Source organism: Streptomyces sp. NPDC045026 (genome assembly GCF_056432625.1).
In genome coordinates, this window is the sequence record NZ_JBWKIS010000010.1 from 55641 (window position 1) to 169811 (window position 114171).

97 protein-coding genes, 1 tRNA gene and 1 pseudogene (1 of these 99 cut by a window edge) are annotated in these 114171 nt (G+C 70.8%); 46 read left to right on the forward strand and 53 right to left on the reverse strand.

What is annotated here, in order from left to right:
• Positions 1–43: 43 nt before the first annotated feature.
• Positions 44–958, forward strand: coding sequence for an AurF N-oxygenase family protein (locus tag AC07EJ_RS22215; RefSeq protein WP_393581892.1), 915 nt, complete (start codon positions 44–46; stop codon positions 956–958).
• 19 nt (positions 959–977) lie between these two features.
• Positions 978–2639, forward strand: coding sequence for an FAD-dependent oxidoreductase (locus AC07EJ_RS22220; protein WP_478884788.1), 1662 nt, complete (start codon positions 978–980; stop codon positions 2637–2639).
• A gap of 71 nt (positions 2640–2710) precedes the next feature.
• On the opposite strand, the gene AC07EJ_RS22225 is transcribed toward AC07EJ_RS22220, so the two are convergent.
• Positions 2711–4147, reverse strand: a complete 1437-nt coding sequence (locus AC07EJ_RS22225; protein WP_389485237.1) for a purine-cytosine permease family protein — start codon at positions 4145–4147, stop codon at positions 2711–2713.
• A gap of 70 nt (positions 4148–4217) precedes the next feature.
• On the opposite strand from AC07EJ_RS22225, the gene AC07EJ_RS22230 reads away from it, so the two are divergent.
• On the forward strand, positions 4218–4892 hold the full coding sequence (locus tag AC07EJ_RS22230) for a TetR/AcrR family transcriptional regulator (RefSeq protein WP_389485240.1): 675 nt from the start codon (positions 4218–4220) through the stop codon (positions 4890–4892).
• Positions 4893–4908: 16 nt separating this feature from the next.
• Here the strand turns inward: AC07EJ_RS22230 and AC07EJ_RS22235 are convergent, their stop codons facing one another.
• Positions 4909–6561, reverse strand: a complete 1653-nt coding sequence (locus tag AC07EJ_RS22235) for an amidohydrolase (RefSeq protein WP_389485241.1) — start codon at positions 6559–6561, stop codon at positions 4909–4911.
• Between the two features lie 57 nt (positions 6562–6618).
• Positions 6619–7956 carry an MFS transporter gene (locus AC07EJ_RS22240; RefSeq protein WP_389485243.1) on the reverse strand — a complete coding sequence of 446 codons (1338 nt, stop codon included), beginning with the start codon at positions 7954–7956 and terminating at the stop codon, positions 6619–6621.
• A 199-nt stretch (positions 7957–8155) separates the two neighbouring features.
• Here AC07EJ_RS22240 and AC07EJ_RS22245 point away from each other — a divergent pair, with 199 nt between their 5' ends.
• Positions 8156–9049, forward strand: coding sequence for a LysR family transcriptional regulator (locus AC07EJ_RS22245; RefSeq protein ID WP_389485245.1), 894 nt, complete (start codon positions 8156–8158; stop codon positions 9047–9049).
• 22 nt (positions 9050–9071) lie between these two features.
• Here AC07EJ_RS22245 and AC07EJ_RS22250 read toward each other — a convergent pair whose 3' ends face one another.
• Positions 9072–10256, reverse strand: a complete 1185-nt coding sequence (locus AC07EJ_RS22250) for a M20 family metallopeptidase (RefSeq protein WP_478884789.1) — start codon at positions 10254–10256, stop codon at positions 9072–9074.
• A gap of 221 nt (positions 10257–10477) precedes the next feature.
• Here AC07EJ_RS22250 and AC07EJ_RS22255 point away from each other — a divergent pair, with 221 nt between their 5' ends.
• Positions 10478–11098, forward strand: coding sequence for a TetR/AcrR family transcriptional regulator (locus AC07EJ_RS22255; RefSeq protein ID WP_389485249.1), 621 nt, complete (start codon positions 10478–10480; stop codon positions 11096–11098).
• Positions 11099–11223: 125 nt separating this feature from the next.
• Positions 11224–12666: an MFS transporter gene (locus tag AC07EJ_RS22260; protein WP_389485251.1), complete on the forward strand. Its 1443-nt coding sequence runs from the start codon at positions 11224–11226 to the stop codon at positions 12664–12666.
• 28 nt (positions 12667–12694) lie between these two features.
• On the opposite strand, the gene AC07EJ_RS22265 is transcribed toward AC07EJ_RS22260, so the two are convergent.
• The 4 genes from AC07EJ_RS22265 to AC07EJ_RS22280 all read right to left on the reverse strand — a co-directional run bounded on the left by AC07EJ_RS22265 (position 12695) and on the right by AC07EJ_RS22280 (position 16276).
• A complete protein-coding gene (locus AC07EJ_RS22265) occupies positions 12695–13018 on the reverse strand; it encodes a plasmid stabilization protein (RefSeq protein WP_389485253.1) in 324 nt (107 codons plus the stop codon).
• Between the two features lie 36 nt (positions 13019–13054).
• Complete coding sequence (locus tag AC07EJ_RS22270) at positions 13055–13450, reverse strand: hypothetical protein (protein ID WP_389485256.1); 396 nt, start codon at positions 13448–13450, stop codon at positions 13055–13057.
• Between the two features lie 80 nt (positions 13451–13530).
• Positions 13531–15072 carry an FAD-dependent oxidoreductase gene (locus tag AC07EJ_RS22275; protein ID WP_389485333.1) on the reverse strand — a complete coding sequence of 514 codons (1542 nt, stop codon included), beginning with the start codon at positions 15070–15072 and terminating at the stop codon, positions 13531–13533.
• 361 nt (positions 15073–15433) lie between these two features.
• The gene (locus AC07EJ_RS22280) at positions 15434–16276 is read right to left on the reverse strand and encodes a SigB/SigF/SigG family RNA polymerase sigma factor (RefSeq protein ID WP_389485335.1); all 843 of its coding nucleotides are present in this window, start codon (positions 16274–16276) and stop codon (positions 15434–15436) included.
• A 306-nt stretch (positions 16277–16582) separates the two neighbouring features.
• Here AC07EJ_RS22280 and AC07EJ_RS22285 point away from each other — a divergent pair, with 306 nt between their 5' ends.
• The gene (locus AC07EJ_RS22285) at positions 16583–17416 is read left to right on the forward strand and encodes a VOC family protein (protein ID WP_478884790.1); all 834 of its coding nucleotides are present in this window, start codon (positions 16583–16585) and stop codon (positions 17414–17416) included.
• 38 nt (positions 17417–17454) lie between these two features.
• Here AC07EJ_RS22285 and AC07EJ_RS22290 read toward each other — a convergent pair whose 3' ends face one another.
• A complete protein-coding gene (locus AC07EJ_RS22290) occupies positions 17455–17943 on the reverse strand; it encodes a MaoC family dehydratase (RefSeq protein ID WP_389485262.1) in 489 nt (162 codons plus the stop codon).
• Positions 17944–17970: 27 nt separating this feature from the next.
• Positions 17971–19308: an MFS transporter gene (locus tag AC07EJ_RS22295; protein WP_478884868.1), complete on the reverse strand. Its 1338-nt coding sequence runs from the start codon at positions 19306–19308 to the stop codon at positions 17971–17973.
• 425 nt (positions 19309–19733) lie between these two features.
• Between AC07EJ_RS22295 and AC07EJ_RS22300 the strand changes: the two genes are divergently transcribed.
• Positions 19734–20957 (forward strand): PP2C family protein-serine/threonine phosphatase, encoded by a 1224-nt coding sequence (locus AC07EJ_RS22300; RefSeq protein ID WP_478884791.1) that lies wholly within the window; start codon positions 19734–19736, stop codon positions 20955–20957.
• 37 nt (positions 20958–20994) lie between these two features.
• Here the strand turns inward: AC07EJ_RS22300 and AC07EJ_RS22305 are convergent, their stop codons facing one another.
• The 6 genes from AC07EJ_RS22305 to AC07EJ_RS22330 all read right to left on the reverse strand — a co-directional run bounded on the left by AC07EJ_RS22305 (position 20995) and on the right by AC07EJ_RS22330 (position 28225).
• A complete protein-coding gene (locus AC07EJ_RS22305) occupies positions 20995–22470 on the reverse strand; it encodes a GntP family transporter (RefSeq protein ID WP_389485270.1) in 1476 nt (491 codons plus the stop codon).
• Entirely contained in the window at positions 22467–23369 is a 903-nt protein-coding gene (locus AC07EJ_RS22310; RefSeq protein WP_393581903.1) for an NAD(P)-dependent oxidoreductase, read from the reverse strand. The genes AC07EJ_RS22305 and AC07EJ_RS22310 overlap by 4 nt, the downstream gene beginning before the upstream one ends.
• Before the next feature lie 341 nt (positions 23370–23710).
• Positions 23711–24562 (reverse strand): class II fructose-bisphosphate aldolase, encoded by an 852-nt coding sequence (locus AC07EJ_RS22315; protein ID WP_393581904.1) that lies wholly within the window; start codon positions 24560–24562, stop codon positions 23711–23713.
• Positions 24562–26016 (reverse strand): four-carbon acid sugar kinase family protein, encoded by a 1455-nt coding sequence (locus tag AC07EJ_RS22320; protein ID WP_393581905.1) that lies wholly within the window; start codon positions 26014–26016, stop codon positions 24562–24564. Before AC07EJ_RS22320 ends, AC07EJ_RS22315 begins: the two co-directional genes overlap by 1 nt.
• A gap of 143 nt (positions 26017–26159) precedes the next feature.
• Entirely contained in the window at positions 26160–26882 is a 723-nt protein-coding gene (locus tag AC07EJ_RS22325; protein ID WP_389485282.1) for a FadR/GntR family transcriptional regulator, read from the reverse strand.
• Positions 26883–26965: 83 nt separating this feature from the next.
• Complete coding sequence (locus AC07EJ_RS22330; protein ID WP_389485283.1) at positions 26966–28225, reverse strand: MFS transporter; 1260 nt, start codon at positions 28223–28225, stop codon at positions 26966–26968.
• Between the two features lie 58 nt (positions 28226–28283).
• On the opposite strand from AC07EJ_RS22330, the gene AC07EJ_RS22335 reads away from it, so the two are divergent.
• From AC07EJ_RS22335 to AC07EJ_RS22345, 3 genes are all read left to right on the forward strand, one after another.
• On the forward strand, positions 28284–29276 hold the full coding sequence (locus AC07EJ_RS22335) for a helix-turn-helix domain-containing protein (RefSeq protein ID WP_389485286.1): 993 nt from the start codon (positions 28284–28286) through the stop codon (positions 29274–29276).
• 57 nt (positions 29277–29333) lie between these two features.
• Positions 29334–30242, forward strand: a complete 909-nt coding sequence (locus AC07EJ_RS22340; protein ID WP_478884792.1) for a hypothetical protein — start codon at positions 29334–29336, stop codon at positions 30240–30242.
• Between the two features lie 120 nt (positions 30243–30362).
• Positions 30363–31595, forward strand: coding sequence for a cytochrome P450 (locus AC07EJ_RS22345; RefSeq protein WP_478884793.1), 1233 nt, complete (start codon positions 30363–30365; stop codon positions 31593–31595).
• Positions 31596–31628: 33 nt separating this feature from the next.
• Here the strand turns inward: AC07EJ_RS22345 and AC07EJ_RS22350 are convergent, their stop codons facing one another.
• Complete coding sequence (locus AC07EJ_RS22350) at positions 31629–32741, reverse strand: YncE family protein (protein ID WP_478884794.1); 1113 nt, start codon at positions 32739–32741, stop codon at positions 31629–31631.
• A complete protein-coding gene (locus AC07EJ_RS22355; protein ID WP_389485296.1) occupies positions 32738–33334 on the reverse strand; it encodes an ankyrin repeat domain-containing protein in 597 nt (198 codons plus the stop codon). The genes AC07EJ_RS22350 and AC07EJ_RS22355 overlap by 4 nt, the downstream gene beginning before the upstream one ends.
• 479 nt (positions 33335–33813) lie before the next feature.
• Here AC07EJ_RS22355 and AC07EJ_RS22360 point away from each other — a divergent pair, with 479 nt between their 5' ends.
• On the forward strand, positions 33814–34230 hold the full coding sequence (locus tag AC07EJ_RS22360; protein WP_389485299.1) for an NUDIX domain-containing protein: 417 nt from the start codon (positions 33814–33816) through the stop codon (positions 34228–34230).
• Positions 34231–34475: 245 nt separating this feature from the next.
• Positions 34476–36563: a SpoIIE family protein phosphatase gene (locus AC07EJ_RS22365; protein ID WP_478884795.1), complete on the forward strand. Its 2088-nt coding sequence runs from the start codon at positions 34476–34478 to the stop codon at positions 36561–36563.
• Between the two features lie 18 nt (positions 36564–36581).
• Here the strand turns inward: AC07EJ_RS22365 and AC07EJ_RS22370 are convergent, their stop codons facing one another.
• The 10 genes from AC07EJ_RS22370 to AC07EJ_RS22415 form a co-directional block, all read right to left on the reverse strand.
• Positions 36582–37622, reverse strand: a complete 1041-nt coding sequence (locus tag AC07EJ_RS22370) for an ABC transporter permease (RefSeq protein ID WP_389485304.1) — start codon at positions 37620–37622, stop codon at positions 36582–36584.
• On the reverse strand, positions 37619–38581 hold the full coding sequence (locus tag AC07EJ_RS22375; RefSeq protein WP_393581909.1) for an ABC transporter permease: 963 nt from the start codon (positions 38579–38581) through the stop codon (positions 37619–37621). Before AC07EJ_RS22375 ends, AC07EJ_RS22370 begins: the two co-directional genes overlap by 4 nt.
• Positions 38574–40133, reverse strand: coding sequence for a sugar ABC transporter ATP-binding protein (locus tag AC07EJ_RS22380; RefSeq protein ID WP_389485308.1), 1560 nt, complete (start codon positions 40131–40133; stop codon positions 38574–38576). Before AC07EJ_RS22380 ends, AC07EJ_RS22375 begins: the two co-directional genes overlap by 8 nt.
• Positions 40134–40249: 116 nt before the next feature.
• Positions 40250–41347 carry an ABC transporter substrate-binding protein gene (locus AC07EJ_RS22385; protein WP_389485311.1) on the reverse strand — a complete coding sequence of 366 codons (1098 nt, stop codon included), beginning with the start codon at positions 41345–41347 and terminating at the stop codon, positions 40250–40252.
• 192 nt (positions 41348–41539) lie between these two features.
• On the reverse strand, positions 41540–42670 hold the full coding sequence (locus AC07EJ_RS22390) for an aldose epimerase family protein (RefSeq protein ID WP_478884869.1): 1131 nt from the start codon (positions 42668–42670) through the stop codon (positions 41540–41542).
• A 286-nt stretch (positions 42671–42956) separates the two neighbouring features.
• The gene (locus AC07EJ_RS22395; protein ID WP_389485313.1) at positions 42957–43967 is read right to left on the reverse strand and encodes a LacI family DNA-binding transcriptional regulator; all 1011 of its coding nucleotides are present in this window, start codon (positions 43965–43967) and stop codon (positions 42957–42959) included.
• A 264-nt stretch (positions 43968–44231) separates the two neighbouring features.
• Complete coding sequence (locus AC07EJ_RS22400) at positions 44232–46631, reverse strand: beta-L-arabinofuranosidase domain-containing protein (RefSeq protein ID WP_478884796.1); 2400 nt, start codon at positions 46629–46631, stop codon at positions 44232–44234.
• Positions 46632–46785: 154 nt separating this feature from the next.
• Positions 46786–49389, reverse strand: a complete 2604-nt coding sequence (locus AC07EJ_RS22405; protein ID WP_389485317.1) for a PA14 domain-containing protein — start codon at positions 49387–49389, stop codon at positions 46786–46788.
• Positions 49390–49541: 152 nt separating this feature from the next.
• Positions 49542–51050, reverse strand: coding sequence for a glycoside hydrolase family 47 protein (locus AC07EJ_RS22410; protein WP_478884797.1), 1509 nt, complete (start codon positions 51048–51050; stop codon positions 49542–49544).
• Between the two features lie 367 nt (positions 51051–51417).
• A complete protein-coding gene (locus AC07EJ_RS22415) occupies positions 51418–51630 on the reverse strand; it encodes a hypothetical protein (protein WP_478884798.1) in 213 nt (70 codons plus the stop codon).
• A 238-nt stretch (positions 51631–51868) separates the two neighbouring features.
• Here AC07EJ_RS22415 and AC07EJ_RS22420 point away from each other — a divergent pair, with 238 nt between their 5' ends.
• The gene (locus tag AC07EJ_RS22420) at positions 51869–53104 is read left to right on the forward strand and encodes an MFS transporter (protein WP_478884799.1); all 1236 of its coding nucleotides are present in this window, start codon (positions 51869–51871) and stop codon (positions 53102–53104) included.
• 16 nt (positions 53105–53120) lie between these two features.
• On the opposite strand, the pseudogene AC07EJ_RS22425 reads toward AC07EJ_RS22420, so the two are convergent.
• A pseudogene (locus tag AC07EJ_RS22425) lies at positions 53121–53997 on the reverse strand (zinc-binding dehydrogenase); the annotation flags it as partial.
• A gap of 142 nt (positions 53998–54139) precedes the next feature.
• On the opposite strand from AC07EJ_RS22425, the gene AC07EJ_RS22430 reads away from it, so the two are divergent.
• Both AC07EJ_RS22430 and AC07EJ_RS22435 read left to right on the forward strand, forming a co-directional pair.
• Positions 54140–55369 (forward strand): MFS transporter, encoded by a 1230-nt coding sequence (locus AC07EJ_RS22430; protein WP_389485328.1) that lies wholly within the window; start codon positions 54140–54142, stop codon positions 55367–55369.
• Between the two features lie 98 nt (positions 55370–55467).
• Positions 55468–55899, forward strand: a complete 432-nt coding sequence (locus tag AC07EJ_RS22435) for a VOC family protein (RefSeq protein WP_389485330.1) — start codon at positions 55468–55470, stop codon at positions 55897–55899.
• A gap of 5 nt (positions 55900–55904) precedes the next feature.
• Here the strand turns inward: AC07EJ_RS22435 and AC07EJ_RS22440 are convergent, their stop codons facing one another.
• Positions 55905–56177 carry a hypothetical protein gene (locus tag AC07EJ_RS22440; RefSeq protein ID WP_362903069.1) on the reverse strand — a complete coding sequence of 91 codons (273 nt, stop codon included), beginning with the start codon at positions 56175–56177 and terminating at the stop codon, positions 55905–55907.
• A gap of 137 nt (positions 56178–56314) precedes the next feature.
• Positions 56315–56446, reverse strand: coding sequence for a 50S ribosomal protein bL37 (locus AC07EJ_RS22445; protein WP_478884800.1), 132 nt, complete (start codon positions 56444–56446; stop codon positions 56315–56317).
• 215 nt (positions 56447–56661) lie between these two features.
• Here AC07EJ_RS22445 and AC07EJ_RS22450 point away from each other — a divergent pair, with 215 nt between their 5' ends.
• The gene (locus tag AC07EJ_RS22450; RefSeq protein WP_389490532.1) at positions 56662–57231 is read left to right on the forward strand and encodes a TetR/AcrR family transcriptional regulator; all 570 of its coding nucleotides are present in this window, start codon (positions 56662–56664) and stop codon (positions 57229–57231) included.
• 84 nt (positions 57232–57315) lie between these two features.
• Complete coding sequence (locus AC07EJ_RS22455; protein WP_478884801.1) at positions 57316–58512, forward strand: GDSL-type esterase/lipase family protein; 1197 nt, start codon at positions 57316–57318, stop codon at positions 58510–58512.
• Positions 58513–58541: 29 nt separating this feature from the next.
• Here AC07EJ_RS22455 and AC07EJ_RS22460 read toward each other — a convergent pair whose 3' ends face one another.
• Positions 58542–59891, reverse strand: a complete 1350-nt coding sequence (locus AC07EJ_RS22460) for an MFS transporter (RefSeq protein WP_389490537.1) — start codon at positions 59889–59891, stop codon at positions 58542–58544.
• Between the two features lie 142 nt (positions 59892–60033).
• Here AC07EJ_RS22460 and AC07EJ_RS22465 point away from each other — a divergent pair, with 142 nt between their 5' ends.
• The 8 genes from AC07EJ_RS22465 to AC07EJ_RS22500 all read left to right on the forward strand — a co-directional run bounded on the left by AC07EJ_RS22465 (position 60034) and on the right by AC07EJ_RS22500 (position 67071).
• Positions 60034–60927 (forward strand): LysR family transcriptional regulator, encoded by an 894-nt coding sequence (locus tag AC07EJ_RS22465; RefSeq protein ID WP_389490539.1) that lies wholly within the window; start codon positions 60034–60036, stop codon positions 60925–60927.
• A 61-nt stretch (positions 60928–60988) separates the two neighbouring features.
• Entirely contained in the window at positions 60989–61189 is a 201-nt protein-coding gene (locus AC07EJ_RS22470; RefSeq protein ID WP_389490541.1) for a hypothetical protein, read from the forward strand.
• 261 nt (positions 61190–61450) lie between these two features.
• Positions 61451–62929 (forward strand): hypothetical protein, encoded by a 1479-nt coding sequence (locus AC07EJ_RS22475; RefSeq protein ID WP_389490544.1) that lies wholly within the window; start codon positions 61451–61453, stop codon positions 62927–62929.
• Positions 62930–63336: 407 nt separating this feature from the next.
• A complete protein-coding gene (locus AC07EJ_RS22480) occupies positions 63337–65025 on the forward strand; it encodes a sensor histidine kinase (protein WP_389490546.1) in 1689 nt (562 codons plus the stop codon).
• Entirely contained in the window at positions 65022–65447 is a 426-nt protein-coding gene (locus AC07EJ_RS22485; RefSeq protein ID WP_389490548.1) for a roadblock/LC7 domain-containing protein, read from the forward strand. The genes AC07EJ_RS22480 and AC07EJ_RS22485 overlap by 4 nt, the downstream gene beginning before the upstream one ends.
• A 2-nt stretch (positions 65448–65449) precedes the next feature.
• On the forward strand, positions 65450–65827 hold the full coding sequence (locus AC07EJ_RS22490) for a DUF742 domain-containing protein (protein WP_383884239.1): 378 nt from the start codon (positions 65450–65452) through the stop codon (positions 65825–65827).
• Complete coding sequence (locus AC07EJ_RS22495) at positions 65805–66506, forward strand: GTP-binding protein (protein ID WP_389490550.1); 702 nt, start codon at positions 65805–65807, stop codon at positions 66504–66506. The genes AC07EJ_RS22490 and AC07EJ_RS22495 overlap by 23 nt, the downstream gene beginning before the upstream one ends.
• Positions 66496–67071 (forward strand): GAF domain-containing protein, encoded by a 576-nt coding sequence (locus tag AC07EJ_RS22500; RefSeq protein ID WP_389490552.1) that lies wholly within the window; start codon positions 66496–66498, stop codon positions 67069–67071. The genes AC07EJ_RS22495 and AC07EJ_RS22500 overlap by 11 nt, the downstream gene beginning before the upstream one ends.
• A 4-nt stretch (positions 67072–67075) precedes the next feature.
• Here AC07EJ_RS22500 and AC07EJ_RS22505 read toward each other — a convergent pair whose 3' ends face one another.
• Positions 67076–68275 (reverse strand): acyl-CoA dehydrogenase family protein, encoded by a 1200-nt coding sequence (locus AC07EJ_RS22505; protein WP_389490554.1) that lies wholly within the window; start codon positions 68273–68275, stop codon positions 67076–67078.
• Between the two features lie 793 nt (positions 68276–69068).
• Between AC07EJ_RS22505 and AC07EJ_RS22510 the strand changes: the two genes are divergently transcribed.
• A complete protein-coding gene (locus AC07EJ_RS22510) occupies positions 69069–70700 on the forward strand; it encodes a PucR family transcriptional regulator (protein WP_393581918.1) in 1632 nt (543 codons plus the stop codon).
• Here the strand turns inward: AC07EJ_RS22510 and AC07EJ_RS22515 are convergent.
• Together AC07EJ_RS22515 and AC07EJ_RS22520 are read right to left on the reverse strand one after the other, a co-directional pair.
• Positions 70654–71052: a TOBE domain-containing protein gene (locus AC07EJ_RS22515; protein WP_389490558.1), complete on the reverse strand. Its 399-nt coding sequence runs from the start codon at positions 71050–71052 to the stop codon at positions 70654–70656. The two genes, AC07EJ_RS22510 and AC07EJ_RS22515, sit on opposite strands and share 47 nt — an antisense overlap.
• A gap of 50 nt (positions 71053–71102) precedes the next feature.
• Complete coding sequence (locus tag AC07EJ_RS22520; protein WP_478884870.1) at positions 71103–71687, reverse strand: helix-turn-helix domain-containing protein; 585 nt, start codon at positions 71685–71687, stop codon at positions 71103–71105.
• A gap of 113 nt (positions 71688–71800) precedes the next feature.
• Between AC07EJ_RS22520 and AC07EJ_RS22525 the strand changes: the two genes are divergently transcribed.
• The 3 genes from AC07EJ_RS22525 to AC07EJ_RS22535 all read left to right on the forward strand — a co-directional run bounded on the left by AC07EJ_RS22525 (position 71801) and on the right by AC07EJ_RS22535 (position 73414).
• Positions 71801–72751 carry a class I SAM-dependent methyltransferase gene (locus tag AC07EJ_RS22525; RefSeq protein WP_478884802.1) on the forward strand — a complete coding sequence of 317 codons (951 nt, stop codon included), beginning with the start codon at positions 71801–71803 and terminating at the stop codon, positions 72749–72751.
• A gap of 130 nt (positions 72752–72881) precedes the next feature.
• Entirely contained in the window at positions 72882–73070 is a 189-nt protein-coding gene (locus tag AC07EJ_RS22530; RefSeq protein ID WP_362903085.1) for a hypothetical protein, read from the forward strand.
• Between the two features lie 188 nt (positions 73071–73258).
• Positions 73259–73414 carry a hypothetical protein gene (locus AC07EJ_RS22535; RefSeq protein WP_478884803.1) on the forward strand — a complete coding sequence of 52 codons (156 nt, stop codon included), beginning with the start codon at positions 73259–73261 and terminating at the stop codon, positions 73412–73414.
• Between the two features lie 156 nt (positions 73415–73570).
• Here AC07EJ_RS22535 and AC07EJ_RS22540 read toward each other — a convergent pair whose 3' ends face one another.
• Complete coding sequence (locus AC07EJ_RS22540) at positions 73571–73861, reverse strand: hypothetical protein (RefSeq protein ID WP_389490563.1); 291 nt, start codon at positions 73859–73861, stop codon at positions 73571–73573.
• A gap of 354 nt (positions 73862–74215) precedes the next feature.
• Here AC07EJ_RS22540 and AC07EJ_RS22545 point away from each other — a divergent pair, with 354 nt between their 5' ends.
• Complete coding sequence (locus AC07EJ_RS22545) at positions 74216–75700, forward strand: APC family permease (protein WP_478884804.1); 1485 nt, start codon at positions 74216–74218, stop codon at positions 75698–75700.
• On the opposite strand, the gene AC07EJ_RS22550 is transcribed toward AC07EJ_RS22545, so the two are convergent.
• Positions 75681–77264, reverse strand: coding sequence for a PucR family transcriptional regulator (locus tag AC07EJ_RS22550; protein WP_478884805.1), 1584 nt, complete (start codon positions 77262–77264; stop codon positions 75681–75683). The genes AC07EJ_RS22545 and AC07EJ_RS22550 overlap by 20 nt on opposite strands.
• Before the next feature lie 93 nt (positions 77265–77357).
• Between AC07EJ_RS22550 and lysA the strand changes: the two genes are divergently transcribed.
• A complete protein-coding gene (gene lysA, locus AC07EJ_RS22555; RefSeq protein WP_389490571.1) occupies positions 77358–78632 on the forward strand; it encodes a diaminopimelate decarboxylase in 1275 nt (424 codons plus the stop codon).
• A 58-nt stretch (positions 78633–78690) separates the two neighbouring features.
• Here the strand turns inward: lysA and AC07EJ_RS22560 are convergent, their stop codons facing one another.
• Positions 78691–79392, reverse strand: coding sequence for an alpha/beta hydrolase (locus AC07EJ_RS22560; RefSeq protein WP_478884806.1), 702 nt, complete (start codon positions 79390–79392; stop codon positions 78691–78693).
• 158 nt (positions 79393–79550) lie between these two features.
• Between AC07EJ_RS22560 and AC07EJ_RS22565 the strand changes: the two genes are divergently transcribed.
• Both AC07EJ_RS22565 and AC07EJ_RS22570 read left to right on the forward strand, forming a co-directional pair.
• Complete coding sequence (locus tag AC07EJ_RS22565; protein ID WP_389490575.1) at positions 79551–80438, forward strand: oxygenase MpaB family protein; 888 nt, start codon at positions 79551–79553, stop codon at positions 80436–80438.
• An 83-nt stretch (positions 80439–80521) separates the two neighbouring features.
• Complete coding sequence (locus AC07EJ_RS22570) at positions 80522–80926, forward strand: ACT domain-containing protein (protein WP_478884807.1); 405 nt, start codon at positions 80522–80524, stop codon at positions 80924–80926.
• 15 nt (positions 80927–80941) lie between these two features.
• Here the strand turns inward: AC07EJ_RS22570 and AC07EJ_RS22575 are convergent, their stop codons facing one another.
• On the reverse strand, positions 80942–82225 hold the full coding sequence (locus tag AC07EJ_RS22575; RefSeq protein WP_478884808.1) for an ROK family protein: 1284 nt from the start codon (positions 82223–82225) through the stop codon (positions 80942–80944).
• Between the two features lie 189 nt (positions 82226–82414).
• On the opposite strand from AC07EJ_RS22575, the gene AC07EJ_RS22580 reads away from it, so the two are divergent.
• The 5 genes from AC07EJ_RS22580 (at position 82415) to AC07EJ_RS22600 (ending at position 88767) form a co-directional block, all read left to right on the forward strand.
• Entirely contained in the window at positions 82415–83728 is a 1314-nt protein-coding gene (locus tag AC07EJ_RS22580; protein ID WP_478884809.1) for an ABC transporter substrate-binding protein, read from the forward strand.
• An 11-nt stretch (positions 83729–83739) separates the two neighbouring features.
• A complete protein-coding gene (locus AC07EJ_RS22585) occupies positions 83740–84735 on the forward strand; it encodes a carbohydrate ABC transporter permease (RefSeq protein ID WP_393581924.1) in 996 nt (331 codons plus the stop codon).
• Between the two features lie 34 nt (positions 84736–84769).
• Positions 84770–85609: a carbohydrate ABC transporter permease gene (locus AC07EJ_RS22590; RefSeq protein WP_389490594.1), complete on the forward strand. Its 840-nt coding sequence runs from the start codon at positions 84770–84772 to the stop codon at positions 85607–85609.
• A gap of 47 nt (positions 85610–85656) precedes the next feature.
• The gene (locus AC07EJ_RS22595) at positions 85657–87030 is read left to right on the forward strand and encodes a GH1 family beta-glucosidase (RefSeq protein WP_389490587.1); all 1374 of its coding nucleotides are present in this window, start codon (positions 85657–85659) and stop codon (positions 87028–87030) included.
• A gap of 129 nt (positions 87031–87159) precedes the next feature.
• Entirely contained in the window at positions 87160–88767 is a 1608-nt protein-coding gene (locus tag AC07EJ_RS22600; RefSeq protein WP_478884871.1) for a molybdopterin-dependent oxidoreductase, read from the forward strand.
• 54 nt (positions 88768–88821) lie between these two features.
• On the opposite strand, the gene AC07EJ_RS22605 is transcribed toward AC07EJ_RS22600, so the two are convergent.
• Positions 88822–90648 carry a coagulation factor 5/8 type domain-containing protein gene (locus AC07EJ_RS22605; protein ID WP_389482937.1) on the reverse strand — a complete coding sequence of 609 codons (1827 nt, stop codon included), beginning with the start codon at positions 90646–90648 and terminating at the stop codon, positions 88822–88824.
• 374 nt (positions 90649–91022) lie between these two features.
• Here AC07EJ_RS22605 and AC07EJ_RS22610 point away from each other — a divergent pair, with 374 nt between their 5' ends.
• The 3 genes from AC07EJ_RS22610 to AC07EJ_RS22620 all read left to right on the forward strand — a co-directional run bounded on the left by AC07EJ_RS22610 (position 91023) and on the right by AC07EJ_RS22620 (position 95077).
• Complete coding sequence (locus AC07EJ_RS22610) at positions 91023–92114, forward strand: DUF1996 domain-containing protein (RefSeq protein WP_478884810.1); 1092 nt, start codon at positions 91023–91025, stop codon at positions 92112–92114.
• Between the two features lie 102 nt (positions 92115–92216).
• Positions 92217–93965 (forward strand): discoidin domain-containing protein, encoded by a 1749-nt coding sequence (locus tag AC07EJ_RS22615; protein ID WP_478884811.1) that lies wholly within the window; start codon positions 92217–92219, stop codon positions 93963–93965.
• 71 nt (positions 93966–94036) lie between these two features.
• Complete coding sequence (locus AC07EJ_RS22620) at positions 94037–95077, forward strand: LacI family DNA-binding transcriptional regulator (protein ID WP_393581927.1); 1041 nt, start codon at positions 94037–94039, stop codon at positions 95075–95077.
• Positions 95078–95131: 54 nt separating this feature from the next.
• Here AC07EJ_RS22620 and AC07EJ_RS22625 read toward each other — a convergent pair whose 3' ends face one another.
• From AC07EJ_RS22625 to AC07EJ_RS22645, 5 genes are all read right to left on the reverse strand, one after another.
• On the reverse strand, positions 95132–95491 hold the full coding sequence (locus AC07EJ_RS22625) for a hypothetical protein (RefSeq protein WP_478884812.1): 360 nt from the start codon (positions 95489–95491) through the stop codon (positions 95132–95134).
• A 246-nt stretch (positions 95492–95737) separates the two neighbouring features.
• Complete coding sequence (locus tag AC07EJ_RS22630; RefSeq protein WP_389482928.1) at positions 95738–96631, reverse strand: RNA polymerase sigma factor SigF; 894 nt, start codon at positions 96629–96631, stop codon at positions 95738–95740.
• Positions 96632–96732: 101 nt separating this feature from the next.
• Positions 96733–97359 (reverse strand): pyridoxamine 5'-phosphate oxidase family protein, encoded by a 627-nt coding sequence (locus AC07EJ_RS22635; protein ID WP_478884813.1) that lies wholly within the window; start codon positions 97357–97359, stop codon positions 96733–96735.
• Between the two features lie 132 nt (positions 97360–97491).
• Positions 97492–98262, reverse strand: coding sequence for an SDR family NAD(P)-dependent oxidoreductase (locus AC07EJ_RS22640; protein WP_389482924.1), 771 nt, complete (start codon positions 98260–98262; stop codon positions 97492–97494).
• A gap of 163 nt (positions 98263–98425) precedes the next feature.
• Complete coding sequence (locus AC07EJ_RS22645; RefSeq protein ID WP_478884814.1) at positions 98426–99874, reverse strand: MFS transporter; 1449 nt, start codon at positions 99872–99874, stop codon at positions 98426–98428.
• Positions 99875–100066: 192 nt separating this feature from the next.
• Between AC07EJ_RS22645 and AC07EJ_RS22650 the strand changes: the two genes are divergently transcribed.
• Both AC07EJ_RS22650 and AC07EJ_RS22655 read left to right on the forward strand, forming a co-directional pair.
• Positions 100067–100522 (forward strand): MarR family winged helix-turn-helix transcriptional regulator, encoded by a 456-nt coding sequence (locus AC07EJ_RS22650; protein WP_389482920.1) that lies wholly within the window; start codon positions 100067–100069, stop codon positions 100520–100522.
• A 105-nt stretch (positions 100523–100627) separates the two neighbouring features.
• Positions 100628–101017, forward strand: coding sequence for a hypothetical protein (locus tag AC07EJ_RS22655; protein ID WP_389482918.1), 390 nt, complete (start codon positions 100628–100630; stop codon positions 101015–101017).
• A gap of 21 nt (positions 101018–101038) precedes the next feature.
• On the opposite strand, the gene AC07EJ_RS22660 is transcribed toward AC07EJ_RS22655, so the two are convergent.
• The gene (locus AC07EJ_RS22660) at positions 101039–101776 is read right to left on the reverse strand and encodes an SAM-dependent methyltransferase (protein WP_389482916.1); all 738 of its coding nucleotides are present in this window, start codon (positions 101774–101776) and stop codon (positions 101039–101041) included.
• 236 nt (positions 101777–102012) lie between these two features.
• On the opposite strand from AC07EJ_RS22660, the gene AC07EJ_RS22665 reads away from it, so the two are divergent.
• Positions 102013–103377, forward strand: a complete 1365-nt coding sequence (locus AC07EJ_RS22665) for an FAD-dependent oxidoreductase (protein WP_389482914.1) — start codon at positions 102013–102015, stop codon at positions 103375–103377.
• A gap of 83 nt (positions 103378–103460) precedes the next feature.
• Positions 103461–103534, forward strand: a tRNA-Met gene (locus AC07EJ_RS22670).
• Between the two features lie 47 nt (positions 103535–103581).
• Here AC07EJ_RS22670 and AC07EJ_RS22675 read toward each other — a convergent pair.
• The 7 genes from AC07EJ_RS22675 to AC07EJ_RS22705 form a co-directional block, all read right to left on the reverse strand.
• Positions 103582–104025, reverse strand: a complete 444-nt coding sequence (locus tag AC07EJ_RS22675) for a F0F1 ATP synthase subunit B family protein (protein ID WP_393581932.1) — start codon at positions 104023–104025, stop codon at positions 103582–103584.
• Positions 104026–104153: 128 nt separating this feature from the next.
• Positions 104154–106190: an amino acid permease gene (locus tag AC07EJ_RS22680; RefSeq protein WP_389482947.1), complete on the reverse strand. Its 2037-nt coding sequence runs from the start codon at positions 106188–106190 to the stop codon at positions 104154–104156.
• Positions 106191–106279: 89 nt separating this feature from the next.
• On the reverse strand, positions 106280–108304 hold the full coding sequence (locus AC07EJ_RS22685; RefSeq protein ID WP_478884815.1) for an ATP-binding protein: 2025 nt from the start codon (positions 108302–108304) through the stop codon (positions 106280–106282).
• Positions 108305–108532: 228 nt separating this feature from the next.
• Entirely contained in the window at positions 108533–110545 is a 2013-nt protein-coding gene (locus tag AC07EJ_RS22690; protein ID WP_478884816.1) for a phosphocholine-specific phospholipase C, read from the reverse strand.
• A gap of 138 nt (positions 110546–110683) precedes the next feature.
• A complete protein-coding gene (locus AC07EJ_RS22695) occupies positions 110684–112738 on the reverse strand; it encodes an acetate--CoA ligase family protein (protein ID WP_389482906.1) in 2055 nt (684 codons plus the stop codon).
• Entirely contained in the window at positions 112735–113901 is a 1167-nt protein-coding gene (locus AC07EJ_RS22700; protein WP_389482904.1) for an acyl-CoA dehydrogenase family protein, read from the reverse strand. The genes AC07EJ_RS22695 and AC07EJ_RS22700 overlap by 4 nt, the downstream gene beginning before the upstream one ends.
• Before the next feature lie 42 nt (positions 113902–113943).
• Positions 113944–114171 carry the end of an APC family permease gene (locus AC07EJ_RS22705; RefSeq protein WP_478884817.1) on the reverse strand. 1356 nt of this gene lie beyond the right edge of the window, so 228 of the gene's 1584 nt are visible here — the last part of the coding sequence; the start codon falls outside the window, past its right edge; the stop codon is at positions 113944–113946.

Here is a 114171-nt window from a genome sequence, read left to right on the forward strand (position 1 = left end):
CGCACCGACAGGAACGCACACGTCTGATCCAAGGAGCCGCAGCATGGCAAGCAGCACTGTTCGGCCGGACTCGCACGAACTCCCCGACGAGCGCGGCGTCTCGCGGCGACTGCTGGAGTCGGCCGCCGTGCTGGCGTACGACCCGGCGACCGAGGTGGACTGGGAGACGCCGCTGGACAAGGACTTCCACGGCGCGAGCCCGGAGTGGAGCACGCTCTACGGCACCGCGTACTGGGCGGAGCTGACCGAGGAACAGCGCAGGGAACTGACGCGACAGGAAGCCGCGTCGGTGGCCAGCACCGGCATCTGGTTCGAGATGATCCTTCAGCAGATGGTGCTGCGCGACATGTACGCCAAGGACCCCACGAGCGCCGACTTCCAGTGGGCGCTCACCGAGGTCGCCGAGGAGTGCCGCCACTCGATCATGTTCGCCCGCGGCGCCGAGAAGCTGGGGGCGCCGGCCTACCGGCCGCACCGGCTCGTCATCGAACTCGGCCGCGTCTTCAAGACGCTCGCCTTCGGGGAGGCGGCGTACGCCGCGATCCTGGTGGCCGAGGAGGTCCTCGACGTCATGCAGCGCGACTGGATGCGCGACGAGCGGGTCGTGCCGTTCGTCCGCACGATCAACAACATCCATGTCGTCGAGGAGTCACGGCACATGAAGTTCGCCCGCGACCAGACGCGCAAGCGCCTCGCGGGCGCGGGCCGGATCCGCCGGCACATCAACGCTTTCCTGGTCGCGACCGCGTCCTACTTCATCGTGACGAGCATGGTCCGCCGGCAGGTCTACGAGAGCGCCGGACTCGACGTGCGGCGCGCCGTGGCCGAGGCCGGGGCCAACGAGCACCACAAGTCCATGATGCGTGCGAGCTGCTCGGGCCTCATGGAGTTCCTGGCCTCCGCCCGGCTGCTCACCAAGCCGGCGCTGGCGTTCTACAAGCGTGCCAACCTCATCTGAGCCGACGCGAGTTGACGACATGACGTACGCCATCACCCAGACCTGCTGCAGCGACGCGACCTGTGTCGCCGTCTGCCCGGTCAACTGCATCCACCCCACTCCCGAGGAGCGGGCGTTCGACAGCACGGAGATGCTGCACATCGACCCGGTGTCCTGCATCGACTGCGGCGCGTGCGCCGACGCGTGCCCGGTCGACGCGATCTTCCCGGTGGACCGCCTGTCCCCGTCTCAGCAGGAGTACGCCGCGATCAACGCCGCGTACTTCGAAGACAGGGACGGGCCTACGCATTCGGGTACGGGCGCGGTCGAGGACGGCCCCAACCTCCATGCGTGGGGCGGCCCTTCGTTCCCGCGCGTCCTGCCGTCCGACCTGGCGCCCCTCAAGATCGCCGTCGTCGGCACCGGACCGGCCGGGATGTACGCGGTGCAGGACCTGCTCCTGCACACCAACGCCGAGGTGACCCTCATCGACCGGCTGCCGGTGGCCGGCGGCCTCGTGCGTTACGGCGTGGCGCCCGATCACCCCGCCACCAAGAAGGTCGGCGAGACCTTCGCCCGGTTCCACACCCATCACCGGGTACGCATGCACCTGGGCCTCGAAGTGGGCGAGGACGTCACCCCGCAGGAGCTGGCCGAGCACCACGACGCGGTCGTCTACGCCGTCGGTGCCGCCGCCGACCGCAGCCTGTCCGTCCCGGGCGAGGACCTCACCGGCAGCATCTCGGCCCGCACCTTCGTCGCCTGGTACAACGCCCATCCGGACGTGGCGCACGACGCGATCGACCTCTCCGCCGAACGCGTCGTGGTCGTCGGCAACGGAAACGTCGCCCTCGACGTCGCCCGGATCCTGCTCGCCGACCCGGACACCCTCGCCCGCACCGACATCGCCGACCACGCACTGAAGGCGCTGCGCGCGAGCTCGGTACGCGAAGTGGTCCTGCTCGGCCGCCGCGGTCCCGAGGACGCCGCGTACACCACGTCGGAGCTGCTCGCGCTCAAGCACGTGCCGGGTCTCCAACTGCTCGTCGACGACCACGATCCTCTGATCGGCGCGGCCATCGACGCGGCCGGTCCCCACGACAGAGCCGCCGTCCTGCGCGGCGTTCCCCGCGGCTCCTTCGACGGGGACGTGCCACCGCCGCCCGGGCGGCGCATCGTCCTGCGCTTCCACAGCTCGCCGGTCGAGCTGCTCGGATCCGAACAGGTCGAAGCCGTGCGCACCGAAGGGGCGTCGGGGGAGCGGGTGATCGCGGCGGGCATGGTGCTGCGCGCGATCGGCTACCGCGGAGGACCGCTTCGCGGCCTCCCCTTCGACGAGGCCACCGGCACCGTCCCGCACGAGGGCGGACGCGTCACCGGCATGCCCGGAACGTACGTCGTGGGCTGGATCAAGCGCGGCCCCAGCGGCGGCATCGGCGCCAACCGCACCTGCGCGGCCGAGACGGTCGCCACGCTGCTGGCCGACGCAGTCTCCGGCGCGCTGCCGACGCCACCGCACGCACCCAAGGCCTTCCACCGGCTGGCCAGGCGCCGCAACCGGCGTGTCCTCGACGCGAAGGGCCTGGTGGCGATCGAACGGGCCGAGGCCGCGCGGGGCCGCGAGGCCGGCCGGCCACGGGTCAAGCTGGCCACGGTCGACGAGCTCGTGGCGAGCGCGAGGAGCAGACGCCTGCTCAGGTGAGGTGAACAGGCCGGCCCGGCGCGGCACTTGGAGGCTCCGGGCGTCGGCATGCCCTGCGGTGGTGTCCCCGGTCACCCGCGCCCGGCCGCGGCTGGGCGCGGCGCGCGCATCATGGCGAGGTACACGGCCGCGGAGACCAGGATCCCGACCGGCAGCGAGAGGTCCGTGCCGCCTGCCGCCCGAGCGATCGGCCCGGTGTACATCTGCGTGTTGACGCACTGGGAGGCGACGGCGGTGGCGACCACCAGGGCGGTCACCCCGGCCCAGTTGACACCGCCTGTGTACCAGAACGCGCTGCCCCGGGACTCGTCGGTCAGTTCCCTGCCGTCGTAGCGGTTGCGGCGCCACAGGATGTCGGTCGCGTAGATGGCGATGCTCGGGCCCATCAGCGCCACCATGAGTTCGAGCATGTTGTTCACCGTGTCGAGGAAGTTGGAGACGAGCAGCGCGTACAGCGTCAGCGCCACACCGAGGGCTCCGTCGAGGGCGACGCTGCGGGACCTGCGGATCCGGACGCCTATCGACTGCAGTGCGAGGCCGGAACTGTAGGCGGTCATGGCGTTGTTGCAGATCGCGCCGAGGATGACGGCCAGCAGGAAGGCAGGCTTGAACCAGGCCGGCAGGATGGTTTCGAGAGCGGTCTGCGGGTCGGACATGTCGAGCGCGGTTCCCGCGAGGGCGCCGAGCGCGGTGAACAGGACGCCGGGCACGTAGGCGCCGAGTGCGGTCCACCCGGCGATCGCTCCCGGCGAGGTGGTGCGGGGCAGGTAGCGGGCGAAGTCGGCGCTGTTGCTGTACGAGAGCGGCGCGGAGGCGACGAGTGTGATGCCGCCCATCACCACGGCCCACAACTCCGTTCCGTGGAGCGGGTGTTCGGGCGCGTAGCCCCAGTCGACGTGGCCGAGGACGTAGCCGGCCAGGACGACGAAGACCGCAGTCAGGGCCAGGGTGAACGGGAGGTAGAGCTTCACGATGGTGGCGTGGCCGTAGACGCTGATGGCGAGCGTCGCCGCGGCGAGCGCCACGATGACGACGACCTTGACTCCTGTCGTGACGGCGATGCCGGCCTTGTCGACGAGGCTGAAGGCGGAGAGCGAGGCCGCGGCCCAGCTGATGGCCAGATAGCAGACGGATACGAACCAGCCGGTCAGGGCGATGTTCGCCCGGTTGCCCCGCACGCCGAACATCGCGCGCATGATCACCTGGCTCGGGGTGCCGGCCGCGGGCCCGCTCACGGCGACGAGTCCGACGAACGCCCAGCACAGGTTGCCCACCGCGATCACCGCCAGCGCCTGCCAGAGGCTGAGACCCATGAGGATCAGCGCGCCGCCGACCACGAGGCTGAGGTAGCTGACGTTGGGCGCGGCCCACACGGCGAACAACTCGCGGGCGCGGCCGTGCCGCTCGGCCTCGGGGATGAAGTCGATGCCGTGCGCCTCCACGCGCCCGGCCTGGTCGGCGGGGGGTGCGGCGGTAGGCGCCGAGGGGTCTGGGATCGTGGGAGCCATGCAGTCCTCCGAACAGGCGAGCACGGGAGCCGACTTGTCTATTGGCCACGAATCCAATAGTGAGCAGAGGGTGCCGTCAAGCACTCGGCCGAAACGGGTGCGGAAGAATCCCGAGGCCCGCCGCGCCGAGATCGTGGCCGCCGCCGCGGCCATCGCGCTCGAGGAGGGCCTCGAATGCATCACGATGCGCCGGGTCGCCGACGAGCTCGCGGTGCGCCCCGGCCTGATCAGCCACTACTTCCCGGTCGCGGAGGACCTCGTCGCCGAGGCCTTCGGTGTGGCGGCGACGGCCGAGCTGGACGAGCTGATCCCCGCCGACCGGCCCGAGGGCGAGGCGCTGGAGGACCTGGCCCGCTTCTTCCTCCTGACCGCGGGGGACCGCTACGACGGCATGAGCCGGCTGTGGCTCAACGCCAGGCACCTGAGCCGCTACCGCGACAGGCTGCGCGACCGGGTGGACCACCAGGAGGCCCGGTGGCGCGAACGCCTGATCCAGCTCATCCGCGACGGAGTGGCCGCCGGAGTCTTCCGCACCGAGGACCCCGAGGTGACCGCGATCCAGATCCTCGTGGTCCTGGACGGGCTCGGCGCCCAAGCCAACACGGAACGCACCGACCATTCCCCGGCGGTGGCAGCCATGGCCGTCACCACCGCGGAACGCGAACTCGCCGTGCCCACCGGGACGCTCGCCGAACTGATGGCGGCCCGGCCCCTGCGCGAAGAACCGGGAGCCGAGCGCGACTGACGGCACCCCGGGCCGCTCACGAGACCTTCAGGGCCCCGGCGTCATGGGCGACCCGCCCGCCGACGACGGTCGCCCCCACCGTCAGCTCGCCGATGCGCTCGGGGGCGACGCCGAGCAGATCGCCGCTGAGGACCGCGAAGTCGGCGAGCATCCCACGGGTCAGGCTTCCCTTGACGTGCTCCTCGTGGACCGCGTAGGCGGAGCCGATCGTGTACGCGCACAGGGCCTCCCTCGCGGTCACCGCCTCGTGCGGGGCGATCGGCGCGCCCGTGGCCGTACGCCGGTTGACCATGTCGTGGATGCTCAGGAGCGGGTCGCCGGCGACCACGGGCGCGTCCGTGGAACCGGGCAGCACCACACCCGCGTCCAGGAACGACCGCATGCGGTAGGCGAGTTGCCCCCGCTCGGGACCGAGCGCGGCGAGCAGCCCGTCGCCGATCTCCGAGAGGAACCGGCCCTGCGGTACGGGGAGCAGGCCGAGCTCCGCGATCCGGGCGACCTGCGCCTCGCTCGTCACCGCCGCGTGCTCGACCCGGTGTCGCACGTCGGCTCTCGGATACCGGAGCTGCGCGTCCGCGTACGCGTCGAGGACGACGTCCAGGGCGGCGTCACCGATGGCGTGCGTGGCGATCTGCCAGCCGCACCGGTGGGCCTCGGCGATGTACCGGCGGATCTGCTCGGGCTCGTGCTGGAGAAGACCCTTGTTGCCGGGTGAGTCGTGATAGTCGCAGCACATCGCCGCCGACCGGCCGATCAGCGAACCGTCGGACATCATCTTCGTCGGCCCGATGCGCAGCCACTCGTCCCCGAACCCGGTGCGCAGGCCGAGATCGAGCCCGTACCAGGAGGAGTTCGGCTCGAAGGCGCCGCAGTCGTGCAGTGCGGTGATGTACGGCATGAGGGTCATCCGGACACCGAGCAGACCCCGTTCCCGTGCGCGCATGTAGGCGTCCAGATCGGCGGGGCCGTTGCCGATTCCGTCGACGACGCCGATGCCCGGCTCGGTCACGCTGGTCAGTCCCGTCGCGAGGGCCGCCTGCGACCCGGCCGCGATGTTGGCGATCCACTCCTCGGCGGGCTCCGGACGGAGCACGCGCTCGACCAGGTGCATCGCCGTCTCCTGGAGCAGGCCCTCGGCCCGTCCGGCCGCGTCGCGTTCGACGTGACCGCCCGGGACGTCGGGCAGGGCGCGGAGATCGGTGAACCCTGCCCGCGCGAACGCCTCCGTGCTGGCCACCGCCATGTGGTGCGAGGTGTGCACCAGCCAGACGGGACGCCCCTGGGCGGCCCGGTCGAGAGCTGCGGCGGTCGGATGAGCGCCGATCTTGTTCTGGTCGTAGCCCGCGCCCAGGACCCAGGCGCCGGCGGGCAGCGTGGCGGCCCGCTCGGCCACCGCCGCGTACAACGCGTCGAGGCCGGGCGCCGCTTCGTACGAGAGGTCGAGTTCGCGCAGGCCCTTGCCCACCAGGCTGAGGTGGTGGTGCGCGTCGTTGAAGCCGGGCACGGCGTGCGCGCCGCCGAGGTCGACGACCGTGTCGGCGGTGCAGCCCCGCACCTCGTCGTCGAGGGCGGCGATCCGGCCCCCGAGCACGCCGATCGTGTGCGCGGTGGGGCGGTCGGGGTCGAGCGTGGTGAAACGCCCGTTGCGGAACACGGTGTCGAAGCGCACGGTGGTCAACTCCTTGGTGAGGGGGGTGTGGCGGCCGGGGTGGAGGGTGCGGCGGTGTCAGACGGCCGCCGGAACGGGCCGCGCCTGAGGTGCGCGGCGACCGGTGGACCGGGCAAGAGCGGCGACGCACGCCGTGGTGACCAGCAGCAGGAGTGCGTAGAACGCGACGACGGGCCAGATGGAGCCGCCGCCGGACGTCAGAAGTGCCTGGGCCACCAGCGGCGTCGTGCCCCCGACGATCGTCGAACAGAGCTGGTACGACAGGGAGATGCCGGTGTAGCGGACCCGCGAGGGGAAGGCGCGGGCGAGGAATCCCGCGAGGACGGCGTAGTAGCCGGAGCCGCTGACGACGGCGAGCGCGATGCCCAGGAGGACCAGGGCCGGGCGTGCCGTGCTGATCAGCAGGAACATCGGGACGGCTGCGACGACGTTGGCGAGCAGCGAGCACACCATGAACCGGGCCTCGCCGACCCGCTCGGAGACGAGTGCCGCGGCGGGCTGCCACAGGAACTGCATCACGGAGACGCCGAGCAGGACGTACAGCATCGTCTGCCGGTTCATGTGCAGCTCGTTGGTGGTCCAGGAGAGCACGAACGTGTTGGTGAAGTACGCGGCGGAGATGCCCATGATCGAGGCGCCGATGCCGAGCAGCACGGTGCGCCAGGCGGTGCGCAGCACCTCGGCGAGGGGGAGCTTCACCACGTCGCCGCTCTCCTTGACCCGCTCGAAGTCGTCCGACTCCTCGACCTTCAGGCGGATCACGAGGCCGACCACGACGAGCGCCCCCGACAGCAGGAAGGGCAGCCTCCAGCCCCAGGCGGCGAAGGCCGCGTCGTCGAGCGTGCCCGCGGCCAGGAAGACGAGCGTGGCCAGGATCGCCCCGGCCGGCGAGCCCTGCTGGACGAGCATCGCGAAGCGGGACGCCCGGCCCTTCGGCGCGCTCTCCGACGCCATCAGGACGGCGCCGCCCCACTCGCCGCCCACGGCGATGCCCTGGACGGCGCGCAGCAGCGCCAGCAGGAACGGTGCGGCGACCCCGATCTGCGCATGGGTGGGCAGCACGCCGACGAGGAAGGTGGCGGCGCCCATCATCAGCAGGGTGGTCACCAAGGTGCCCTTGCGGCCCATGCGGTCGCCGAAGTGACCGAAGACGATGCCTCCCAGCGGCCGGGCGAGGAAGCCGACCCAGAACGTGGCGAAGGACGCGAGCACACCGGCCGCCGGTGACACTCCGGGGAAGAACAGCTTGCCGAAGACGAGCGCGGACGCCGTTCCGTAGATGTAGAAGTCGTACCACTCGATCGTGGTGCCGACGAACGAGGCGAGACCGGCGCGGCGGGCCCGGCGCACGGCGCGGGCGTCCCCGGCGGCAGGGGTGGGACGGGGGACGTTCATGGAGCCTCCGGCGGACACGGAGCCTTCGGTGAGGGCGCGGGTCGCGGGACGACCGGACGGTGGACCCTCGGTGAAGGAGCGAGGACGTTGGGCGGACAGCCATAGTTTGAATTCGGCCGGCCATGCCGTCTAATACTTGATTGTTACGAACCCCATGCCTTTGAGGCATGAGTCGCACTGGCCGCTCGGGAGGCTGTCCATGGAGCTACGGGTGCTGCGCTACTTCCTCGCCGTTGCGGAGGCCGACTCGGTGACGGCGGCGGCGCGCCGGGTCCATGTGGCCCAGCCCTCCCTGTCGCGCCAACTGAGCGCGCTGGAAAAGGACTTGGGCGTTTCGCTCTTCACCCGGCGGCCTGGTTCGCTGACACTGAACGCCGCAGGCCGCCGCTTTCGCCCCATCGCCCAGGACCTGGTGCGCCGTGCGGAACAGGCCGCCGAGACCATGGCTGCCATGAGCCAGGGCGAGGGGGCGGCGCTCACGGTGGTCGCGCCGCCCGCCACCGTCGCGTACTTCCTGGCTCCGTTCATGGCCGGCGGCGCGGCCGAGGGGCCCACCCTGCGCGACGCGATCCAGGAGGAGCCGAGCAGGGTCTTCGACACGCTGATGCGCAGCGACGCCGACCTCGGCATCTCCACGATCCCGGCTCCGGCTCCCTTGGAGTCGGCGTTTCTGGGGCGTACCCCGGTCCTGGCCCAGGTTCCCGCCGGCCATCCCTGGGACAGGCGCACCACGGTCACCCTCGCCGAACTCGTCACCGAGCCGCTGATCTTGATGACCCGGTCGAACGTGGCGCGCCTGGTCGTCGACGAGGCCGTCAGCCGGGCGGACCTCGTGCCGGCCGGCGTCACGGAGACCGGCTCCGCGGCGTTCGCCCAGGCGCTGGCGGCGGCGGGGCGAGGCGTCTGCCTGGTCACCGACGAGGCCCGCTTCGGTCTCCGGGACCTGATCGTGAACACCCCCGACGGCCCCCTGACCGTCCCCATGTACGCGGGGTGGGACGCGTCGCACTACGCCCGTCCCGCCATCCATGCCCTGGTCGACGGGCTGCGCGCCTACTGCGAGCGTCGTGCGGGGCGTTTCCCGGCGCCGTGACCCGCGCCGCGCGCCGGGGAGTTCAGCCGTGGCGGGACGCCACGCAGCGCGAGCGCCACTGGGGGGCGGCGGCCAGGTCGAGGCCGGTCCAGGCCATCGCCAGTGCGCCGTCCAGTACCGCCTCGTCCGCGCCCGAGCCGGATACCTCCTCGGCGAACTGGCGGGTGTGCGGCATGCCTTGGGCGCCGAGCACCCCGATCGCCGGGTGGATCGCGGGCATGGCGTGCGTGATGTTGCCCATGTCCGTGGAGCCGCCCGTACCCACCGGCGACGGACCCGGCTCGGGGACCTCCCGCCCGGTCGCCCGAAGATTGCGGGCGTAGGCGTCCATCAGTGACGGGTCGTGGCACAGGTCCAGGTAGTCGGGCTGGATGCGGCGCACCTCCATGGTGGTGCCCGTCGCGAGCGCGGCGCCGCGGAAGCAGTTCAGCACGCGCTCCCGGAGCTCGGCCAGTTCCTCGCCGGTGGGTGTGCGCACCTCGTACTCGAGTGCGGTCCGCTCCGGGATGATGTTGGTCCGCTCGCCGCCGTGCCGCACGATTCCCGCGACCCGGTAGCCGTCCCGCAGCTGCTGGCGGAGCTGGCCCACCGCGACCTGCGCGACGACCGCGGCGTCGGCGGCGTTGAGCCCGCCCTCGGGAGCCGCGGCGGCGTGCGACGCGCGCCCGGTGAAGGTGACCTCGAACCGGGCCACCGCATTGCTGGAACCGCGCGGGTCCACGACATCGACGGGGGCGGGGTGCACCATCATCGCCACCGTCACGTCGTCGAAGGCGCCGCGTTCCAGCATCAGCACCTTGCCGCCGCCCTCCTCCTCGGCGGGCGTGCCGAGCAGCTTCACCCGGAAGCCCAGCTCGTCGGCGGCGGCCGCCAGGGCTATCGCCGCGCCCGCGCCCGCGGCGCAGATGATGTTGTGCCCGCAGGCGTGGCCTATCTGCGGCAGCGCGTCGTACTCCGCGCACACCCCGACCGTCAGGTCTCCGCTGCCGTACGTCGCCGTCAGCGCGGTCGGCAGGTCGCACACCCCGCGTTCCACCGTGAACCCCGCGTCCTCGAGGAGCGCCCCGAGCCGTCCCGCGGCGCGGACCTCGTCGAAGGACGTCTCCGGGTCGGCGTGGAGCTCGTGACTGAGCTCCAGCAACCGGTCCTTGTACTCGTCGAGCCGGGCGGCGACGCGGTCGCGCAGGGATGAGTCGACTGTGGGCATGGGGGTGGTCCTCCACTCGGGGTGAGCGCATGAGCGGAAAAGGAAACGATGAGTTTCCTTTCGTGGGGGTCATGTGTATCAGCTCACCCGAGGCGTGGCTATGAGCCGCCAGGTGCAGATCAGAGACGAGCGCGCCGGCCGTGTTACGGGCGGGTGACTTCTTTCGGGAACTTCCCGTTTCCTATTGACGTGCGGGTCCGCATGCCCCGAAATGGGACCGCATGGCGAGCACAGCGCGGCCGGCCGGCCGACCACGCAGCGAAGAAGTCCGTGACCGCGTCATCGGCGCGGCCGAGGAACTGCTCGACGAGAGCGGCTACCTCGGGATGACCATGGACGAGATCGCCGTGCGCGCCAAAGTCTCCAAGAAGACGCTCTATCGGTGGTGGCCGCACAAAGCCGCGGTGATCGCCGATGTGCTCGTGGCCCGTGCCGACGTCCGCGCGGTCCCCGACGTCGGCGACACCCGCGCCGAACTGCTCATCGTCTGCGACTACATCGACGACTTCTCCCGCGCCCGCGACGTCTTCAGCCGACTGTGCCTGACCGAGGCCGCGGCCGAGGAGTCGGCCGTCCTGCAGTCGTTCCTCGACGTCGTGCTGCACCGGCGGGACCACGCACGTGCCGCCTTCCAGCGCGGGATCGCCCGTGGCGACCTGCCGCCGGACATCGACACCGACGCGCTGCTCGACCTGTGGAACGGGTTCTTCGTCTACCGGAGGTCCTTCCGCCCCGCGCCGATCCGCGAGGAGACGGTCCACCAATTCGTCGACCTCGCCCTGGCCGGACACGTACCCCGCCTGCCCGGTTCGGCTCCGCGCAAGGACACCCCCGAGGGCTGAAACCCCCGCCCCGCACGCCCCCCACTCCCCTCATCCTCATCCGCATCTGTATCTCCGTCCCCGTCACGGGCCGGGCCCCGCCGCGGGCCCCCGCCCGTACCCCAGCACGCCTTGGAGACCCCGCCATGCCCCGAAGCGCATCGCCAGGCAGCCCGTCCGCGTCGACCGCGTCCGTCGTCGGTTTCCTCGTCTTCATCGAACTGTGCAGCGGCATCCTCCAGGGATCCGTGCCCGTCGTCCTGCCGCTCATCGGCAGCGACCTGCACGTCAGCGCCGGCGACCTGAACTGGGTCAACAGCGTCTTCCTGCTCGTCGCCGGCATCTCCGTACCCGTGCTGTCCCGCCTCGGTGACATCTACGGCCACCGGCGGCTGATCCGGATCACGATGGTGGCCGTGGCCGTGGGCTCGGTGATCGTCGCCACGGCCGACAGCTTCGCCGTCCTCCTGATCGGCCGTGCGCTGCAGGGAGTCTTCGCCTGCTGGCTCCCGCTCGACTTCGCCATCGTCCGCGACCGTGTCCAGAAGGAGCGCGTCGGCGCCGCCATCGGCATGCTGGTCGGCGCGCTCACCCTGGGCGCCACCCTCGGAGCCATCGGCGTCGGCCTGCTCTCTCGCTCCGTGCACGACGTCCACGGCCTGCTGATGCTGCCCGCCGTCGCCATCCTGCTCTGCCTGCCCGTGGCGTTCCGGCTGATACCCGAGTCCACCACCCGCGCGCTCTGCCGCGTCGACTGGGCGGGCGCGGCCCTCCTCAGCGCAGGCCTCGCCGCCGTCCTGATCGGCCTGGCGACCGCGAACAAGGCAGGCCTCGCCCTCACGGCCGGAGCCCTGGCCCTCGGCCTCGTCCTCATCGCCCTGTTCGTCCGCGTCGAACTGCGGGCCCCGCAGCCCCTGGTGGACGTACGCCTCATGGCCCGGCCCAGCATGGCGCTGCCCTACGTCCTCAGCTTCCTCACGGGCTGCGTGCTGTACGGGTCCCAGACCGCCAACCCGTCCTTCTTCGCCGCCCCGCGTCCCCTCGGCTTCGGTCTGGACACGCTCGGCATCTCGCTGCTCACGGTCAGCGGCGCGGTGGCGATGGCCGCGGCGGGCACCTGCGCCGACCGTGTGGTGCGCAGGTTCGGCCCGCAGCACACCCTCGTCGGCGGCTTCACGCTGGTGGCGCTCGGCTACGCCGGGATGGCCCTCGCCCACAGCGCGCCCTGGCAGATGGCCGTCCTCGGCATGGTGGCCGGCGCGGGCGTCGGAACCGCCATCGCCACCCTGCCCACGCTGCTCATCCGGCACCTGCCCGCCGACCAGACCGGCATCGGCACCGGCATGTACAACACCCTCAAGACCCTGGCCGGTTCGGTGGCGGGCGCGGCCTTCGCCGCGGTCATGAACCGCCTCCTCGTGGAGGTGCGCGGCGCGCACATCGCCTCGGAGACCGCGTACGTCTCGGTCTGGGCGTCCTGCGGCGCGCTGGCGCTCCTGGGCGTGGCCACCGCCCGCCGCGTCGGCCGCACGCAGAGCCGGGCCGAGCGGGCGCCGGTCCCGGAGGCCGCCGTCGCGACCGCGGAGTGAGGCGGAGTGTGTGCGGGCCGGGCGGGGCTCAGGAGCCGAGGGCCTTCTTGAGCTCCGCCTTGTCCATGGACGACCGCCCGTGGATGTTGCGCCGCTGGGCCTGCGCGTACAACTGGTCGTACGTGGGGCCCTCGGCGCCGGAGTGCGAGCGCCGCCCACCCCGTTCGCCGGACGACATGTCCTGCGTCGAGCTCTTGCTGGCCATTCGGGACTCACCGGCGCGGGCGCGTTCCTTGTTGACCGTGCGGGCGGCGATCTCCTCGGCCCGCTTCCGGCTCTCTCCCCGTTTCTCGGCGCTCTCCTTGATGTGCTCGTACTGGCGCTCCCGCTTGGCGTTGGACCCTCGGGGCATGGTGGTTCCCTCCTGAAGGGACGGCGGCGTGGGTGGTCACGGGTTCTTGAGGTGGAGCTGGACCTCGACCTCCTGGTCGCCGGCGACGGTGCCGACCTTCTCGACGGCGAAGGCCGCGTCCAGGGTCCGGCAGAGGCGTTCCACCGCGACGGGGCAGCCCTGGAGGTCAGCCGTGACCGTTCCGGCCAGCACCGTGCCGGAGACCTCGGCGGGGGCGTGCTCCACGAGGAAGTTGCCCGTCCACGCGGCGGGGCGCGGCCCCTCGTTGCCGTGCGGGACGGCCTCGCCGCGGTCGTGGGCGAAGTGGTCGGCCAGAAGGTGGAAGACCGCGTCGGCGTCCGGCGCGGAGCAGTCGCCGAGCACGACCTCCACCAGGTCCCGGGACGAGGGTGCCTCCGCCGGGAAGGCCGTCGAAGCTGATGTGCCGTTCACGTCGTTCTCCGTGTCTCTCGGTGCTTCTCGTTGTCGGTCGATGTCTCTCGGTGGCTCTCGATGGAAGCGGGCAGTCCTGTTCACGCCCCGCTCGGGCCTCCTTCCCCGTCATCCGGTGCAAGCGATGTACCCGGCAGGTCCACCGGTGCCAGCGGCCACATGGCCGGCCCTTGAAGCACCGACCCGTCCGTGGCGAAGCGTGAACCGTGGCACGGGCACTCCCAGGTCGTCTCCGCCGCGTTGAACGCCACGATGCAGCCCAGATGCGTACAGCGCGCCGAGACCGCGCGGACCGTGCCGTCCTCGGCGCGGTAGACGGCGCACCGGTGTCCGTCGACACGCACCACCGCGCCCGATCCCGGCGGGATCTCGGTGACGGAGTCGACGTGGGCGGTGTGCAGCCGGTCGCGGACGAAGTGCCGTGCGACATCGGCCTGTTGGCGCAGCAGAGCGGGTGCTTCCCGCACCGTGCTCCACAGGCGACGGGGGTCGTACAGGTCGGCCCACGGCGGGGCGTCGCCGGTGATCAGCCCGCTCAGCAGCTGCCCGGCCAGGACGCCGCTGCTCATGCCCCACCCGTTGAAACCCGTCGCCACATACGCGTGCCGGGCCCCTGGATGCAGGGGCCCGATCATCGGGATCCCGTCGCCGGAGTCGTTGTCCTGGGCCGCCCAGTGGTACGCGGTGTGCTCGACGGCGAAGCGTTCGCGCATCCACGAGTCGAGCCGGGCGAAGGCCGCCCCCGCGTCGCCCGTACCCGGTGTGAAGCTCTCCCCGGTCACGATGAGCAGCCGCCGCCCGTCGGCGCCGTACGGAGCGGTGCGTACCGAACGCCTGCCCTCGTCCTCGGTGATGAACATGCCGAGCGGGCCCGGGTCGGACGCGAGCGGGGCGGCGACGACCAGTTCCCGGCGCGGCTGGAGGCGGGCGAACAGGAACGCGCGGTCGAAGATCGGGTAATGGGTGGTGACGACGACGGCCCGCGCGGTCACCGTGTGCTGCGCCTCGGTGGTCACGGTGCACGGGGTGCCGCCGAGCATCTCGGTCACCCGGGACCGCTCGAAGATCACGCAGCCCTGGGCGACCAGATCGTCGGCCAGGGCCAGCAGGTACTTGCGGGGGTGGAACTGCGCCTGATCGTCCACCCGCACCGCCCCCGCGACGGCGAAGGGCAGGCCCGTGTCCTCGGTGTACCGCGCCGGGAGACCGGCGGCACGGGCGGCCTCGGCCTCGGCCCGCAGCACTTCCGTGCCCTCCTGGCGGACCGAGTAGGTGAAGGCCGGAACGCGCTCCAGATCGCAGTCGATCGCCACCCCTGCGCAGATCTCGGCCACGCGCTCCACCGCGCCCTGCTGCGACGTCGCGTACAGCCGGGCGGCCTCCTCGCCGTGCGTGCGGCGCAGGCGGTCGTACACGAGTGTGTGCAGCGCGGACACCTTGGCCGTGGTGTAGCCGGTGACTCCGGCGGCGATGCGGTCGGCCTCGAAGACGGCGACGGTCCGGCCGGCGCGCGTCAGTTCCCAGGCGGTGCTGAGCCCGGCGATTCCGCCGCCGATCACCGCGACGTCGACCTCGATGTCCTCGGTGAGCGGCGGGTAGGCGGTCGTGCCGCTGGTGTGCATCCAGTACGACTCGCCCCGCCCCGGCAGTTCCAGTCTCGGCGCCACGGTCGGCCTCCTTCCGTCACCCGCGATCGGGTTCCCGCGCCGTGCCCCGTAAACCCCCGTAACCCCCCTCGAACATGGTGACCGTGATGCCGGTGAGGCGCTCGTCGAGTGCGGGGGCAACAGAAAGCGGGCGCGAGGACACTCGCGGAGGGGAAGCGCTGCGTCCTCGCGCCCAACGGCCGTCGCCCAAGTCATCCCGGCGGCGGCCGCTCCCCGCCGGCTGCCACCCTCACTCCCGCAGGGGGGGCGGGGGCAGGGGGCGGAGTTCAGCCCCTGGTTCCAGTGTCCTCCTGACGGCCGGGCAAAGCGCCGGACGTCAGGCGACCCGCACACCGTCGGCCGCCCCGAACTCCCGGCCCGCCTCCGCGCGTACCCGCGCACAGCTGAGGTGGATGAGGCGGGAGACGTGCATCTGCGAGATGCCGAACCGCTCGGCGATGCGCGCCTGCGTCATGCCCTCGAAGAAACGCAGGTAGAGGATGGCGCGCTCACGCTCGGGCAGGTGGCGCAGCCCTGTCTTGGCCGCCTCGCGGTCGGTGATGAGGTCGTACGCGGTGTCGGGTGCACCGAGCGCGTCGGCGAGGCTCTGCCCGTTGTGCCCCGACGGGGAGAGCTCCGCGTCGAGGGACAGGGCGCTGTAGCTCTCGATCGCCTTGAGCCCGTCGAGGACCTCCGCCTCGGTCAGCCCCGTGTGCGCGGCGATGGCGCCGATGCCGGGCTCGGGGCTGCCCGGCCGCTCGGTGAGTTCGCGGCGGGCCGCACGGACCTTGTTGCGCAGGTCCTGTACGCGGCGTGGCACATGCACGTCCCACATCCGGTCGCGGAAGTGCCGGCGCAGTTCGCCGGTGATGGTGGGCACGGCGTAGCACTGGAAGGGGCCGCGCTCGGGCCGGTAGTGGTTGATCGCCTTGATCAGTCCAAGGGCCGCGACCTGCTCCAGGTCCTCCGTGCTTTCGCCCTTGTTGCGGTAGCGGCGGGCGATGCGGTGCGCCATGGGCAGCCACGCCTCGACGAGCTCCTCGCACAGCAGGTCACGCTCGGGGCCCTCGGCGAGACCGGCCATGCGCGCGAAAGCCGCCGTCGTGTCGGGGGTGTCGTCGTGGGCGTGGCGGGAGGTCCGACGGCGGTGGGTGGCGCCCGCAGTGATGTCAGTGAGCATCGGGGTTCGCTCCTCAACGGTGTGCCGGCGCGGGCCGCGGGAACGGGCGCCGGCATCCATCAGGAGCGGTACGCCGCTCGCCGAGTAGGTGCCTCCGGTCCGAAGCATCGACATGCGACTGCTCTTCGATTCTCCGGCCGCTCGTGCCCGGATGCGACTCGACGGGCGCCACGTCACGGCAGGTCATGGACGTTCGGCGGACGGTGTTCCCCTGAAGTGAGGTGTGTCGGACGCGGTGGTGGGGGTACCCGGTCGTCGGCAGAGCCCTGACCGAGTCCCCCGGGCACCGAAAGGGGGCGGCCCTTCATGAGCAGCAAGCTGATCTCCAGGACCGGACCGGACGACGCCACGTCGCACCACGCGGTCCTCGGTTCTCCCTGCTGGGTGAGCCTGGCGGCTCGCGACCTGGCGGCCGCGCAGTCGTTCTACGGAGCTGTCCTGGGCTGGACGTTCCGCGCGGGATCGCTGGGTGAGCGGTTCGTTGTGGCGCTCGCGCAGGGGAGAGCCGTGGCGGGGATCGGAGCGGTCGCTCCGGCTCTGCAGGTTCCCGTCGCGTGGACGCCCTATTTCGCCGTGGCCGACGCGGACGAGACGGCCGGCCGGGTACAGGAGCGCGGTGGCACGGTCGGGGTCGGCCCGATCGGCTTCCCTACCGGGCGGGCGGCCTTGATGTCCGACCGCGCCGGTGCGGTGTTCGGGGTCTGGGCCGGCGCGCTCGTCCACAACTTCGGCGCCTGGCGCCGGGAGGCGCCCCTGTGGCTGCGCCTCGTCACACGCGACGCCTTCGACGCCGCGATCTTCTACGGGGAAGTCCTCGGGTGGACGATCCCGGGCTGCTGCGACGTGCGGTACGAGGACGAGGAGGTCGTCCTCGTCTGTGGGGGGCAGCCGGTGGCCGCGCTCGGCGGCGGGGCGCTGGGATCGGCCCCCGACCCGCAGCTGCGTCCGCACTGGCAGGTCCGCTTCACCGTCGCGGATGCCGCCGCGTGTGCGCGGGCCGCTGTGGGGCACGGGGGAACGGTGACGGCCCGGGACTCGGAGGCGACGGGCGACTGCGTGACGTTGCTCGACCCCGAGGGTGCCCAGTTCACGGTCTTCGCACCCCGGCCGCGACCGGAGGACGGTGCCGGGCGTCCGTGACCGACGGCCCGCCTCGCCCCCCCGCCGGGCGCCCGCAGTCACTGCGTCCGGCGCCGCAGGAAGTTCATCGCGGACAGCGTGAGCACGGTTTCGCCGCGCTGGTTGAACACCTCGATGTCGGTGTGCACGATGCCGCGGTCGGGCTTGGACCGCGAGGGACGTGCCGAGCGCACCGTCGTACGGATCGACAGGCTGTCACCGGGCCGCACGGGCCGGGTCCAGCGCAACGCGTCGACGCCGGGGGAGGCGAGGCTCGCGACCTTGCTCACGTAGTGGTCGGCGTACATGCGCATCATCAGAGAGGCGGTGTGCCAGCCGCTCGCGATCAGCCCCTTGAAGGGGCCCTGCTCCGCGGCTTCGGGATCCGTGTGGATGTCCTGCGGATCGAACTCGCCGGCGAACCGGAGGATCTCCTCCTCGGTCACCGTGACGCTCCCGTACACGTAGCTCGCCCCGGGCACGTAGTCCTCGAAGTAGCGTGCCCCGATAGGGGTGTTGAAGTCCGCTCCGATCGCTGTAGTGGTCATCGAAGGCACGGTAGCCGACCTCCGGGGTCAGGCGGGGGAGCTCGGGGTGGCGATGCGGCGCAGCCCCCGGTCGAACACCGTCAGGAGCAGGAAGAGCGCCCCGGCGCCGAGCATGAACCAGGCCAGATGGTGCAGCCCACCGGTGTCGGCGTGCTGCCCGAACGCGCTCGCGCTCTCCGCGGAGGCGACCATCGAGCCGAGGTAGATGAACGTGCGGAGCAGCCCGGACGAGGTGCCCACGCGCGCCGGATCGGCCTGGTAGTACACCGAGTTCTGCAGGGCGAGGCTGTTGAGTCCCTGGGGCACCCCGAAGATCAGGGCGACGGCGAGCAGCATCCAGATGGGACTCGTGCCGCCGAGCCTCAACAGCAGGGTGCAGGCGGCGAGTTGGAAGACCGCCCCGATGAGCAGCTTGCCGCGGATCGACTTGTGGCGCCCGGTGAGGGTGGAGACGGCGATACCGGTGAGGAAGATCGGCAGCTGTACGAGGCCGGCCTGGGAGGGCGAGAGCCCGCGGCCCTCCTCCGCCCACTGGGTGAAGCCGTAGAGGAAGGCGTACGAGACCACGTAGGCGACCAGGGCCCGGCCATAGGTGGCGAGCAGGGGGGTGTTGCCGGCGAGCACCCTGAGGTCGATGAACGGAACGGGGGCGCGCAGTTCACGTACCGCGAACGCAGCGGCCGCCGCGGCGGCGATGGCGAGCAGGTACCACGTGTCGGCGTGCAGGTTCATCAGGAACAGCAGGAGCGAGAACAGCAGCGCGGCGAACAGGGCCATTCCGGGGAGGTCGAGTTCGGACGCGATGCTCCTGCCCCCGGTGCGGCGCGGGCGCGACTGCACGGGCAGCCGGCGTGCGCCGAGGATCAGGGCGGCCGCCGCGAGGGGGATGTTGAGTGCGGACGTGGCACGCCAGCCTCCGACATCGATGAGGAGCCCGCCGAGCGAGGGCCCGATGACGGCGATCGTCTGGCTGGACACCGCGAGGGTGGTGAGGATGGTGCCGGGGTTGTCCCGGCCGGTCCGCTCCGCCTCGCTGCGCAGCAGGGACATCGAGGCCGGGTAGCCGGCGCAGGTGCCGAAGCCGAGCACTACGCGTGCGGCGATCAGGGCGCCCAGGTTGGGGGCGAGCGTGCCGGCGATGCCGGCGATGCCGACCAGGGAGGTGCTGATCAGGAAGAGGCGTCGCGGTCCGAAGAGGTCGATGAGCCGTCCCATGACGGGCTGCCCGAGAGCGGTGGCCAGATAGAGCGCCGAGACGAGCCACGCGGTCTGCGCGGGAGGCGCCCCGAACGCCGCCCCGATCGGGACGAGGGCCACGGCGATGATCGTGGAGTTGATCGGGTTCAGGACCGAGCCGAGGACCATCGGTGGGATGAGCCTGCGGTCGAACTGACCCGCCGGGGCGCCGCGCGGCCCGGGTTCGGACGCTGCGGTGGCGCCGTCGGCCGCCGCCGCGGGTATGTCGGGGTTGCTCATGGGCGGGTCAGCCCCTGGCGGGCGCGTGGCGGGGTCCCGGCGTTCTTACTCATGCCCCCACCGTAGATTTGACAGGTTTACCTGTCCAGTTTCAGCTGAGCAGTTTTGCTTCCCTTTTGTGTGGAGGGCCGTGGATCCCGATGGCGGGCCGCGCCTTGCCGGTGAGCGCGGGAACGCCTGAGTGGCGCACCCGCACCGGGGGAGTGGAGTACCGGGCGTGCACGGTATTCGTGCTGGTCGCAGGGGATGTGGTGGGGGTCGATGCGCCGTCCGTGCGACAGGGCGCCTGAGTCACGCGGGTATAAAATTCCCTTGTGAGATTCCGGCGATGGTCGATGGATCGCCTCCTGGAGCGGCCATCGGGCCGCGGTCTGGTGGTCGTTCCGCTCGGTCTGATCGGGGTGATCACCCTGGTGGACGTCCTCTCCCCGACCGATGTCCACCTCGGCCCGCTGCTCGTCATCGCACCGGCCCTGACCGCCTCCATCGCCGGCCCCCGGCTGACCGCCCTGGTCGGACTCCTGGCCGTGGGCGCGCAGATCCTGATAGGGGCGCTGCACGGCGGTCTGTCCACGACCAACCACGTCTCGCAGATCGTCGCCATCACCTTGCTCTCCGCGCTGATCGTGTTCTTCGCCCGCGCGCGGGACCGGCGCAGCCGGGAGCTGAACCGGGTGCGGTCGGTGTCCGAGGCGGCCCAGCGGGTGCTGCTGAGACCTCCGCCGCACAGGGTCGGACCGCTGCGCGTGGCCTGGTTGTATCTGGCCGCGGGGGACGAAGCCAAGATCGGGGGCGACCTGTTCGCGGTCGCCCGCGCCGCTCATCCCAGTACCCGTATGGTCATCGGCGACGTACGCGGCAAGGGCCTCGCCTCGATCGGTGAGGCGTCGGTCGTGCTCGGAGCGTTCCGCGAGGGCGCGCACCGCTACGCGCCGCTGCCCGAACTGGTCGCGGCCATGGACGACAGCATCGTCCGGAATCTGGAGGAGGTCGCCGACACCGAACACGACGCCGGCGAGCACTTCGTCACCGCCCTCGTCCTCGACATCCCGGACGACGGCTCGCACGCGGAGATGGTGACCTGCGGCCATCCACCGCCGCTGCTGGTGCGCGATCGCCAGGTCACCGAGCTGGCGCCACGCCAGGCCGCACCACCCCTGGGCATGGGTGAACTGTCCGTCGCCCCGCTGCGAAGCGACCTCTTCACCTTCACGGCCGGTGACTTCCTGGTCCTGTACACCGACGGAGTCATCGAGGCCCGCTCGCCCACCGGCGACTTCTACCCGCTCGCCGAGCGGGTCGCGTCCTTCCCCTCCCTTCCCGCCGGCGGCCCGGACTCCCTGCTGCATCACATTCACCGTGACCTGCTGGCCCACACCGGCGGGCAGCTCAACGACGACATCGCGCTCCTCGTCGTCGAACGCGTACCCACCCGGCATCTGCTCCGCCCGCTTCTCAACGGCTTCCCCATGACGGACCAGGCGGTGGCGCACCCAGACGGTGCGCCACCGGTGAAGGCACGCGAGCGCGGGGCCTGAGCGGTCGCGGTGGGACCGAGGAGGTCCGGAGATCGTCCTAGACGACCTGCCACAGCGCCGCCGTCAGTGCGAAGCCCGTCACTCCCATCCCGGTGGTCAGGACCGTCCAGGTGCGCAGGCCCGTGCCCACGTCCAGGCCGACGAGCTTGGTGAACATCCAGTAGCCGGCGTCGTTGATGTGGGACAGCGACAGGCCGCCGGCGCCCATGGCCAGGCAGATCAGGGCCAGCTGCTGCGGGGACAGGTCGGCACGCTGGAGCAGCGGCGTGACCAGGCCCGCGGTCGTGACCAGGGCGACCGTGGTCGAACCCTGCACCGCGCGCAGCAGCATCGCGATGACGAAGGCCAGCAGCAGGAGCGGGAGGCCGGTGCGGTCGAGCAGGTCCGCGACCGCGTTGCCGATACCCGTCTTGACCAGGACCTTTCCGAAGACGCCGCCGGCCCCCGCGACCAGGATGACCATGGCGACGCCGGGCAGTGCGGAGGCCATGACCTGCCCGATGTGCTGCCGGGACCAGCCGCGGCGGGCACCGAGGAAGTACGCGGAGAGCGCAGCGGCGATCAGCAGGGCGACCATGGGGGCGCCCAGGACGGTCAGGACGGCGCGAAGCGTGTTGCCCTCGGGGAGCGCGTTGGTGCCGATGGTGCCCAGCAGGATCAGGACGATCGGGGTGAGGATGAGGGACGCGACCATCGCGAACGACGGCGGGTTCTCGACGGCCTGCCCCGCACCCTCGAACGGGCCGCTCCGCACGCGCGCGTCAGGATCGTCGCCCGCGCTCTCCACGCCGTCCGGGCCCGCCTCGTCCCCGTACACCTTCGCGGCGATCTCGGGCGCCATCGGGTACGTGCGACGGGTGATCCGGCGCGCCATCAGGTAGCCGATCAGGATGACCACGGCGGTCAGCGGGATACCGAAGAGCAGGACCCAGCCCTGCTGGGCGCCCACGGCGGTGGCGGCGGCCACGGCGCCGGGGTGCGGCGGCAGGAAGGCGTGCACGGTGAGCATCGCGGCGCCCATCGGCAGCGCGTACACCAGGAGCGGCTTGCGGGAGGCGCGGGCCACTCCGTAGACGATCGGCATCAGGATGATCAGGCCGACCTCGAAGAACACCGGAATGCCGAGCAGGAAGCCCGTGGCGGTCAGGGCGAGCGGGGTGCGCTTCTTGCCGAAGCGGTCGATGAGGGAGTGCGCCAACGCGGCCGCGCCGCCGGACAGTTCGATGATGCGGCCGACCATGGCGCCCAGCGCGATGATCGTGGCGATGTGGCCCAGGGTGGACCCCATGCCCTCCTCGATGGTGGTGACCAGGTCCGCCGCGGGCACACCGGCGGCGAGCGCGACACCGATGGAGACGACGACGAGCGCGACGAACGGCTCGATCTTCGCCTTCATGATCATCAACAGGAGGGCGGCCACCCCGGCCACGGCTATCAGCAGCAGTGCGTTGGGGCTCAGCCCCGACGTGGTCGGGGCGTCGGCGGCGAGCAGCGCCGGAGACAGGGTGCTCATCGGGTCTCCTCCGGTGGCGAGAGGAGGGTGACGACGCTGGAGTCGTCACGCGCCGCGAGACCCGCGCGCTCACCGAGGAGGTAGAGCTGCTCGGCCGCGGCGGCCAGCGGCACCGGAACGTGCGCCTGCCGGGCGACACCGTTCACGATGCCCATGTCCTTGACGAAGATGTCCAGGCGCGAGCGGACCTCTACCTCCTCGTCCTCGTAGGCGAGGGCCATGCGGGGACCGCGGTCGCTGAACATGAACGAACCGGCGGCGCCCTGGCTCAGGCTCTCGATGACGGTCTTCGGGTCCAGGCCGAGCCCGCGCGAGAGGGCGACGGCCTCGGCCGCGGCCGCGATGTGCACCCCGGCCAGCAGCTGGTTGACGGCCTTGAGGGACTGGCCGTCGCCGGGCTTGTCGCCGATGACGGTGAGGGTGGACGCCAGGCGTTCGAGCACCGGCGCCGCGAGGGTCCGCGCCTCGTCGGTGGCGCCGACGACGATCAGCAGGTCGCCGGTGCCCGCCCGCGTCGGACCGCCGCTGACCGGCGCGTCCACGAGGTGCACACCCTGCTCGGCGAGGCGCGCGGCGGTGGCGCGCGCCGGCTCGGGGCCCACCGTGCTGGTGAGGACGACGACGGCGCCCGGACGCAGCACGGACGCGGCGCCGTCCTCGCCGAACAGGGCCGCGTCGACCTGGTTCTGGTCGCGGACGGCGAGCAGCACGATGTCGGCGCCGTCGGCGGCGCCCGCCGGGGTAGCGGCCTCGGCCGCACCCTCGGCGGTGACCAGCGCGCGCCGTTCGGCGGCGATGTCGAAAACGGTGACGGGCAGCGTGCCGGCCAGCCGGCGCGCCATGGGAAGCCCCATGGCGCCGAGACCGATTACGGCGGTGCGGGGGACGGGGGTGGACATGTGCGGCTCCTGGCGGTGGGGTGCGGTGTGGTGTGGTTCGCAGAGGTGAGGGGTGGAAGTGGTGGAGCGGGAGAAGTGGCTGTGCGGTTGGGCGAGTTGGAGCGGTGCGGAGCAGGCAGGCCGACCGGGATCAGGAGCCGGACGAGGCATGCCTGGTCCGCCGGACCGGCCAGGGCGGCGGGTCCGTGAATGGCCCGCCGACTGTGGGGAGTAGGCCGGGCGGCTGGTCGAGGGAGATGCGGGGGTTCAGTCAGCGCCGTGCGCTGGCCGCGCAGTTGCGTGCCACAGTGCACGCCTAACGACTCAACAAGCCCTATACATAAGGGTGTTGAGATCTTGACCTACCTGGCGCCCCGGCTGAGTCGGCGGGTGATGTCGAGCGCCGCCGCGGTGACCGCCTCACGGCCCGCCGCCCAGGTCGCCACGGTGTCGGACCCCGGCAGCGCGGTGGGCAGCGCGTCGGCGACGGCGCGCAGATACGCCCGGCGCAGCTCGGCGTTGACGTTGACCTTGGCGACACCGCGCTCGAGTGCGCCCAGGAGCTGCTCCTCGGGGAGCCCGCTCGCGCCGTGCAGCACGAGCGGTACGGGTACCGACTTGTGGATCTCGGCCAGGCGGTCCAGGTCGAGCCGGACGGGCGTGGCCGTGAAGCCGTGCACGTTGCCGACCGCGACGGCCAGCGCGTCCACACCCGTGGCCTCGGTGAACTCGGCCGCCTGCGCGGGGTCGGTCATGGACCCGGCCGCGGCGGCGGCACCCGTGGAGACGTCCTCGTCCCCGGCGAGCGCGCCCAGTTCGGCCTCGATCCACGCGCCCGCGTCGTGCGCGCGCCGGGCGGCCTCGCGGGTGAGGGCGACGTTCTCCTCGTACGGCAGGTGAGAGCCGTCGATCATCACCGAGGTGTAACCGGCCTCCAGGCACGCGGTGATCTCGGCCAGGTCGCGGCTGTGGTCGAGATGCACGCCCAGGGCGGCCGTCGAGCGACGGGCCGCACCGAGCGCGAGGGACATGAGCGCGTCCCGGCCCGCGTGCTTGAAGGCGCTGGACCCGGCCTGGAGCAGCACGGGTGTACCCGCCGTCTCAGCCGAGGCGACGACGGCCTGGACGGTCTCGAGGTTGTAGGCGACGAAGCCGGGTATCGCGGTGCCGGCCTCGGCGGCGGCGCGCAGTGCGCCGGTCCCTTGCAGCAGCATCAACGGCTCCTGAGCAGTCGTACGGCGTCGGCCAGGGCGTCGTCGCCACCGACGTTCCCGGCGAAGACGATGTAGGGGATTCCCGCGGCGGGTCCGGCGACCGGCTCCCACAGGGAGACGATCCCGGGCAGCAGCGTGCCGCGCGCCCAGGCCCGGCGGATCTCCAGGGCCTCGGTGGCGGTGTCGCTGGAGGTGATGCCGCCCTTGGCGATGACGAAGGCGGGCGTACGGGCGGCCGTGATGGCGCGTACGGCCTCCACCAGCGCGGCCGAGACGCCGCGCGAGATCGCGAGCGACGCGTCGGCGTCGGCTCCGGTGACCACGGTGCGGGTGGTGCGTACGACGACGTCCTGGGTGGCCAGCGCGCCGGCGGCCGCCTCGCCGACTTCCGCGATGTGCGCGGCGCGGCGCTCGTCGTCCATCAACTGGCGGACGTCCAGCTCGAATTCGGCGAGACCGCCCGCCTCGCGCAGCCGGTCCAGCTGGCGGGTGGTCAGGCCGACGTGCGAGCCCACCGCGATCAGCCCGTGCGGTGCGGCGGGTGCGCCCAGTTCGGCCGTGCTGAGCGGGGCGCGCGCGGCCTGTCCGGCGCGGGCCCGGACGAAGGAGGGGCCGACCCGGTACAGGAGCCGGCTGCCGCGGCTCTCGGTGAGCGCGCAGGCGAGGGCGAGGACGCGCAGGTCGTCGTCGCAGGTGGCGTCGACGACGGCGGTTTGGCCGTCGCGCAGCGCGCCGAGCTGCTCGGCGACGTGCTCGGGGCCGTGCACGCGCAGGTCGTCCAGCGTGATGCGGACGACGTCGGAGGCGAGGGTGTGACCGGCGGTCTTCTCCTCGACCCACTCCGGCAGCCGCGAGTGGGCGTAGCCGAAGGTGGCGTCGCGGGCGAACTCGCTCTCGCCGACCGGCAGCATGCCGTCGGCGGTACGCATCCAGTGCAGCGAGTCGACCGTGAGCCGGCCGGCCTCGATGTACGCGGGGACGACCACGACGCCGTCGGTACCGCCGGCGCCGAGCGCGGCCAGCTCGTCGGCGAGCACGTCGGTCTCCAGCGGGAAGTGGCCGCGCAGCGTGGAGTCGCCACGGCTGGCGAGCACGAAGTCCACGCCCTCCGCCCTGGACGCCTGGACCAGGGCGCGCACGACCTGGCGGTTGCGCTCGGCGGCCCCGGCCGCGTCGAGGCTGCGGGTGTTGGTCAGCACGAAGAAGGCGCTGCTGTCCTGGCGCAGGGCCCAGCGCAGGTCGTCGACGGCCCAGTCGGTCAGGACCGGGACGTCGGCCACGGTCTGGGTGCCCGTCGGGTCGTCGTCGAGCACGACGAGCCGGCGGCCGCCGCTGATCGCGGCGGCGACGTCGCCGGCGGGCACGGCGCGGACCGGCGGGAGACCGGCCAGCAGCTCCGCCTCGGTGCGGTGGCCCAGAGGCACGGGGGCCGTGGGGTGGGTCGGATGGGACATCAGGGTGCTCTTTCGTGCGGAGTGCGGAGTGCGGAGTGCGGAGTGCGGTGCGGCTGGGCGCTGCCGCGTGCGGGCAGGCCGGATGCGCCCTACGGCGGGGATGTGCCGTAGGGGAAGGGGCGGGCGGTGGGTGCCGTGCGGGCTTAGTCGGTGGACCCGCTGTCGGGGGCCTGCTCGTCGTTCTTGAGTACGTGCGTGCGCAGGTCGTCCGCGGTCTGCGCCATGTGGGCCTGCATGGCCTCCCGCGCCTGCTCCGCGTCGCCGGCCCGCAGCGCGTCGAGGACGCGCTCGTGGTGGGCGATGGCGTTCTCGCGGATCTGCGGTACGTCGGAGGTCTCGCGGCGGCCCTCCACGAGCAGCCGCCCGAAGGGCTGGAAGAGCAGCGGCACGAAGGCGTTGCCGGACGCCCGCATGATCACTTCGTGGAACGCGATGTCGGCGTCGACGAAGGCGTCGGTGTCGCCGGCCTTCGCCGCCTGCCTCATCTCGTCCAGGAGCTCGGCGAGCTCGGTGAGGTCGTCGTCCGTGCGGCGCGCCGCGGCCAGCCGCACGGAGCCGACCTCGATCAGCTCGCGGGCCTCGATGAGCTTCTCGGAGACGGTGCCGCCGGGGCGGCGTGCCTCCGCGCGGATCATCGGCTCGATCGCGGTCCACTGATCCGGCGCGTTCACGTAGGTGCCGCGGCCGCGGTGGATGCGGACGATGTTCTGCGCGCGCAGCACCTTGACCGCCTCACGGACCGTGAGGCGGCTCGCCGAGTACGCCTGGGCCAGCTCTTCCTCGACCGGAAGCAGGGATCCGGCGGGATGGTGACCGTCGATGATCGACGTCAGCAGCTGCTCGGCAATCTCATCGGACAGCGCCATCGCTGCTCGACCTCCTTGACCGTTCCAACTACATCAGATGTCTGACGTAGCCCCCTGAACGTAAGTTGTCGTTTCTGCGACTGTCAAGGGGTCCCGCCGAGTGACTCGGGCAACTTCTGCGGGGCGGACGCGGCGATGTCGGGCTGGGCGTGGGGCAGCCGGCGTACGGCTTCGGAGGCCAGGGGCAGCACGGCGGACGCGGCGGCGATCGCGCCGGCGACCGCGGTCACCCGGAACGCGCCGAACGTCTCGGCCAATGGGCCCACGCAGAGCTGCCCGACCGGAATCGCGATGTACGACAGCAGGTCGTCGTAGGACGCGACACGCGACAGCACGTGCCCGGGGACGTGCTCCTGGAGCGAGGTGTCCCACGCGATCGCGGCAACGGACGAACCGAGCCCCGCGACGAACGCCGCCGCGATGAGCCACGGGGCGTTCACCCGCGCCCCCAGCGCGAGCAGCGGAAGCGCGCCCAGCACCCCGGCCAGCTGCCCGAACCGCAGCAGGTGCCGCACCACCAGCCGGTACATCAGCAGACTCGACGCCAGCATGCCGACGCCGCGCACACCGAGGACGAACCCCCAGGCCGTCTCGCCGCTGAGCTGCCGGGTGAGCTGGGGGCCGAGGATCTGCCAGGTGCCGGTCTGTACGAGGTTCAGCAGGCAGTAGGACAGCGTGCCGACCCACACCCACCGGATCGCGCGGAACACGCTCCAGCCGTCGCGGATGCCGGCCGGCACCGTCTCCCGCGCTGACGCCTCGGAGGTGCCGGCGAGGGAGAGCCGGGCGAGGAAACCGGCCGCGACGAGATAGGTGAACGCGTCGAACGCGATGGCGGGTCCGCTCCCGACCGTCACCACCAGCACACCCGACAGGCTCGGCCCGAGGATCTTCGTGGCGTTCCCGGCCGAACCGAGCGCGGAATTCGCCTGCCGCAGAAGGGACTTGGCGACGAGCTGAGGGACGACGCCGCGCAGCGCCGGTGTCGTGAAAGCGGCGAGCACGCCGTTGAGGAACTCAAGGGCGGCCACCAGAGGCAGCGAGTAGTGCCCGGTCATCAGGAGCGCGGCGACGGCGCCCTGTGTGATCGCCGCCCCCAGATGGGCGGCCACCAGGACGGTCCGGCGTGAGAACCGGTCGGCGACCGCGCCGCCGACCAGCAGGAACGCGAGCATCGGCAGCATGTGGGCGGCGAGAACCACGCCGAGGTCATGGCCGTTGCCCGAGGCGTCGAGAACCGCGAAGGCGAGCGCGACGGGCGCCATCGAGCTGCCGAGCAGGGACACCAGGCGCCCGGCGAAGAACGTGCGGAACGCGGTCTGTTGGAGGAGGGAGGAACGCATCGGCCCGAGTGTGGGGAGCCGCGGGCGCGCACGCTAACGTTTCGGCAGGAGGCGAAAGATGGTGCTGCTGCGGTTGAGTTCGATGGCCCTGTCCCAGTCCCGGTTCGCGCTGTCGCCGAGTGCCGAGACGCTGGGGTCGATGAGCGTCCTGATGAAGCCCAGCTCCGACGCGTGGCTCGCTCCTTGGTACGCCCGACACCACGGCGCCTTCCATGCCGCGCTCGACGCGGACCCGTTCGCCAGGGGCCTTGTCGAGCTGATCTGCTCGACCAAGTACCTGCCCGGATATGTGAGCCGCCCGCCGACCGGCGGAATGCGCACCACGCTCGCCGACGAACTGAAGGCCGTCGCCGAAGCGAGCGACGACGACATACGTGCGGACCTCGACGCGGCGGTGGCCCGTAGCTGGAAGCGCCACGACCTGGAGTGGCTGACCGGCCACGGGTGGGGCGCCCGGACCGCCGACCTCTTCCGGCACGTGTGGACGACGCATGTGTCGCCGGACTGGCCGCGCCGCCGCGCCCTGTTGGAGCGGGACGTCACGTACCGGGCGGGGCTGCTCGCCGCGTACGGCTGGCCCAGAGCCCTCCAGCACATGAACCGCCGCAGCGCCTGGGTCGGTGCCGACGGGATCCGCTTCAGTGACCAGCCGGCCCCCGACTGCGTCGTCGGCGCGGACGGAATGCTGTTCGTCCCGGTCTGCGTGACGAGCGGCACCTGGCTCGCCGAGGCGCCCCCCGACCGGTACGCCCTGGTCTACCCGGCCCGCGGCACGGCCGGGCCGACCGGGCGGTCGCGAGCGCCGCAGGCTCTGGAACGGCTGATCGGCAGCGGCCGCGCCGCCCTCCTCCACGAGCTCGAACGCCCGGCGACCAGCAGTGAACTGGCGGCACAACTCGGCCAGTCACTCGGCACCGTCGGCGGCCACCTGGCCGTCCTGCGCGATGCGGACATGGTCATCGGTACGAGGGTGGGGCGACGCGTGGTCTACCGGCGCACGGAGGCGGGCGACCGCCTCGCCGGTCGTTCCGACTCTCCGGACCGGCGCTGAACGACGGCGACCGGCGCGTCTCGGCCGAGCGCGCCGCCCGCACGGCAGAGTGGACGTGTGGATGCAGATGATGTCGCCGAGGACCTCTACCGCCTGCCGCCCGCACAGTTCACGGCCGCGCGTGACGCGCGGGCCGCCGAGGCGAAACGGGATGGTGACGCGGCCACCGCACGCCGGATCGCCGCGTTCCGCAAGCCGACTCTCGCCGCCTGGGTGTCGAACCTCCTGGCGCGGCAGAAGGAGGAGGCCGGGCAGCTCCTCGAGCTCGCGGAGGCGCTGCGGGAAGCGCACCGTACGCTCGACCCGGAGCAGTTCCGGACCCTCAGTCACCAGCAGCATGTGGTGATCGCGGGCCTCGCGCGGCAGGCGGGCGGTCTCGCTCGGCAGGCCGGCCAGCCGGTGGGCGTGAGCGTGCTGCACGAGGTCGAGCAGATCCTCCACGCGGCGCTGGCCGACCCGGAGGTCGCTGAGCAGTGGGCAACCGGCACGCTCACGAAGGTCCCCACTGTGTCCACCGGCTTCCCCGGTACGGCCTCTTCGGCGCAGGTGTCAGCTCACAGCGCCAAGGCGAAGAAGCCCGCTGCGGCCACCCCCGCCGCCGTACCGACTTCCGCGCGCAAGACGCCCGACGCCGCCCTGGAGAAGCGCCGCGCCCGCATGAAGGAGGCGATGAAGGCGGCCACCGGGGCCGCGGCCGAAGCGAGCCGCCGCGACGACGACATGCGCCGGGCCGAGGAAGAGCAGGAGCAGGCCACCGCGCGGCGGTCCGCGGCGGACGAACGCGTCGCACTCCTGACCACTCGGCTCGGCGAGGCCGAGGAGGAGCGGTGCACCGCTGCCGCGGCGGCGGAGGAGGCGTCCGTACGGGTACGGGACGCCGCACACGAACAGAAGGCCGCCCAGCGGAAAGCAGAGAGTACGTCCCGGGCCGTTGAGAGGCTCTCGGCAGGAGATCCCGGCCCCTGAGCCCAAGGCTCACCCCTTCATCACGAACCGGTCACGCCCCCCACTCGTACCCATGTTCCATTGGATGCTGGCGACCGAGATCACGTCAGGGGATACGTGCTCGCGAAACGGAGTGAGAACATGACCGATCCGACCGCCGCACCACTGGAACTGACCCACGCCGATATCGATGAGGCGTCGCACGGCCATGACGTCCCGCTGGTGCGGGTGACACTCCCGGGAACCACGACGCCCGTGTGGCTGGCCACGCGCTACGACGTGGTGAAGGCGGCGCTAGGCGACAGTCGCTTCGTGCGGGACCTGGCGAAGGTTCCCGGTGCGCAGGGCGGGGGCGTCGGCGCGGAGCTGCTCGACGACGCGGGGCTGCCGCCGGAGTACCGGCAGTATCTGGAGATCCTCGTGATGGTCGACGGGCCCGAGCACACTCGGCTGAGGACGCACGTGATGCGGGCCTTCGCGCCGCGCCGGATCGCCGCGCTGCGTCCGCGCATCGAGCGCATCGTCCAGGAGGCGACCGGTGAACTCGCCGCGAAGGGCGACCAGTTCGACTTTCTGAGCGCCTTCGCCTACCCGGTCATGACGGACATCATCTGCGAGATCATCGGCGTGGAAGCGGCCGACCGGCCGAAGGTGAGCGGCTGGATCAGGGACTACGAGTCCGGTGAACCGGACAGGTTCCTGCCCGGCATCGACCATCTCGCCGCGTACATCGGCCAGTTGCTCGACCTCCGTGGCGCGGCCCTCGCGGAGGACCTGGTCTCCGATCTGCTGCGCTCCAGCGCGACGGCGGCACCGGGGCAGCGCCTTACCCGGCAGGAGATGGTCGCGCTCGTCTTCCTGCTGATCAACACGGGGATCGCGCCGCCCGCCTTCTTCCTCACCGACGCGGTCCTCGCCCTCCTCGACCACCCGCAGGAGACGGCCCAGCTGCGGGCGGATCGCGACGTGCTCCCGCGCGCTGTCCAGGAGTTGCTCCGCCACGTGTCGGCGGTGCGGGTCGGTGCCACCCTGTACGCCACCGAGGACGTGGAGCTCGGTGGCGTCCTGGTGTGCCAGGGAGAGGGCGTGACGAGCGGTCTGCTCGCCGCCAACCGCGACCCGGGAACCTTCGACGACGCCACACGGCTCGACCTCACCCGCGAGGTGGCGCGCGGGGCCGGGCACATCGCCTACGGCCACGGCGCGCACCGCTGCATCGGCGCCGCGCTCGCCAACCTCCAGACCGAGGTGATCCTCGACGAGCTGTTCCTGCGCCGCGACAGTTTGAAGCTGGCCGTCGAGCGGGACGCCGTCGAGCGGGTCGGGTTCGCGGGCGACGGCACCTATCCGACGGGGCTGCCGGTACGCATCTGAGTCACGGCCGGGCGCTCATGGGGCGGGGCCACGTCACAGTACGGCGATGCCCAGCGGCCGATGACCTGTGGGCAGTCGCCGGGTGTCCCCGCTGTCGAGATCCACGACGGTGATCCCGTCCCAGAACCCGTCCCGCGTGAAGCCCCCAGTCACGTAGGCGGTGCGGCCGTCGCGCGACGCGGCGACGTCCTCGTGCGGGCCGTCGAGGGGGACGACGCGCTCCTTCCCTCCGGCGGTACGGATCGTGAGCGAGGCGTCGTGGTCGCCGGCGCTGATGGGTCCTGTGCCGACGGCCAGCAGGGTGCCGTCAGGGGTGAGCTCGGCGCCGTGCTGGTGTGTGTCGGCGGTCATCGGTTCGACGGCCACCTTGCCGGTGCGCGGGTCGAGCACGGCCAGCTTCTCGCCCTCGAAGGGCAGCAGGAGCTTCCCGTCGTCGCGCACGGCGGCGTAGTGCGGCTTCAGCCACGAGCCGAGTCCGCCCTCCGTGCCGTACGGGGCGACCTCGAACCGGCGCGGAGTGAGCGTGTCGGTGCGTACGGCGGTCACGTCGAACGAGTCGTGGCCGGTCGCGTACACCTCGCTGCCGTCGCGGGCGACATCGACGTCGAAGGGGCGACGGCCGACCGGGACGCTGTCCGTGACCCTTCGCTTCGCCGTGTCGATGACCTCCAACACCCCGTTACTGTCAGGGACGTTGACGCCTACGTAGACGTGCTTTCCGTCGGGCGCGAGGGCGATGCCCATGCCGCCGCCGCGGTATTCGCCGGTCGTGACGGGGCCGGTCTCCGTCGTGTACGGGACGCGGCCGACGCTCTCGCGCGTCTCGGTGTCGACGACGGCCACGCCTTCGGCCGTCGCCACCCAGGCCCGGCCGTCCTCGCCGACGACGAGCCCGTACGGTGCGGTGCCCACCTTCACCGAGTCGAGGGTGCCGCCCTCCGGGTCCACGAACGTGACCGTGTCGCTGCCGAAGTCGGTCACCAGCAGGGTGCCTTGGGCGGTCCGCGCGGGCGCCGGCGCCGAGGGAGTGGCGGTGGCGGCCCGCGGTGCAGACGCGGTGGAGTCGGCGGTGCCGGTCGCCGTGCACCCCGCCGCGAGGAGGACGACGGCCATCGCCCCGAGCACACCGCGCGCGCGGGCGGTCATGCCGCGGCCCTGAGCAGCGCGGCGAGGGCGTCGAAGCCGCGGCGTTCCGCGTGTTCCAGGGCCGTGACGCCTTCCGCGTCCGCGAGATCCGGGCGGGCACCCGCCGCGAGCAGCAGCTCCACGATCTCCTGGTGGGCGCGGCCCCCGTCGCCGAGGATCACGGCTTCGAGCAGAGCGGTCCAGCCGAGGTCGTTGACGTGGTTGACGTCGATGTCCGTCTCCCGGAGCACCGCCCGTACGTACGCGACGTGGCCGCGCTCGCCGGCGGGGATCACCGAGATGCCGCCGTACCGGTTACGCAGGGTGAGATCCGGGCCCGCCGGGAGCAGGACGCGCATCATCGCGACGCTGCCGGTCACGCCGGTGACGAGCCACGGGCTGTCGTGGCGCCGGTCCTGCGCGTCCGGGTCCGCACCGGCCGAGACCAGGACCCGCGCGGCCTCCACGTGATCGTTGAGCGCGGCAAGGAGCAGCGGGGAGCGCAGTTCCTCGTCGCAGGTCTCTGCCGAGGCGCCGGCGTCGAGGGCGGCGCGCACCTCGGCGGCGTCACCACGGCGCGCGGCGTCCAGGAGTCGGCGGTCGCGGTCGTGCATCTCGGTGCTCCATGTCCGTAGGGAAGGAACGGGGCGCCCCCGTCTTCCGTTCCGGTGTCCATTCTCCGGCCGCGTCCGCGCTCACCGGTCGGCCTGCCGGCTGCGGCGCGGGAGCCCGACGGACGACATCGGGGTCAACCGATCGGCTGATGGAAGGAAGGCCCCCTCCGTACCCGGTGGGGCGCGGAGGGGGCCGTGATGGAGGCTCGCCCTCAGGGTGTGCACCGGTTGCCGTCGCCACGACAGGAACCCGAAGACGTCCTCGGGTTTTCCAACGAGCGGACATGTGCCATGTTCTGCCATGCCCGCACGGGACACCCGCACGGGGCAGATCGGAGTGTCACGTTGACGCGCGCCACGGTCTCCGCACGTTCACCGTGATTCCTGAGCGTGCGGCACGTGTGATCGATAGGTTGTTCCCCTGCACCTGCCGTCATCGGGGACGGCTATGACCGCAGTGGTGCAACGTGGGAGGTCAGATGCGTTCGCGAGTCTCGGCGTATGCGATCGCCGTCATGGAGGAGCAGCTGCTGCTGACCCAACTCGCCGACAGTTCACCGGTGTTCGAGCCCGGTCTGTGGCATCTGCCCGGTGGCGGGATCGACCCCGGGGAGCAGCCGCGCGAGACGCTGGGGCGCGAGCTGTACGAGGAGACGGGCCTGGAGTTCCTGAACGCCCGGCTGGTTGACGCGCGGGCCTACACCGCTCACCGGCTCGGCATCGACTGGCATCTGGTGGGACTCTTCTACCGCGTCGACCTCGAACCCGGCTCTCCCGTGGTGACCAAGGCGGACGACTCCACCAGCGCCGTCACCTGGATGCCCCTGTCCGGCTTGCGGGATTCCGAGCTCTCCCCTGCGGCGGTCGACAGCTTGGCGATGATCGGTGCGCGATAGAACCGTCGGCCCCGGGCGGGTGCGGCCCACCAGCAGCGAAGGAAGCGAACATGACCTTCCCCGGGAAAGGGGCATAAAATGCCGTGGGGAGTCTGGAGGCAGCATGGCCGAGAATCTGGACCGCACCACACGCCGGGGCTCCGGCTGACAAAATACTCGTCCTCGATGGAGTCCATGACATCCCGAACCAGGCTGATCTCCTTCAGCCGACCCTCGGACCCCGGCGATTCTGGGGAGGTGTCTGGATGGATGCGATCGGTTCGTCGAGGACGGGCCTGACATCGGCGGGCACGTTTTCCGAGCCCGGCGGGCTTCTGGACGCCCTGGCCGTTGCCGCGGTCATGATAGACCCCCAAGGCCAGATCTGCCTGTGGAGCCCGCAGGCGGAGGAACTGTTCGGCTACACCGCCGAGGAGGCGCTGGGGCAGTACGCCGCGCCGCTCCTGGTCGCCCCGGAAAACCAGGATCTCGTACTCAGCCTGTTCGCCGAGGTCATGGAGAGCGGCCGGAGCTGGGCAGGCGTCTTCCCCGTACGCCACAAGGACGGCAGCACCCGCCTGGTGGAGTTCCGCAACATGCGGCTCTACGACGAGCTCGGCGACGTCTATGCCCTCGGCATCGCCGGCGACCGGGCACTCCTGCGCAGCGTCGAGACGGACCTCGCGCTGTCCGTGCAACTCGTGGCCCAGTCGCCCATCGGGCTCGCGGTCCTGGACACGAACCTGCGCTACGTGATGGTCAACCCCGCGCTGGAACGCATCAACGCCCTGCCCGCCGAGGAGCACCTCGGCCGCGTTGTCGGGGAGGTCCTTCCGTTCCTTGACACCGAAGCCATCACGTCCTCGATGCGCCAGGTCCTGGCCACCGGTACCCCGCTCCTCAACCAGTTCACCGTCGGCCGCCCCGGCGGCGCCGCCGACGTGGAACACGCCTGGTCAGCGTCCTACTACCGGCTGGACGACCCGGCCGGCCGGGTCCTCGGCCTGGCGATCTCCGTGGTGGACGTGAGCGAACAGCACCGGGCCTCGACGGAAGCCGCACGGGCCCGTCGGCGCCTGGCCGTCATCGCCGACGCGTCCAGGACCGTGGGCACCACCCTGGACGTCGAGCAGACCGCCAACGAACTGGCGTCGGTGGTCGTCCCCGAGCTCGCCGACCTCGCGGCGGTCGACATCCTCGACGCCGTGCTCCAGGGCAGGCGCCAGGCCACCCCGGCCGCCGGAGGACCAGCCCTGTTCCGGGCCCTGGCGGTGAAGGCGGCCTACTCGACCGACGCCCTCCACGCCGCCGACGCTCCCGGGCAGATCGCCAGCTACGCCGCCGACCGCTACATCACCCAGTGCGTGACCTCAGGGCGCCCGGTGCTGGTGGAGCACGTGAGCGAAGCGGACCTGGAGCGCATCGCCCCCGATCCGGAGTCCGCGCGGGTCCTGTCCAACGCGGGACTGCACTCCTATCTGGCGGTGCCGCTCATCGCGCGTGGTGAAGTGCTGGGAGCGCTCGACCTGGCACGCGCGAGGAACGAGTCACCGTTCGACGAGGACGATGTCGTCCTGGCCGGTGAACTGGCAGCCCGTGCGGCGGTCTGCATCGACAACGCCCGCTCGTACCAGAGCGAACGCCGCACCGCCCTCACCCTCCAGCGCCACCTGCTCCCGCCCAGGCCACCCCGCAGGCCCGGCCTGGAGATCGCCTACCGCTACCAGCCCGCCCAGTCGGCGAGCGAGATCGGCGGCGACTGGTTCGACACCATCCCGGTGGCCGGGGACAAGACCGCCCTCGTGATCGGCGACGTGATGGGCAGCGGCATCAACGCCGCCGCCACCATGGGTCAACTGCGCACCGCCACCCGCACGTTGGCCGATCTCGACCTCGCGCCGGCCGAAGTGCTCCGCCACCTCGACCACACCGCCGCCGAACTCGACCCCGCGTTCGCCACCTGCATCTACGCCGTGTACGACCCGCACCGCGGCGAGTGCCGGATCGCCGTCGCGGGCCACCTGCCGCCCATACTGGTCAGACCCGGTCGGCGCCCCGAACTTCTCGACCTGCCCACGGGGACACCCCTCGGGGTGGGCGACGTCGCCTTCGAGGAGACGACCGTGAAAATGGAGTGCGGCGACCAACTCGTGCTCTACACCGACGGGTTGATCGAGACGCGCTCCGACGCCATAGACACCCGCATCAACATACTTCTCGACCTGCTCTCCGATCCGCAGGGGTCCCTGGACGAGGTCTGCGACCACCTCCTCGTCGCACTGCGCGCCCAGGAGGACCACGACGACGTGGCCCTCCTGATCTTCCGCACCCGCCCGCTGGGGATCACGTCCTAGAGGCACAGTGCCCGTCGGCTACAACAACTGCCGCCTCCGGCCGAGCCACGTCTGCGCGATGACCACGACCGCCAGGAACGCGCCACTGACGACCTGCTGGTAGGAGGAGTCGAGGGAGCCGATCTGGTTGATGACGTTCTGGATCACCTTCAGGAGCAGCACCCCCACCAGGGAACCGCTGACGTAGCCGAGGCCGCCGGTCAGCAGGGTGCCGCCGATGACGACCGCGGAAATGGCCTCCAGCTCCATGCCGTTGCCGAGAATCGTGACTCCGGAGGCCAGCCAGGCGGCGTTGAGCGCACCCGCCAGGCCCGCGAGGACGCCGGACAGCGTATATACGAGGATCTTGGTGCGGGCCACGGGAGCACCCATGAGGGCGGCCGCGTCCTCGTTGCCGCCGACCGCGTACACATGCTGGCCGAAGCGGCTGCGGCGCAGGACGACCGCGCCCGCCACGAACAGGACCAGGGTGATCCACACGGGGTTGCCGACGCCGAGGGTCGTGCCCTGCCCGAGCTCGGCCAGGAACGACCCCTTGGCGACGAGATAGGTGTCGGCGCCCTCGTTGGTGAGGGACAGCATCAGGCCGCGCGCACCCAGCATCGCGGCCAGCGTGACGATGAAGGGAGCGAGCCGCGAGCGGGCGATCAGCAGGCCGTTGACCACACCGATGAGACCGCAGACCGCCATCGGCAGCAGGAGCGCCACCACGGTGCCGTACTGCGAACCCCACGCGGCCAGAACGCCGCCCAGAGCGAACAGCGAGCCGACGGACAGGTCGATGCCGCCGGTGATGATGACGAACGTCATGCCGAGGGCGACGACCGCCAGGAACGCCGAACTCGTCGCCATGTTGGACAGGTTGTCCCCGGTGGCGAACGAGTCGAAGCTCAGCGACGCCACCGCCGAGACGATCACGAGGACCGCCAGCGCGCCGTGTTGCTGGACCAGCGCGCTCAGCCGCTCGGAGCGACTGCTGCCCACGGGCTCGGCGGCGTCGAGGAGTTCCTTCTCCGTGGGGGCCACGGTCCCTTCCGTTTCCGTCCTGGTCGCCGTCATCGCTTCCCCCGTCCGCGCGCCGCGTACACCGCCAGCACGATCACGATGGCCTGGGCGATCTGCGTCCACGAAGGCGGCAGATCGTGCTTGATGAGGGTGGCGGTGAGCAGCTGGATGAGGACGGCGCCCGCCACCGTTCCGGCGATGTTGACCCTGCCGCCGCTCAGGGGGGTCCCGCCGACCACCACCGCGGTGATCGCGGACAGCTCCATCAGATTGCCCAGCGACGTGGGGTCGCTGGCCTGCAGCCGCGCCGTCGCGAGCACACCCGCGACCGCGGCGAGGAGCGCGCACGCCACGTAGACGAGCATCAGGACGCGGCGCACCGGGAGCCCCGCGAGCTTCGAAGCCGCCCGGTTGTCGCCGATGGCGAGCAACTGCCGCCCGAAGGTGGTGCGCCGGACGACGAAGGCGACCAGCAGCGCGAGCGCGGCGGCGATGATGATGAGGTACGGGATGCCGAGGACGTCCCCCGAACCGAGCGACGCGAGCCCAGGGTTGTGCAGGTCCTTGAGCTGTGGCAGCAGCACCAGGGCGATACCCCGGCCGCCGACCATGAGGGCGAGGGTGGCCACGATCGGCTGGACGCCGACCCAGGCGACCAGCGCCCCGTTGGCCAGGCCCACCACAGCGGCGAACAGCGCCACCGCCAGCAGGGCCGGCGCGAGTCCGTATCCCAGATAGAGGGCCGTGACCGAGGCCGCGAGCGCCATGACCGCACCCACGGAGAGGTCGATGCCCTCGGTGCCGATCGCCAGGGCCATACCGAGCGCGACGATGATCACGGGCGCGACCTGCACGGCCTGCGTCCGGAAGTTCTCCGCGGACAGGAAGTGCGGGGTCACGGCGACATTGACGACGAGCAGGACGGCCACGCCCGCGTACACGCCGTACGTCTGCATCCACTGCAGGAGGCGCGCACGGTCGAGGGCGGCCGGCCGTATCGCGGCCTCAGCCATGGCGGGTCACCTCCCCGGCGGCGCCGGAGGCGGGGCTGCCCGCCGCGATGGTCTGCATCAGCTTGTCCTCCGTGACGTCGTCGCCGGTCAGCTCGCCGACGACCGCGCCGTCCTTCAGCACGACCACGCGGTCGGACCCTTCGATGAGTTCCTCCAGATCGGAGGAGATGAGCAGGACACCGAGGCCGTCCTCGGCCAGTTCGTCGACCAGCTTCTGCACCTCGGCCTTGGCCCCCACGTCGATGCCGCGCGTGGGCTCGTCCAGGAGCAGCACCTTCGGATTCATGGCCAGCCAGCGGGCCAGGAGCACCTTCTGCTGATTCCCGCCGGACAGCTCACCGACCTTCTGGTGCGGTGAAGAGGCCTTGATGCGAAGCCTCTTGACGAACGTGTCCACGATCTTGTCGACCTGGGCCTCGGAGACCAGGCCGAAACGGGAGAGCCGCGGCAGCGCGGCGAGCGCGATGTTCTCGCGGACGGAGAGCCCGGGGACGATGCCCTCGCTCTTGCGGTCCTCCGGCAGCAGGCTGATGCCGGCGCGGATGGCGGCGGGCGTGGATCCCGCGCGCAGCGGGACGCCCGCCACGGTGACACTGCCCGCCTTCGATGGCAGAGCGCCGGAGATCGCCTTGGCGGTCTCCGTACGCCCAGACCCGAGAAGCCCGCCCAGACCGACGACCTCGCCGGGACGGATGTCCAGCGAGACTCCGAGCAGCTTGTGAGGGACCGTCAGATCCCTCGCGCTGAGCACAGGTTCGGACTCCGCGGCATGGTGGTCGCCGGTGAACTTGGTGACGCCTTCGCTGCGTACCTCACCCATGTCACGCCCCAGCATCGTGGACACCAGCCTGAGCCGGTCCAGATCCGCGAGACGTCCGGTGTGCACCCGGCAGCCGTCCCGCAGCACCGTCACGGTGTCGCACACGGCGTACAGCTCGTCGAGCCGATGGCTGACGTAGATGACGGCGATCCCCTCGGCGCGCAGCCGGCGGATCACCTCGAACAGGGTCTCCACCTCGCGCGGTTCGAGTGAGGAGGTCGGCTCGTCCATGATGACGACCCGTGCGTCGGTGGCGACGGCCCGCGCCAGGGCCACCATCTGCTGCGCGCCGACGCCCAGCATGCGCAGTGGCTGGCGCACATCCACCCGCACCCCGTACGTGCGCAGCGTCTCCTCGGCCTCACGGTGCATACGGCCGAAGTCGAGCAGCCCGAACCGGTTGCGCGGCTCGCGTCCCAGGAAGAGGTTGCGGGCCACGCTCAACAGCGGGATGAGGTTGACCTCTTGGTAGATCGTGGAGATGCCCGCGTGCTGGGCTTCCAGCGGCGTGGCGAAGGAGACCGGGCGGCCCTGGAAGGTGATGACTCCGGCATCGGGCCGGTACACACCGGTGAGCACCTTGATGAGCGTCGACTTGCCGGCGCCGTTCTCGCCGATCAGGGCGTGGACCTCACCGGCGTGCAGCGCGAGGTCCACCCCGTCCAGGGCCCGGACACCGGGGAACGACTTGCTGAGTCCGCGGACAGTGAGGACTTCGTCGGAGGGAGCCACCTGTGCCTCCAGGGTGGGGTGAGGGCTCGGGCGAGGAAAGGGGAGTACGGGGGGAGTACAGGGGGAGGGGCGGGGGTGGGCCGGCTCGGCCCTGCCCCCGCCCGTCCGAAGCCGTGTCAGAACGCCTTGTCGATACCGGACTTGGCGTTCTTCGCGTCGTAGGCGCCGTCCTGGATGATGACGTCCTGGGGGACTTCCTTGCCCTGGGTGAACGTGTCGAGGGTCTGGAAGGCGAGCGGACCGAAGCGCGGGTTGGACTCGATGACACCACTGATCCAGCCGTCGACGATGCCCTGGACCGCGTTGCGCGTCCCGTCGACCGTCACGATCTTCACGTCACCGGCCTTCTTGCCGGCGCCCTTGAGCGCGGCGACCGCGCCAAGGCCCATCTCGTCGTTCTCGGCGTAGATCCCCTTGATGCCGGGCTTGGACTGGATCAGCTGCTCGGTGACCTGCTGGCCCTTCTCACGGGCGAAGTCGCCGGTCTGCTGGAAGACCACCTTGAGGTCCGGGGCCTTCTCCTTGATGCGGTCCTTGAAGCCCTTGGTGCGCTCGGTGGTGACGTTGTTGCCCGCGGCGCCGAGCAGGATCGCGACCTCGCCCTTGCCGCCGGTCGCCGCGATCATCTGGTCGGCGGCGCGCTTGCCCTGGTCGACGAAGTCCGAGGCGATGAAGCTCACGTAGTCCTTGCACGCCGTGGCGTTGATCTTGCGGTCGATGGTGACGATCGGCACCTTCTTGGCCGCGGCGGCCTTCAACACGGGTTCCCAGCCGTCCGAGTTGAGCGGGGCGATCACCAACAGGTCGGCTCCCTTGGCGAGGAGGTCCTGCACATCGCTGATCTGCTTGGAGAACTGGGACTGGGCGTTGGCGGTGAGCAGCTTCAGACCGCGCTTGTCCGCCTCGGCCTTGATCGAGGCCGTCTCCGCGATCCGGAAGGGGTTGGCCTCCTTCTCGGACTGCGAGAAGCCGACCGTGGCCTTCTTGAGATCGAGCTTCTTCCCGCCGTACGCGTCGATCGTGCAGCCCTTGCTGCCGGGCTTCGGCGTGACGACCTTCTGGCCCGCGTCGGCGGCGGACGCGGAGGAGTCGGACTTGTTCGCGGCGTCGTCCTCGGACTTGGCGCAGCCGGAGGCGGTGAGGGCCATGGCGGCGGCCAGGACCACGATCACAGGGCGGGCGGTGAGGTGACGGCGGTGGGCGAAGTGCTTCATGGTGACCCCGATCCGGGTGACGCGGCGACGGAGGGTTGGCAGGGAGCAGCGAGGGCGGCGAGTATGCGGCTCGACGAGGCGAGAGCCTCGACCGGTCCGCCCGCAGGAGTTTTTACATCGTTGGAAGGAGGGTGTAAAGCCTTTGTACGGGACGTGACCGCCCTGTGATTCGGACGGGCCGCCCGGCCGCGGTCAACGTGCGACCGCTGTGAGGTGCGGGAAGCTCAGCACGGTCCGGCTGCGAAGGCTCTGGTCCGGGCGCAGGACGGTGTCCGGATAGTCGACACGGTTGGGGGAGTCGGGGAAATGCTGCGTCTCCAGGCACAGCCCGGAGTGGGCGCCCAGCCTGCGACCCAGGAAGTCACTGAAACCGCCGTCGAGTTGCTGCCCCGCGTACACCTGGAGTCCGGGCTCGCTGGTGTGCACTTCGAGCACGCGCCCGCTGCTGGGATCCTCTAGGCGAGCCGCGCGCCGCAGGCCCAACTGCCCCTCGCCAGAGGGGTGGTCACGGTCGTCGAGCACCCAGCAGTGGTCGTAGCCGCCGGCGCGCGCCAACTGCTCGTCGGGTTCGGCGATCCGCGAACCGATCCGCCGTGACCGGGTGAAGTCGAACGGTGAACCGGCCACCGGTGCGGGTGCGCCAGGCAGCGGGAGGCCGGTCTCGTCGATGGGCAGATACGTGGCGGCGTCCACCGTCAGAAGGTGGTCGAGCACTCCTCGGTCCGGGTCCCCGGAGAGGTTGAAATAGGCGTGGTGCGTCAGATTGACCGGCGTGGGGCGGTCGGTGACGGCGTGATAGTCGAGCGCGAGCGATCCGTCGGACGTGAGGGTGTAGGTGACCGACACCTGGAGCGAACCGGGGAAGCCCTGGTCGCCGTCCGGACTGTCCAGGCTCAGCCGCAGACTCGCGGCGCCGTCGGGCCGCTTGCACGGCTCGGCCCGCCACACCCGGCGGTCGAACCCGTCGGCCCCGCCGTGCAGCGAGTTGCCCCGGTCGTTGCCGGGGATGTGGTGCCGCGTTCCGTCGAGGGTGAACGTGCCCGCGGCGATGCGGTTGGCGAACCGCCCCACCACGGCGCCGAGATACGCGCCATGGGTGGCGTAGTGCTTGACGTCCGGGAGGCTGAGCACGACGTCGGCGGGCGGCCGCTTTCCGGGGCCGGGGCCGGAGTCGGGACCGGGGACACGCAGGGAGTGCAGTGCGGCGCCGTACGTCAGCACGCCGGCCTCGACTCCGCTCGCACTGCGCAGGGTCCAGCGCTCGACCGGGAGGCCCGAGGGGGTGACGCCGAAGGGTGCCGAGAAAGGGGCGGCGAAGGACATGGGCTCCTCGCGGGGGTGAGGACCGGGCTCCGGCCGACGCCGGACGCGGACGATGCCGGCGGGGGCGCGGACGGAGCCGGAGACCGGCAGCTGCGGATGCCTGGACATTACAACGTTGTAAGAGACCGGTACAGGTATCTGCCCGGATCTTTCGGTAGTCCGGCGGTCTTCAGGCGCCTGTGCGGCAGTCATCAGGCGCTTGTCCGGCGCCTGTCCGGTCGGGGATGTGGGCGGGAAGTCGCTTTCCCGGCGCAACGTGCGCGCGGCCGTCCCCGCTGCCCGCCGTCTACGCGTTCCGCCCCAGCGTGCTCTCGCGGGCGATGAGCCGGTAGTCAGCCCAGACGCGCCGGGGCTCGGGCGCCTGGCCGCTGAGCCGGGCCAGCACCGACTCCACCGCCATCCGCGCGATCGCCTCCTTGTCCGGCGACACCGAGGTGAGCGTGACCGCCCCGAAGTGCCCCTCCACGACATCGTCGAAGCCGACCACGGCGACGTCCTCGGGCACGCGCATGCCGCGCTCCGACAGCACCCGCATCGCACCGATGGCGATGGGGTCGTTGTACGCGAACACGGCGTCGGGCCGGCGCCCGGTCTCCAGAATCCGGGTCATCGCGGCCGCGCCGTCCGCGTGCCCCCAGCCCTCGGTCGTCGCGATCAGCCCGTCGTCCACGGAGCGGCCCGCCGCGAGAAGTTCCTCGCGCCACCCCTGAACGCGCAGGTGGGCGGGTTGACTGTGGCCACGGCGGGCGCCGATGAACGCCACCTCGCGGCGCCCCAGGTCGATCAGATGACGGACGGCGGCGCGGGCCGCGGCGACGTTGTCCACGGCGATGTGGTCGTACGGCAGGTCGTAGTGGCGCTCGCCGAGGAGGACCAGAGGCACGTTCTCCGTCCGCTCGCGCAGGTCTTCCGCCTCCAGCTCGATGGGGCTGAGGATCAGGCCGTCGATGACGCGGGCGCGGAACCCCTGACTGACCAGGACCTCTTGCTCGCGCCGGCCTCCGGTGTGGTCGAGGAGCACGATGTAGTCGTGCACGGCGGCGGCGTCGATCACCGCGGCCGCGAGTTCGGCGAAGTACGGGTTGCCCAGCTCGGGCAGGGCGAGGGCGATGATGCCCGTCCGCCCCTGACGCAGGTGCCGCGCGGTGAGGTTGGGCCGGTAGCCGAGCTCGTCGATGGCCTGCTGCACCCGCTCGCGCATCGCGGGAGTGACGTGCTGGTAGTTGTTCACCACATTCGAGACGGTCTTGATCGACACGCCCGCACGCGCGGCGACGTCCTTGAGGCTGACCCGCACAACATTCCTTCCGGTGGCCTGCCGGGCGCCGGGGACCGGTGCGTGCCCGCACGGCGCCGGAGCCATGGCCCCGGCGCAAAGGCTCTGGAGCCGGGCTTGCAACGTTATACGTCCACATGGTGAATGGTGGCAAGGGGATGGATCCACCCAGGACCGGCCGCTGGACCAGCGGCTCGACCGTCGAGGGAGCAGACCCTCGTCCTCCCGCGCACCGACGCCGTGGCACGCCGGGATCCGCCCGGCGCGCCACGATCGGTCAAGACGTCAGAGCAGCCGCCACAGATGGTCGTCCGTCCCGTTGTCGTCGAACTGGACGACCTGCGCGCTGTCGGCCGTCGACATCCCGTCCACGCCGAGGACCTTGCCGCTGTTCTTGTTGCGGATCCGGTACCACCCGTCCCCGCTGTCGACGAGCGCCCACAGGTGGTCGGCGGTGCCGTTGTCCTCGTACTGGACGACGTGTGCGCTGTTGGTCGTCGACATCCCGTCGACCCCGAGGACCTTGCCGCTCTGGCCGTTGCGGATCAGGTGCCAGCCGTCGCCCTTGTCGACGATCTGCCACGCGTGGTCGCCCGTACCGGAGTTGGCGAACTGGACGACGCGGGCACTGTTCTCGGTCGACATGCCGTCGACCGCCAGGACCTTCCCGCTGTGCTTGTTGGCGATCCGCCGGAACGCCGGCTCCGGCGTCCACGCCCTGCCGTCGGGCGAGGCCTGGGGGAACGCCGTGATCCGCAGCCGGGCCGCGCCCATCGGGACGAGCGTCACCGTCTCCACGGGCGCCTCGCTGCGGGCCGGTCCGCTCTGCAGGGGTGCGACGACGTGCTCGTCGTCCGCGACCCACTCCTCGATACGACGGGCGCGCGCCGTGATGTGCACCGGCGTCGTCCCGTGGGTGAAGGGGTTGTCCCCGACCGGTCCGTCGTCGCGCCGGAACGCGAGGCCGGCGTCGGGGGACAGGCCGTAGTTCCAGGCGGAGGTCGCGTGCACCTCGTAGTGCGGGAACGTGTCGTCGCCCGCGTAGCGCTCGTACTTCTCGCCGATCCTCAAGGAGTAGGTGAGTGGTCCGTGGCCGACGCTGACGGCGTCATGGTTGCCGGGCCAGTGGCGTACGGAAGTGTGCTGCGGCAGGCGCAGCGTCACCACGTCCCCGTCGTGCCAGGTGCGCTCCACCCTGGCCCACACCGGTCCGTCCTCGGCCGCCAGACGCTTGCCGTTGACGAGGAGTTCGGGCCCGCGGCACCACCCCGGGATGCGGAGCTGGAGCGGGAAACGCACAGGTTTCGGGGTGGCGAGCCGGAACTCGACGGTCTCGGTGAACGGGTAGCCCGTCTCCTCGACGATGGTCACCTCGGTGCCGCCGGCGACCCGCGTGCGGAGCGTGCATGGGGCGTACATGGCGGCGGCGAGACCGTCGCCGGGCGTGGCGAGCCACAGCTCCTCGTTGAAGTAGGGCCAGCCCATGCCGTAGTTGTGCGGGCAGCAGCGGTACTGGTCGACGCCGGGCTGCAGGGACTGCATGGCGAAGCCGTTCTGGAACTGCCCTTGTGTCTTGGGGGTGTTGTTCAGGTCGATGCTGTTGGCGCTCGTGACGTAGTGCAGGGACTTGCCCTGTGGGTCGAGCGCGGCGGGCAGCATGTTGAACGCGAGTTCCTCGCAGCGGTCGGCCCACACCGGGTCGCCCGTGATGCGCGTGAGCAGTTCGTGGCTGGCCATGAACTCGACGATGCCGCAGGTCTCGAAGCCCTGCCTGGGGTCGCCGAAGCCGGGCCGGTAGTTCTCGTCGCCCGCCATGCCACCGCCGGGGAACTGGCCGTACGCACCCATCACGGCGTCGTAACCGTCGTAGGTGGCCCGGGTCAGCTCGGCCGAGCCGGTGAGTTGTGCGTACTGGGCCGGCTCTCGGAATCCCTGGGCGATGTTCACGTTGTGGCGCGAGGGCGTATCGCCTGTCCAGTCCGCCCCGAGGGTGTGCATCTTGCCCGCCAGGTCGAGAAGGAATTTCTCTCCGGTACGGCGGTACAGCCACACCACGATGTCGAGGCCGTCGCCCCAACGGAAGGAAACCCAGCTGGAGTTGAAGGCCCCGGGTCCCTGGGCGTTCATGAAACTCAGGAAGCGGGTCACGAACGGGACGACGCGCTCGTCGCGCGTGTACTCCGCGTAAGTCCGCAATGCCATCAGCAGCGGCAGGAACGGCCAGAAGTCCGGACCGCCGTTGAGCGCGGTCCGCAGAGCGCGCGGGCCGAAGAAGCCGTCGCTCTCCTGTGTGGCGAGGATCGCGTCGATCCACTCGCGCGAGCGGGCCAGGGCGTGTGCGTCACCGGTGGCGACCGCGAGCGGCACGTAGCCGCGCAGCCAGTACGGCAGTTCCTCCCACGCGCCGCGCTCGGGGTGCACCCAGCCGGTGTTGTCGAAGTCCAGGAAGTGGGAGAGGTCCTCGTACCGGCCGCACAATCCGTCGAGCTGGAGCTTCAGCTGTCCGGCGAGCCAGCCACGGGCGGTCACACTGCCCGAGGGCAGCTTACGGAACGCGTCCGGAAGCAGTGTGCCGGCCGACGGCCGTGAAGCCGCCGCCGCGGACGGGGCGAACGGGCCGCCGAGCGCCGCGGCGCCCAGGCCCAGGGCGCCGGCACCGAGAAGAGCGCGTCTGCTGACAGGCATGCGGGTGCTCCTGTTCGGGGGGTACGGGGGAGGAGGCGTGAGCGGGGTCGTGAACGGGGTCGTGCACGGGGGAGGAGGGCGAGCCGCGCCCCGGTCCCCCTTTCGCCCCGAGAGGCGCGAAAGGGGGACCGGGCACAGGTCGGACCGACCGGGCTCAGCTGCCGGAGCAGCCGGCCACGGTCGCCTGCGACGCGTCGCGGATCAGCGCTTCCTGCGCCGCCCTGACCCGCTTCACATCCGGCTTGACGATCTTGCGGTCGTACGTCAGCAGGCCGTTGAGCTCACCCTCGACGTCCGAGATCTGCGTGTACACGGCGCCGTTGCTGCCCTGGCAGGCAAGCTTGTGCACCTCGGCGAGCCGCGCGAGGTAGTCGTCCGTGTACTTCGCCGGGTCGACATCCACGTACGACTGCTGCACCGCCCAGGCGTGACCCGGCACCGCGAGGCCGAGGCCGCCGTACTCGCCGCTGACCAGGGCGCGCTTGCCGTCGGGGTGCGGCGGCAGGGCCGGGCTCGGGTAGCCGTGCTCGTCCATGATGTCGCCGGTCCCGCCGTCCGCCCCCAGGTTGAGGCCCGACATGTTGTTGACCAGCCGCGTCGGGTCCCAGGCCTTGGCCTGTTCGGCGATGCGCCCCACGTCGTACTGGCCCCAGCCCTCGTTGAAGGTGACCCACATGACCACCGAGGGGTGGCTGCTGTGCTGGTCGATCATCGTCTTCATCTCGCGCTCGTACTCGGCACGCGCGGCCGCGTCGGGCGCCGCGCTCATGGCCGGCATGTCCTGCCACACCATCAGACCCAGCTTGTCCGCCCAGTAGAACCAGCGGTCGGGTTCGACCTTGATGTGCTTGCGGACCGAGTTGAAGCCCATCTGCTTGTGCATCTTCAGGTCGTAGGCCAGCGCCTCGTCGGTCGGTGCGGTGTGCAGCCCGTCGGGCCAGAAGCCCTGGTCGAGCGTGGCCATCATGAAGACGGGCTTGCCGTTGAGGAGGGTGCGCGGCGTGCCGTTCACCTTCTCGACCGAGATGGAGCGCATCCCGAAGTAGCTGCCGACGCTGTCCTTGCCGACGTTCACCTTGAGGTTGTAGAGGAACGGGTCGTCGGGCGACCACAGATGCGCCTTGTCGATCTTCAGGGTCAGCGGCGCGCCGGTGACCCCACTCGCCGTGGCGACCCTGCGCTTGCCGTCGTACGCCGTCGCCGTGACCGGCACGCCGTCCCGTACGCCCTTGGCCTCGACGGTGGCCTTGCCCGCCGCGACGTCCGGGGTGATCTTGAGGTCGGCGGCGTGGTCGGCCGCGACCGGCTCCATCCACACGGTCTGCCAGATACCGGAGGAGGGGGTGTACCAGATGCCGCTCGGGTCCAGGCGCTGCTTGCCGACCGGCGGGTTCTCGCCGCCCTGCGCGTCCGTCGGGTCGTAGACGCCGACGATCAGCTCCTGGGTCCGGCCGGGCTTCAGCGCGTCCGTGACGTCGGCGCTGAACTTGTCGTAACCGCCCTTGTGTTCGGCGACCTTGGTGCCGTTGACGTACACCTCGGACTGCCAGTCGACGGCGCCGAAGTTCAACTGGAGGCGCTTGCCGTCCCCGACCTTCCAGCCCGCGGGGACCGTGAAGGTGCGGCGGTACCACATGCGGTCCTCATGGCGCTCGATGCCGGAGAGCTGCGACTCGACCGGGTAGGGCACGAGGATCTTCTCGCCGAGCTGCTTGCCGACCGGCGGCTTGTCGCCGGACTTCGCCGCGGCGAACTGCCACTCGCCGTTGAGGTTCTGCCAGGCGTCCCGGGTGAGCTGCGGGCGCGGGTACTCGGGGTGGGCGTTCTTCGGCCCCACCTCGTCGGCCCACTTGGTGCGCAGCTCGTACTCCGAGTCGTTCGGGCCGCTGCTCCAGAACTGGCCGACGGCCTTGCCGTCCGTTCCCGTCAGCCCGCCCTTGCCGTCATACGTGAGATCGGCCTGGCCGGACGCGCCGCCGCCCTTCTTGCCCACGACCGGCTCCTTGAGCCCGACGAGCAGGGTGCGGGGGTCGGCCGGGTCGGCCTTGATCGTGGAGAGCGGCCACTGGGCGCCGCCGATCACGGCCTGGAGATGATCCGCGATCCCGGCCGGCGGGGCCGCGAGGGACTGCGCGAAGTCGAGCTTGAGCGTGCGGCCGTCCTTGAGGACGGTCGTGGATATCGCCCCGTCGTAGTCCCAGCCGTCGGGCAGCCGGAAGGCGGAGGAGGGGATCGCTTCCTTGGTCTCGCCCGGCTCGGTCCAGCGCAGATGGAGGTTCGAGCCGCCGAAGTGCTCGAAGTATTCGACCTTGATGTCGTAGGCCTGACCGGCCGTCAACTCGACGGGCTGGGAGGTCTGTTCCTTGTCCCAGTCGTCGACCCAGTGGTCGATGGCGAGCTTGCCGTCGACCCACAGCCGGAACCCGTTGTCGCCGGTGACGGAAAACGTTGTCGCGCCGGTCTTCTCCGGCACGACCTTGCCCGTCCAGCGCACACTGGCGTCGTCGGCCTGGCCGGTGGCGGTCCGCAGCCGCGGCTCGAGGGTGTCGAAGTCGAGTTTCGGGTCGAAACCGGTGGCCTTGAGCTCGTGGAAGTCGAAGGCTCCGGGGGCGGACTGGGTGTAGTACTCGCCCTTGAGGCCGTGGGGTTCGACCGGGTCGTCGGCCGCTGTCGCCGACGGCGACACGGTGAGTGCCGCGAGGCCCAGTCCCGCGGCCAGCAGCATGGCCAGTCGGCCTCTGAGTCGTTTGGTGCGCACGAATCCTCCTTGACTGAGGAAGGGGGGCGGCTCGTCGCTTGCGTCTGTACAACGTTGGAAGGAACGGGCAGTTGGCATGACAGCACGCCCTCAGGGGCGCTGTCCAGAGTCATGACAAGACGGCCCCCGGGTACCGCCGGGGGCCTTCCGGATCAGCGCACGCCGCGCAGCAGCTTGCCCTCGGTCGACAGATAGCCGGTCTTGTAGTCGTAGCGCGGGGCGGCGGCGAAGATGAGGTAGAGGTACTTCATGTTCTCCGCGAACCAGTACGCCGGAGTCAGATCTCCGAGCATCATCGGTGAGGCGGTCACGTCCGACGCGATGGTGTAACCACCGTCGACGCGCAGGTTCTTCATCCCCTGGAAGTACGTCCACGCGGTGTCGCGCCACTCCCGCCGGCCGTCGAGCTGGAAGAGGTTGAACGAGGAGTTCACGTACTCCGGCCTCAGCTGGTTGCCCTTCTGCGTCGCCGAGAAGTCGGTGTAATCGATCTCCTCCGGCAATACGGGGTAGCGCTGCATCACCGCAGACCAGGACCGGTAGTACGCCTCGCCGTGCGGCCGGTCGCCGCCCATCGCGAGGAGACCGCCGTAGAACGAGGCGAGCTCAGAGGCGCGGGTCCCGGTGGTCTCGCCCGTGTTCATGTCGACCTGGCGGAACCACAGATGACCGTCGACGGTCACCGACTGGCGCCGCAGGATCGCGTTCGTGGTCTCGCGGTACCAGTCGAGCAGGTCCCGGTCGCCGAACAGCTCCCAGCCGCCCCACAGGTACTCGTAGAACGAGTCCACCGGCGGGTTCGGAGCCGTGTCGGTCCCGTCGGCCCACTTCCCGGTCTCGACGTTCAGCGACGTGCCGAGCAGCCCGAGCGGCGAGATCCGCCGCATCGTCTCGCGGTAGGCCTTCTTCGCCGCACGGTAGTATTTCTGATCACCCGTCAGCTGCGAGAGCATCCCGAACTCAAGGATGTTCGTGCCCACTTCGGCCAGCGGAGGCGTGTTCCCCGAGACGGCACCGGTCCGCATGTTGACCTGCGTGTACGGGATGCCGGTCGGCGACTTCGTGAACGCCGGGAGGAGCCGGTCCGCAGCCTCACGGGTCAGCTCCAGGAGCCTCGGCCTGCGGGTCACCAGATAGCCGGACAGCAGGCCGCCGACCACGCGGATGATCGCCTCGAAGACATGGAAGTCGCCGTCGATGTCGAGGTCGAGGTGCTTCTCCAGGTAGTCGCAGCTCAGCTTCAGCTCGTCGTCGAGCTCCATCAGGTAGAGCGTGTCCAGCGCCTCGATCACCGACAGTGCGACGGGGTGGCCGGGGATGAAGAACTCGCTGCTCGTGCCGGACACGGGCTTGACCTCGTCGTGCCCCCAGGCGGCCTTCTTGTAGCCGTTCCAGCCGTGGAGGAACTCGGCGCGCACCTGGGCCGCCTTCGCGCGGTCCGCCGGGGGAAGGCGGTGGCCGCCCGAGACTGCGGCGGGTCTTGCCGCCGCCGCGGCGAGAGGGGAGCCCAGCAGGCCGGACGTCGCGGCCGTGGCGCCGAGCAGGGCGGAACCGCGCAGAATGCCGCGGCGGGTGAGGCTTCTCTTGCCGGGGGAGGAGGGGGAGGAGGGATCGGGGGGAGGGAAGGGGGAAGGGAAGGGGGAAGGGAAGGCTGACGTCATGCGGGGGATCTCGCCTTCTGCCCAACAGCTCACGGCTGCAGGGCAATTGATAACGTTGTCACCGTTCGCGGGGGCGCTGTCGCCGAATGTGGAGGGACTCTGGTTGCTGACGGGTTGTCAGAGAAGGTAGCGCTCGGCTCTCTTGTTCACGGCCTCGACGCGCAGCCGCGCACACCGCAGGTGCGGAGGCGGCGCCTCACCACGTGTTGCTGTACGACGTGCGCTTCACCACGTGGTGCTTTACAACGTTATATGAGCTGGGTGGCACGGAGGCAAGGGTGCGGTCAGGGCCAATTCGGCTTGCCCTGCGGGGACCTGACGGGTGGGTGGACGAGGTGCCGCGTCCGTGCTGTCGTGCGCGGGCCGCCTACGCCGCCTCGTAGCGGTGGGCCCGCCCGCCGCGCCACTTCACCCAGGCCGGATCATCGAGCAGCGTCTCCGCGTCCGGCAGCCCGTCACGGCGCAGGAACTCGACGATGTCCGTGTCGGAGTGCGCGAGGCCGAGGATCCGTCCGTGCGCCGTCCCCCTGCGCCCGCCTGTGGGTGAGGGGCGGTGCGTGACGATCGGCACGACGTCCATAAGTTCAGGGTCATCCGAATGCCGGGCGCGTGCATCCGGTGGCCAGGCGTTTTTCCTGGAAGATAGAGACAGAGCCCCGCTCGGCCCACCCCCCCCGGCCGGGCGGGGCTCACTCTGTGCGTGCGGGCTCTTCGGCGGTTGTCCGTCGGAGGTGATACGCAATCCCCTTGCTATTGCACGTAATGTGCAACAAGCTGGTCCGGTCCTTACTGCCCGCCTCAGGACGCGGAGCCACGACATGCCCCAGCTGGTGCCCGAAGCAGGACCCCAACGCGTCATCGCCGCATCGAACTTCGTCAACACCATCGGCAGTGGCCTCTATCTGACAGCCGGAGTCCTCTACTTCACCCAGGACGTCCGTCTCCCCGCGACGCAGGTGGGACTCGGACTCGGTGTCGCCGGCTTCGCCTCGCTCGCCATGGGCATAGCCGCCGGTCACCTCGCGGACAGGCGCGGGGCGCGCGGCGTCTACGCGGCGACCATCGTCGTGCAGGCGCTGGCGACGGCGGGATTCGTCCTGGTGGACAGCTTCTGGCCGTTCGTCCTGGCCGTCTGTGCCGCGACGGGGGCGACAGCTGCGGGACGGGCCGCGCGCAGCCCGCTCATCAGGCGCTTCGGCGGGGAGCGTCCGCAGGAGTACCGCGCCTACCTCAGGGCCGTCACCAACACCGGCATCTCCCTCGGCGCGCTGCTGGCGGGCCTGGCTCTCCAGGTCGGCACCCACACCGCGTACCAGCTCCTGGTCATCGGCAATGCTGTCGCCTTCGGCGCATCGGCCGCCTTCCTGCTCTTCCTGCCGCCGGTGGCTCCGGAACCGATGTCCGCCGGTCCCCGCTGGATCGCGCTGCGGGACCGGCCCTACCTCCTCCTCACGGCGCTGGACGGCATCATGGCGATCCAGTTCAAGGTGCTGACCGTGGCCATTCCGCTGTGGCTGGTCGTCTCCACCAGCGCGCCGCACTGGCTCGTGTCGGGCACGATGCTCGGCAATACCGTGATGGTGATCGTCCTTCAGGTGCGGGCCAGCCGTTCCGTCGACTCCCCGGCGGCGGCCGGGGGCGCGTACCGGCGGGCAGGGGTGGTCTTCCTCGTCTCCTGTTCGCTGATCTCCCTGTCCGCGGGCGTCCCGGCGTGGGCCGCCGCGACGCTCCTCCTGGCCGCGGTGGCGGTCCACACCGTCGGCGAACTGTGGCACTCCGCCGCGGGGTTCGAGGTGTCCTTCGCTCTTGCCCCCGAACGCGCCACCGGCCAGTACCTCGGCGTGTTCGGCCTGGGTGCGGGCCTGGCCGACGCGCTCGGCCCCAGCCTGCTGATCGCGCTCTGCATCACGTGGGGCCGGCCCGGCTGGTACGTCGTGGGAGCCCTGTTCACCGTCACAGGCCTGGCGGCCCCCACCGTCGTCCGATGGGCTCAACGCCCCACGCCCGCAAGGGACATGCCGCTCGATGTGGCATGGAAGGAGACGGCCGCGTGAAGGGCCTCGGGTTCGGTCAGGGGCGGACGAGGACCTTCAGTGCCTCGCGTCGGTCCATGGTGCGGTATCCCTCGGGGACTTCGTCCAGCGTGATGGTGCGGTCGAATACGCGGCCGGGCTCCACGGTGCCGTCGAGAACGGCCGGCATGAGTTCGTCGATGTAGGCGCGCACCGGGGCCGGGCCGCCCGTCAGCGTGATGTCGGGGCCGAAGAGGCTGTCGAACCCGACCGGCGCGTCCACGTACTGCGGCAGGCCGACGCGGCTGATGCCCCCGCCGGGAGGCACGACACCGGCCGCCATCTCGTAGGCGTCCATGTGACCGACGGCTTCCAGGACCGCGTGGGTGCCGTCGCCGTCGGTGAGTTCACGGACCTTCTCGATCCCCTCCTGGCCCCGTTCGGCCACCACGGCGGTGGCTCCGAAACTCGACGCCGAGATCGATGCGTTCCTTAGGGCGCCCCATCAGGATGACGCGCTCGGCGCCGAGTTGCCGGGCGGACAGTACGGCCAGCAGGCCGACCGCGCCGTCGCCGATGACCGTCACGGTGGTGCGCGCGTCGACGCGAGCCCGCTTCGGCGCGTGGTGGCCGGTGCCGTAGACGTCGGCCAGAGTGAGCAGGGACGGGAGGAGGGCGGAGTCCACGCCGACGGGCAGCCGCACCAGCGTCCCCTGGGCCTGCGGTGCGCGGATCGCCTCGGCCTGGGCGCCGCCGATGCCGTCGGTGCCCCAGAATCCGCCGTGGCGGCAGGAGGTCTGCAGCCGCTCACGGCAGAAGTCGCAGGTGTTGTCGGCCCGGACGAACGGGGCCACGACGAGGTCGCCGCGCTGCAGTCCCGACACGTCCGAGCCGAGTTCCTCGACCACGCCGAGGAGTTCGTGGCCCATGGGCGTGCCCTGCTCGGAAGCCGGGATGGTTCGGATATGTGGTCGAGTCTACGACGGTTTCCGGCCAGGCAGTAGCACGGAATGGCCCAAGTGCAAGGCGCGGAATTGCCCCACATGGATGGGCCGATACGCGCGTACCGTCATCGACATGCCGAACCTGCTGCCGCCCGCCGGCCCTCAACGCACGCTCGCCCTCGCCCAGTTGAGCAACTCGCTGGGCGACGGTGCGTACTACGTCACCTCGGCGCTCTACTTCACTCACGTGGTCGGCCTCGCGCCCGCCAGGATCGGCCTCGGTCTCACCGTCGCCTGGGCGGCCGGATCCGTCGTCGGGGTGCCGCTCGGCCGGATCGCGGACCGCCGGGGCCCCCGCGGAACGGCGGTCCTGCTCGCCCTCGCGACCGGCGCCGCGGTCGCCTCCTTCCTGGCCGTACGCGATTTCCTCCCCTTCCTCGTGGCCGCCTGCCTCTACGCGAGTGCGCAGTCGGGACTCGCGGCCGCACGCCAGGCGCTGCTCGCCGGTCTGGTGACCAAGGAGGACCGCACCGGTGCGCTCGCTCACCTGCAGTCGACCCTCAACGCGGGTCTCGCGGTGGGCGCGGCGCTCGGCGGCCTCGCACTGTCCGCCGGGACGAGGTCTGCGTATCTCGCGGTCTTCGCGATCGACGCCCTGAGCTTCGTCCTGTGCGCGCTCGTCCTGCTGCGGCTCCCGAGCGTCGCACCGGCTCCGGCCGTCCGGGGAGCGCGGCTCGAAGTCCTGCGGGACCGGCCCTACGCCACGGTGACGCTCCTCAACACCGTCCTTCTCCTGCGGATGCCGCTGCTCAGCCTCGGGCTCCCGCTGTGGATCAACGAGCGCACCGACGCCCCCACGTGGCTCGTCTCCGCCCTCTTCATCCTCAACACCGGCGCCGTGATGCTCTTCCAGGTCCGCACGGCCCGCTCGGTCTCCGGCCTCCCGACGGCGGCCCGAGCCATCCGCCGGTCAGGCGTGCTGATGCTCCTGGCCTGCGGTGTCTTCGCCGCCTCGGCCTCCGGGTCGGTCTGGGCCGCGGTCGCGGCCCTGGTCGGGGGATCGGTGCTCCTGGTCGCTGCCGAGATGCTCCAGTCGGCCGGATCCTGGCAGCTCGGCTTCGACCTGGCCCCGGCCGGACGCATCGGCGAGTACCAGGGCTTCTTCGGTACGGGCGTCACGGTCGCCCGCACACTGGGCCCGCTGCTGCTCACCGCGTTGCTGCTGGGGATGGGCACGCCGGGCTGGCTGCTGCTCGGCGGCCTGGTCCTGGCGGCGTCGTACGCGCTGGGGCCCGTGGCGCGGTGGGCGGCGAAAACGCGCCAGGATCCGACGCCCGTACGGATCACGGCCTCGCCCGCGTGACGCCGATGCTGCGGACGGGTACGCCAAGGTCGTCCTGCGCGGCAAGCGTCACTGATGCCTCGTCATCGCACAGTCTCCCGGAAGGAGACCGCCCCACCATGACCGAACCCGACTCGTCGATCCCGCGGTTCCACCTGGCCATGCCCGTGGACGACCTGGCCGCCGCCCGGTACTTCTACGGTGAGGTGCTCGGCCTCGAGCAGGGCCGGAGCGCCGGCACCTGGGTGGACTGGAACCTCCACGGCCACCAGTTCGTCACCCACCTCGCCCCCACCCGCGCCCAGCACGTCCACAATCCCGTCGACGGACACGACGTGCCCGTACCGCACTTCGGCCTGATCCTCACGATCCCGGCGTTCCAGGAGCTCGCCGACCGGCTCCGCGCCGCGGACACGAAGTTCGTCATCGAGCCCTATGTGCGCTTCGCGGGCGAGCCCGGCGAGCAGTGGACGATGTTCCTCCTCGACCCGGCGGGCAACGCCCTGGAGTTCAAGGCGTTCGCCGACGACGCGCAGGTCTTCGCCACCTGACCGCGCTATCCGGCGCCGCCGCCCGCCTTCGCCTTCACGTCCGCCTCGACGTCGTTCCTGGCGAGGCCCTCGTCCTTGGCGTACTCGGTGACGGCCTGCTGCACATCGCGGGCCAGGTCCCGCCACGCGCGCCAGGCGGTCTCGTAGGTCTGCGTCTGCGACTCGCTCAACGGCTCGAGCCCCGGTGGTCCGTAGCCGTCCCGCAGTCGCAGGACCTCGTGGTGTGCCGCGTTCGCGGCCTGCTGTCTCTCGACGAGTTCGTCGAAGGTGTGTGCCACGCAGCGGATCCTAGGTCGCCGTCGAGGCGATCCCGGTCAGCGCTCGCGCGGGTGACACGAATGCCGGAGGGGTGTGAGCGAAACGGGTCAGGGGCGGCGCCGTCCGGCGCCGCCCCTGACCCGTCCGGCGAGTTCCCTCAGGACTGGGGGCGCTTGCCGTGGTTCGCGGCGTGCTTGCGGCGGGCCTTCTTCTTGCGGCGTCGCTTCGAGGACATTGCTACCTCCCAGGTGTCGCTGTTCTTCGGTCCTGCCCGGATGAGCGTGCCCACCCAGACGATCATCCGGCCGCCTACCCAAGGACGCGACCGGTAATGACGTAACCCATGCCACCACTCCCGCCCCCCGATCGACCGGGCGACGCGCCGCTGAGGCGATCTGCCTGCGGGCTGCTCGCGCCCAGGCGGATCGACCCTAAGGTGCATGTGGATTTGCCTAAAAGTATTAGGCAACTGCATAATCGATTTCGTTGATTGGAGTGGACGTTATGGTTCGTGTAGGGCTGACCAGGGAACGCCTGATCCGGGCGGGCGCCGAGCTGGCCGACGAGGTCGGGTTCGACAAGGTGACCGTCTCGGCGCTCGCGAGACAGTTCGACGTCAAGGTCGCGAGCCTGTACTCGCACCTGAAGAACTCCCAGGAACTCAAGACCGGGATCGCGCTGCTCGCCCTGGAGGAGCTGGCCGACCGGGGCGCCGCGGCACTGGCCGGGCGCGCGGGCAAAGACGCCCTCGCCGCCTTCGCGAACGTCTACCGCGACTACGCCGGGGAACACCCCGGCCGCTACGCGGCAGCCCAGCTGCGGCTCGACCCGGAGACGGCGGCCGCCAGCGCCGGCGTCAGGCACGCGCAGATGACGCGGGCGATTCTGCGTGGCTACGACCTCACGGAGCCGGACCAGACCCACGCGGTCCGCCTCCTGGGCAGCGTCTTCCACGGCTACGTCAGCCTGGAGATGCAGGGAGGGTTCAGCCACAGCGCCCCCGACTCGCAGGAAAGCTGGTCGCGGATCCTCGACTCCCTCGACGCCACGCTGCGGAACTGGCCCGCACCCTGACCGCGGCCGAGCGCGCCCCACGGCTCGGGCCCGCCCGGATGACCCGGACCCTCCAGACACATTGATCAACAGGTTGAGGCAGCAATGCACATGAGCGACAACTGGACCACCACACCCGTCACCGATGACCTCGTGCGCGGCGCCTGCGAGGTGGAGCGCACCGAGCACGGCGTGCTCCCGCACCGGCTGCCCGCGCGGGCGCGCGCACAGTGGTCCGACGGACAACTGGCCATGGCGGAGTCCCAGCCCTCCGGCGTGCGACTGGTGTTCCGCACCAGGGCCACCGTCATCGAGCTGGACGCGCTCCGGACCAAGATGGCCTACAAGGGTGCGCCGCCCCGTCCGGACGGCGTGTACGACCTGCTGGTCGACGGCCGCCTGGCCGCGCAGGCCGGCGTCACCGGCGGCAACGTACAGGTGATGGACATGACCACAGGCACCAGGGAGACCCGGCCCGGCCCCATCGGCAGCGTGCGGTTCACCGGCCTGCCCGACCGGCTGAAGGACGTCGAGATCTGGCTGCCGTACAACGAGATCACCGAGCTGGTCGCCCTGCGCACCGACGCCCCGGTCGAGTCCGCGCCGGACAGCGGACGCAAGGTGTGGCTGCATCACGGCAGTTCGATCAGCCACGGCTCGGACGCCGCGAGCCCCACCACGACCTGGCCGGCGCTGGCCGCATCCCTCGGCGGCGTGGACCTGATGAACCTCGGCCTGGGCGGCAGTGCCCTGCTCGACCCGTTCACCGCGCGCGCCATGCGGGACACCCCCGCGGACCTGATCAGCGTCAAGATCGGCATCAACATTGTCAATGCCGACCTGATGCGCCTGCGCGCCTTCGCCCCGGCGGTGCACGGTTTCCTCGACACGATCCGCGAGGGGCACCCGACCGTGCCGCTGCTGGTCGTGTCACCGATCTACTGCGCCATCCACGAGGACACTCCGGGCCCCAGCGTCCCGGACTTCAGCAACCTCAGCGCCGGCAGGCTCCAGTTCATGGCCATCGGTGACCCGGCGGAGCGGGCGGCCGGGAAGCTGACGCTCAACGTCATCCGGGACGAGCTGGCGCGCGTCGTGAAGCAGCGGGAGGCGGACGACGCGAACCTGTACTACCTCGACGGCCGCGACCTGTACGGCGAGGCGGACTTCGCCGAGCTGCCGCTACCGGACCAGCTCCATCCGGACGCCGCGGCCCAGCGCCGTATCGGCGAACGCTTCAACGCACTGGCCTTCGGTACGGACGGGCCGCTCGCCTTCGCGGCGACCGGGGGGCGTCCCTGAGGCTCAGCCCTGCCACGGACCGCGCAGCGTCACCCGCGGCGCCCGGTGCCGAGCCTCTGTTCCGTCAGGCGCATCGCGACGCGTACCGCCGCGACCGCGCCGACGGACAGGACGACGGCGAACCCCGTCATGGTCGCCTCGACGCTCGTATGCCGGATGACCACGCTGAGCAGGATCGCGGGCAGGCCCATGCCCAGATAGGCGATCGTGAAGAAGACGGCGAGAACGCCCGCTCGTGACTCCGGCACCGCTAGGGCACCGGCCCACCCGATGCCGCTCTTGAACAGCAGCCCGGCGCCCGCTCCGGCCACCGACACGGCGACCAGGAAGAGCGGCAGCGTGGGGAAGTGGAGGGACAGGGCGACCAGGCCGAGACCGAGCGGGAACACCACCGCGCCCGTCGCCGCGAGCCGCCGCGGCGGGAGAGCCCCGAGAGCGAGCTGGCCGAGGGCCGAGGCGGCGAACATCAGCGTCGGGGCGAGGCCCCCGATGATGTGCGAGTCGATGCCCAGCTTCGTGCGGAGCACGATGGCCCCCAGGGCACTGATGACGCCGAGCAGGGCGAACGCGAAGGTGCCGAGGGCCGACGCCGCGGCGAAGGCGGCCCCCGTTCCGCGGCGGAGCGCGAAGCGGGGCGGCCGGTCGTCACCGGCGTCGGCCAGGGCCCCGCGGTCCACCGTCTCCGGCGTGGCCAGCACCAGGACCAGGCTGACCGACAGCGCGATGGCGAAAGCAGCCTGAGTCGTCGTCAGTGGATGCGGGGCCCACTGCGCGATGAGCCCGGCCGTGAGAGGGCCGAGCGCGAGGCCGCCGAGGTTGGCGGCCGCGGCCACCACACCGGGAACGGCGGAGCCAGGACGGTCCGGATGCTCCTGCTGGTACAGGTCGTGCAGGTACATGGTGGCCGTGGAGGCCATGAGGCCCACACCGACTCCGTTGAGGAAGCGGCCGACGAGGAGACCGGGCAGCTCGGGCCATATCAGGTAGACCAGGGCGGCCACGATCGAGACGGCCAGCGCCGGGACGACGATCCGGCGCCGCCCCAGCCGGTCCGAGAGATGGCCGAGGGTGAGGAACCCTGCGGTGGCGCCGACGATCATCGTCGCGAAGGCCACCGTGACGGTCGTCGTGCCGAAGCCGTCACGGGCCTGGTACATGGGCCACAGGGGAGTGGGCTCGGTGCCGAACGCCATGAGGACGGTGAAGGCCAGAGCCGCGAACCAGAACCCGACCCCGTGGCCCACGGCCGGCCGTCGTCGACGCCCCACGGGAGCGCCGTGCCGCAGCCGTCGGATGCCGGCCGATGAGGACAGGGCAGACGAGGGCACGGAGGGTGAGGTCGACGGCGGCGTGGTGGGCGGGGCACTGGGAGCGGACATGAGCTTCCCCCTTTTTCGCTCTTTTCGCTGACGGTCGTCGGCGCCTGGTGTGCATGCGCCGACGACCAGGGTCCGTTCCCGGGGGCATTACGTCCAACGATCTTCTTTGCTGGTCACCATCAGAACCAGTGATGATGGATCCATGGAACTGCGCCATCTCGAATACTTCGTCGCGGTCGCCGAGGAGCTGAGCTTCACCGGCGCCGCGCGGCGCCTGCACGTCGTCCAGTCCGGTGTCTCGGCCACCATTCGTGACCTGGAGCGCGAGGTGGGGGTCGCGCTGTTCGACCGGTCCGCACGACGGGTCGAACTGACGGGCGCGGGCGCGGCGCTGCTCCCCGAGGCGCTGGCCACCCTCGACGCCGCCCGCGGAGCGCTCGACGCGGTACGGGCCGGCCGGGGAGTGGTGCGCGGCACCCTGCACATCGGATACCTCACGGCTGTCCGGCTGCTGGATCTGCCCAGCCTGCTCGAGTCCTTTCACACGGAGCATCCGGATGTGGCGCTGCGGCTGCGGGTTTCGCCGAGCGGGTCGGCGGGACTCGCGCAGAGCCTGCTCGCCGGGCGTCTCGATCTCGCGATCCTCTCCCTGCCCGGCGCCCCCGGGAGGCCTCCGGCGGGGCTGACGCTACGGCAGGTGGCCTCGGTGCCGATGGTCCTGGTCGTCCCGGCCGGCCACCGTCTCGCATCGCGGGACGCCGTCTCCGTGGCCGATCTCGCCGACGAGCAGTTCATCGACTTCCCCGTCGGCTACGGCAACCGGGATCTGGTCGACCGGGCCTTCGCCGCCGCCGGCATCGAGCGCCGGGTCGCTCTCGAAGTGACCGACATCAGCGCGGCGTCGGCCTTCGTCCGGCATCGTCTCGGCATCGCGTTCCTGCCCGAGTTCGCGGCGCTGCCCGACGAGGCGGGGGTGCGCGTACTGAACCTGGTGGACGAACAGCTGCGGTTCGACCTGCACGTCGCCACCGCCACCGCGCGCCGGCCGAGCGCGGCGCTGGAAGCGCTGCTCCAGCATGTGGAGCGGCTGCTGTAGGCGGCGTGAGGCGGCCTGTGGCCTGCGATTATGCTGGGCGGTCTCGGAGGGGGAGGACGATGTGACGGCTGTGCGAATGATCATTGTGGTGGCGGTGACCTCGGTTGTTCTGACCGTGCTGTTCCTCGCGCCGGCGGCGCTTCCGGACACGTGGCAGTACGTCATCTACTCGCCTGCCGGCGTCGGCCTGTGGATCCTGGCCATGCTGTTCGGGCCCGCGTTCATGGTCGTCCTGAAGTGGAACTGGATCAGGCACGGCTGACCGGGCCGGCGAGATGTCGGCCATCGCATCGGCGTGTGCTTGATACACCTATTCCGCAACCACTGCCCATGGTTTGACGGTCCGTATGCATAATGCTCGGCATGAAGAAGTTGATCTCCGCGGACCGGGCCCTGTCGGTTCGGACGTGTCCTCATCCGGACCCGTGACCAGAGGCTGACCGACTCCGGCACGACAACTGGCAGGACAATCGGCGGGCCACGGGGGGCTCGCGACGCTCTTAGACGTGGAGACAGTTAATCGATGCGCCCCCGGACGCTGTTGCGGGCCTTGCTGACGGAGCGGGGCTGCGGCCAATTCGCTACGTTCGAAGAAGAGTTCACCCGGTCCGCCCAGCTCGCAGCCGCGAAACTGAGCCGCCCCGACCTGGCGACGGTGACCGCCTCCCAGGCCACCTGGAAGCGCTGGCTCTCCGGGGACCAGATACCCCGCAGCGACGCCGGTGCCGTCCTCGAGTTCATGCTCGGCGTCGACGTCGAGACGCTCCTGCGGCCCGCGGTGGAGCGCGGCGTCGTACTGCCCCAGATCGCACCCAGTGCCGCGCGGGACGCGGCGCGGCTCCTGAACGCCATGTTCGACACGTCCTACCTGGACCCCATGGGCCGGGCCTCGGGCATGGAGGGTGTGTGGCACCTGGACGGGCAGCGGTTCTTCGACGGAACGTCCGTCGCAGTCCAGCTCTACGAGGCCGCCGAGCAGGACGGCCGCGTGGTCATCGAGCCCCACCACCACGCCCACGTACAGGCCTTCACGCGGGCCACGCGCCGCGCGCTGCTCCTCGGAACCCTCGGCGACGACGGCCTGTACGCACTGGACGCGGCCCACGCCCGCCGGCAGTTAGCGGTCACCGCCGAGACGCTGCCGATCTCGACCCCGTACAAGATCGACGACCTCACGTACGGGCTGCTGTGGGCGATGCTGAATCTCGACGACAGCCTGCTGGCCAACGACCACGTGCTGCACGCCGAACAGCAGACCCTGGAACCCCTGTGGGCGCAGCGGCGTTCGGCGGTCGCGCGCTCCGCCGTGCCGGAGCTCACCAACGTCGGCAGTGCCTGGCTCGGCATGTACTTCTGTGCCGAGCACATCATCCGGCGCCTGGACGAGGTCAGTCCGCCGCCGGTCTTCTGGACCCCGGTGCGGACGGGGGAGGAGGCCGCGGTGTGGCTGTTCTTCGCGTCCTGGACGCAGTTCCGCCACGCCCTCCAGGAGCGCCTCGCCGACGGTGAAGCCGCCCCCGAGCGGGTCTTCTGCATCCGTGAGGGGGACGCCGGCGCGAGCCAGCGCTACGAGCGGATCCTGCTGTGGCTGGCGGTGGCCATGATGGAACGCGACGGGCAGACCATCTGGGTGTGTGCCGAGCCGGAGTACAAGCGCATCGACGGCTTCGTACTCGTGCCCGGACGCCGCGTCATCTCGGCCAACTGGCTCGGCTCCGAGGGAATTTGGCATGTCGACACCACCGACAGCCTGGCCGACGTCAGCGCCTACGCACAGGTCGTCGAGCACGCCCGCCGCCAGAGCATCACCAAGGGCGACAACTCGGAGGATCGGCTGCGGTCGCTCGCCCGCCATCTCGACCTCGACTGGGGCTGGCTGGTGCGGCGCTGCCGAGAGCTGGGCGCGTACGGCCTCGCGGGGATGCTGCGCCCGCGCAGCCGCCTGATCTCCGTCGACGAACTCGAGCGCGTACTGCGTTTCGCGGGCGAGTTCGGCGAGTGAGGGTCACGGCGGGGTCGGGGACCGGGCCCGTGACAGGGCCCGTGGCCGGGCCTGGTCCGGCCACCGGGGACGGGCAGGGTCGTTTGCGGGTCGTTGCGGGTTCCCTCGGGGTGCGGGGGAGTGGTGACGCATTCGGCTACCGGGCGGTAAGGCCGCCGGTCTCACACCTGGAAGAGGCAAACGACCCCGGAACGACCCTGGTTTCCCATAGCTCCGCCCGGCCCGGACCGACAGAGTTGATGTTCGTCGCCGAGGCCGTTTTGCCACGCGACAGCCACCCTGGACAAGATGCACGCGAGTCACAACGAGCCTCCGTCGCAAGGAGGTTCGCACGACCGTGGGCGCGGCCGACACGTACAAGGACGTCGGCGCGCCGGCGCTGCCCCCCGCTCGTCTTGAGGACGCCTATGTCTCACTACTCGTCGGACGCCACCGCATCCGGCGCCCACCGCGGCCGGAGAGCCGGCAAGGCTGCTCCGGCCGACCTGAGGACCGAGCGTGGCCTGCGGCAACGCACCACGATGCTCGGGATGGCCCCCGCCGGGACGGTGGCCGTCCTCGCGGGCGGAGCGTTCGCCGTCTCCGCGGCGGGGGCCTCCGGACCGCTGGTGTGGGGCGCGGGGGTCTCGGCCGGAGTGTGCTGCGCGGCGGTCCTGGCCGTCGCACGGCGAGCCGCGCACAGCACCGCCGACGCGCTCACCCGGCAGCGCGCCGAGAACGACGCGGCGGTCGGCGAGTGGATCAAGCATCTGACGTCGCTCGCCGCCGAAGGGCACCAGAGCGTCGCGCGGACCGCGGAGCAACTGCGCACCGGCGACCGCCCCGACGCCCCCGCACCCGTCCCCGAGACGGCCGCGACGCACGCGTTCGGCGCGCTGGAACAGCACCTGCGGCACTTCCAGCACACGGCGCAGGCCGCCGTGATCCACGCGGGCACGCGCCAGCAGGTGGATGCCTTCGTCAACATCGCCCGGCGGCTGCAGCTCCTGGTGACGCGCGCGCTGAAGCAACTCGACGACGCCGAGCGGGTCGTCGAGGACCCCGAGCACCTCGACCGGCTCTACACGATCGACCACCTCGTCACCCGCGTGCACCGCGCGGTGGAGAGCCTCGCGGTCCTCGGCGGCGCCGTACCCCGCCACTTCAGCTCCCCGGTCCCGCTCGCCACCGTGCTGCGCCAGGCCGTCGCGGAGATCGAGCACTATCCCCGCGTTCGCGTGCTGCCGCCGCCGTCCGGCTACGAGGTCCTCGGCCACTCCGCCGTCGAGATCATCCACCTCATCGCCGAACTCGCCGAGAACGCCACCAAGTTCTCGCCGCCCCACACGCAGGTGATGATCCGCGCCCAGATGGCCGCGTCCGGCATGGTCGTGGAGATCGAGGACCGCGGCCTCGGCATGCCCGCCGAGGTGCGGGACGAGATGAACCGCCTCCTCGCCCAGCCCGAACTCTTCGACGTCGACCAGCAGTTGCAGGACGGCCGCACCGGCCTGTTCGTCGTCGCGAAGATAGCCAGGCGGCGAGGGCTCGCCGTACAGCTCCAGGAGAACCTCTACGGAGGCGTCCAGGCGGTCCTGGTCCTGTCGCACTCGGTGCTCAGCGAGTCCCGCGTCGCTCAGCCGGGACAGAAGGCGGCCGGGCAGAAGCCGGCCGCGCAGCAGGCAGCGACGCCGAAGGCCCCCGCCGAGCCCGAGCCGTCCCGCGCGCCCGCCCCGGTCGCGAGCCGCCGGGCGCAGCCGTTGCCCGCAGCCGTGGACCCCGCACGGCCCCACGCACCCCGGGAGGCCACGGCCGTGACCACGCAGCCGCCCCTTCCCCAGCGGCAGGTGCCCGCCGCACCGGCCGCCGCCACGCCGGCCGAGGACCCCACAGGGCGCCCGGTTCTGGCGCAGCGGAACAAGGAACGCCGCTCACACCTCTCCCCCCAACTGCGCGAGCAGGGGCCGGCCGCCGACCACGGCGACGGCGAGTCGATCGACGCAGGCCTGCTCGCCCGCTTCACCGCGGGGCTGGAGCGGGCCGAGCAGGACGACGGGGCCACCCCCGGATCTCCGGTGGCACCCACTCAGCGCTATGACTCCCAGGAGTACCGATGACCCAGCCATCATTCGACCAGGACCTGGACTGGCTGCTCGCCGATCTCGCCGCCAGGTTGCCCGCCGTGACGGGCGCGGTGCTGGCCTCCAGCGACGGCGTGATGCGCCACAGCCACGGTCTCGGCTACGACGACGCGGACCGGCTGAGCGCCATCACCACCGGCATGTGCTCGCTCGGCGGCGGACTCGGCACCATCCAGCGCGCTTTCGGCGGGGTCGAGCAGGTCATCGTCCAGGGCGAGGGCGGCTATCTGTTCGTCTCCCGCGCCGGCGTCAACGGCGTACTCGGTGTGCTCACCGACAAGAGCGCCGACGTCGGGGTGGTCGGCTACGAGATCGCGATGCTCGTGAAGAGCGTCAGGGGCCACCTCGGCACGCCCGCGCGCACCGCACCGGGGCCCACCGGCGCGCTGGTCGACTAACGGTGCCGGACTTCACCGACGAGCCCTGGCTGGCCGAGGACACCGCTCAGCTGCGGCTCTACGCACTGACCGGCGGCCGGACCCGCCCGGCCCGCGCCCTGGGACTCGTGTCCCGGGTGCGGGCCGCCCCCGGCCTCGCCCCCTCGACCGTGGACCGGCTCGGACCCGAGAGCGCCCAGGTGCTCGAACTGTGCGGCAGGGAACCGACGTCGGTCGCCGAGATCGCCGGCCGGCTGGGGATCCCCGTACAGGTCACCAAGATCCTTCTGTCCGATCTGCTCGACTCCCATGTACTCGTTCCCGCGCTTCCCCCGCGAGAGGCGGACGGAAGCGACCCACTCCTCCTGGAGGCGGCACTTGAAGGCCTTCGAAGCCTCTGACGACATCCCACTGACCGCGCTGAAGATACTCATCGCCGGCGGGTTCGGCGTGGGCAAGACGACCATGGTCGCCACGGTCAGCGAGATCGAACCGTTGACCACGGAGGAGATCCTCACCACCGCCAGCGCGGCCACCGACAGCCTGGTCGGCGTGGAGAACAAGACCACCACGACCGTGAGCATGGACTTCGGCCGCATCACCCTGTGGCGCCAGCAGTTGCAGCTCCTGCTGTTCGGTACCCCCGGCCAGGACCGCTTCTGGTTCATGTGGGACGACCTCGCCCTCGGTTCCATCGGCGCGGTCGTCCTCGCCGACACCCGCCGCCTCGACGACTGCTTCAGCGCCGTCGAGTTCTTCGAGGACCGCGGCGTGCCCTTCGTCGTGGCCGTCAACGAGTTCGACACGGCCCACCGCTACACGGCGGAGGAGGTGCAGTCCGCGATCGAGCTGAACCCCGACGTCCCCGTCATCATGTTCGACGCGCGCGCCCCGTTCTCCACCCAGCAGGTCCTGATCAGGCTCGTCGAATACGCGCTCACGCTGTCGCTGCGCTCCGCGCCGGCGTCCGAGGCCGCACCCGAGCCCCCCGCCCCCACTCCTTCGCTCTCGCCCCCCTCCACCGCCGCATCTTCTGCCTCCGCCTCCTCTTTCGACGGGAACCCTCACCGTGCCCTTTGACGCAGAGACGGGGCTGCACATCGCAGCCCCCGACACCGAACTCGACGCGCGCGTCGGACGCCTCGCCCAGCTCGGCCTGGGCGAGGCGGACGCCGGCCTCGACGCTCTCGCCTCGGAACTCGCCGAGGCGGCGGGCACGCCGTACGCGATGGTCAACCTCATCACCGACCAGCAGTTCTTCGCCGGACTGCACACGCCGCAGGGACTGCCCAACACCCTCGGCCCGCACGACCCGATGAGCGGGCCCGAGGTCGGCCGCGTGATGGCCCGCGACCACGGCTACTGCCCCGAGGTCATCAGCCGCCGCATCCCCCTCGTCCTTCCCGACGTGTACGCGGCGCCCCGGTTCGCCGGCAACCCGGTGGTCGACGAACTGGGCATCCGCGTGTACATCGGGGCGCCGCTCATCGACGAGGAGACCGGCATCGCGCTCGGCACCGTCTGCGCGGTGGGCACCGAGCCCCGTGGCCTGGCGACGGCGCGCGGCTCCCTCGACCTGATCAAGAGGTTCCGCGACCAGGCCATGGAGCGCATCTACGAGCGTGCCGGGCAGCGCCGCCCCTGACGTCCTACACGGCCGCCGCTTCGGGAACGCGCGGAGCGGCGAGCCGGCTCGACCAGTCGCTCAGCGACGAGCCGAGTGCGACCTCGGCCAGCCGGTACAGCTGGATGTCGGACGTGCCGGCCGGGGCGTAGATGTGCGAGGCGTCCCGGGAGAACCGCTCGACGGGCCGGTCGGGGAACAGGCCGCACGCGGCGTGGATCTCCATGGCCGCCCGCGCCGAGTCGATGGCGGACTCCACGTTCAGGTACTTGGCGTTCATCAGCTCCGCGTCGCAGGCGATCCCGGAGTCCAGCAGATGGACCGCGTGATAGGCGGCCAGACGGGCCGTCATCAGACGTGATTGCATCTCGCCCAGCTTCTGACGGATCGTGGGCAGCGCGCTGAGCGGCTTGCCGTAGCGCAGCTGCTCGGACGTGTAGCGGGTCGTCTCCTCCAGGAGCGCCTGATGGATGCCGAGCGACACGGCCGTCAGGTTCGGCCGGCCGTAGAGCACGCTGGAGGAGTACGCCACGTCGAGGCCCTGGCCCTCGTGTCCCAGGAGGTTCTCGGCGGGGACGCGGCACTCGTCGTAACGGATCTCGCCGAAGCTGAAGCCGTGCAGGCCCATCGCCGGCCGGTGCGGGGCCAGTGAGAATCCGGGGCGGTCGGACTCCACGAGGAACGCGGACAGTCCGGTGGATCCCTCGCCGGTGCGCACCACCACACCGTGCAGGTCGCCGACATGGCTGTTGCCGACGAACACCTTGCGCCCGTTGAGGACGTACTCATCGCCTTCGCGCCGCGCCGTCGACTCCATGCCGAGTACATGTCCGCCGGACTGGGGCTCGGTCACCGCGATCGTCGGAAGGCAGTCGCCGGACGCCACCGCGGGCAGCCATTTGAGCTTCTGCCGTTCGTCGCCGAAGTGGATGATCTTGGCGACGCCCAGCTGTGAGGCCTGCACCATGGCGCCCATGGCGCCGCTGACGCGCGAGAGTTCCTCGATGATGATCGTCTTCGCCAGATGGCCCATGCCCATGCCGCCGTAGCCCTGGTCGATGGTGACACCGAGCCAGCCCTCCTTGGCGATGAGCCGGGACAGTTCGTGCTCGACGGCCCGTGATTCCTCCATGTCCGCTATTCGGGGAGCAACCTTCGCCTCGGCGAAGGCGCGGACCTCGGCCCGCAGTATGTCGTGACGCTCCGTCATGAAGTAGCCGTCCATCTGTAACCCTTCCTTACACGCAGGCCGCTTGGAACCCGGTCCCGCCCCGACGGGCACGTGGCCGGGCCGGCCATCTGGTGGACATACGAAAACGAGGAACAGGAAGACGTGGTGTTCGCGCACGGTCGATCGTGGTCCGGCCCGCCGTGCGAGGCGGCAAGGCATGTCGGGGACCCTCCGGTCAGGAGGTGAATCGTGCGTTCGCTGATGTGTGGCGGATCGCGGACGGCCGCCGCCGACGCCTCATCCGGACAGCCTCCATGACAGGAGGGACCGGGTGGGAGCGGGCGGGGGCGTGCCTGTGCGCTCGGCGCGGACTCTCGCGTCGACGGCGCGCACCTGGATCACGTATCGCCTCACTTTGCTCCCGTGGTCGGGCCGGCACGTTCGACGGCCACGGGATGTGACCGCTGCCGGAACAGTCGGACGGTCCCGCTCCTGAGTGCGTCGTTGCACCTCAGGGGAGGACCTGTCTCTACGGTGACGATCTAGCGGCCGGTTTTCACTACATGCCCGGGGTCGTTTGAGGGTCGTTTCTTTACGAGCGGAGGCGGGCGCCCCGTTTCCGCGTCGCGCTGACGGGGAGCGCACAGGCATGAGGTGCGGCGGTCCGGACAGCTGGTTCGCAGCACGGAATCTCCATCTCCGCAGGCCCGGCCCTTGGATGATCAACCAAGACGCATATCGCTCGTGCGCTCTTGCATTTACGATGCAATGACTCGCACTCGCCTGGCGAATGTGAGAAAGGGGGCGCCGCTTTCTGCGCCCCCGGGTACACAGGGAGTCAGCGCACATGCACATCGAACATCTCCTGAGGGACGAGTCACTCGGCCTGCGCCTGCTCTGGGGTGACGAACCGCACCTGCGGCAGGAGATCAGCGGCGTGACCGTCACCGACCTCGAGGACCCGGCCCGCTTCGTGCGGACGGCCGAGGTCGTGCTCACCGGCCTGGTGTGGTGGACCCCGAGGAGCGGGCGGACCAAGGCGGACCGGTTCGTCTCCGCGCTGCGCACGGCGGGCGCGGCCGTGCTCCTCGCGGGGGAGGAGACGCACGGCGCCGTCCCCGACGACCTCGTCGACGCGTGCCGCCGCCACGGGCTCCCCGTCGCGGCGGTCCCGGCGCACATCATGTTCCGGGCCATCACGGACACGGTCTACCTCCAGCAGTGGGGCGACCTCAGCCGCCACCACGCCCTGCCCGAGAACGTGCGCGCCACGCTGAGCCGGCTCCTGGCGCAGGAGGCGGACCCGGCTGCGATCGTCGACGCCGCGTTCGCCCACCTCGACCGGCCGGTCGCGTACGTCCTCACGCCGACGGGCCGCACCGTGGCCGCCACCGCCGCCTCGGCAGGCCTCCCGACGCGGGACGCCGCCACCCTGATCGCGACGGGCAAGGCCGCCACACGGAGGAGCAGTCACAACTCCTCGGGAACCGGTGCCGGTCCGGAGCTCGGCCGGGCGCCCGTCACCCTGCCCGTCCAGGCCGACACCGACGCGGTCTCGCCCTACGAACGCTGGCATCTACATGTCCCTGACCCGGACGACGCCCCGCCGCGCATGCTGCACGAGATCGCGGAGGTCCTCGGCCGATGCCAGGAGATCCGGGCCCGCCGCCGGGCCGACGAGGACCGTGCGGCGCGTGAACTCGGCACGCTGCTCACCGCGCCCGACACCGACAAGGCCGTCCTCGAAGCCGCACTCCGAGGCTGCGGGCTCCCCGACGAGGGCCCGTACCGCGTGGTCGTCGCCGAAGTCGGCTCGGGGCGTGAGGACTCGGCGCAGGGCGCGCTGACCGAGGCGGCCGCCCATGTCCGGCACGCCGGCGCCGCCGTGGGACGGCTGCCCGACGGCACCGCGTTCGCCGTCGTCGCCGGGGCGGAGGCCGTGGGCGAAACACTGGCCGACGTATGGCCGTTGCTCGCGGCCGGCGACCCGTCCGACCCGCTGCACGCGGGCATCGCCTCCCCGGCTGCCGCCCCCCGGAACCTCAACGGGGCGCTGTCCGAGGCCCGTTACGCCCTGACCTCGTCCCGCGCGACCACGCCCGGGGCCTCACGCCTGACCGACGCTGCCTCGCTCACCGGCCTCGAAACGCTGCTCACGGGCGTTCCCGCCGAGGTGCGCGCCGCGTTCGGCCGCACCGTGCTGGGCCCCTTGCTCGACGAGACGAACGCGTCCGCGGCCGCCCTCCTGCAGACCCTGGAGACCTTCCTCGCCTGCGACGGCTCATGGGCGCGCACCGCGGAGGCACTGCACCTGCACGTCAACACCGTCCACTACCGCATCCAGCGCATCGAGCACTTCACCGGCCGGGACCTCTCCCGGCTGTACGACCGCGCCGACCTCTGGGCCGCGCTGCTGAGCCGCGAGAGCCCGGCTACGAACGGTCGACGTGCACGCTCGTCGACTTCACGCGCGCGGTGACGGTGACCCCGACGGCGAGGCCCAACTCCTCGACGGCCTCCCGCGTCACCATCGACACCATCCGATGCGGTCCGGACTGGATCTCCACCTGCGCCACGACGTCGTCGGCCTTGAGCGCCGTCACGATCCCCGTGAAGGAGTTGCGCACCGACGTGCGCGGAGCTCCGGCCGCGCCCCGACCGGCCTCGGCGGCCCGGCTCCTGGCGAACCGCGCGAGACCGACACCGTCGATCACACGGTTGCCCGTACCGTCCCGCCCCATCGTCAGCCGCCCGCTGTCGGCCCACCGACGCACGGTCTCCCCACTCACCCCGAGCAGGCGCGCGGCCTGGCCAATGCTGTACGACGACACATCGGAACCTTAGCCGTGCCGGGCACCGGGCTCCTCCGGGGGAGGCCGGCTCACCCGTGAGGCTTGGCGCGGACGTGCATGCGTTCCCCCTGCCTCCCGAAGAGGCTGAGGAGTTCGACGGGCCGGCTGTCCGCGCTGCTGAACCAGTGAGGGACCCGGGTGTCGAACTCGGCGGCCTCTCCCGGGCCGAGGACCAGATCGTGCTCCGCGAGGACGAGCCGCATCCGGCCGCCCAGCACGTACAGCCACTCGTATCCCTCATGCGTACGGAGATCCGGCTCGGAGCCCCGGTCGGCGATGACCATCTTGTACGCCTGAAGAGGGCCGGGTGACCGGGTCAGCGGGACGAACGTGCCGCCGCTCGGCATCGGACGGGGCGTCAGCCGGACCCGGGGATCCCCCACCTCGGGAGCCCCGACCAGCTCGTCCAGGGGCACGCCGTACGCACCGGCCAGCGGCAGCAGCAGTTCGAGACTCGGGCGGCGCTGCCCGGACTCGAGGCGGGAGAGCGTGCTCTTGGAGATGCCGGTGACTTCCGAGAGCGCCGCCAGGGTGAGACCGCGCCGGGCCCTCAGCCGTCGCAGCCGCGGGGCGACCTCGTCGAGAACCGCTTGATAGGTCGCCGGCTTGTCCATGTCATCCATGTCGTCAGCGCCATCCACATCGTCCATGCGGGCATTTCACCCGGCTGTCCCGGAAATGGCAACACGGATTGCCGTTCGCGCCCGACGGGTGCACGCTCCTCGCCATGAGCGCACACACGCAGAGCCACGGACACCGGCACGGGCATGACCACGTTTCCGGCAGCATCGACTCCGACAGCACCGAGATCGACTGGGAGGCCATGGCCGACACCCTGGAGAACAACGGCGATCTGCACCTCCCGGCCCTGCGGCAGACGGCGACCCGCCTGGCTGAACTGCTCGGCCCGGACAAGCGGGTCCGCCGCATCCTCGACATCGGCAGTGGGCCCGGGGTGATGTCCTGCGTGCTCGCCGAGGCGTTCCCGGACGCCGAAGTCGTCGCGGTGGACGGTGCGCCCGCACTGCTCGACCGTGCTCTGGCCCGCGCCGAGCGCCTCGGACTCGGCGACAGGGTGGCGATCCGGCACGCGGAGCTGCCGGGCGACCTGGAAGGCGGCGACGGGCAGTCGGGCGGCGGTCTCGGCGAGGCCGATCTGATCTGGAGCAGCAAGGCCGTGCACCACGTCGGCGATCAGCAGGGAGTCCTGGACGCGCTCGCCGGCGCGCTGCGGCCCGGCGGCATGCTCGCGGTCGCCGAGGGCGGACTGCCGATGCGCTTCCTCCCCCGCGACATCGGCATCGGCACGCCGGGCTTCCAGGCACGGCTCGACGCGATGCTGGAGTTCTGGTTCGAGCGGATGCGCTCCGAACTGCCGGGCAGCACCAGCACGGTCGAGGACTGGCCCGCGATGCTCGGCCAGGCAGGACTCACGGATGTCGGCAGCTTCACGTACCTGCTCGACCTGCCGGCGCCCCTGGGCGAGACGGCCCGCACCTTTGTGCACGACCAACTGGCCCGGTTGCGCGACGTGATGAGCGAGACGCTGGAAGCCGACGACCGCAAGACACTCGACGTCCTGCTCGACGACACGGCGCCGAACGGCATCCTGCAACGCCCCGACGCGTTCGTGCTCTCGGCCACCACCGTCTTCGCAGGCATGCGCCCCGCGTCCTGACGGCCGGCGGACGGGGTGCTCCGTCTGCGTGGAACGTGAGAGCTCGTTTGTGTGATGCGCCTGTGTGGCTGGCGTGATCCTGGTTCCCGGCTGTGCTTACCGTGGCCCCTCGTCGAGGGTTGGAGCGCGCATGCCCGAGCAGGAACTTGAACTTGAAGTGGAGCAGCGGCGGGAACCGTCCGTGCCGTTGGGTGTCGGGGTGCGGCGGGCGACGCTGGACGACGGTCGCGTGGTGACCATCGTGTGCGAGGCGGGGCTGCCCCAGAACGAGGTGAACGCCATCGCGGCCAAGGTGGCCGAGTCGAGCCTGAGGCGGTGACACGCCGACGTCGCAACGCCCCCGCTCTGTCGGCGCGGGGGCGTTGCGGCGTGCCGGGCAGAGGCATGTGAGCGCTCGGCGTCGGAGCAGGGCGCAGACGAAGTTCTCCTGGATGCGGCGGACTTCGGCCGGGAGCGCTGAGGGACGAGGCCTCATCCCTCCTGGTCGCCGAGTCCGACGAGGGCGAAGTGGTGGGCTACACGTTCTGCCGCGTCGAGAGACGAGAGGGATCCCTGGTCACCCTGCCCGCCGCGGTGGTCTCCATGGAGCACCTGGCCGTGGACCCCGCCGGCGCTCGGGGCGGGGTCCGCGCGGCGCTCGTGGACGCCGTCCGTGACGTGTGACGCCGAGCCGGATGCCGGCGCCTGGTCGCGACCGTATGGGAGTTCAACACCGCGGCACGACCGTTCTACGAGGCCATCGGGCTGCGGCCGATGCGGGTGCGGATGGACCAGCCGCTGTAAGGCGGACGCGGGCGGGGACAGGGCCGGTGCCTCACGTCACCCGAGTAGGGCGGCGGGGCGGGACGCGAGCCACCTCTGGACGGCGAGCGCGACGGTGTCGTCGAGGGCGCTGAGCGCGTCGATGGCTTCCATGTCGTCGGGGTGGGGCGGGATCCCGGCGGTGGTGAGCGTGGCGTTCAGGCTGAGGCGGTGCCGGTCACGGGAGGTCAGGCACGTGTGGGTCGGCGGAGCCAGGTCGAGGCGCTGCCCCGGGTCGGGCAGCGGGAGCAGGAAGTCGGCGCCCGCGTCCAGGTCGGGGGTCGGCAGGACGGTGGCAGGAGAGTTCATGGCACTTCCTCACGACGGTCGGACAGTGTCGGTCTGTGTCGGTCTGTGTCGGTCAGGAGGCTGCCGGGCCACCGGTTGGTTGCGTCCCGTCCCCCAGAGCACCCGAACGCCGTAATCGCAATACGAAGGCGGACATCAACCGCCTATCGGAGAAGGCGCTTTCACCTGCGTATTCACCCGCGCTGCCACCTGCACCTCCGGCGATACGACGCATGGTTCGCGCACCTGTCGCATTGGCCAAAGCGTCCTGCCGCTCTTGTACGGATCCGACGTTGAGTACGTGGTCCGGGTGCCGCAGCATCCCCCGCAGCCCCTCGCGATCCGCCGCGGGGCGTGGGACACCCAGGAGGACGCATGCGCATGACGGTCCGTCAACTGTGCCGCCGTAAGCCGCTGGAGAGCATGATCGGCGAGGCGGAGGGCGAGGCCTCGGGGGCGGGCGGTCTGCGGCGCAGCATGGGGCTGACGCAGCTGACCCTGCTGGGGATCAGTTCCGTCGTGGGCACCGGCATCTTCTTCGTACTCGGCACCGCAGTCCCCAAGGCGGGACCGGGCGTGGTGCTCTCCTTCGTGGTGGCGGCGGTCGTCGCGGGACTCGCGGCGCTGTGTTACGTCGAACTGGCCGGCGCGATCCCGGTGGCGGGCAGCACGTACTCGTACACCTACGCCTCTCTCGGCGAGGGGGCGGCATATCTGGTCGCCTGGTGTCTGATCCTCGAGTACGGCGTCGCGGTCTCCACCGTGGCGGTGAGCTGGGGGCAGTACCTCAATGAACTCACCGACGCGCTCTTCGGGTTCACGCTGCCCGACGCGATCAGCCGGCCGTCCGGCGCCGGGGGAGTGGTGAACGTCCCGGCGCTCGTCGTGGTGCTGCTCTGTTCCCTGCTCCTTGCACGCGGCACGCGCGAGTCCGCACGCCTCAACGCCGTCATGGTGTGTATCAAGCTGAGTGTCCTCGTGCTGTTCGTCGCCGTGGCGTTCACCGCGTTCAGCGCCGGTCACTTCGCCGACTTCGCACCGCACGGCGCGGCCGGCGTCGGGGCTGCCGCCTCCGCCGTCTTCTTCTCCTACGTCGGCTTCGACACCGTCGCCACGGCGAGCGAGGAGGTCCGCAACCCGCGGCGCACCATCCCGCTCGCGCTGATCCTGACGCTCGGCGCGGTCACGGTGCTGTACATCCTGGTGTCGCTCGCGGCGGTCGGCGCACAGCCCACCGGGCGGTTCGGTGCGCAGGCCGACGCGGGCGAGGCGGTCCTCGCCGAGATCCTGCGCGATGTCACGGGCGCCGGGTGGCCCGTCGTGCTGCTGTCGGCCGGTGCCGTGGTGTCCATCTTCAGCGTGGTGCTGGTGACCCTGTACGGGCAGACGCGCATCCTCTTCTCCATGGCCCGCGACGGTCTCGTCCCCGAGATCTTCCGCCGGGTCGACCGCAAGCGGCACACACCGGTGGGCAACACGTGGATCGTGGGCGCCGGCGTCGGGGCGCTGGCCGCGTTCGTGCCGCTGCAGTACCTGGCCGACCTCACCAGCATGGGCACCCTCGTCGCGTTCGTGGCCGTGGCGGCGGCCGTCATCGTCCTGCGCCGCATCGCTCCCGACGCGCCGCGGCCGTACAAGGTGCCCTGCTATCCGGCGGTGCCGATCGTGTCCGCGGCGTCCTGCCTCTACCTCGCGTGGCTGCTGCCGGGTGTCACGTGGGTGCTGTTCGGCGTGTGGCTGGTGCTCGCGGCGGCGCTCTACCTGGTGTTCGGGCGCCGCCACTCCGCCCTGCGCGAGCGGGCCGCCGCAGCGGAGGAGGCAGCGGAGGCGGGTGCGACAACTACCGCTGCGCGAGCCTGAGTTCGAGCCACACGGCGAGCCGCACCTCGTGGTCGTCGAGGTCGAGGCCGAAGAGTTCGCGTACGCGCCGGAGCCGGTAGCGCAGGGTGTTGGGATGCACTCGCAGACCGGCGGCGGCGCTCGCGACGTCGCCGGTCGCGTCCAGCCAGGCCCTGACCGTCGCCGCGTAGTCGGTGCCCTGCTCCGCGTCGTGCGCCAGCAGCGCGGCGACCCCGGGCAGCCGCAGCCACGGTTCCCGACGCAGTTCGTCGCCGAGCCGGTTCAGCAGGACGACATGCCGTACGTCCTCCGCGGTGGCCGTGAGGGCGTCGGCCCTGCCACCACCGGTGGCCCGGAGAATGTCGTCCGCCTCGCGCCGCAGCGCACCGGCCCGCAGCAGATCCGGGTACTCCCGCGTCACCACGGCCCGCACGGGCGTACCGAGAGCAGCCCGTACGGTCCCCAGCGCACCGTCCGCGAACCGCCGCGCGGCAGCGGGCGAGCGCGCGGTCAGCAGCACGTACACCGCACGTGCCGATGCCGTCACCGTCGCCGCGGGCAGGTGTGCCGCGCAGTGCCGGACCAGCGACGACTCCAGGTGGGCGATGAGGGCGCTGCCCTCGTCCGGGGCGAACGCGGCCAGACACACCTTCTGCCCCTGGCCGAGGCCGAGCCGCGCGGCGGCCTCGTCGGCCGGGGGCCCGTACCCGTCGAGCAGCGCGCGCAGGGTGTCCCGGCGCATGCGCTGCTCGGCCTCGGTCGCGTTCAGCGCGCGCAGCAGGTGCGGGGCCGCCAGCCGCGCCGCATCCCGTAGCGCCGACTCGGCCTGTACCGACAGGCCGCCCTCCGGCTCGATCGCCCACAGCGTCCCCAGCGGCAGCGTCCCCGCCCGCACCGCGACCGCCGCCCGCGCCAGTTCGTCGCGCGCCCGGGGGAACCGCACCACGCCCTGAGCCGCCAGCACGTCGCGGTACTGCTGCCGCTGGCCCGGATCGTCAGGGACCCGCCGCTCCAGAATGCCGCGCTCGCGCAGGCTGTCGATGCGCTGGCCCGGGACGTTCGAGTAGGCGACGACATGCTGGTCGAGGTCCTCGACCGCCACCGAGCCGCCCACCACCGCGGCCACCGCGTCGGCCAGCGAGAACAGCTCCTCGGTTCCGGCGGGAGCCGATGGGGACAGGTCGCCGACTCCGTACGCCGCGAGCGCGCAGCCGATCTCCGCATCCACGTACCGCCACGGCATCGCGTCGTCGGCGGCAAGGACCGCCAGCGAGCGCCGTTCGGCCTCGGCCGTCAGCCGATCCGCCTCCTGGCCGCGGGACTTGACGACCACCCCCGCGTAGCCCTCCGCCGCCGCGTGCCGCAGCACCGTGACCGTACGCGGATCGGCCACGTCCGCGCCGACGAGCAGCAGCAGCGCCGACGGAGCGGCGGGCAGCGGGTCGCCCGGGTCGTGGATGACCGTGCCGCGCACGGGGACGTCGAGGCCGCCGGGTGCGGCGAGGACCCGGAGCGGGCCGGTGGAGCCGACCAACAGGCGCAGGGAGCCCGCGGCGCGGCCGTCGGGGATTGTCCGATCAGACAACGAGGGCCTCGATTCCTGGGGCGGGACGCCGGTGAAGGCGACGGGGGGAGCCGTCAGGATAGGCCCATCGACCAGGGACAGGAGCCATCGCCCATGAGCGCCACGACCGCCACCTCCGATATCGTCGAACTCTTCCCGAAGGGGACAGAACTCGCCGCAGACGGCGAGATCCTCGTCGGAGGATGCCGCCTCGACGACCTCGCCGAGCGCTTCGGCACCCCCGCCGTCATCGTGGACGAGGGTGCTCTCAGGGCCCGCGCACGCGAGTACACGGAGGCCCTGAAGCGGCATTGGCCGAACGGACAAGTGGTCTTCGCGTCGAAGTCCTTCCCGTGCACGGCCGTGGTCCGGGTGATGGTCGAGGAAGGGCTCGGCGTGGACGTCGCCGGAGGCGGGGAACTCGTGGCCGCACTCGCCGCGGGCGCGGACCCGGCCCGCCTCGTCGTCCACGGCAACGCCAAGACCGACGAGGAACTCACCATGGCGGTCGACGCCGGAGCCGGCACGATCGTCATCGACAACTTCGACGACATCGACCGCCTGGAGAAGATCGTCACGGACGAGCAGCGCGTCCTGATCCGCGTCATCCCGGACGTCGAGGCCGACACACACGAGGCGATGGCGACCGGCCACGCCGGTTCCAAGTTCGGCCTCTCCGTGCCAGACGCGGTGCGCGCCGCGGCCCGGCTGCGCGCCAGTGACCGGCTGCGCCTCGACGGCGTGCACGTCCACGTCGGCTCGCAGCTCCTCGACACCGCCCCGTTCGCCCGCGCCGTCGAGGCCATCGCCTCCCTCGGTGAGCTGGGCGAGCACGCGGTGTACGACCTGGGCGGCGGCCTGGGCGTCCGGTACACCTACGCGGACCGGGCGCCGACGGTCGACGCGTACGTACGTACCCTGACCGAAGCGGCCCGCGCCCACCTCCCCGCGAACGCCCGGCTGATCATCGAGCCCGGACGGTCCCTGGTCGCCGAGTCGGCGCTCACCCTCTACCGTGCGGTCACCGTCAAGCGGGGCCGTCCGCGCGCCCTCGTCGCCGTCGACGGCGGCATGGGCGACAACCTCGAACCGATGCTGTACGGCCAGCGTTTCGAGGCGACCGTCACCTCCCGTGTCGGCGGCGGCGAGCCCTGCGACCTGGTCGGCCGCCACTGCGAGTCCGGCGACACCCTCATCCGTGACGTACCGCTGCGCGCCCCGGCCGTCGGCGACCTGATCGCGGTACCGGTCACCGGCGCGTACTGCTACTCGATCTCCAACAACTACAACGGCGCCCGCCGTCCCCCGGTCGTCTTCTGCCGCGACGGTGAGGCCCGTGCCGTGGTGCGCCGCGAGACGTACGAGGACCTGCTGCGCCGCGACCAGTGACGGCGTCCCCTATGGAGGGGAGCCGTTCCTGATGGCCTCCGCCGCCGGAGTCCCCCGGTTACAGCGACCGGGCGACGGCGGCCACCACCTGGGCCGTCGCCAGGCCGAAGGCGCGGACGGAGGCATCGGCCACGCAGCGATCCGCCATCGGGTCGTACACGCAGCCGAGCACCCCGGCGTGATCGGTGGCCTGTTCGCTGAGAGTGCAGTCCCAGCCGTGCGCGCGCAGCGCTTCGTGCAGTTCCCGCGAGGAGTCGACGGAGACGGAGGCGTCTTCAGTGCCGTGCACGAGCCGTACGGGCACACGTGCCGTGGCGCGCCCGAGCGCCTGGAGGGGTACGGCTCCCGTGGTGCGCGCCGGGCGCCGGTAGCCGCCCGCGATGCCGATGACGGCGGCGGGCGGCCGGTCACCGAAGAGTTCCGGGTCCAGGGCCACCCCCAGGGCGGCGCCCGCCCCCGCCGACCAGCCGGCGACGACCAGCTGCCGGGAGGGGCCGGCGAAGTCGTGGGCGAACCGCAACGAGTCGGTGAGATGCGCGCGGCCTTCGTCAGGGGTGTCCGAACGCCAGTCGGGGACGAGGACGGTGAGGCCCAGTTCGGCGATGTCCTGGGCCAGCGGGACCAGTACATCGCGCTCGTCGGTCCCGATGCCGTGCCACATAAGGACGCAAGGGCCTTCGGCCTCAGGGGAGTTGTGGATGTCGAGAGGCTTGTGCTCCCTGCCGGTGGGATAGGACACGGTGCGGATCGTTGCGCTCAAGGCCGTTCCTCCTGGCCGCCGGAATGCTGCATCATGACCCCATCCTCGCCGCACCGCCGCCGCGAAGTCCGCCCGGGTGGCCGGGACGGGCAAACGCGACCTGCTACGACCGGACAAAGTAGGCTGGACCCGCGCATCCGAAGGGACGTCACGTCACCATGAGACTGACCGGACCGGACGGCCGCGGGGTGCAGGAGCGGCTGGGAAAGAACCTCTTCGCCCGTGTCGCGGGCCCGGAGGGGCCCAAGAACCGCGCCCGTATCCATGAGACGCCCGGACCTCGCTGGTTCGGCCCGGACCGGCCCATCCGCACGGTGCACGGGGACGCGTCCATGTTCATCGGCGGGATCTGTGCCCTGCTGCTCCAGTCGCTCCACCCGCTCGCGATGGCCGCCGTCTCCGCCCACTCCGGCTTCCGCGGCGACCCCTGGGGCAGGCTTCAGCGTACGAGCACCTTCCTGGCGATGACGACCTACGGCCCCGCCGACGGCGCGCAGGAGGCCTGCGACCAGGTGCGGGCAGTCCACGCGCGGGTGCGCGGGGTGACCGCGCGGGGTGAGCGGTACCACGCAGGGGATCCGCATCTGCTCGGCTGGGTCCACATCGCGGAGGTCGACAGCTTCCTGCGCGCTCATCAGCGGTACGGCGCCCACCCGCTGACCGGCGCCGAGTACGACGGCTATGTCGCCGACGCCGCGCGGGTCGCCACCGCGCTCGGCGTCCTGGATCCGCCCACGAACCGGGCAGAACTCGCCGACCGGTTCACGGCGTACCGGCGTGAGCTGCGTGCGACGCCGGAGGCCCGCGCCGCCGCCCGCTTCCTCCTCCTGAACCCACCGGTGCCTCTGGTCGCCCGCCTCCCGTACGGGGTTCTCGCCGCGAACGCCGTTTCCCTGCTGCCCAGTTGGGCGGCGGCGGAGCTGAAGCTCCCCCGGCTGCCGCTGGTCGACACCGTGGCCGTACGGCCGCTCGGCCGCGGCGTCACTTCGCTGGTGCGCTGGGCCATGGCCCCCAACCGGCCCCTGCCGACCCCACCGGAGGTCTGACGTGGCGCCGGTGCTGTCGGTGGACGTGAGCCGTAGGCAGCGGGTCGGCCGACGGACGCCGCGGGCCGCCTACTCTGGTGATCATGAGTGGTGAGAGAGATCTGCGGGCACTGTTGAGCGGCATGCGGCCGGAGCTCAACCCCGGGCGCTACGTCTTCACGACCGTCGCCGGCGCGATTCCGCCCGGCGTCACCCCTGTGGTGACCGTCGCCGAGCGGGAGGCGCTGACGCTGGTGGTCCCGCTGGAGGAGGCCGAGGCGGCAGGTCTCGGCTACGACTACGTGGCAGGGTGGATCACCCTGCGCATCCACTCGGCACTGGAGGCCGTGGGCCTGACCGCGGCCGTCGCCCAGGATCTCGCCATCGCGGGCCTGAGCTGCAACGTCGTGGCCGGGTTCCATCATGACCACCTCTTCGTCCCCCACGAGCGGGCGGAAGAGGCGGTGGCTCTCCTGGAAGACCTCGCGCGCCGGTCGGCCACCAGGTGACGAAGCCGGCTCGGGTCACCCGAGAACGCGGCCCTCAAGTGCCGTGCGCCACGCGGGCGGTGTGGGTTCCTGGGCCGGGGTGTCGCGGCGGCCGCCGCGGGCGAAGAAGTCCTCCAGGGGGAGTGTCGCCGCACCGACGGTGACCGCGTCGGGGCCCAGCTTGCCCAGTTCGATGGTGGCCCTTCCGGCCGGGTAGGACAGGGCGTACTTCGTGGCGTGCCTGCGCACGTCGTCGAGAAAGCGGGAGCCGAACTGGAGCCCGGCCCAGCCGCCGATCAGGATGCGCTCCGGCTGGAAGAGGTTGATGAGGTCGGACAGTCCGGCGCCCAGGTACTCGGCCGTCTTCGCCATCACCTCGTACGCCACCGGGTCGGGCTCGCTCCCGTCCGTCGGGCAGGCGGCGGCGAGCAGAGCCGTCAGCTGGGTCTCCTCGTCGACTCCTCGGGGCGGCTGTCCGCCGGCCTCCCGCCACCGCTCCAGTACGGACTCGGCCCCCGCGTACGCCTCCAGGCAGCCCGGCGCCCCGCAGCGGCACGTCCGCCCGCCGGCCTGCACCGTCAGGTGGCCCCACTCCAGCGCCCGGCCCCTGCCGTCCGCGAAAAGGCAGGCGCCGACCCCGGTGCCGAAGAGGACGATCGCGGCGCTGCGCGCACCGCGTCCGGCGCCGAACCACATCTCCGCCTGCCCGAGCGTCTTGGCGCCGTTGTCGATGAAGTACGGGATTGTGGAAGGGAGTTGGGATGACGCGCGCAGCAGTGACTCCAAGGGGACCGCGTCCCAGCCGATGGTCTGGCAGTGGACCACGGCGCCGGACTCGGGGGCCCGCTCGACCACGCCGGGCACGCCGATCCCGATGCCGAGAAGGCCGTCCGCCGGCACGCCTGCCTCGGCGAGCACCTGCTCGATGCCGCTGCGGATGTGTTCCACGACGACCGTGACGTCGTAGCCGTCGCCCGTCAACGGGACGTCGGCGCGGGCGAGTTCGGTGAGGGTCACGTCGAAGACCTCCACGCGGACGCGGGTCTCGCCGACGTCGATGCCGATCAGGTTGCCGCTGTGCGGGCTGACGCGGAGCAGGATGCGCGGCCGACCGCCGTCGGAGTCCAGGCTGCCGGCCTCCTCCACGAGGCCGTCGGCGGCGAGTTCGGCCACCACGTTGCTGACGGATCCTGAACTCAGTCCCGTGAGAGGGCCGAGCGCCTGGCGGCTCGTCGGGCCGTCGAAATACAACTGTTGCAGGATCGCTGCTCGATTGGCCCTGCGCAGGTCACTCACCGTGCGTCTGCTCCGCCGATCCATCTGGGCTCCTTCCTGACCTGCGACAGACGCAAGGTACCCCTGCCCAAACCCTTGACGCGACCTTTCCGCGCGGTTTAACTCACAGCCTAAATTAAGTCGTGGGTGACTTCAGGAACTGAACGCCGAGCGCTTCGGCCTGCAGACCCGCGCCCCGGCTTGGACGCTCCTGAGGAAGGGACACCTGGAGCCATGCAAAGAATTCGAGCACTCGCCAGTAGCGCGGTCGTCGTCTCCCTGCTGGCCGCTGCGACCGCCTGCGGCGGGGGTTCATCCGACGAGGGATCGAACGAGTCGCCCAAGACCCTGACCTACTGGGCGTCCAACCAGGGGCCGAACGTCGAGGCGGACAAGAAGATCCTCCAGCCCGAACTCGACAAGTTCGAGAAGCAGACCGGCATCAAGGTCAAGCTGGAGGTCGTCCCCTGGTCCGACCTGCTCACCCGCATCCTCACGGCGACCACCTCGGGCGAGGGCCCCGACGTCCTCAACATCGGCAACACCTGGTCGTCCTCGCTCCAGGCGACCGGTGCCCTCCTGCCGTGGGACCAGAAGAACTTCGACAAGGTCGGCGGCAAGGACCGCTTCGTGGAGTCGGCGCTCGGCTCGACCGGCGCGCAGGGCAAGGACCCGGCCGCCGTACCGCTCTACTCGATGGCGTACGCCCTGTACTACAACAAGGCGATGTTCAAGGAAGCCGGCATCACCGAGCCGCCGAAGACCTGGGACGAACTCACCGCGGACGGCGCGAAGATATCCAAGGGCGGCAAGTGGGGACTCGGGGCCGAAGGCTCCAACCTCTCCAACAACATCCACCAGGTCTTCGTCCTCGCAAAGCAGCACGGCGGCGACTTCTTCACCGCGGACGGCAAGGCCGACTTCACCGACGACGCAGCGGTCGCGGCCGTCAAGCAGTACGTCGACATGATGGCCACGAACAAGATCATCGCGCCCGGCAACGCCGAGTACGCGAAGAACCAGTCCCTCAGCGACTTCTCCAAGGGCAAGACCGCCATGGTCCTGTGGCAGGCCGCGGCCACCACGTTCAAGTCGCAGGGCATGCAGGACGACGAGTGGGGCGTCGCCCCGGTGCCGGTCCAGTCGGGTGCGCCCGGCGCGGGCAAGGCCACCAACTCGATGGTGGCGGGCATCAACCTCGCCGTCTTCAAGAACACGAAGAACATCGACGGCTCCATGAAGTTCGTGAAGTTCATGACCAGCGACGCCGAGCAGAAGCTGCTCTGCAAGACCTACGGCTCCATCCCCCCGGTCAAGGCCGCCCAGAGCGACCCGGCTTTCGACCGGCCCGAGCTCAAGGTGCTGCGCGAGACCCTCGCGACCAGCGCCACCGCGCTGCCCCAGGTGCCGAACGAGTCCCAGTTCGAGACCTCCGTCGGCACCGCCGTCAAGAACCTCTTCGCCCAGGCGGCGAACGGCAAGAAGCTCTCCACGGCTGACGTCAAGGCCGAGCTGACCAAGGCTCAGCAGCAGATGGCCAGTCAGTGAGTGATGTGCCCATGACCACCATCGTGAACTCCCCGAAGGGGGATCCGGCGGTGCGTGAGGACACCCCCGGGGCGACGCGCAAGCCGCGGCGCCCCGGGCGCATCCGCCGCCTGGGACTTCCGTACCTGCTGTTGCTCCCGGCGCTGCTGCTCGAGATCCTCGTCCACCTGCTGCCGATCGCCATCGGCTTCTTCATGGCGTTCAAGGAGCTGACCCAGTTCTATCTGCGGGACTGGGGCGCGGCCCCCTGGACCGGCCTCGGCAACTTCGACGTGGCCGTCGACTTCGACGCACCCGTCGGAAAGGCCCTGCTCCACTCGTTCTGGATCACCTGCGTCTTCACGCTCATGTCGGTCGGCCTGTGCTGGCTCCTCGGCACGGCAGCGGCCGTCTTCATGCAGGAGACGTTCACCGGCCGCGGCTTCCTGCGCACCCTGTTCCTGGTGCCGTACGCGCTGCCCGTCTACGCGGCCGTGATCACCTGGGCGTTCATGTTCCAAAGGGACAACGGCCTGGTCAACCACGTGCTCCACGACCAGCTGGGCCTCACCGACGGGCATCCCTTCTGGCTCATCGGCGACAACAGCTTCTTCGCACTGCTGACCGTCTCGGTCTGGAAGGGCTGGCCGTTCGCCTTCCTGATCGTGATGGCCGGGCTCCAGAACATCCCCAAGGAGCTCTACGAGGCCGCCGCCATGGACGGCGCGGGCATCTGGCAGCAGATCCGGCGGATCACCCTTCCCTCGCTGCGCCCGGTCAACCAGGTGCTCGTACTTGTCCTGTTCCTGTGGACGTTCAACGACTTCAACACACCGTTCGTGCTGTTCGGCAGGGCGGCGCCCGAAGCGGCCGACCTCATCTCCGTGCACATCTACCAGTCGTCCTTCGCCACCTGGAACTTCGGCACCGGAGCGGCCATGTCCGTACTCCTGCTGCTGTTCCTGCTCCTGGTGACGGGGATCTACCTGGTGCTCACCTCACGAGGGAGGAAGGTCTCCCGTGGCTAGCCCCACCGTCTCCCGCGGCGCTCCGCGCTCGCCGATGGCGTCCCCGCGCTCCTTCATCTGGTCCCGCCGGATCTTCCTGACCCTGCTCACGGGCTTCGTCCTGCTGCCCGTCTACGTCATGATCTCCAGCTCGCTCAAGCCGCTGGAGGACGTGTCGGGCAAGTTCCGCTGGATGCCCAGCGGGCTCACCATCCGGCCCTACTTCGACATCTGGAAGACCGTCCCGCTGGCGAAGTACTTCCTGAACTCGCTGATCGTGGCCGGTGCGGCCACGGTCTGCTCGGTCGTGATCGCCGTCTTCGCCGCCTACGCGGTCAGCCGCTACCAGTTCCGCGGCAAGCGCGTCTTCACGGTGACGGTCCTGTCGACGCAGATGTTCCCCGGCATCCTCTTCCTGCTGCCGCTGTTCCTCATCTACGTCAACATCGGCCAGTCCACCGGGATCGCCCTGTTCGGCTCACGCGGCGGACTCATCCTCACCTATCTCACGTTCTCCCTGCCCTTCTCGATCTGGATGCTCATCGGGTACTTCGAGTCGGTCCCCAGGGACCTGGACGAGGCCGCGATGGTGGACGGCTGCGGACCGCTCAAGGCACTGTTCCGCGTCGTGGTCCCGGCCGCGATCCCCGGCATCGTCGCCGTCGCCGTGTACGCCTTCATGACCGCCTGGGGAGAAGTGCTCTTCGCGTCCGTCCTGACGACCGACGCCACCCGCACCCTCGCCGTCGGCCTCCAGAACTACTCCACCCAGAACGACGTGTACTGGAACCAGATCATGGCCGCCTCACTCGTCGTGAGCATCCCCGTGGTCGCCGGATTCCTGCTGCTCCAGCGCTACCTCGTCGCCGGCCTGACCGCCGGGGCCGTGAAGTGACCCGTACGGCCGGCCGAGCAGCCGCCCCCTCGCCCGAAAGGACGTCAGTGTCCAAGCCCATCGACTTCGCCGCTCTCCCGAAGGACTTCGCCTGGGGCACGGCCACCTCCGCCTACCAGATCGAAGGAGCCGTCACCGAGGACGGCCGTGCCCCCTCGATCTGGGACACCTTCTCGCACACCCCCGGCAAGATCGACAACGACGACCACGGGGACGTGGCCTGCGACCACTACCACCGCTGGCGCGAGGACATCGCGCTCATGAAGCAACTCGGCACCAACGCCTACCGGCTCTCCCTGGCCTGGCCGCGGATCCTGCCCGGCGGCGACGGCCCCGTCAACGCCAAGGGCCTAGACTTCTACGACCAGTTGATCGACGGCCTCCTCGAAGCCGGCATCGAGCCGTCCGTCACCCTCTACCACTGGGACCTCCCGCAGACCCTCCAGGACCGGGGCGGCTGGCCCGAGCGCGACACGGCACTCCGCTTCGCCGACTACGCCGCCGTCGTCGTCGGACGCCTCGGCGACCGCGTCACCCAGTGGGCCACCCTCAACGAACCGCTGTGCTCGGCCTGGATCGGCCACCTCGAAGGCCGCATGGCCCCCGGAATCAGCGACCTGACCGCCGCCGTCCGCGCCTCCTACCACTTGCTGCTCGGCCACGGCCTCGCCACCCGGGCGATCCGCGCCGCGGCGCCCGACGCACGCATCGGCATCGTCAACAACCTCTCCACCGTCCAAGCCGCCACCGACCGGCCCGAGGACGTCGCGGCGGCCCACCGCATGGACGGTCACACCAACCGCTGGTGGCTCGACCCCGTCCACGGCCGCGGCTTCCCCGCCGACATGCGCGACGTCTACGGCGTCGAACTCCCCGAGCAGGCAGGCGACTTGGAGGCGATCGCCGCCCCGCTCGACTGGCTCGGCCTGAACTACTACATGCCGGCCGTCGTCGCCGACGACCCCCTGGGCCCCGCCCCGCACGCCCGCGAGGTGCGCCGCCTCGGCGTCCCGCGCACCGGCATGGACTGGGAGATCGACGCGAGCGGCATCGAGACCCTGCTGCTGCGCCTCACCCACGAGTACGGCGCCCGCAAGCTGTACGTCACCGAGAACGGCTCCGCCTTCCCCGACGTCGTACGGCCCGACGGATCCGTCGACGACCCCGGACGCATCGAGTACCTGGAAGGCCACCTCGCGGCCTGCGCCTCCGCCGCCCGCAAGGGGGCACCGCTCGCCGGGTACTACGCCTGGTCACTCCTGGACAACTTCGAGTGGGCCTACGGCTACGACAAGCGCTTCGGCCTGGTCCACGTCGACTACAAAACGCAGCGGCGCACCATCAAGGGCAGCGGCCACCGCTACGCGGACATCGTCCGCAGGCACCGGCAGGGGAGGGGGCTCAGGGGCAACGCGGCCTGACGCGCCCCCACGGCTTTTGCGCCCGTACGCTCGCGCATGTCCGCTTGAATGCCTGCGGCATCGCCTACAGCATGGTCGGGCTGACGAAGCTCGAGGGTGCGGCGGACATGCCGCGAGGAAGGTTTCCCCATTTCTGGAGCGGGCGAGAGCCGATTCTTCCGGGGGCGGCACGGTGCGCGGCGGCGCGCGTACCTCGGCGCGCTGAGCGGACTCCTGGCCGGTTACGCGGCCCTGGCCGCCGCCGAAGTGGCGGCGGCCGTCGTCCGTCCCCAGGCGAGCCCCGTGGTGGCCGTGGGCGGCGCGGCCATCGACCGCACGCCGACTGCCCTCAAGGACTGGGCGATCCGGAACTTCGGCACGCACGACAAGCTCGTACTGCAGCTGGGCATCGTCGTCGTGCTGGCCCTCCTCGCGGTGGTCCTGGGCGTCGTCGCGGTCCGCCACCGCCGCGCCGGATCGGCCGGCGTCCTGCTGTTCGGCGTGATCGGTGCAGTGGCCGCCACCACTCGCCCCGACTCCACGAGCGTCGCCGACGCAGCGCCGTCCGTGGTCGGCGCGCTGGTGGGTGCGTGGCTCCTGTACGCACTCACCGGCCGCGCGCGGACCACGCCGACCGAGGAGCCATCCGCGGGCAGCACCGAACCCGGGTGGGACCGGCGCGGTTTCATCACCCTCGCGACCGCCGCTGCCGTCGTCTCCACCGGCGCCGGAGCGCTGGCCCGCTCCACGCGCGGCAGGCAGGACGTGAACGCCGTGGCCTCCCGCAACAACCTCAAGCTGCCCGTTCCGGCGTCACCGGGCAGGCCCACCCCGGCCAACGCTCAGCTGGCGATCCCCGGCATCGGCCCGTTCACCACACCGAACCAGAACTTCTACCGGGTCGACACCGCCCTGGTCGTGCCGATGGTGGACGCCATGAAATGGCGGCTGCGGATCCACGGCAAGGGCGTCAACCGCCCCGTCACCCTGACCTTCGACGACCTGCTGCGCAGGCCGCTCATCGAACGAGCCATCACCCTCACCTGCGTATCGAACGAGGTCGGCGGCTCCCTGATCGGCAACGCCCGCTGGATCGGCGTACGCCTCGCCGACGTGCTCGCGGACAGCGGCGTCAGGCCCCCGTCGAAGGGCGGCCCCGCGGACCAGCTGGTCGCCCGCTCCGTCGACGGCATGACGATCGGCAGCCCCGTCGAGGACATCATGGACGGCCGCGACGCGATGCTGGCCCTGGGGATGAACGGCCAACCCCTGCCCTTCGCGCACGGCTTCCCCGTGCGCATGCTCGTTCCCGGCCTGTACGGCTACGTGTCGGCCTGCAAGTGGATCGAGGACATCGAACTCACCACCTTCGCCGACTACGACGCGTACTGGGTGGAGCGGAGCTGGGCCCAGCAGGCGCCCATCAAGACGGAGTCCCGCATCGACACCCCCAAGCCCTTCGTGAACCGCAAGGCCGGCACCGTCATGGTCGCGGGGGTGGCCTGGGCGCAGCACCGCGGGATCGAGAACGTCGAGGTCCGCGTCGACGACGGGCCGTGGGAGCGGGCCACGCTCGCCGCTGAGGACACCCGCGACACCTGGCGCCAGTGGTCCTACCCGTGGCAGGCGACCTCGGGAGGACACCGCCTCACGGTCCGCGCGACCGACGGCACCGGCCGGACACAGACGGCGAAGCACGCCGACCCCGTACCGGACGGGGCGAGCGGCTACCACTCGATTCAGGTGGAGATCGGCTGACGGCGGTGAGGGGCGACGGGCCGTCGTCCGGCCCGTCGCCCCTCACCGGTGGGGTCAGGGGTACGAGACGACGGTCGAGGGCACGGTGGTCGTGCCGGACGTGGCGGCGCCGATGTCGTTGATGACGTGCTCGTACTGGCCCATGCCACCCAGGGACACGACGAGCAGGTCGTGGAACTTCACCCCGGACGTGTTGGGCGCCGCGAAGCCGTGGTCCTGGCGGATGGTGTTGTCCGCCGTGTAGTTGCAGTAGCTCCCCAGGCCCCAGCCCTCGTGCGTGGTCACGGAGTCGGCGACCTTGTACGCGGCGAAGCCCTTGACGTTGCCGTCCTGGACCGCGGCCTGGTTCGGGGCGTCGTACGCCTTCTCGTTCTGGTAGAAGATCGTGCGGCCGCGCTGTCCGGCCCAGTACACGTCGTACTTGTTGAAGTGCTCGACGAACAGGCCGGTGGCCAGCACGTCGTCGCCGTTGACGCGCACGCCGTAGTCGGCGCGGTTGGTTTCCCAGCCGACGCCGTCGCCGTGGTCGGCGCGCCAGACCCAGGTGTGGTCGATGATCGTGTGCCGGCTGTTGACGACGATGCTGGTGGTGGCCTTGCCGGGGCCCGCGCCGCCGATCCGCACGAAGACGTCCTGGACGGTGATGGGGTTGGCGGAGTGGTCGGTGGACGCGCCGGAGGGCCCGACCTCCAGCAGGGTCTGCGAGTTGACCGCTCCCGCGTCGATCAGGAATCCGGCCAGGCGCACGCCGTCGACGTCGGCGACCTTCACCGCGGTGACACCGTTGTCCGGGATGAGGGTGGCGTAGCCGAGTCCGAGGACCACGGCGTTGGCGCGCTTCACCTCCACTGCCGCGTCGAGGTGGTAAATGCCGGGCGTGAGAAGGAGGTTGAGGCCCTGGTCGAGCGCCGCGTTGAGGGTGGCGGCGCTGACACCGGGCTTCGCCACGTAGAACTGGGAGAGCGCGAGCGAGGTGCCCCGGGGTGTGCCGCTGCCCCAGGTCGTGCCGCGCGCGTCGGTGCGCTTCTCGGGCAGGAAGACCTTGTAGTCGGCGCCGTCGAGGTACAGGAAGGGCTTCTCGCGGGAGACCGGCGTCGTGTTGAGCGTGGTGTACGGCGGGTTCGGGAAGCTCTGTGCGGGCGCGCCCTCGACGCCGGAGAACACCATGTTCCAGACGGCGTTGGTCCAGCCGCCGACGGAACTGTCACGGGTGTACCACTGCTGCTGCGAGTACGGCCCGACGGTGCCGTCGATGCGGCTGTCGGCGATGTAGCCGCCGCTGGCCCAGCCGTAGCCGTCGGGGGCGAGATTGAGACCGCCCCTCACGTGCATCCGGCGGAACGGCGCGGCCTGGGCGACGGCCCAGCGGTTGGTGCCGTTGACCGGAGTGAGGGCGAGGTTCTCGGCGGAGCGCCAGAAGTTCTGTGTGGCGTTGCCGTTGAACCAGCCGGCGTCGACCGTGACATCGCCGTTGATCGAGGTGTCGTCGGGGGACAGGCCGAGTCCGGCGATCGAGGTGTAGAAGCCGAGCTGGGCGTTGAGGCCGTTGTAGGTGCCGGGCTTGAACAGGAACGCGTAGCGGCCGGTGCCGAACTGTGCGGACTCCTGCTGTTTGAAGATCTCGTCCAGCTTGGCCTGGATGCCCGGTGTGGAGGGGTCGAAGACGATCACCTGCGGGCCCAGGTCTCCGCCGCCGGGCAGGGGGTCGGCGGCGGGCGCGGCGGAGGCGGGCGACCCGAGTGCGAGGAGGCCGGGAGCGGTGGCCGCGGTCGCCGCGATGGCGCCGAGGACCGTGCGGCGTGAGGGGGCGGTGGCGGGGGAGGGGGAACCTGCCGTGAGGGAACCGGCTCTGGGTGAACCGTTCGTGGGGGGCGTGAGCATAGGGCGACTCTCCTGGTTCAGAAAATGAACGAATGAGGGGGGTGGGAGCGCTCTCTTGCGGTCGAATGCTTCATCTGTGTGAACGATGCGTCAAGACTTAAATCCAGAATCGCCGAAATTAGTGGCGGGCGTGGGGCTGTTGGGGTTCCGGGTGAGGCGCCTTCGCCGTCGGCGACAGCTCAACACCCTCTGAAAGAAGAGGCGTTGACCGTCTCTTGACAGTCTCGCGCCACTGCCGCAACACTCCGACTCGGAGAGCGCTCTCCCAACGCCTCGCTCCAAGAGGCGCCCGCTCCGCGGGTGGCAGTGTGACGCAGGACGTGCGCCGGCCACCCACCCCCCACCCATCCATGCCGATGTGGCAGGAGGTCTCCATGGCACGGAGATCGAAGACCGTTTCAGGGTTACTCGTGACCGGCGCGCTGTTGGTGACGTCGCTCGGCGTGGACGGCATGGCGATGAACGCCAACGCCGCCCAGGAGAAGCCGAGTTCGCAGTCACCGGCCCGAGCGCACACGGGCCACGTGATGGCCGCGTCCACCGTCGCATCGGCGGAGGACCCGGACGGCGACGGATACATCCCCGCCGATCCGCCGGTGACCGGCGTGGAACCCTCCACGAAGGAGCCGCCGCACCGCTACTTCCACGAGTTCCAGGCCCACTGCACGGTGACCCACACCCGCCCCGACGACCCCATCGTCTATCCGGGGCAGCCAGGCAAGTCCCATGACCACACGTTCATGGGCAACACGACGACGGACGCCAACAGCACCACGGCCTCCCTCGACGCGGGATCCACCACGTGTCTGGCACCCGGCGACAAGTCCGGGTACTGGATGCCCACGCTGTTGAACGGGGGCAAGCCCGTGCTCCCGGTCGGCGAGCAGACCATCTACTACAAGGCCGGGGTCACCGACTACACGAGCGTCCGCCCCTTCCCGAAGGGTCTGCGATTCGTGGTCGGCAGCCCGATGCAGACCGCCCAGGAGTTCCGCGACCACCGCGGCTTCGTCGAGGGATGGGAGTGCGGCACCAGCTATTTCAACGTGGACTTCCCCAAGGACTGTCCCACCACACCGGACACCCAGCTCAACATCCGCTTCCAGGCGCCCAGTTGCTGGGACGGCAAGTACCTCGACACACCGGACCACAAGAGCCATATGGCCTACCCGGTCGTCGTCCCCGGCACCAACAACAACGCCTGCCCGGCCGACCACCCGGTCGCCCTGCCGATGATCGAGTTCAAGATGGCCTTCCCGGTCAACGGTGACCTCTCGCAGCTCGGACTCGCCAGCGGCCCGAGCTACTCCTTCCACTACGACTTCTTCAACGCGTGGGACGCCCCGACCCTGAAGGCGCTGGTGGACCACTGCGTCGTCGGCGGACTCCAGTGCGATCCCCGCGGCTACGACCAGAGCCACCCCGAGGCCGGGGCCGCCCTCGACGAGAACTACGAACTGCCCTGACCCGGGCGCTCCCCGGGCCGAGCGTTACCGGCCGCCCCGGCCCGGGGAGCCGCACACCCGCGTCGCACCCCCTTCACCCCCACGTCCAGGGAGAGAACGACCATGCAGAGACCCCGCACATCCCCCCGCCGTCTGGCCGCTCCCCTCACCGCGGGGCTGCTCGCCGCAGGTGCCCTGTCGCTCCCGGCCCAGCAGGCGCAGGCCGCCGGCAGCGTCGTGAAAGTCACCGGTTCCCAGGGGAACTGGCAGCTGACCGTCGACGGCTCTCCGTACCAGGTCAAGGGGCTGACCTGGGGGCCGTCCGTGGCCGACGCCGACACCTATATGCCGGACCTGCGGTCGATGGGCGTCAACACCATCCGCACGTGGGGGACGGACGGCTCCAGCAAGCCGCTGCTGGACTCGGCGGCGGCCCACGGCATCAAGGTGATCGCGGGCTTCTGGCTCCAGCCCGGCGGTGGGCCCGGCAGTGGTGGCTGCGTCAACTACCTCACGGACACCGACTACAAGAACAAGATGCTCGACGAGTTCCCCAAGTGGGTCGACACCTACAAGGACAACCCGGGCGTCCTCATGTGGAACGTCGGCAACGAGTCCGTACTCGGCCTGCAGAACTGCTACAGCGGCGACGAACTGGAGAAGCAGCGCGACGCCTACACCACCCTCGTCAACGACATCACGAAGAAGATCCACGCTGTCGACCCCGACCACCCCGTCACCTCGACGGACGCCTGGGTCGGAGCCTGGCCCTACTACAAGAAGAACGCCCCCGACCTCGATCTCTACGCGGTCAACTCGTACAACGCCGTGTGCGACGTCAAGTCTGCCTGGGAGCGAGGCGGTTACACCAAGCCGTACATCGTGACCGAGACCGGTCCCGCGGGCGAGTGGGAGGTCCCCGACGATGCCAACGGTGTGCCCGCCGAGCCGACCGACCAGGCCAAGGCCGACGGTTACACCAAGGCGTGGGGCTGTGTCACCGGCCACAAAGGCGTCGCCCTGGGCGCCACGATGTTCCACTACGGCACGGAGTACGACTTCGGAGGCATCTGGTTCAATCTGCTGCCCGCGGGCCAGAAGCGGCTCTCCTACTACGCCGTGAAGAAGGCCTACGGCGCCGATACGTCGCACGACAACACCCCGCCCGTCATCTCCGAATTGAACGTCGAGGGCGACGCCGGCGAAGTGCCCGCCGGCGGAAACCTGACGCTGACGACCAAGGCCACGGACCCCGACGGCGACCAGATCTCGTACGAGGTGCTGACCAACAGCAACTACGTCGACGCGAGCAAGCAGCTCACACCCGTGCCGTTCACCGACCTGGGCGGAGGCAGGTTCAAGGTCACCGCGCCCGACAGGCCGGGGGTCTGGAAGATCTACGTCAAGGCGACAGACGGCAAGGGCAACGTGGGCGTCGAGACCCGCTCGGTGCGCGTCGTGCCGCCGCCCGTCAGCGGCACCGACATCGCCCTCGGGCAGCCCGCCACCGCGTCCTCGTACCAGCCCGGGAGCGGCGACTGTCCCTGCACCGCGGCGAACGCGTTCGACGGCAGGAACGACACGCGCTGGGCGAGCGACTGGAGCGACCCGCAGTGGCTCCAGGTCGACCTCGGCGCCCGCCAGTCCTTCAGGCACGTCCAGCTCAACTGGGAGACTTCGTACGCGAAGGCGTACACGATCCAGACCTCCGACGACGGCCAGAACTGGAAGACCATCCACGAGGAGACGGCGGGCAACGGCGGGATCGACGACTTCGACGTCGACGGCGCCGGCCGCTACGTCCGCGTCAACGGCACGGCACGCGGCACCGGATACGGGTACTCGCTCTACGAGTTCGGCGTCTACAACTGAGCCGACCGCTCGGGAGTCCGGGGAGGGAGAGCGCTCTATCCCGTCCCCTGGAGGGAAGTTAGGGTGCCGACATGAACAGACAGGCGCCGACGCTCGAGGACGTCGCACGGGAGGCCGGGGTCTCGCGTGCGACGGTCTCGCGCGTCATCAACGGCGTACGCAACGTCGATCCGGGCATCCAGGACACGGTGCGGCAGGCGATCGACCGGACGGGATACGCGCCCAACCGGGCCGCGCGCTCGCTCGTGACCCGGCGGGCCGAGACGATCGCGCTGGTGGTCTCCGGCGCGGGGGACGAGGCCGACAGCGAGCAGAACGCTTTCGCGGCACGCGTGTTCGCGGATCCGTTCTTCGGGCGCATCGTGAGCGGAGTCGTCGGCTTTCTGCGGCCGCGCTCGATGCACCCGGTCCTGATGTTCGCCGAGTCGGACACGGCCAGGAAGCAGGTCACCGCCTATCTGCGGCAGGGCAGCGCGGACGGGGCGCTCGTGGTCTCCACCCACGCCGAGGACCCGCTGCCGGCACTCCTCGCGGCCGAGCGGCTGCCCGCCGTCTTCTTCGCCCGCCCGGCTCTTACCGTTCCGGTCAGCTACGTCGATCTCGCGCATCGTGACGGCGGCCGACTGGCCGCCGAACACCTGCTGTCGCGGGGGCGCCGCAGGGTGGCGACCGTGTCGGGGCCGTTGGACGTACCGGCGGGCCAGGAGCGGCTGGCGGGGTTCCGCGACAGGATGGAGCGCGGCGGCGTCCCCTATGTGCCGATCGCTGAAGGTGGCTTCACCCTCGACAGCGGGGCGGCGGCGATGGAGCGGCTCCTGGGCGAACACCCCGACGTCGACGGGGTGTTCGCGGCCAACGACCTGATGGCCCAGGGCGTGTGCCAGATCCTGCGGGAACAGGGGAGGCGGGTGCCCGAGGACGTCGCGGTCGTCGGTTTCGACGACTCGAGCGTGGCCGTCACCTGTAAGCCGCAACTGACCACCGTCCGCCAGCCGGTCGAGGAGATGGCCGGGGCGATGGCACGCCTGCTCCAGGAGCACATCGAGGGCACCCGGGCCGAGCCCACGTCACTGATCTTCGAGCCCGAACTGGTGCTCAGGCAGTCGGCATAGGGCCTTCGGGGAGGGAGAGGGGGCCAGGGTGCCCCCTCTCCGCCGTACGACAGGTCAGTTGCCGGGCGAGGTGAGGAACACGGAGCGCAGCTTGAGCTGGTCGGTGGCCGGCCTTCCGTGCGGACGCAGCGTCCAGGAGTCGCCTTCGCAGTCGGGCTTGGTGAAGACCATGGCCCATGAGTCCGTGTCGTTGTGCGGGGCGAACGCCGGCTCGGAGGAATCCGGGTCCGCGACCTCCGGAAGGGTGACGCACTGGTAGCTCGGCAGATCGTGCAGGGTGACCGACTGCGTCCGGCCGTCGAGCCCGACGAACTTGTAGGAGAAGTCGCCGGTGGCGGCGTGGGCGGAGGCCGGCAGGCTCAGCGCGAGAGCGAACGCGGCGAGGGAAGCGGCAACGGTGGAGCGACGGCGCATGAACAGCCTCATCATTCGGTGCTTGGGGACGGTCCATGGCAGCTTCGCCCATGGCCTCGCCCGTCACACGGGCGACAGAAGCCGAAAGGATTCACTGTCGCCTGTTCGGCGGAACGTCCCGAGGCATGCGCTTCAGTGCGCACCCTTCCGCCATTCAGCACGCTTACGACGTACGGCCGTTGAGCACGGGGCCGGCCCTATGACCCTCCGCAGCCGCGGCACGAATCACGGTGGAGCCCCTCTGTGTCAGGCGAACATGCCTGTTCTGAGCTTGGTGAGGGTGCGGGTCAGGAGGCGGGAGACGTGCATCTGGGACACGCCGATCTCGGCGCCGATCTCCGACTGGGTCATCTCCTGGCCGAACCGCATCTCGAGGATGCGGAGCTCACGGCCGTCGAGCTGTTCCAGGAGCGGCGCCAGCGTGTGGAGGTCCTCCACCGTCTCCATCGCCGGGTCCGGCTCGCCGAGCACGTCGGCGAACGTCCTCGAAGCGTCCGTCGGGCGCTCGCCGGGATCGCTCGGCATGTCGATGGACCCCGCGGTGTATCCGTTCGAGGCGACCATGCCCTCGATGACCTCGTCCTCGCTCAGCTCCAGGTGCTCGGCGAGCTCCTTGGCCGTCGGCTCGTGGTCCAGGACGGTGGACAGTTCGTCCTTGCCCTTGGCCAGGTCGACGCGCAACTCCTGGAGGCGGCGCGGCACATGGACGGCCCAGCTCGTATCGCGGAAGAAGCGCTTGATCTCGCCGACGATGTACGGGACGGCGAAGGAGGTGAACTGCACCTCGCGTGAGAGGTCGAACCGGTCGATCGCCTTGATCAGGCCGATGGTCCCGACCTGCACGATGTCCTCCATCTCGCCACTGCCACGGTGGCGGAAGCGGGACGCCGCGAACTGGACGAGGGACAGGTTCATCTCGATGAGCGTGTTCCGGGCGTACTGGTAGTCCTCAGTGCCCTCTTCGAGTGTCTGGAGCTGCTCGAAGAACACCCGGGAGAGATCCCGTGCGTCCTTGGGCGCGACCTTGCCGGCGTCTTCGACCCACGGAAGCCCGCCCGCGCCGACCGTCGCGTCGGCGTCGTTTGCCGTCGTGGCCTGCGCTCGCGCATCTTCATGAGCGTGCACCGAAGTTGCCGTCATGTCCCTGCCTTTCGTGTCGGCCCCGTCCAGAGCGTGTGCCCCCCTCTGCTCCGGATATGCCTGTCGCCGTGGGAAGCGGCGTGGACCGGCCGGGACTTGACCTACCTTTGTCCCAGGTAGGCGTGGGTGATCTGCTCCGTGAAGTATTCGCCGTCCTTGGGCCGTCCCGGGGCTCTTCGGTTCGGCTGGTGCGCGGGTTCCAGGTGGGGAATGTGCTTGGAGCAGTGGACGTACGCCTCGTGGACGGTGAGGTATATCCACATCTCGGCCTGCCGCCCCGGGGCCGAATCCCTCGGCAGCGTGGGGCAGATGGCCCGTAGCTCACGATCGCCCACGAGTTGGGCCGATCCGTTCACATGCAGCCCTATGTGGTCATGAGTGAAGTCGATGAAGAGAAGGCCCATATGGGGGTTCTCGGTGATGTTGCCCGCGCTGGCCATGACGCCGTTGCCCCGGTATTCCGGGTAGGCCAGGTGGAGGTCGTCGAGGACGGTGACGAACCCTGGTGGGCCGGCCCGGAAGCTGGCGTCGCAGTGGCCACGCGTGTCCGCCGTGGACAGGAAGACCATGGTCTGCCGGCCTATGAACTCCCCCATCGCCGGTGTCAGACGGGGCCGGACCTGACGGTCGTAGAAGTCGTCGGCCCGCTCGCTCGTGCCGAGGTGGGCCTGCAGGGCACGTTCCCCCTGGGAGGGCACAGGGTGGGGGTTGGTGGGGCCGAGGGACATGCAGTATCACGTCGCAATCGCCGAGGGTGAACAACGAGCGAGCGTGGTGCCCACTCGAACTGTGGGGCCACGCTAGGCCATCGACGTTGTGCGGATGCGAGGGTTCCGCCAGGAACAGGCGCCCGTCCGGGGCTATGCGGTGATCACCGCGGCACCGGTGCGGCCTCCGTCGACGTCCACGACCGTGCCGTGGACGAACGCCGACTCGTCGGAGGCCAGCCAGACCGCGGCGTGCGCGATCGCATCGGGCGTACCGGTCGTGCCGAACGGCGTGCCCTTCATCATGACTTCGCCCGGGTGCGGTTCCGCGCCCTCGGCCGCGCGGGGGACGATCACGCCGGGAGAGATGGCGTTCACCCGCACCCCCTGCGGACCGAACTCCGCAGCCCACGCGCGCGTGAGCGTCTCCATGGCTCCCTTGGTGGAGCTGTAGAGCGACCCCACCGGGATGCCCAGGCGTGCGATCCACGAGCCGAGATTGATGACGACTCCGCCACCGCTGCGCACCATCTCCGGGGCGACATCCGCGGTCAGGAAGAAGGGTGCCTTCACGTTCACCGCGTAGACCTGGTCGAAGGTCTTCTCATCCGTCGTGGTGGTGGTCGCGGGCGGGTAGATGCCCGCGTTGTTGACCAGGATGTCGAGCCGCCCGCCCAGTGCCTCACGGGCCTGCCCGGCGAGGCGGCGGGAGGCGTCCGCGCTGCCGTCGAGGTCGGCCTCGACGAAGTCGGCCCGCCCACCGGCGGCACGGATGCCCTCGACCACGTGCTCGCCGCGCTCCCGACTGCGCCCGGACACGATGACGTGGGCCCCCTCGGCGGCGAACTCCTCGGCGATCGCCCGCCCGATGTTGCTGGTCGATCCCGTGACGAGTGCGGTCTTGTCCTGCAGTCGTCCACTCATGGTCGGCTCTCCTCAGTGTCGGTTCACCCGCTCACCGAGCCCGTCGGGAACACCGCCCGACTCGGCCCGGCGGTCCGTTGATCCGGACCGCGAGACCGACTCTGCGCCGATGAAATTGGACCCGCAAGTCCAGTTCTCGACCCCTCCTGGGAGTGGCCCGCGCCTATGCCTTGGCCTCGGCGGGGGCGGCGGCCGGTTCGGTGCCCCCTTCGATCGGGGTGGCGCGTACGGCCGGGATGACCGCCGCGATCAGCGCGGCGACGAGCGCGACGCCTCCGCCGACGATCAAGGCCGTACGGAAGCCGGCCTCGGAGCTGAAGCTGTAGCCGCCCATGGTGGTGGTCATCTGGGAGAGGATCACGCCGATCACCGCGGCGCCGACCGAGGTGCCGAGGGAGCGCATGAGCGTGTTGAAGCCGTTGGCGGCGGCGGTCTCCGAGAGCGGCACCGAGCTCATGATGAGCGCGGGCATGGAACCGTAGGCGAGACCGACGCCGCTGCTGATGACCATGCAGACCACCATGAGCCCCGGGGCGGAACCCATCAGTGCGAGCGACAGTCCGTATCCGGCGGTGATGACCAGGACACCGCAGATGAGTGTGAACTTCGGGCCGCGGGCATCGGTGAGCTTCCCGCCGAGCGGGGAGACGACCATCATCATGATGCCGCCGGGCGCCATCCACAGGCCCGCCGCGAGCATCGACTGGCCCAGGCCGTAACCGGTGGCCTCGGGGAACTGGAGCAGCTGCGGGAGCACGAGCATGCTCGCGTACATGCCGAAGCCGACGAAGACCGAGGCGACGTTCGTGAAAAGCACGCGGGGCCGGGCGGTGGTGCGCAGGTCGATCAGCGGGTCACGGGTGCGCGTCTCCCACCAGCCCCAGCCCAGTAGTACGAGGACGGCCGCGGCGAAGAGCATGAGCGTGGTCGCCGAGCCCCAGCCCCATTCGGCGCCCTTGGAGACCGCGAGGAGGAGGCAGACCAGGCCGGCACCGAGGCCGAGCGCGCCGGGTACGTCGAAACGCTGACCCCTGGCGCTCGCCGGGACGTCGGGAACGAGGAACCAGATCAGCGCGGCGATCAGTACGGCCAGCACGGCCGAACCCCAGAACAGCACACGCCAGTCGGCGTACTGGGCCACCGCGGCGGCGATGGGCAGACCGAGGCCTCCGCCGATGCCCATGGACGCGCTGACCAGGGCGATCGAGGAACTGAGCTTCTCCTTCGCCACCACGTCCCGCAGGAGGGCGATGCCCAGCGGCACCATGCCCATCCCCATGCCCTGCAGACCGCGTCCGACGATCATCGGCACGGCGGACGACGACAGCGCACACACCACGGAACCCGCGATGAGCGGGACCGAGCACGCGAGCAGCATGGGGCGCTTGCCGATCAGGTCGCCGAGACGGCCGGTGACCGGTACGCACACGGCGCCCACCAGCAGCGTCACGGTGATGACCCAGGCGGCGTCGGACGACGTGGTGTGAAGGATCTTGGGCAGCTCCGCGATGAGCGGGGTGACCAGGGTCTGCATGATCGCGGCCGTGGTGCCGGCGAAAGCCAGGGTGGCGACCACGCCGCCGGCACGGGCCGTCGGCTGGGGGGCGTCCATCAGGGGGCTCCTCGGGTGTCTGCGGGGTTCGGGTGACTGAAGGGTTCGGGTGGTGAGGGATGTGCATCGTACACATCTAATGTATGGCGCACATTGTGTGGTAGCTACATTTGGCTGTGGGACGATTGGCGCGGGGGTGTACACGGACACGCGGTGCGACTCCGCGGAACGACAGCAGGAGGCGGCAGACGCATGGCCAGGCCCACGTACGAGCTCGAGTACGAGCAGATGCTGCTCAGCCGCCACGGACTCGTGCATCACAAAGGCGGGCGTCCCGAGAGCGGCACCCTCGAGCGCAGCGCCTACATCCTGCTGAGCCGCATTCGTGTGCAGGGGCCGATGTCCATCGGTGAACTCAGCGACGCCTTCGGGCTCGACGCCTCCACCCTGAACCGGCAGACCGCCGCCGCGATGCGCGCCGGACTGGTGGAGCGCATCCCTGATCCCGAGGGCGGCATGGCCCGCAAGTTCCGCATCACGGACAAGGGCGCGCGCGTCCTCGACGAGGAACGCGATCACATCGTGGGCAGCCTGGACCGCGTCATGACCGACTGGGCGGACGAGGACATCGCCGCCTTCACCACCTACCTGAGGCGCTTCAACATGGACATCGAGCGCCTGGGCGGCCGACCGTGGCCTCGGCCGTGAGGTCTGCGCCGCTACGCCGGTGCCCGTGCCGCTGAGGCCGAGCCCTTGGGCGAAGGTGGGCGTCGGGGCCGTCCCGGGGCGCGTCTGCCGTTAGAATCCGCTCTCATGTCGAACCCTGACGAACTGCTCGTCGACATCGCCGGCATGGTTGAGTCCGAGCAGAGCAATCAGATGTCCCTGACAGTGGTCACCAGTGGTGCGGTGATCACCGGACGGCTCGCCCCCGAGGCCGTGTGGAGGCGACGCGTCTCGGAGGTCCTGACGGACTCGGAGCACCTCGGCTCCTTCTCGGAGATCTTCACCGCCGACGAGAAGCCCGACGAACACCAGCAGGGCGAGCCCGATGACGGCCTCGCGCCCACCCATCTGCACTTCCATGTGGCCCGCATTCTCCAGGGCACCGTCGGCATCCCCGAGACGGGCGGTATGTACCGCGTCGCGATCCAGGACGTGAGCGCCTGGACCGTGGGCGACTTCAGCTACTCCGACCACTGACTTCGCAGGGGTGCCTTCGCGTCACGTGTCGGTGGGTCGCAGGACGAGGCTGACGAAACCCCAGGTGCCCCGGTAGAAGCGCAGCCACTCGTCGCGGCGCGCCGTGGCCGTCGCGAGTGCCTCCTCGCTGTCCGGATCGTCGCGGTGGTCCAGGGCCCATGATGCGAGCGACCCCCAGCAGGCCCACTCGTAGTCGTCCAGTTCGCGCCGTGTGCTGACGTGTCCGTGGACCGGCGTCCACCCGTCGGCGACGACCAGGTCCACGGTGGTCGCCAAGTCGCCGAAGTCCCCCAGCATTTCGACGGCTTCCCGTGACGGCTCACGTTCCCAGAAGCCGTCGCCGATCAGGACGCGCCCGCCCGGAGCCAGATTCCTGCGCGCCGCGGCGAGGGTGGGCAGCAGGCCGCCGAAGGCATGCGAGGCACCGACACTCAGCACCAGGTCGAACGGGTGCGGCGAGCGGAACTCCACGGCCTCCTGGCGGTGGAGGGCGAGGCGTTCTCCGACACCTCGGGCGCGCGCCGCCTCGCGCGCCTGGTCGAGGGCGTCCTCGGAGATGTCGACGCCCTCGGCGCGCAGTTGAGGGTGCGCGCCGAGGGCCCGCAAGAGCCATTCCCCGCTGCCGCACCCCAGATCCAGTACGCGCTCGTCGCCCCTGGGTGTACCGCGCTCCAGGAGCTGATGAACGGAAGTGTCGTCGAGCGGGGACTTGATCGGGTGGTCTGCGTGGGCGAGCCGGGACATCAGTTCACGATTCACCGGCGCAGCATGCCGGCGCCGAGGAAGCCCCGCACGCGCATTTCCCGCTACCCCGAGAAGCCGGCCGTGGCCGTCGCGAGTGTGGTTCGCTTGACGCCCGGCGCGACCCATAAGGCCCACCCGTAGGGACCCATAAGGCCGCCTTATGGGTCCATAGGTCCAGCCCGACTACTAACTAAGGTTTGCCTTAGTTTAGGCTTCCCGTCGAGTGCCCATGCCACGAAGGGAACCTGATCATGCCTCGCCCTCTGCGGGTAGCCGTTGTGGGAGCCGGCCCTGCCGGGATCTACGCCGCTGACGCGCTGCTGAAATCCGCGGTGGCCGAAGACCCCGGTGTGTCCATCGACCTCTTCGAGCGGATGCCGGCGCCCTTCGGTCTGATCCGGTACGGCGTCGCGCCGGACCACCCCCGGATCAAGGGCATCATCACGGCCCTGCACCAGGTCCTCGACAAGCCGCAGATCCGTCTCTTCGGCAACGTCGACTACCCGGGGGACATCAGCCTGGACGACCTGCGTTCGTTCTACGACGCGGTGATCTTCTCCACGGGCGCGACGGCCGACCGCGCGCTCGACATACCGGGCATCGACCTCGACGGCTCGTACGGCGCGGCCGACTTCGTCTCCTGGTACGACGGTCACCCGGACGTGCCGCGGACCTGGCCGCTCGAAGCGGAGAAGGTCGCGGTCCTGGGTGTCGGCAACGTCGCGCTCGACGTGGCCCGCATCCTGGCGAAGACCGCGGACGAACTGCTGCCCACCGAGATCCCGCCGAACGTCTATGACGGCCTCAAGGCGAACAAGGCCCTGGAGGTCCACGTCTTCGGCCGCCGTGGACCGGCGCAGGCGAAGTTCAGCCCGATGGAGCTGCGGGAGCTCGACCACTCCCCGAACATCGAGGTCATCGTCGACCCCGAGGACATCGACTACGACGACGGCTCGATCGCGACCCGGCGCGGTAACAAGCAGGCCGACATGGTCGCCAAGACGCTCGAGAACTGGGCCATCCGCGACGTCGGCACCCGGCCGCACAAGCTGTTCCTGCACTTCTTCGAGTCCCCGACCGAGATCCTCGGCGAGAACGGCGAAGTCACCGGCCTGCGCACCGAGCGGACCGCGCTCGACGGCACCGGCAACGTCAAGGGAACCGGCGAGTTCAAGGACTGGGACGTCACGTCCGTCTACCGTGCCGTGGGTTACCTGTCCGACGAACTCCCCAAGCTGCCTTGGGACTTGGCGTCGGGCACCGTTCCGGACCAGGGCGGCCGGGTGATCGAGGACTCCGGCGAGCACCTGCAGTCGACCTACGTCACCGGCTGGATCCGGCGCGGTCCCGTAGGCCTGATCGGCCACACCAAGGGCGACGCCAACGAGACGGTCGCCAGCCTCCTCGACGACCGCGCGAACGGCCGCCTGAACACTCCCGCCTCGCCCGACCCGGATGCGGTGGACGCGTTCCTCGCCGACCGGAACGTCCGCTTCACGACGTGGGACGGGTGGCACCGACTGGACGCCGCGGAGAAGGCGCTGGGCGAGCCGGAAGGCCGTGAGCGCGTGAAGATCGTCGAGCGTGACGACATGCTCAAGGCGAGCGGCGCGTAGCCCCTGGAGGTAGCGGTGCCTGCCGTCCTGGCAGGTGGTGGTCAGGAGTAGCTGCTCCGATGGCGTAGGGTGGTGTCTACCGACGCGGGGTGGAGCAGCTCGGTAGCTCGCTGGGCTCATAACCCAGAGGTCGCAGGTTCAAATCCTGTCCCCGCTACTGCCGACCAGGGCCCGGATCCAATGGATCCGGGCCCTGGTTCGTTGTCAGGCCGGGACGCGTTCCCCGATGATGCGGCTCGCCAGGTCGGCGGCCAGTCCGGGGACGGTGAGGCGCAGTTCGGCCTCCGCCGCGGCCCGTTCGGCCTCGATCAGGGCCTGCCCGTCGGCGAGGAGCGCGTCGCGTTCGCGCAGCCCGTCCTCGCGGGCGGCGGCTATCAGCGCCGCACCTTCCTCGCGCGCCGCCTGCGTGACCCTGGCGGCCTCGCGACGGGCCTCGGCGAGCAGGGCCTGAGCGCCGGCGTGCTCGGCGGAGGCTTGTGCCCGGATCGCCTCGGCGCGCTCCAGGGCGCCTTCCGTGCGGTCGGCGCGCTCGGCCAGCACCTGGTTGATGCGGGGCAGGATGCGCTTGAACCAGAGGAAGACGACGGCGAAGAGGACGAGGGCCACTGCGAGGACTTCGATATTTGCGTTGAGTGGTCCAAATTTCATCGGCAGAAGGTACATGTCCCCTGCTTACCTGCTCATGCGTGCCGGCCCAACGCTCATTTGCGTCATCCTTGGCGGGATGCCGTCTCGGGGACGCCGTGCGACACCGAATCGATGGCGTACCCGGCTCGTCAGCCGTGCCCGGTGCCGCCCGAACGGCCCGCTCCGGCCCGCGGACGCTGCGGTTCGCCCCGGCGCACGGAACCGGGCGCGCGACGGGCGGGGTGGTTGGCGTGTGCGGACGAGGTGAGTTGCCAGGGGACGCTCGTCACCATCACTCCGGGCGTGAACAGAAGGCGGCTTTTGAGCCAGAGCGCGGACTGGTTGTGGAGCAGGTTCTCCCACCAGTGGCCGACGACGTACTCGGGGATGAAGACGGCGACGATGTCGCGCGGGCTGTCCCGGCGGATGGCGCGCACATACTCGACGACGGGCCGCGTCACCTCGCGGTACGGGGAGTCGATGACCTTCAGCGGTACGTCGATGCCGTACTCGTCCCAGCTCTCGCGCAGCGCAGCGGCTTCGTCGCGGTCGACCGAGACGGTCAGCGCCTCCAGGTGGTCGGGGCGGGAGGCCCGCGCGTAGGACAGGGCGCGCATCGTGGGCTTGTGCAGCCTGGAGACCAGGACGATCGCCAACACCCTTGAGGGGGAGACGAGTTCGGCGTGCGGGTCCTCGACGGCCAGCTCGGCGGACGTCGCGTCGTAGTGGCGGCGGATGCCGCGCATCATCAGCCACAGCACCGTAGCGGCGAGAACGGCCAGCCAGGCGCCCTCGGTGAACTTCGTGACGAGCACGATCACCAGGACGAGGCCGGTGACGCACGCGCCGAGGGCGTTGATGGCCCGGGTCGAATGGTGGCGGCGGCGCACCGCGGGATCGTGCTCGGTGGCCAGCTCCTGGTTCCAGTGCCGCACCATGCCCAGCTGGGAAAGGGTGAACGAGGTGAACACACCCAGGATGTAGAGGTGGATGAGGCTGGTGACGTCGGCCTTGAAGCCCCAGAGCAGCGCGGCGGCGACGACGGCCAGGGCGAGGATGCCGTTGGAGAAGGCCAGCCGGTCGCCCCGGTTGTGTAACTGGTGCGGCAGGAAACGGTCCTTGGCGAGGATCGAGGCCAGCATCGGGAAGCCGTTGAACGCGGTGTTCGCGGCCAGGATCAGGACCAGAGCGGTGGCGGCCTGGATGAAGAAGAACCCGACACTGTGCTCACCGCCGAACACGGCCGCCGCCACCTGCGCGATGACCGTGCGCTGTGTATAGCTCCCGCAGTTCCCGTCGAGTCCCGTCAGCCGGCACGCGTCGTCCGTGAGGTGCACCTTGGAGATCAGCGCGAGCGTCGTCACGCCGACGAACATGGTGATGGCGATGAGGCCCATGGCCACCAAAGTCGCGGCGGCGTTCTTCGACTTGGGCTTGCGGAAGGCCGGTACGCCGTTGGAGATCGCCTCCACACCGGTCAGCGCCGTACACCCCGAGGAGAAGGCCCGCAGGACGAGCATCACCAGGGCCAGGCCCGCGAGATGTGCGTCGGAGGCCTGGGGCACGATGCCGTACGCAGCGCTCTCGGCGACCGGCGCGTCCCCCAGGGCGTACCGGATCAGGCCGGTGATCACCATGATCAGTACGCCGCCGATGAAGAGGTACGTGGGCGCGGCGAAGGCGTTGCCCGACTCGCGGACGCCCCGCAGATTGATCGCGGTGAGCAGGGCGACGAAGCCGACGGCCAGCAGGACGCGCTGGTCGTTCAGCGCCGGGAGCGCCGAGATGATGTTGTCCACGCCGGAGGCGACGGACACCGCCACCGTCATCACGTAGTCGACCAGCAGCGAGGCTGCGACCACCAGACCGGCCGACGGCCCGAGGTTGGTGGATGCGACCTCGTAGGAGCCGCCACCGCTCGGATACGCGTACACGACCTGGCGGTACGAGAGCACCACCACCGTCATCAGCGCCACCACCGCCCCGGCGATCCACGGCGTGAAGTGCAGGTAGGTGAGCCCGCCCAGGGTGAGGACGAGCAGGATCTCCTGGGTCGCGTACGCCACGGACGAGAGGGGGTCGGAGGCGAAGATCGGCAGGGCGAGGCGCTTGGGGAGCAGTGTCTCGCCCAGCTCTTCGCTGCGTTTGGCACGGCCGATCACCAGGCGTTTGACCAGAGCGGGCATGTTGAACACTGCGTGAGCGTATGGCGGACCGTGCCGCCGTTCGAGCCTGCGGACGTGTCGGCGGCCCGGGGTACACAAATGGTCCTACCTCAGGGACCGGCGTGCCCCTGGAGCGCGTGGGCGAGGCCGTGTTCGGCGTCGTCGGTCAGGGCGCGGTGGTACGCCGTGTCGTACGCGTTGTCACCGGCCGCCTTGCGGGCCTGCTGCTCCCACTGGTCGCGGATCTCGGACAGCTCCGGGGTGCCGCGGTTCGGGTGGCCGAGCATGTGCCAGTAGGCGTGTCCGGTGCCGGAGGTGCGGGCGGCTTCGACGCCGTTGCCCTGGGCCGCGTTGGCTCCCGTGAGCAGGTCGAGGCCGAGGGCGATCCCCAGGTTGTCGTTGAGGTTGTGCTTGCTGGTGAGCATGGCGCGGGCGTGGATCTCGGCCTCGCGCGGGCGGCCCTGGAGGAGGTTGATGAAGGCGAGTTGATGCTCCGCGTAGGACCGCGCCCAGTGTTCGCCGTACTCGTGGCTGAGCCGGCGCAGGCTGGTGGCCTTCTCGTGCGCCTCGTCGAGCCGGCCGAGGGCGGAGAGGGCGAAGGCCCTGATCACCAGGCAGCAGAGCTGCGGGGCGCCGGTCGGCGGAGTGCAGGCGCGGGTGTTCAGGGCGTGCTCACTGACGTCGTACGCGTCCTGCGGGTGTCCCGTCATGAGGTGCGTGAGGCCGAGGGTGTGGGCGGCGAAGAGTACGGATTCGGGTGTGTCGTCCTGCTGCGCGGCGAGGGCGCACTGCTCGCCGACGCGCAGGGCGCTCTGGTGGTCGCCCTGGAGCGTGAGGGTGATGCCGAGCGCCCACAGGGCGCGGGTGCGGGACGGGCCCTGCGGGGTGTCGAGGCTGAGCGCGCGTTCCAGATAGTCACGGGACTCGTGCAGGTGTCCGCAGCAGGGCCAGAACAGGCCGGTGCGTCCCGCCATTTCGACGGCGGTCTCGGCGTCCTGGACGAAGAGGTGGTCGAGTGCGGCGCGTACGTCGGCATGGCTGTCGGAGATGCGGGTGTACCACGCGACCTGCCGGTCGCTGAGCCAGCCGGCCTCGGCCCGCTCGACGATCGCGGCGAAATGCGCGGCGTGGCGCTCGGCCAGGGTGTGCTGCTCGCCGAGCTCGTCGAGCCACAGGGCGCCGTACTCGCGCACCGTGTCGAGCATCCGGTAGCGGGTGCCGTCCCGTTGCAGGACCGACTGGCCGGCGAGCCGTTCAAGGATCGCGGGGATCTCGTCGGCGCCGAGGGGACCGCCGGCGCAGACGGATCGGGCGTCCGCCTCGTCGACGGGGCCGTGGAATACGGAGAGCCTGGCCCACACGAGGCGTTCGAGAGGGGCGCACAGTTCGTGGCTCCAGCCGATCGCGGTGCGCAGGGCGCGGTGGCGCTTGGGCCAGATCGTGTCGTCGACGAGGGTGTCGAGCCGTGAGGTCAGCCGCTCGGCGATCTCGTCGAGGCTGCTCTCGCGCAGCCGTGCGCAGGCCAGCTCGACCGCGAGGGGGATGCCTTCGAGGCGGCGGCAGATTCGGGAGATCGTCTCGGCGGCACCGGGGGAGTCGAGCGGCACGTCGGGCGCGGCCGTCGCGCAGCGCTCACGGAACAGGCGCACCGCCTCGTCGGAGCCGCCCTCTTCATCGCCCGTGGAGAGGGGCGCCACCTCGATGCAGTGCTCGCCCTCGACATCGAGCGGCTGCCTGCTGGTGGCGAGGACGGTCAGGTGCGGGGCGGCGGTGAGGAGTTCGATCACCAGCTCCCAGCAGGCATGGAGGACGCGCTCGCAGCAGTCGAGGACGAGGAGGACGCGCCGCCCGGCCAGCCATTCGCTCAGCGCCTCGATGGGGGCGCGCGGATTGTGGTCCAGGAGGCCGAGGGCGTCGGAGACCGTGGCGGTGAACAGACGGTCGTCATAGAGATGGGAGAGGTCGGCCCACCACGCCCCGTCCGCGTAAGCGTCCCGTGCCTCCTCGGCGGCGCGCAGCGCGAGCCGGCTCTTTCCGACACCGCCGCCACCGGTGAGGGTGACCAGCCGGTGTTCCTGCAATGCCCGTCCGATGGCGGCCAGTTCGCTGTCGCGGCCCACGAAACTGGTCGTCATGACGGGGAGGTTGCCTACCACGGGCCCATCTTGCCGTGCGGCTGCTCGTGGTAGCACCCCCTCGCAAGAAATGGTCAGAAGCGATCAACTTCAGTCGCGGACCGGTCGGCCGGAGCCGGGATCAGGGCGGGCCCGGGTGCTCGCGGCCGACCGGTAGCCACGGGCGCGGCCGGCGAGATCAGCGGTTCAGGACGATCAGCGGTTCAGCGAGACAGCGGTCCAGGGAGATCAGCCGCTGACGGACGCCGAGCCGGTCTCGATGTGGCCCGTGTAGCGGCGGGACCACGTCGTGTCCGTGCCGGACGTGATCGTGAAGTCGTACCAGCCGTTCTGGTTCGCCACGGCGTTGAAGAAGTCCTCCGTCGAGCCACCGGCGGGGACCGTGTAGTTCCACGGGCCGTCCGAGCGGTAGTTGTTCGACGTGATGGTGAACTGGGCCGAGGCGGAGCCCGAGTTGGTCAGCTTGAACCAGATCGCCATCTTGCCGGTGCCGGACTCCACGGCGTACCGGGCCGCGACCTCGATCGCTCTGCCCGCCTTCGTGGCATCGCCCTTGAAGTGGCGCAGGAAGCGGTTCGGCCCTGCCATCGTGATGTCGTACGCGCCCGCCCCGGACCCCGCGCCGATGTTGAAGAAGTCCGTGGCCGTGCCGCCGGCATCGACCGTGTACTGCCACGGCGTCGTGTCGCGGTAGGCGTTCGGGTGGATGGACAGGTGGGCGGCGCTGCGCGCGGGGGAGCCCTGGTTGGCCATGGAGAACCACGCGAGGATCTTGCCGCTTGCGCCGAACTCGAAGTGGTCCAGGTTGCCGTTCGGCTGGTAGGGCAGGGCGCGCGCCGGACGGGTGCCGGGCTCCTGGGTGGGCAGGGCGTTCGTCTGCGGCGCGGGATTGGGCAGCGGGCCGCAGGTGTCGTACCCGATGACCTTGGTGGCGGGCAGGCCGGACGGCATTCCGTACACGGGCCGGGTGAAGTCGAACACGCCGGTCAGGTCGCCGGTGACCTTGCGGCGCCACGCGCTGATGTTGGGGCAGGTCGCCGGAGTGCCGAGGGCGGTCGTCCAGGTCTCCATGAACCGCAGGACGGACGTGTGGTCGAAGACCTCCGACGACACCCAACCACCCCTGGTCCAGGGCGACATGACGACCATCGGCACGCGGAAGCCGAGACCGAAGGGGGTTCCGTTCAGGAACTCGCCGGCCGTGTCGGCGGGAGGTGACGGCGGGGGCACGTGGTCGAAGACGCCGTCGTTCTCGTCGTAGTTGAGGAAGAGGACGGTCGAGTCGAAGACCTCGGGGGAGGCGGCCAGGGCGCGGTAGACCAGGTCCACGAAGTGGGCCCCGTCGCCGGGCGGGGCGTAGGGGTGCTCGGAGAACGCCTGGTTGGCGACGACCCAGGAGACCTGGGGGAGTGTGCCGGCCAGGGCGTCCGCCTTGATCGCGGCGGCGATGTCGTCGGGCGTGGAACCGGTCACCGCGGGGACGGAGGCCATGCCGCGGTCGTGCAGCGGGTCGCCGGGCTTGGCGGCGGCGAACTTCGAGAAGTAGGCGAGACCGTTGTCGCCGTAGTTGTCATTGGCATTCTGGTAGACCTTCCAGCTGACACCGGCCCGCTGGAGAGCCTCCGCGTACGTCTCCCAGGTCAGCCCCGACTCGTCGCCGCCGTCGTAGCTGGAGCCGTCGACCTTGCCGCTCCACAGGTAGGTGCGGTTGGGGCCGGTGGCGCTGAGTGTGGAGCTGAAGTAGGCGTCACAGATGGTGTAGTTGTCCGCCAGCGCGTAGTGGAACGGTATGTCGCCGCGGTCCAGGTAGCCGAGGCTGCGCACGTTGCCGACGCCGACGACCCAGTGGTCGAGCCGGCCCTTGTTCCACGCGGAGTGCTGGGAGGACCAGCTGTGCGGCAGGTCGCCGTTGCACTGGGCGAGCGTCTCGCCGTCCACGCCGCCCGCGGCCGGGGTGGAGCTGAGTTTCCACGGGTACTGGCGGCCGATCCAGCTCGGCTGGTTGAAGACGGGCTGCCCGCCGGAGAGCGTGATGCCGCTGCGGTCGCCGAACCCGCGGACGCCCTTGAGGCGGCCGAAGTAGTGGTCGAAGCTGCGGTTCTCCTGCATGAGGATCACCACGTGTTTGACGTCCTTGACGGTGCCTGTGGTGGCTGCGCTCGCTCTGGTGGCGGGCAGCGCGGCGCCGGCCGCGATCCCGGCGCCCAGCGCGACAAAGCCCCTGCGGCTGATCGGCGTCATCGGTTCACCCTTGTCTCACGCGTACGTCCGAACACAACGGGCGCAAGAGTGCCGACATTTAATGGTCTGCGGCTAGACCTCTACGTGGTCGAGTTTGTGAACACCGGGTTCCGGCCGGTGGTCGCCGGCCGGACGCGGTCATGGCCTTGGAGGGCTGTCGACCGCCGCTGTCGCTATGACGAGGGCATCGACCGTGAGGGCTCCCTCCGGGGAGACGCGGACCGGGTTGAGCTCGATCTCACCGATGTCGCCGCGGTCGGCGATCAGCTCGGAGACGGCGAGGACGACCGCCGCCAGCGCGTCGACATCGACCGGCCGTTTGCCGCGCCAGCCGGCTAGCAGTGGCCAGGACCGGAGCCGGCGGATCATCTCGCGTGCGGTGTCGCGGGAGCAGGGAGCGAGTTCGAGCGCCAGATCCTGGCTGAGCTCGGCCTGGACTCCGCCGGCGCCGACCACGACGACCGGACCGAAGGACGGGTCGCGCCGCGCCGCGACGATCACTTCGACCACGTCGGTGCGCCGGTCCATCTCCTCGACCACGTACCCGTGGGACCCGAGCCGCGCCACCATGTCGTCGTACGCGGCGCCGAGCGCGGCGGTATCGCCCAGCCCGGTCGCGACGCCGCCGTGCTCCGTCTTGTGCTCCAGCCAGTCGGCTTTGAGTACGACCGGTGCCGAGAGGGACCGCATCGCGTCGCCAGGATCCGGCGCACCCGGCGCAATACCGACCGCGGGCGGGAACGGGACTCCCGCATCGGCCAGCAGCCGTCGGGCGGCCAGATACCCACGGCCTGGGGGCACTTGACGCTCACGCGCCGGCGCACGTCCTGCGCGCGGGCGGGGTGCCTGAGTGAAGCGGTGCGCCGTCGCCACCGCCCGCAGCGCCGCCTCGACGTCGGCGAAGGTCGGCACCCCTGCCGAGTGCAATTCCCGTACGGTTTCGGTGTGTTCGGCCATCGAGTGGATCACGACCGGAATCGCCCGCTCTGCGGCCAGGGTGCCGATGGCCCGCGCGACCTGCGACTCGGCCGCCTGGTGCTCGGGGATGTCGCGACCGTAGCTGCCGAAGTACCCACTGAGCACGACGGCGTCGGTGACCGAACTGTCGGCGAGGACCGCAGGTGTCGACGCGTACGTGGAGATGTCCCCCTCACCCGCCCCTGCGAGATCGACGGGGTTCGCGACCGCGGCGTGCGGCGGCAGCCGGGCCGCCAGGCGTTCCTGGACCTCCGGGGGGAACTCGGCGACGGTCAGGCCGAGCCGGGACGCGGTGTCCGCGGCGACGGCCCCTTGCCCGCCGCTGTCGGCCACGATGGCGATCCGGCCGCCCCGAACAGGTGCGCACCGCATCAACAGCTGGGCTGTGTCGACGAGTTGAGCCGGTGTGTCGACGCGCACGGCGCCGACCGTGCGGCAGGCGGCGTCCACGACGTCGATGCCTGAAGTCATGGAGCCGGTGTGCGAGCGGGCCGCCTGCTGTGCGGCCTTGCTGGCGCCGACGGTCAGCAGGAGCACCGGCTTGCCCGCCTCGCGCAGGCCGTCCAGGGCGTCCAGAAGCCGTTCGCCGTCGCCGAAGCTCTCCAGATAGAGGGCGACGACGCGGGTGGCTTCGTGGTGGGCCAGGTCGGCGAGCAGTTCGGCGGCGCACACGTCGAGCTGGCTGCCGACGGAGACGAACCTGGAGACACCGATGCCGGCGCTCGCGGCCATCCCCGCGATCTCCAGGCCCAGCTGTCCGCTCTGCGAAACGATCGCGAGGCTGCCGGGCGTGAACCGGCCCCAGGCCAGCTCCAGTTCGCTCGACGCGTCGTAGAGACCGAGGCAGTTCGGCCCGAGCAGCCGGGTCCCGCTCGCCGCGATCACGTCACCGATCGCGGCCTCGTCATCGACGCCTGCGGTGATCGCGAGCAGACCGGGCACACCGAGCGCGACGGCTCGGGAGACACCGCCGGCCAAGGTGGCGGCAGGGACGGCGAAGGCGACCAGATCGGGAACCTCGGGCAGCGCGTCGAGGCCCGGGAGGGTGGGGCGGCCGAGGACCTGGCCGCCGCGCGTGTTGACCAGGTGCACGCGGCGCCGGTGCGCGCCCGCGACGGCGCCGCGGGCGAGCCAGTGGCCCCACTTGGCCGGGTTGTCGGTGGCGCCGACGACGGCGACCGACTCCGGGGCGCGGAAGACGTCGAGTGTGGTCATGACTTCGCGAGCGCCCGGGAGATGACCAGCCGCTGGATGTCGGAGGTGCCTTCCTCGATCTCCTCCAGCTTCGCGTCGCGCATCCACTTCTCGGCCAGGAACTCCTGCGAGTAGCCCCAGCCGCCGAGCGTCTGCACGGCGGCCCACGTGTTGAACATGGCGTTCTCCGAGCCGGTCAGCTTCGCCATCGCCGACTCCGCCGTGACCTTCTCTCCCTGGTCGAAGAGGCGTGCCGCGCGCATCGTCACCAGGTGGGCGGTGTCGGCGCGGGTCGCCATGTCGGCGAGCCGGAACGCGACCGCCTGGTGTTCGATGATGGGCACACCGAACTGCACGCGCTCCTGGGCGTACTCCACGGCCAGGTCGGTAGCGGCCCGGCACAGGCCGGCGCAGGACGCGCCGATCAGGATCCGGGAGGCGTCGAAGGTGCGCATCAGGCCCAGGAAGCCCTGTCCCTCGGCGCCGAGCCGGTCGGCGACGGGGACCCGTACGTTGTCGAGGAACACCTCGGCGTTGACGATGGCGCGCTGCCCCATCTTGCGCATCGGCTTGCCCACGGTCAGTCCGGGCGTGTCCCGGTCGACGACGAACGCGGTCACGCCGCGCGCGCGGAGCGACGGGTCGACCGTGGCGAAGACGACGAACCGCTGTGCGTAAGGGGCGTTGGAGATCCAGGCCTTCTGGCCGCTGAGCACGTAGTGATCGCCGTCGCGCACCGCGCGGGTGCGGATGCCGGCGGCGTCCGAGCCGTGGTCGGGTTCGGTGACGGCGAGCGCGGTCAACGGGGGTGTGTCGGTGGTGAGAGGCCGAAGCCACCGCTCCTTCTGCGCCTGTGTGCCGAGTTCCAGGATGGGATCGGCGAAGAAGCCGCTGGAGGTCAGCAGGTTCCCGATGGCGATGTCGCCGTGGCACAGCTCCTGCTGTACGAGCACCTGCGTGACCATGTCGGTCACGCCGCCGCCGCCGAACTCCGCCGGGATCATGAAGGCGGCCAGGCCGGTCCTGGCGGCCTTGTCCCACAGGTCGAGCGGCGACTCGGTCTGGGCCTCGTCGACGGCGCGGGCGCGGGGGCGGATCTCGGCGGCGGCGAAGTCGCGGGCGAGCCGGATGAAGTCGTGCTGCTCGGCGGAGAGGCCGAGCGCGTCGCGTACGGGGTAGGGCATGGCGAGCTCCGTGGTGGGAGGGTCACTGAGGGGTTGTGACGTTCACTGGGGGACGGTCTGGTGCGGGGACGGGCGCTCGGCGGCGGCTTCGGTCTCCTGGGGCGCCCGGGTGAAGAACCGCGGTGCGATGCGCGCGTAGGTGAGCATCAGCAGGTAGCCGAGGAGGAGCGTCGCGACGCCGATGATGAAGACTCCGCCGACGCGCCAGTGGGGTGCGAAGGGGAGGGTCCAGGACGTGTAGCTGTTCGCCGGGTCCCAGTCGTTCTTCAG

Coding starts and splice junctions, on each gene's coding strand:
- AC07EJ_RS22655 (WP_389482918.1), top strand. CDS start 100,628: ATGTCGAACCCTGACGAACTGCTCGTCGACATCGCCGGCATGGTTGAG.
- AC07EJ_RS22430 (WP_389485328.1), top strand. CDS start 54,140: ATGCCGAACCTGCTGCCGCCCGCCGGCCCTCAACGCACGCTCGCCCTC.
- AC07EJ_RS22215 (WP_393581892.1), top strand. CDS start 44: ATGGCAAGCAGCACTGTTCGGCCGGACTCGCACGAACTCCCCGACGAG.
- AC07EJ_RS22355 (WP_389485296.1), bottom strand. CDS start 33,334: ATGCACGACCGCGACCGCCGACTCCTGGACGCCGCGCGCCGTGGTGAC.
- AC07EJ_RS22665 (WP_389482914.1), top strand. CDS start 102,013: ATGCCTCGCCCTCTGCGGGTAGCCGTTGTGGGAGCCGGCCCTGCCGGG.
- AC07EJ_RS22250 (WP_478884789.1), bottom strand. CDS start 10,256: ATGCCCACAGTCGACTCATCCCTGCGCGACCGCGTCGCCGCCCGGCTC.
- AC07EJ_RS22255 (WP_389485249.1), top strand. CDS start 10,478: ATGGCGAGCACAGCGCGGCCGGCCGGCCGACCACGCAGCGAAGAAGTC.
- AC07EJ_RS22415 (WP_478884798.1), bottom strand. CDS start 51,630: ATGGACGTCGTGCCGATCGTCACGCACCGCCCCTCACCCACAGGCGGG.
- AC07EJ_RS22545 (WP_478884804.1), top strand. CDS start 74,216: ATGCGCATGACGGTCCGTCAACTGTGCCGCCGTAAGCCGCTGGAGAGC.
- AC07EJ_RS22410 (WP_478884797.1), bottom strand. CDS start 51,050: ATGACGTCAGCCTTCCCTTCCCCCTTCCCTTCCCCCTTCCCTCCCCCC.
- AC07EJ_RS22525 (WP_478884802.1), top strand. CDS start 71,801: ATGAGCGCACACACGCAGAGCCACGGACACCGGCACGGGCATGACCAC.
- AC07EJ_RS22285 (WP_478884790.1), top strand. CDS start 16,583: ATGAGCAGCAAGCTGATCTCCAGGACCGGACCGGACGACGCCACGTCG.
- AC07EJ_RS22260 (WP_389485251.1), top strand. CDS start 11,224: ATGCCCCGAAGCGCATCGCCAGGCAGCCCGTCCGCGTCGACCGCGTCC.
- AC07EJ_RS22370 (WP_389485304.1), bottom strand. CDS start 37,622: ATGACGGCGACCAGGACGGAAACGGAAGGGACCGTGGCCCCCACGGAG.
- AC07EJ_RS22590 (WP_389490594.1), top strand. CDS start 84,770: ATGGCGTCCCCGCGCTCCTTCATCTGGTCCCGCCGGATCTTCCTGACC.
- AC07EJ_RS22700 (WP_389482904.1), bottom strand. CDS start 113,901: ATGCCCTACCCCGTACGCGACGCGCTCGGCCTCTCCGCCGAGCAGCAC.
- AC07EJ_RS22375 (WP_393581909.1), bottom strand. CDS start 38,581: ATGGCTGAGGCCGCGATACGGCCGGCCGCCCTCGACCGTGCGCGCCTC.
- AC07EJ_RS22365 (WP_478884795.1), top strand. CDS start 34,476: ATGGATGCGATCGGTTCGTCGAGGACGGGCCTGACATCGGCGGGCACG.
- AC07EJ_RS22485 (WP_389490548.1), top strand. CDS start 65,022: ATGACCCAGCCATCATTCGACCAGGACCTGGACTGGCTGCTCGCCGAT.
- AC07EJ_RS22275 (WP_389485333.1), bottom strand. CDS start 15,072: ATGCACACCAGCGGCACGACCGCCTACCCGCCGCTCACCGAGGACATC.
- AC07EJ_RS22465 (WP_389490539.1), top strand. CDS start 60,034: ATGGAACTGCGCCATCTCGAATACTTCGTCGCGGTCGCCGAGGAGCTG.
- AC07EJ_RS22650 (WP_389482920.1), top strand. CDS start 100,067: ATGGCCAGGCCCACGTACGAGCTCGAGTACGAGCAGATGCTGCTCAGC.
- AC07EJ_RS22530 (WP_362903085.1), top strand. CDS start 72,882: ATGCCCGAGCAGGAACTTGAACTTGAAGTGGAGCAGCGGCGGGAACCG.
- AC07EJ_RS22280 (WP_389485335.1), bottom strand. CDS start 16,276: ATGCTCACTGACATCACTGCGGGCGCCACCCACCGCCGTCGGACCTCC.
- AC07EJ_RS22520 (WP_478884870.1), bottom strand. CDS start 71,687: ATGGACAAGCCGGCGACCTATCAAGCGGTTCTCGACGAGGTCGCCCCG.
- AC07EJ_RS22620 (WP_393581927.1), top strand. CDS start 94,037: ATGAACAGACAGGCGCCGACGCTCGAGGACGTCGCACGGGAGGCCGGG.
- AC07EJ_RS22360 (WP_389485299.1), top strand. CDS start 33,814: ATGCGTTCGCGAGTCTCGGCGTATGCGATCGCCGTCATGGAGGAGCAG.
- AC07EJ_RS22630 (WP_389482928.1), bottom strand. CDS start 96,631: ATGACGGCAACTTCGGTGCACGCTCATGAAGATGCGCGAGCGCAGGCC.
- AC07EJ_RS22320 (WP_393581905.1), bottom strand. CDS start 26,016: ATGTCCCATCCGACCCACCCCACGGCCCCCGTGCCTCTGGGCCACCGC.
- AC07EJ_RS22610 (WP_478884810.1), top strand. CDS start 91,023: ATGGCACGGAGATCGAAGACCGTTTCAGGGTTACTCGTGACCGGCGCG.
- AC07EJ_RS22350 (WP_478884794.1), bottom strand. CDS start 32,741: ATGACCGCCCGCGCGCGCGGTGTGCTCGGGGCGATGGCCGTCGTCCTC.
- AC07EJ_RS22540 (WP_389490563.1), bottom strand. CDS start 73,861: ATGAACTCTCCTGCCACCGTCCTGCCGACCCCCGACCTGGACGCGGGC.
- AC07EJ_RS22245 (WP_389485245.1), top strand. CDS start 8,156: ATGGAGCTACGGGTGCTGCGCTACTTCCTCGCCGTTGCGGAGGCCGAC.
- AC07EJ_RS22455 (WP_478884801.1), top strand. CDS start 57,316: ATGCACATGAGCGACAACTGGACCACCACACCCGTCACCGATGACCTC.
- AC07EJ_RS22265 (WP_389485253.1), bottom strand. CDS start 13,018: ATGCCCCGAGGGTCCAACGCCAAGCGGGAGCGCCAGTACGAGCACATC.
- AC07EJ_RS22435 (WP_389485330.1), top strand. CDS start 55,468: ATGACCGAACCCGACTCGTCGATCCCGCGGTTCCACCTGGCCATGCCC.
- AC07EJ_RS22625 (WP_478884812.1), bottom strand. CDS start 95,491: ATGCGCCGTCGCTCCACCGTTGCCGCTTCCCTCGCCGCGTTCGCTCTC.
- AC07EJ_RS22575 (WP_478884808.1), bottom strand. CDS start 82,225: ATGGATCGGCGGAGCAGACGCACGGTGAGTGACCTGCGCAGGGCCAAT.
- AC07EJ_RS22605 (WP_389482937.1), bottom strand. CDS start 90,648: ATGCTCACGCCCCCCACGAACGGTTCACCCAGAGCCGGTTCCCTCACG.
- AC07EJ_RS22685 (WP_478884815.1), bottom strand. CDS start 108,304: ATGACGACCAGTTTCGTGGGCCGCGACAGCGAACTGGCCGCCATCGGA.
- AC07EJ_RS22480 (WP_389490546.1), top strand. CDS start 63,337: ATGTCTCACTACTCGTCGGACGCCACCGCATCCGGCGCCCACCGCGGC.
- AC07EJ_RS22690 (WP_478884816.1), bottom strand. CDS start 110,545: ATGACGCCGATCAGCCGCAGGGGCTTTGTCGCGCTGGGCGCCGGGATC.
- AC07EJ_RS22390 (WP_478884869.1), bottom strand. CDS start 42,670: ATGTCCTTCGCCGCCCCTTTCTCGGCACCCTTCGGCGTCACCCCCTCG.
- AC07EJ_RS22505 (WP_389490554.1), bottom strand. CDS start 68,275: ATGGACGGCTACTTCATGACGGAGCGTCACGACATACTGCGGGCCGAG.
- AC07EJ_RS22240 (WP_389485243.1), bottom strand. CDS start 7,956: ATGAACGTCCCCCGTCCCACCCCTGCCGCCGGGGACGCCCGCGCCGTG.
- AC07EJ_RS22305 (WP_389485270.1), bottom strand. CDS start 22,470: ATGAGCACCCTGTCTCCGGCGCTGCTCGCCGCCGACGCCCCGACCACG.
- AC07EJ_RS22225 (WP_389485237.1), bottom strand. CDS start 4,147: ATGGCTCCCACGATCCCAGACCCCTCGGCGCCTACCGCCGCACCCCCC.
- AC07EJ_RS22335 (WP_389485286.1), top strand. CDS start 28,284: ATGGTGCTGCTGCGGTTGAGTTCGATGGCCCTGTCCCAGTCCCGGTTC.
- AC07EJ_RS22565 (WP_389490575.1), top strand. CDS start 79,551: ATGAGACTGACCGGACCGGACGGCCGCGGGGTGCAGGAGCGGCTGGGA.
- AC07EJ_RS22330 (WP_389485283.1), bottom strand. CDS start 28,225: ATGCGTTCCTCCCTCCTCCAACAGACCGCGTTCCGCACGTTCTTCGCC.
- AC07EJ_RS22345 (WP_478884793.1), top strand. CDS start 30,363: ATGACCGATCCGACCGCCGCACCACTGGAACTGACCCACGCCGATATC.
- AC07EJ_RS22310 (WP_393581903.1), bottom strand. CDS start 23,369: ATGTCCACCCCCGTCCCCCGCACCGCCGTAATCGGTCTCGGCGCCATG.
- AC07EJ_RS22675 (WP_393581932.1), bottom strand. CDS start 104,025: ATGAAATTTGGACCACTCAACGCAAATATCGAAGTCCTCGCAGTGGCC.
- AC07EJ_RS22220 (WP_478884788.1), top strand. CDS start 978: ATGACGTACGCCATCACCCAGACCTGCTGCAGCGACGCGACCTGTGTC.
- AC07EJ_RS22385 (WP_389485311.1), bottom strand. CDS start 41,347: ATGAAGCACTTCGCCCACCGCCGTCACCTCACCGCCCGCCCTGTGATC.
- AC07EJ_RS22645 (WP_478884814.1), bottom strand. CDS start 99,874: ATGGACGCCCCCCAGCCGACGGCCCGTGCCGGCGGCGTGGTCGCCACC.
- AC07EJ_RS22615 (WP_478884811.1), top strand. CDS start 92,217: ATGCAGAGACCCCGCACATCCCCCCGCCGTCTGGCCGCTCCCCTCACC.
- AC07EJ_RS22695 (WP_389482906.1), bottom strand. CDS start 112,738: ATGACCACACTCGACGTCTTCCGCGCCCCGGAGTCGGTCGCCGTCGTC.
- AC07EJ_RS22475 (WP_389490544.1), top strand. CDS start 61,451: ATGCGCCCCCGGACGCTGTTGCGGGCCTTGCTGACGGAGCGGGGCTGC.
- AC07EJ_RS22460 (WP_389490537.1), bottom strand. CDS start 59,891: ATGTCCGCTCCCAGTGCCCCGCCCACCACGCCGCCGTCGACCTCACCC.
- AC07EJ_RS22420 (WP_478884799.1), top strand. CDS start 51,869: ATGCCCCAGCTGGTGCCCGAAGCAGGACCCCAACGCGTCATCGCCGCA.
- AC07EJ_RS22680 (WP_389482947.1), bottom strand. CDS start 106,190: ATGCCCGCTCTGGTCAAACGCCTGGTGATCGGCCGTGCCAAACGCAGC.
- AC07EJ_RS22295 (WP_478884868.1), bottom strand. CDS start 19,308: ATGGTCCTCGGCTCGGTCCTGAACCCGATCAACTCCACGATCATCGCC.
- AC07EJ_RS22580 (WP_478884809.1), top strand. CDS start 82,415: ATGCAAAGAATTCGAGCACTCGCCAGTAGCGCGGTCGTCGTCTCCCTG.
- AC07EJ_RS22640 (WP_389482924.1), bottom strand. CDS start 98,262: ATGAGTGGACGACTGCAGGACAAGACCGCACTCGTCACGGGATCGACC.
- AC07EJ_RS22635 (WP_478884813.1), bottom strand. CDS start 97,359: ATGTCCCTCGGCCCCACCAACCCCCACCCTGTGCCCTCCCAGGGGGAA.
- AC07EJ_RS22400 (WP_478884796.1), bottom strand. CDS start 46,631: ATGCCTGTCAGCAGACGCGCTCTTCTCGGTGCCGGCGCCCTGGGCCTG.
- AC07EJ_RS22510 (WP_393581918.1), top strand. CDS start 69,069: ATGCACATCGAACATCTCCTGAGGGACGAGTCACTCGGCCTGCGCCTG.
- AC07EJ_RS22325 (WP_389485282.1), bottom strand. CDS start 26,882: ATGGCGCTGTCCGATGAGATTGCCGAGCAGCTGCTGACGTCGATCATC.
- AC07EJ_RS22315 (WP_393581904.1), bottom strand. CDS start 24,562: ATGCTGCTGCAAGGGACCGGCGCACTGCGCGCCGCCGCCGAGGCCGGC.
- AC07EJ_RS22570 (WP_478884807.1), top strand. CDS start 80,522: ATGAGTGGTGAGAGAGATCTGCGGGCACTGTTGAGCGGCATGCGGCCG.
- AC07EJ_RS22585 (WP_393581924.1), top strand. CDS start 83,740: ATGACCACCATCGTGAACTCCCCGAAGGGGGATCCGGCGGTGCGTGAG.
- lysA (WP_389490571.1), top strand. CDS start 77,358: ATGAGCGCCACGACCGCCACCTCCGATATCGTCGAACTCTTCCCGAAG.
- AC07EJ_RS22450 (WP_389490532.1), top strand. CDS start 56,662: ATGGTTCGTGTAGGGCTGACCAGGGAACGCCTGATCCGGGCGGGCGCC.
- AC07EJ_RS22290 (WP_389485262.1), bottom strand. CDS start 17,943: ATGACCACTACAGCGATCGGAGCGGACTTCAACACCCCTATCGGGGCA.